Genomic DNA, 112,119 nt, shown 5'->3' with positions numbered 1-112,119 from the left:
ATCACATCCTGCTGTTCAAGTTGAACCGGCTCAGCCGCAACAAGCTGAGCGGCGTGGAAGAAGTCTCGCTGGCCGGACAGCTGGCCGAGATGATCGGCTCGCCCGACACCGCCGCACGCGTGATCGACAACCTGTTCGACCATGCCAACCCGCAGGTACGCCGCATCGCCCTCAATGCGGTCCGCCGCGCGCGGCAATTTTCCACGCCCGCGCTGCAGCCCGCGCTGGTGCGCCGCATGGCCGATGCCGAAGCAGCAGTGCGCCACGACGCCGTCTGGATCGTGCAGGAAACCCGCATGGATGGCGCCGAGCTGCGCGCCGCGCTGCGCCGCCTGGCCGGCAAGGTACAACTGCCTTGGGATGCCGACCGCGCCCGCGCCAACCCCAGCGATACCGCGCTGGCGGCACAGGTGCGGGCGCGCATGGCGCTGGACAAGCTGCTGGAGAAGAGCGCCGCGGAGCGCAACCAGGCGCTGGCGGCGATGGCGCTGGGCTCGACCTCGGACCAGCCCTATGCCGAAGGCACGGTCGGCCACAAGGGCTTGCTGCACCGGGCGCTGGTGCGCAGGCAGGCGGGGCGGCGGCTCAACAGCAGTGTCAAGCTGACGTTCCGCAAGGTTGAACCGACGCAGGTGACGGGGAACAAGCGGTTTTTGCTGTGACAGCGACGTCTGACAGTCGATAACTTGGCAACCGCTTGTTTGTCCCCTCTCCCGCGCGCGGGAGAGGGGAGAAAAGCAGAGCCAGGCAATCCTTCGGCTTTACTTGAACCCCGCCCGATCCACCAGCTTCTGCGCCTGCGGCTGGTACTTGCCCAGCTCGGCCACATTGATGGCATCGGACTTGAACTCGCCCAGCGCTTCCAGCACGGGGTTGCTGACCTTCACGCCCTTCACCACCGGCCATTCGTTGTTGCCGTCGGCAAAGTAGCGCTGCGCCTCGTCGCTGGCCAGGTACTCCAGGAACTTGACCGCCGCTTCCTTGTTCGGCGCGTGCTTGAGCATGCCGCCGCCGGAGACGTTCATGTGCACGCCCTGGCTCGACTGGTTGGGCCACACCACGCCCAGCTTGTCGGCCACGGCCTTGTCTTCGGGCTTGGTCGACTTCAGCAGGCGCGCGATGTAGTAGGTATTGGCGATGGCCACGTCGCACTCGCCGGCGGCAACCGCCTTGAGCTGGTCGGTATCGCCGCCCTTGGGCACGCGTGCCAGGTTGGCGGCAACGCCGCGCGCCCATTGCTCGGTGCGGGCCTCGCCGTCGTGGGCGATCAGGCTGGAAATCAGCGACAGGTTGTAGACATGGCCGCTGGAACGCGTACAGATCTTGCCCTTCCACTTGGGATCGGCCAGGTCTTCATAGTTGGCAATGTCGCCGGACTTGACCGCGGCCTTGTTGTAGGCGATCACGCGGCCGCGTGCCGAGAAGCCGAACCACTCGCCATTGGGATCGCGGTAGTTGGCCGGGATGCGCGACTCCAGCACCTTCGACTTCACCGGCGCGAACACGCCGGCCTGCTGGGCGCGCCACAGGCGCCCGATATCCACCGTGATGAACACGTCCGCCGGGCTGTTGGCGCCTTCGTTGCGGATGCGCTCCAGCAGCGGATCTTCCTGGCCCTCGATGCGGTTGATCTTGATGCCGGTCTGCTTGGTGAAGTTGGCGTACAGCGCCTCGTCGGTCTGGTAGTGCCGCGCGGTGTAGAGGTTGAGTACCTTCTCCTGGGCCGCTGCGGCAAGCGGCAGCGTCAGCAGGGCCAGTGCCGCGGCGCGCGGCAGCAAGGTTCGGATGGTGGTTTTCACGCGGTTGGCTCCCCAGCATGGTTTGGGCAGCCGCCGGGCACCCCCAAGGCCGCCCGGTGTTTGGATTCCGGTCAGCGGAAAACAATATTGATTCTTGTTCAGGCGGTCAAATTACATTTCTGTCATGTTGGGCCACGCTTGCGCCGGGTCAAGATGACCCGTCAACACCGGCACCGAGGCGCCCTCAGCCGCGCCGCACCCACACCACCTTGCCGGCCTTGATGCCAAGCGTGCGCCGCTGCGGGTTGTAGTCCATGGTGCCGGGAAACTGCTGGCCGTCGCGTTCGCCCAGGCGCCACGCGCAGCCTTGCAGCAGGCCGATGGCTTCGGCCTCGGGCTTGCCGACCAGCGCGTCGTCCGCCAGCTTGTCCGCCGCGCAGCCGGCCGGCGTGCCGAGCGAACCTTGCGGGCCCGGTACCGGTGCCGGCGCCGCTGGCTCCGCCGGGACGGCGGCGCAGCCGGCCAGCAACGCGCCGCCCGCCGCCAGCCACAGCAGTTGATGGGTCCGGCTGCGCATCATGGCAAGCATCGTAATCATGGGGAGGCTCCTGTCAGGGTTGGCGAGTCAGAGGATTCTGGGACACATGGCGCCGCATGGGGTTCAGTTTCTTTTCATTCAGATCTGAAACTTTTGCCGAATCGGGCAGCGCCGGCGTTTCCGCTGTCTGCTCCGCGCTTGACCTGGATAAACCAGCCTATAACCCAGGGGTGCTATCAAGGAATCAGGCAGGCCCGGCACCGGCCGGGCCCATTCGCCCCACCCGTACCCACTGGGAGAAACGCATGACCGCAATGATGAAAGCCGCCATCTTTGTCGAGCCCGGCCGGATCGAACTGGCCGACAAGCCCATCCCCGCTGTCGGCCCCAACGATGCGCTGGTCCGCATCACCACCACCACGATCTGTGGCACCGACGTGCATATCCTGAAGGGCGAATACCCGGTCGCCCGGGGCCTGACGGTGGGCCACGAGCCGGTCGGCGTGATCGAGAAGCTGGGCAGCGCGGTGGCCGGCTACCGCGAAGGCCAGCGCGTCATTGCCGGCGCGATCTGCCCCAACTTCAATTCCTACGCCGCGCAGGATGGCGCGGCCTCGCAGGACGGCAGCTACCTGGTGCCGCAGGGGCTGTGCGGCTGCCATGGCTACAAGGCCACCGCGGGATGGCGCTTCGGCAACCTGATCGACGGCACGCAGGCGGAATATGTGCTGGTGCCCGATGCGCAGGCCAACCTCGCACCGATCCCGGACGGGCTCACCGATGAACAGGTGCTGATGTGCCCCGACATCATGTCGACCGGCTTCAAGGGCGCGGAGAATGCCAACATCCGCATCGGCGACACCGTCGCGGTGTTCGCCCAGGGCCCGATCGGCCTGTGCGCGACGGCCGGCGCGCGGCTATGCGGCGCGACCACCATCATCGCCATCGACGGCAACGACCACCGGCTCGAGATCGCGCGCAAGATGGGCGCGGACGTCGCGCTCAATTTCCGCAACTGCGACGTGGTGGATGAAATCATGAAGCTGACCGGCGGCCGTGGCGTCGATGCCTCGATCGAAGCGCTCGGCACGCAGGCGACCTTCGAGCAGGCCTTGCGCGTGCTCAAGCCCGGCGGCACGCTATCCAGCCTGGGCGTGTACTCGAGCGACCTGACCATCCCGCTGGCGGCCTTTGCCGCAGGGCTGGGCGACCACAAGATCAACACGGCGCTGTGCCCCGGCGGCAAGGAGCGCATGCGCCGGCTGGTCAATGTGATCGAATCGGGCCGCGTCGACCTGGGCCTGCTGGTGACCCACCACTACCCGCTGGAGGATATCGTCGCGGCGTACGACCTGTTCGCCAACCAGCGCGACGGCGTGCTGAAGATCGCCATCAAGCCGCACTGAGCCGCGCGCGCGCCGGCAGGGGCGCTCAGCCCCGGGCGCGGCTGGCCAGGGTCTTCATCGCGTCGGCCGGCAGCGGGCCGTGGCAGGTACGTTCGCCGCCGGCCTCGCTGACCACCAGCCATACCTGGCCGGGCTTGTCTTTCGGATGCAGCAGCCAGGCCGGGCCGCGCGCATTGCTGCTCGGCGGCAGGTCTTCCAGCACGCCGGTGCTGGTCGATTGCAGCATCACCGCGCACTCGGTGGCGGGCACGCGGGTGGCTGCGAGGAAGGCCGGATTGCCGACCACTTCGGGCAACGCCGAATCCGGCGCGCGCAGGAAGGCATCGACATCGAACTTGCTGGCGCCACCGCCGCTGCTGGCGCACGCCGCCAGCGCGAGCACGCCCGCGCCGGCCAGCAACGCCACGCCACCGCGACGATACGTTCTTCCCGATCCTGCCGACCCTTCGTGCGCATCGATCATGGCGGCCCTCATTGCTTCATCACGTCGGCGCCCTTGGGCACCGTGAACCGGAACGCATCGGCTGCCAGCGGCGGGTTCTTCTGCATGCCGGTGAAGGTCAGCAGCGTGGTGTTGCCGAACGCGTCGCGCAACTCCATCGCCTCGAGATTGCCGGCCTTGAAACCGATGCCGATGCGCTCGAACTGCGTGTCCTTGGCCTTGGGCGTCAGCTCCAGCCATTCCACGCCATCGCGCGTCGGCCCGTTCCTGACCACGAAATTCTTGTCGAGGTCGTTGCTGCCGAACAGGATTGCCGCCGGGCTGGAACCCAGCGCGCCGTCGAGCTTGCGCTCGGTGACCTGGTTCAGGTCCTTGTCATAGATGTACAGGGTCTGGCCGTCGGCCTGCAGCAGTTGCTCGTAGGGCTTGGTATAGCGCCAGGTGAACTTGCCCGGACGCGAGAACACGAAGGTGCCGCTGGACGTGCCGGTCACCTTGACGTTGGCGCCCTGCCCCTTGACCTGACGCTGCGTGAATTCGCCGCGCGCGCTCTTCACGCCGGTCACAAAGCTCTGCAGCTGGTCGGTGGCGGCGGCGTGGGCCGGCGCCTGCAGCGCAAACATCGCCAGCGCGGCGCAAGCCGACACGAGGATGCGGTTTCGCATGGTTGGGGTCCTGGTAGTGGTAGGGGTGGTGCCGCGCCCCGCCGTATCGCATAGGGGCCGGGCGCGTGCGACCTGTCCTTTTAGAGCCGCCGTCAGCGCGGGGATTCCGCGCGCCACGCGCCGGCGGGTAACTGGATATTACGAGCGATATTCCGAAGGCCGCGCGAGCGACGCTCAGTCATCTTCGCGCGCGGCGCCGCCACCCTGCACCAGGATGTCGCGGTTACCGTTGCCCGACATGGCCGAGACCAGCCCCGCCTTCTCCATGTCCTCGAGCAGCCGCGCGGCGCGGTTGTAGCCGATGCGCAGGTGGCGCTGCACCAGCGAGATCGACGCGCGCCGGTTCTTCAGCACCACCTCGACCGCCTGGTCGTACAGCGGATCGGCTTCGCCGCCGCCTCCACCGATGCCGGCGCCGCCGCCAAACCCGTCGCCACCGCCGCCGTCATCGGTCAGCCCGCCTTCCAGGATGCCCTCGATGTAGTTGGCCTCGCCGGATTCCTTGAGCTTCTCCACCACCCGGTGGACTTCTTCGTCCGAGACAAAGGCGCCGTGCACGCGCACCGGCAAGCCGGTGCCGGGCGCCAGGTAGAGCATGTCGCCCATGCCCAGCAGGGTTTCGGCGCCCTGCTGGTCGAGAATGGTGCGCGAATCGATCTTGCTGCTGACCTGGAATGCGATCCGGGTCGGCACGTTGGCCTTGATCAGGCCGGTGATCACGTCCACCGACGGGCGCTGCGTGGCCAGCACCAGGTGCAGGCCGGCGGCGCGCGCCTTCTGCGCGATGCGGGCGATCAGTTCTTCCACCTTCTTGCCGACCACCATCATCAGGTCGGCCAGCTCGTCGATGACGATGACGATGGTGGGCAGCTTGTCCAGCGGCTCCGGCGCGTCCGGGGTCAGGCTGAACGGATTCGGGATCTTCTCTTCCTTCGCCGCGGCCTCGTCGATCTTCTTGTTGTAGCCGGCCAGGTTGCGCACGCCCAGCTTGCTCATCAGCTTGTAGCGGCGCTCCATCTCGCCGACGGCCCAGTTCAGCGCGTTGCCGGCCTGGCGCATGTCGGTCACCACCGGGCACAGCAGGTGCGGGATGCCCTCGTAGACGCTCATTTCAAGCATCTTCGGGTCGATCAGGATCAGGCGCACGCTTTCGGGCTTGGACTTGTACAGCAGCGACAGGATCATCGCGTTGATGCCCACCGACTTGCCCGAGCCGGTGGTGCCGGCCACCATGCAGTGCGGCATGCGCGCCAGGTCGGCCACCATCGGCTTGCCGGCAATGTCCTTGCCCAGCGCCATGGTCAGGCTGGACGCGCTCTCGTTGTAGACCTGCGAGCCCAGGATTTCCGACAGGCGCACGGTCTGGCGCTTCGGGTTGGGCAGCTCCAGCCCCATGTAGTTCTTGCCGGGGATGGTCTCGACCACGCGGATCGACACCAGCGACAGCGAACGCGCCAGGTCGCGCGCCAGGTTCACCACCTGGCTGCCCTTGACCCCGGTGGCGGGCTCGATCTCGTACCGGGTGATGACCGGGCCCGGGTAGGCCGCCACCACCTTGACCTCGACGCCGAAGTCCTTGAGTTTTTTCTCGATCAGGCGTGAGGTGAATTCCAGGGTCTCGGCGCTGACGGTTTCCTGGTGCGGCGGGATCGGGTCCAGCAGCGACAGCGGCGGCAGGTCCGAGTCCTGGATATCGGCGAACAGCGGCTGCTGCTTCTCGCGCTCGACGCGCTCGTGCTTGGGCACCGCCTGCGGTCGCACGATCTGCACCGGCGCGGCCTCTTCGATGCGCACGCGCTGGACCTCGACGGTTTCCTTGCGCTCGGTCTTGGCGGCCTCGCCGATGATGCGGTCCTGCTTGCTCTCGCGGCGGGCCTTGAAGCCCAGGAACAGGGTCTCGACAAAGCCGCCGATCTGCTCGGCCACGGTCAGCCACGAGAAATGGAAGAACAGCGACAGCCCGATTGCCAGCAGCAGCAACAGCAGCAGGGTTGCGCCGGTAAAGCCCAGCGCCACCTGCAGCCAGCCGCCGAGCAGGTCGCCCAGCACCCCGCCGGGCGCGCGCGGCAGCGCGGCCCGCAGCGGGTACATGCGGATCGCCTCCAGGCCCATGCTGGAGAACAGGGTCAGCACAAAGCCGATCCAGCTGACGGTCACACCCTGGCGGTGCAGGCTGTGGTCGGTGCGCTCCGGCAGCTCGGCGGTCAGCGTGCGCCAGCCGCGCCAGCAGCGGCGCACCAGCAGCACCGCCAGCCAGTAGGCGGAAAAGCCGAAGATGAAGAACAGCACATCCGCCACCCAGGCGCCGACGCGGCCGCCCAGATTGTGGATATCGGCCACCTGGTTGGCATGCGACCAGCCGGGATCGGTCTTGCTGTAGCTGGCCAGCACGCACAGGAAACCCAGCGTGACGGCCAGCAGCAGGAACCAGCGGACCTCGCCCAGCAGTTTGCCGATGCGGGATGGCAAGGCTGAGGGATCGGTGCGGGTGGTCGTGGTAGCTCGGGCCATGCCTGGTTGAAACTCGCGTGTTAGGGATTCCGGGTGGGTTCGGACCGATACCGCCAGCGGCCCGGGGCTCGCTCGCCAGGTGACTGGCAGGCATCGTGGCGGCCATTTTAACGTGGCCCGAGACTATCGCACCCATTGGAATTTGCAACAGTGAGCAAATGCGGCTCCTCTTATAATGTCGCTTTCGAGCAATGCCGGTGGGCACCATGCCGCACCGGCCACAGGAACGCATCATGGCAAAACACGCAAAAGTGCTGATTCTCGGTTCCGGTCCCGCCGGCTACACCGCCGCGGTCTACGCGGCCCGCGCCAACCTGGAACCGGTGCTGATCACCGGCCTGGCACAGGGCGGCCAGCTGATGACCACCACCGACGTCGAGAACTGGCCGGGCGATGCCAAGGGCGTCCAGGGTCCCGAGCTGATGCAGCGCCTGCTGGCGCACGCCGAGGAATTCAAGACCGAAATCATCTTCGATCACATCCATACCGCCAAGCTGGTGGACGAGCGCGGCCAGCCGGCCCGCCCCTTCACGCTGATCGGCGACGCCGGCGAGTACACCTGCGACGCGCTGATCATCGCTACCGGCGCCTCGGCCCAGTACCTGGGCCTGCCGTCGGAAGAATCGTTCATGGGCCGCGGCGTGTCTGCCTGCGCCACCTGCGACGGCTTCTTCTACAAGAACCAGGAAGTGGCCGTGGTCGGCGGCGGCAATACCGCCGTGGAAGAAGCGCTGTACCTGTCGCATATCGCCAGCAAGGTCACCGTGATCCACCGCCGCGACAGCTTCCGCGCCGAACCGATCCTGGTCGACCGCCTGCTGCAGCGCGAGAAGGAAGGCCGCGTGGTGATCCGCTACGACAGCGTGCTGGACGAAGTGCTGGGCGACGACTCCGGCGTGACCGGCATCCGCGTGCGCGGCACCAAGACCGGCCAGACCGAAGACCTGAAGCTGGCCGGCGTCTTTATCGCCATCGGCCACAAGCCCAACACCGACCTGTTCACCGGCCAGCTGGCCATGGAAAACGGCTACCTGGTGACCAAGTCTGGCCTGCAGGGCGATGCCACCGCCACCAGCGTGCCGGGCGTGTTCGCCGCGGGCGACGTGCAGGACCACGTCTACCGCCAGGCCATCACCAGCGCCGGCACCGGCTGCATGGCCGCGCTCGACGCGCAGCGCTTTGTCGAAGCCCTGAAGTAAGCAACCCCTCCGCCGGCGGCCATCACCGCCGCCGGCGCGTCACACGGGCGCGGGCCCGCCCGCGGCCCCGCCAGTCGATATAATCGGCGCCGAGCCTCCGGAGATTTTTTCAATGACGCACGGCGCCCGCAAACCCGACCGACCGCCCCAACGACTCGGCCTGAACGACCTTGCCAGGCTGCGCGACACCCTCAAGGCCGATACCGAGCGCCGCGAAGCCGAGCGCCTTGCCGCCGAGCAGGCGGCCGAGCGCGCCCGCGCCGAAGCCGATGTGTTCCGCACCAGCGTGGGCCAGGTCAGCCAGCTGCGCGACCGCAACCGCGCCCACCATCCCCCCAGCAAGCCCGCGCCCGTGCCGGTGCAGTCGCAGCGCAACGACCAGGCCGTGCTGCAGGCGTCGCTGTCAGACGAATTCGATGTCGAAAGCCTGCTCGAGACCGACGAGACGCTGTCGTTCCGCCGGCCCGGCATCGGCATGGACGTGGTGCGCAAGCTGCGCCGCGGCGAATGGGTGCCGCAGGACAAGGTCGACCTGCACGGCCTGCGCAGCGACGAGGCGCGCGAGGCGCTGGCCGAGTTCCTGCGCCGCTCGGTGCGCAACGGCGTGCGCTGCGTGCGCGTGATCCATGGCAAGGGCCTGGGCTCGCCCGACAAGCTGCCGGTGCTCAAGGGCAAGGTGCGCAGCTGGCTGGTGCAGAAGGAGGAGGTGCTGGCCTTCGTGCAGGCACGCGAGGCCGAAGGCGGCGCCGGCGCGCTGATGGTGCTGCTGCGCCAGCCGCGCGCCTGACGCCGCGCCCGGATGCATCTTCCGCTCGAGTTGCTGATGGGGCGGCTGCCCCTGATCCTCCACATCATGGAAGTGATCGGCGTGCTCGCCTTCGCGGTCTCGGGCGTGGTCGACGCGCGCAAGCAGCGCCTGGACGTGGTCGGCACCTTCGTGGTGGCCTTTGCCACCGCCTTCGGCGGCGGCACCGTGCGCGACGTGCTGCTCGACCGGCGCCCGTTCTACTGGGTCGACCACGAGGGCTACGTGCTGCTGATCTTCGTGATGTCGTTCGGCGCGTCGTTCGTGCTGCGCGTGGTGAGCCGGGTGGCCTCGGACCGGGCCATGATCGTGGCCGACGCCATCGGGCTCGGGCTGTTCTCGGTGACCGGCGCCTCGCTGGCGCTGGTGGCGCAGATGACGCCCACCGTGGCGGTCATGATGGGCATCATCTCGGCCGTGTTCGGCGGCGTGGTGCGCGACGTGCTGTGCAATGAAGTGCCGATGATCCTGCGCGACCGCTCGCCCTATGCCACCTGCTCGTTCATCGGCTGCTGGATCTATATCGGCCTGACCTGGGTCGAGGTGCAGCAGGAGGCGGCGCTGCTGACCGGCGCGCTGGCGATCATCGCCATGCGCCTGGCGTCGGTGCGCTACGGCTGGAAGCTGCCCAGCTGAGCAGGCGGCTGACGCGTACCCGCCAATGAAAACGCCGCCCTGCAAGGCGGCGTGTCGCTGAGCTGGCCGGTGGCTCAGACCGCGGCTTCGTCCTGCTCGCCGGTGCGGATGCGGATCACGCGCTCGATCTCGGTGACGAAGATCTTGCCGTCGCCGATCTTGCCGGTGTGGGCGGCCTTGACGATGGCGTCCAGCACGGTATCGAGCTGGTTCTCGGCCACCACTACTTCAATCTTGATCTTGGGCAGGAAGTCGACCACGTACTCGGCGCCGCGGTACAGCTCGGTATGCCCTTTCTGGCGGCCAAATCCCTTTACTTCGGTCACCGTCAGCCCGGTCACGCCGACGTCAGCCAGGGCTTCGCGCACCTCGTCGAGCTTGAACGGTTTGATGATGGCGGTAATCTGCTTCATGACTGGCCCCTGTTTATCGTTTGTTCACGCGCCTGGCGGCGCATCGCCGCGGACGCGGCGCTCTCCGGAGGGCATTTTAACAGCCCTTGGCGCCCAGCATCCCGCGCAATCCCTCGCCTGGAGCGGCCGGAACGTTGGACAGGGCGCATGCCAAAGCGGCGCCATGCCGTTCGGGGCCTGTGGACAACCCTGTGGAAAGCCACCCGGAAATGCTGTGCAAAGCCTGTGCAAATCACTCGTCACGCCGTGTTGAGGAATCGGCGCCGGTAGTCCGAGGGCGCCACTCCGATCCGCCGCAGGAAGGCGCGCCTCAGGTTGTTGGCATCGCCAAAGCCGGCCAGAGTGGCCACGCGCTTGAGCGGGTGGCGCGAGCTTTCCAGCAGCCGGCGCGCGGCATCGATGCGCGCGGCCTCGACGAATTCGGCCGGCGTGACCTGGCACTCCTGACGGAACACGCGGGCAAAGTTGCGCGTGCTCATGCCGGCACGCGCGGCCAGCGCATCGACCGAAAGATCCGCGCCAAGGTGCTCGACCAGCCAGCTCTGCACTTCCCGGATCGCATTGCGCTCCGCCGTCTGAGCCGCAAGGTGGGCGCTGAACTGTGACTGGCCACCCGGCCGCTTGAGGAACATCACCAGCTCGCGCGCCACGCGCAAGGCCACCACGCGGCCGAAGTCCTCCTCGACCAGTGCCAGGGCGAGGTCCAGGCCGGCGGTCACGCCGGCGGAGGTGTACACGTTGCCGTCCTTGACGTAAATGCGGTCCGGCTCGACCCGGACGCCGGGGAACCTGCGTGCCAGGTGGTCGGTGGTATTCCAGTGCGTGGTGGCGGCGCGCCCGTCGAGCAAGCCCGCGTGTGCAAGCATCATCGCGCCGGAGCAGACCGAGCCGATGCGCCGCACCGTGCGCGCCTGCCGGGCCAGCCATGTGCCGATGGCTTCATCTTGTGCCTGCTTCCACAGCGCGGGACCTCCGGCGACCAGCAGGGTGTCGATGTCGTCACTGGCAGTCGCCAGCGTCGCATCCGGTTCAACGCGCATGCCGTTGGATGCCGTCAACATTCCCGGTTCGGGTGCGATGATCTCGAACTGGTAAGCATCCGGCTGTCCGGCCTGGCGCGCGCCTTCGTGGAACACATCGAGAGGACCGGCCAGATCCAGCATCTGGAACCCCGGAAAGGCGACGACGGCGATTTTCATGGAGAGCATGGCAAGGACGGGACTGCAGCCCGGCGTGGCGGGATACCGCAAGTCTAGGCAGAGTCGGCCAGAAGCGTGTCATCGGTAGCGCACGATGGAAATCTCGACGATGCGCCGGGACTCCGCCAGCGCGGTATGGCTGCCCGCGCGCTGCAGGGCCACCGGCCGGCTGCGCTGGTCGCCGAGCAGCGCGGCGTCGCCGCCGGTGTCCCGCACAAGGGCGGCAACCCGCCTGAGCAGGAGCCGCTCGCCAACCCACCCTTCCGCGGTTTCCATGGTGGTATAGGCCAGCACCTCGTATGGCCTCGGCGGCTCGCCCCGCATCCAGATATCGACGCCGTCGACATGTTCGCGCGCGCCGCCCTGGCCGTGCCGCAGCACCGGCTCGCCCTCATGGCGCCGGACCGGTGCCTGGACGCAGGCCGCGACGCCCATGCAGCCCAATAGCAGCAGTACGAGCACCCGGGCCCGCCACATCAAGGTTGGCTTCATCTGATTTTCCTCGGCTTCGAATGCAACGGCGCGCAGTCTAGGCAGGAAATCCGGTAGTGCGTCGCCAGTGGCAGCAAGCGCTGCGCTATTGGCCGAATTTGACGCGTCTATTCACTATCGGCCAAATCCGCGGAAAACCATAATTCCCTTTACCAGGCCCGCCCCACTCCTGATGCATGCGCGGCCTCTACCACGCCCGTTCCTGCGCGGGCCTACCCAAAGCCACACGCCATGACTCCTGCAACCCACCCCGCGACCACGCTGCCGATGTCCGGCAGTTCGGTGAAGCACCTCCCGGTCAACCTGTTCGGCGCCGTCATGGGCCTGTCCGGGCTGTCGATGGCATGGCGCGGCGCCGTCATTGCCTTCGGCGCCAACCCGGCCATCGGCGACGCTATTGGCGTGGTCGCGGTGCTTGCCTTCGTGGCGCTGGCCACCGGCTATCTGGCCAAATGGAAGCGCTACCCCGAAGCCGTGCGCGCCGAGTTCACCCACCCGGTCGCGGGCAACTTCTTCGGCACGATCGCCATCGCCATCCTTCTGCTGTCGGCAGTGGTGGGCGTGCACCACGGGGGGCTTGGCCAGGCAATCTGGACGGTGGGCACGGTGGTCACCGTGGCGCTGACGTTCGTCATCGCCGGGCGGCTGTTCCAGGGCCGCGCCGAACCGGCCAATGTCGTGCCAGCGTGGCTGATCCCGGGCGTGGCGACGCTCGATATTGCCGTGGCCGGCGGCACGATGCCGATGGCCTGGGCGCATGAGGTCAACCTGTTCGCGGCCGCCGTCGGCACCGTGATCGCGCTGGTGTTCTTTACCATGATCTTCTCGCGATTGGTCCGCCATGACCCGCTGCCCACCGGCATGATGCCGTCGCTGATTATCCTGATCGCGCCGTTCGAGGTGGGCTTTCTGGCCTACGTCAACGTGACCGGCCACGTCGACCTGTTTGCCGGCATGCTGTTCTACTTCGGCCTGTTCCTGTTCGTGCTGCTGTCGTGGCGTGTGTTCCGACGTCCGGTGCCATTCGGGCCGTCGTGGTGGGCGATCAGCTTCCCGATGGCGGCGCTGGCGAACGCGGCGCTAAAGTATGCGGACCACGTGCAGGCCGGCGTGCTCTACTGGCTGGCCGGACTGATCCTGCTGGTCCTGACGGTGGCGATCGCGGTGCTGTCCGTGCGCACGCTGCACAGCCTGTTCACCCATCGCCTGCTGGCCGGCTGACCGATGTCGTGGACCCTGTTGGTAGTGGCCGGCGTTCTCGAGATCGCCTTCGCCTTCGGCATGAAGTGGTCGGCCGGCTTCACCCGGTTCTGGCCCAGCGTTTATGCGGTAGTGACCGGGCTGTCCAGCATCGTGCTGCTGACGCTGTCGCTGCGCGTGCTGCCGGTGGGAACGGCTTATGCGGTCTGGACCGGCATCGGGGCTGCCGGCACCGCAATGCTGGGCATGTTGTGGCTCGGCGAGCCGGTATCGCCGGCGCGCGCCGGCTGCATCGCGCTGATCCTGTGCGGCGTAGCAGGACTCAAGCTGGTCTCCGGGCCAGCCGCCTGAAAACGCGTTCGCATGAATACGGCCCGCACCATGCGGGCCGTTTCACGGCGCTGGGTACGAAGACGTCAATCCGGCACCTTCTCCAGATCCGCCAGCCACACCACCGACTCCGAATCACTGGGCGCGCGCCAGTCGCCGCGTGGCGACAGCGAGCCGCCCGACCCCACCTTGGGCGCATTCGGCACGCACGAGCGCTTGAACTGGCTGGTGCGGAAGAAGCGGTCCAGGAAGATCGCCAGGTTGCGCTTGATGTCGGGCAGGCCGTACTGGTTGCGCACCACGTGCGGGCCGTTGGGCCAGATGCCGCGCTCGCGGTCGCCCCAGGCATGCTGCGCCAGGAAGGCGATCTTGGACGGGGCAAAGCCGAAGCGCAGCGTGTAGTAGAGGTTGAAGTCCTGCAGCTCGTACGGGCCGATGGTGCTCTCGGTCTTCTGCTCGGGGCCGTGGTTGCTGTCTCCGGGAATCAGCTCCGGGCTGATATCGGTGTCGAGCACGGCCAGCAGCACGTCCGAGCCGCCCTCGCCCACCTGTCCGGTCTCGGCGACCCAGCGCACCAGGTGCGAGATCAGCGTCTTGGGCACGCTGGCGTTGACGTTGTAGTGCGACATGTGGTCGCCCACGCCATAGGTGCACCAGCCCAGCGCCAGCTCGCTCAGGTCGCCGGTGCCGATCACGATGGCATGATGGAAGTTGGCCAGCCGGAACAGGTGGTTGGTGCGCTCGCCCGCCTGCACGTTCTCGAAGGTCACGTCGTAGACCTTCTCGCCGGCGGCATAGGGGTGGCCCAGGTCCTTCAGCATCGCCAGGCACGACGGCCGGATATCGATCTCGGTCGCGCTGCAGCCCACCACCTGCATCAGCTGGCGCGCCTGCTGCAGCGTGCGCCCGCTGGTGGCAAAGCCGGGCATGGTGTAGGCAAGGATATTGGCACGCGGCAGGCCCAGCCGGTCCATCGCCTTGGCGCACACCAGCAGCGCGTGGGTGGAATCGAGCCCGCCCGAGACGCCGATCACCACCTTGCTGATCTTGCTCGCCGACAGCCGCTGCACCAGGGCCTGCACCTGGATGTTGTAGACCTCCATGCAGCGTTCGTCGCGCTGGCGCGGATCGGCCGGCACGTACGGGAAGCGCGCCACGTTGCGCTCCAGCGGCAGCGACTTATCCAGCGTCAGGTCGAGCGGGAAGCGGACCACGCGGAACTGGTCTACCTCGGCCTTGTGCCGCCGCACCGAGTGGCCGAAGGTCACCTGGTGCATGCGCTCGCGCGACAGCCGCTCGACGTCGATATCGGCGAACAGCAGGTGCGAGGTGTCGGCAAAGCGCTCGGACTCGGCCAGCAGCTCGCCGTTCTCGCAGATCAGCGCCTGGCCGTCCCAGGCCAGGTCGGTGGACGACTCGCCCTTGCCGGCCGAGGTGTACAGGTAGGCCGCCAGGCAGCGCGCCGACTGCTGCGACACCAGCTGGTGCCGGTAGCCCGACTTGCCCACCACGATATTCGATGCCGACAGGTTGACCAGCACGGTGGCCCCGGCCAGCGCCGCGAACGAGGACGGCGGGATCGGCACCCATACGTCCTCGCAGATTTCGGCGTGGAAGCGGAAGTCGGGGATGTCTTCAATGTCGAACAGCAGGCCGGCGCCGAACGGCACCTCCTGGCCCAGCAGCTGGATCGACGTGACCGCGGCGTTGTCGGCCGCGCTGAACTGCCGGGCCTCGTAGAACTCCCAGTAGTTGGGCAGGTAGGTCTTGGGCACCACGCCCTGGATGCGCCCGCGCGCCACCACCACGGCGCAGTTGAACAGCTGGTGCTCGACCCGCAGCGGCATGCCCACCACCAGCGCCGCCGGCAGCTTGCGCGAGGCCTCGACGATGGTGGCCAGCGCCGCCTGGCAGGCATCCAGCAGCGCGCGCTGGTGGAACAGGTCGTCGCAGGTGTAGGCCGACAGTCCTAGTTCCGGGAACGCTACCAGCACGGCGCCGCGCTGCGCCGCCTGCGTCGCCAGGGCAATGGTTTCGTTGGCGTTGAAGGCCGGGTCGGCCACGCGGCAGACCGGCACGCCCACCGCGACGCGCGCAAAGCCGTGCGAATACAGGTTGAAAAACAGGTTTTTCATATCGGGCCTTGGTGTTGGGAGTGGTGCGGCGGCCCGTTGGACCAGCCGCAATCGTGCGGGTCGCCCGGTGCATCCGTGGATGCCTGGGAAAGCACTATTGACCAGGATGCTCCATTTTACGACGCCGGCCCCGGAGCGGGGTTTCCGGTAGACTCGACCGGTCCACAGAGGGAACTGGTGCAATGCAGTCTGAATCATGCGTGCCCGGACAGGGCCAGCCGGCACGGCAAACGCGCAGCGAAGCGGGCGATGCCGCCCCGGAATACCGTACCGAGATCGTCTCCGACCTGGGCCAGGTCGATGCCGCGGCCTGGGACGCCCTGGTGGCCCGCCACGCCGACGCCACGCCCTTCCTCAAGCATGCCTTCCTGCACGCGCTGCACGCCAGCGGCAGCGCCTGCCCGGACACCGGATGGCATCCGCGCTACCTGACATTATGGGCGCCGCCCGCGGCCGGCCGCCCGCAACGGCTGGCCGCCGCCATGCCGCTGTATGCCAAGGCGCATTCCTATGGCGAGTATGTCTTCGACTGGGCCTGGGCCGACGCCTACGCGCGCAACGGCATCGAGTACTACCCCAAGTGGCTGGCGGCGATTCCGTTCACGCCGGTGCGCGGCGCGCGGCTGCTGGCCGAAGACGCCGAGGCGCGCCGGCTGCTGCTGCAGATGGCGCTGGCGCTCGCCGCCGACAGCCAGATGTCGTCACTGCACATCCTGTTTCCGGACGAGGCCGAGGCCGCGCTGATGGCGCAGGCCGGCATGCTGATACGGCACGGCGTGCAGTTCCACTGGACCAATGACGGCTACGGCAGCTTCGACGACTTTCTCGCCACGCTGTCGCAGAAGAAGCGCAAGAACATCCGCGCCGAGCGCCGCCAGGTGGCCCAGGCCGGCATCACCTTGCGCCGCCTGCGCGGCGCGGAGATCGACGACGAGGCCTGGCAGTTCTTCAACCGCTGCTATCGCCAGACCTACCGCGAGCACCATTCCACGCCTTACCTGAACCTGGATTTCTTCCGCCGCATCGGCGCCGCCATGCCGCAGCACCTGCTGCTGGTGATCGCCGAGCGCGCGGGCCAGCCCATCGCCAGCTCGCTGCTGGTCTATGACGCGGCGCCCGAAGTCAGCACGCTCTACGGACGCTACTGGGGCGCGCTGGAATACCACCCGTGCCTGCATTTCGAGACCGCTTACTACCAGCCGCTCGAGTTCTGCATCGAACACGGCATCGGCACCTTCGAGGGCGGCGCGCAGGGCGAGCACAAGATGGCGCGCGGCTTCCTGCCGGTGGCCACGCGCTCGGCCCACTGGCTGGCGCACCCGGCCTTTGCCGATGCCGTCGAGCGCTTCCTGGCGCGCGAGCGCCAGGGCATCGACGCCTACCTGGACGAGCTGGGCGAGCGCAACCCGTTCGCGCGCGCCTGACGCTTATGTGCCGGCGCTCAGCGCCACATGCGCCGCAGCGTGTCGTCGCCCAGCATGTAGTGATGGAACAGCGATGCCATCGCATGCAGGCCGATGACCAGGTAGAACGCGGTGCCGAGGGTTTCGTGCAGGTCCTTGACGCCGTCCTTCAGCGCCGGGTCGGCCGCGACCAGCGCGGGCACTTCGATCCCCAGAGCCGGCAGCGCCAGCAGGTGGCCGCCGGCATTCATCGCCAGCAGGCCCAGAAGCGGCTGGGCCAGGATGAACAGGTACAGCACCCAGTGCATGGCCGCACCGGCCAGCTGCATCCAGCGCGCGCCCGGCTCCGGCGCGGGCGCGCCGCGCAGCAGGCGCCACAGCAGGCGCGGCAGCGCCAGCACCAGCACCAGCGCGCCGGCCCATTCATGCACGGCCATGGCCAGCGCGCGCGGCGGCGTGCCCCTGGCGAAGCTGCCCTTCAGCTCGATCGCGGCATAGGCGAGTGCCACCAGCACGAACACCGCCCAATGGAGGGACACCGCCAGCCGGTCATAGCGGCGCGCCGACGGCAGGGCCTGCGGCGATACCTGGATTTCGGTCACGGGTTGCATGGGGACTCCTGTTGTCAATACCCGCCTAGCGTAGCGCGCACCACGCGGCCGGGTGCTAACGCGCATCAAGCGCGCGGCAATAAAAAACCCCGCCGGAGCGGGGCTGATTCAGCGGCGGTTCAGCTTACTTCTTGTAGTTCGCCACGCCGTCGGTGATTTCCTTGTGGGCTTCCTCGATGCCGGCCCAGCCTTCGACCTTGACCCACTTGCCGGCTTCCAGTGCCTTGTAGTACTCAAAGAAGTGCTTGATCTGGTCCAGCAGGTTCTGCGGCACGTCGGACAGGCCCTTCATGTAGGCAGTAGCCGGCGACAGCTTGTCGACCGGAACCGCCACCAGCTTGGCGTCGACGCCGGACTCGTCGGTCATCTTCAGCATGCCGAGTGCGCGGCAGCGCACCACCGCGCCGGCCAGGATCGGGAACGGCGACAGCACCAGCACGTCCACCGGGTCGCCGTCGCCCGACAGCGTCTGCGGAATGTAGCCGTAGTTGGCCGGATAGCGCATGCCGGTGCCGATGAAGCGGTCGACGAACAGCAGGCCGGTTTCCTTGTCGGCCTCGTACTTCACCGGATCGCTCTGGGCCGAGATCTCGATGATGACGTTGAAATCGTTGGGGATGTCCTTGCCCGGGGATACGAGGTTGAAGCTCATGCGGTTCTCCAGATGCCTGCGCTGTGTTGTCGGATGGCGGGCATTATAGCGGCTCGCGCCTGACCGGTTGCTGACAAGCCGTCGCCCGTCCTGGCTTCGCTGGCCCGCTGCAACGCGTTGCAGCGACGCCGGCGTCGGCGATAATGGCGCATTCTTCAGCCGACACTGAATAGCCGCAGCCCTGATGCTGCCCCGGAGCCACCCATGCACGCCCAGCACTTCGTCGCCAACCGCCTGATCGCGCCCGACAACGGCCTGCGCATCAAGGTCTTCGATCCCTCCAACGGCGAGCCCTTCGCCGAGATCGCGCGCGGCAACGCCACCGATATCAATGTCGCCGTCCACGCGGCGCGCCAGGCCGCCGACGGCGCCTGGGGCCAGATGGCCCCGGCCGAGCGGGTGCGCCTGCTCAACCGCGTCGCCGTGGCGCTGATCGCCCACGAGGAAGAACTGGCCGCGCTCGAGGCCCGCGACACCGGCAAGCCGCTGCGCCAGGCGCGCGCCGACGCCCGCGCGGTGGCGCGCTACTTCGAGTTCTACGCCGGCGCGGTCGACAAGCTGCACGGCCAGACCATTCCCTACAACCCGGGCTATACCGTGCTGACGGTGCGCGAGCCGCACGGCGTGACCGGCCATATCATCCCGTGGAACTACCCGCTGCAGATCTTCGGGCGCAGCGTCGGCGCGGCGCTGGCCGCCGGCAACGCCTGCGTGGTCAAGCCGGCCGAGGACGCCTGCCTGTCGCTGCTGCGCGTGGCCGAGATCGCCGCCGAGGCCGGCCTGCCCGAAGGCGCGCTCAACCTCATCACCGGCTACGGCCACGAGGCCGGCGCCGCGCTGGCGCGCCACCCCGGCATCAACCACATCTCGTTCACCGGCTCGCCGCAGACCGGCAAGCTGGTGTCGCAGCTGGCCGCCGAGAACCATGTGCCGGTGACGCTGGAACTGGGCGGCAAGTCGCCGCAGATCGTGTTTGCCGATGCCGACCTCGACGCGCTGGTGCCGGTGGTGGTCAACGGCATCGTGCAGAACGCCGGCCAGACCTGCTCGGCCGGCAGCCGCCTGCTGGTCGAGCGTCCGGTCTACGACATGCTGCTGGACCGGCTCGCGTCGGTATTCGAATCGCTGCGCGTGGGCCCGTCCGAGCTGGACCTGGAATGCGGCCCGCTGATCAGCCGAAAGCAGCAGCAGCGCGTGTGGGACTTCGTCTCGGACGCGCAGCACGCCGGCGTGGCGGTGATGGCGCAGGGCCAGATCGTGGCCGAGGCGCCCGAGGCCGGCTACTACCAGGTGCCGATGCTGTTCCGCGACGTGCCGCCCGCGCACCGGCTGGCGCAGGAAGAGGTGTTCGGCCCGCTGCTGGCGGCGATGCCGTTCGACACCGAGGCCGAAGCCATCGCGCTGGCCAACGGCACGCCGTACGGGCTGGTCGCCGGGCTCTGGACCCGCGACGGCGGGCGCCAGCTGCGCCTGGCGCACAAGCTGCGCGCGGGCCAGGTCTTTATCAACAACTACGGCGCCGGCGGCGGCGTGGAGTTGCCCTTCGGCGGCAGCGGCCAGTCCGGCTACGGCCGCGAAAAGGGCTTCGAGGCCCTGTACGGATTCACCACCCTGAAAACCATCGCCATTCAACATGGGTAACATCAATTTCCTGTCGGTCGCCTTTGCCATCTTCTTTTTCTGGATGGCCTGGCATGTCCGCAACAAGCGCGCCACCAATCCTTCGGGCATGCCGCGGCTGCAAGTGTTCAAGCGCAAGTGGGGCGACGTGGTCGGCGACCGCGTGCACTGGTGCCTGTACGTGGCGCTGCCGTTTTTGCTGGCGCTGATGATGGTGGCCAACGCGCTGCGCGGGCGGGGGCCGTTTTCGCATTGAGGGAACAAGGCGCGATCATCGATAGCGCCTGAGCGTGCCGACGCCCGTTGCGAACGCTCCCCTCTCCCGCGGGCGGGAGCGGGGAGCAAGCCGACAGCACTTGAACGTCCGTAGCAATACCAAAGAACCACAACACCAGGAGACAAGCCATGAGACTGGCCAACAAGGTAGCGATCGTCACCGGCGGCGGTTCCGGCTTCGGCGAAGGCATTGCCCATACCTTTGCGCGCGAAGGCGCCAACGTGGTGGTAGCCGACCTGCGCGAGGATGCCGCCGAGCGTGTCGCCGCGGCGATCCGCGACGCCGGCGGGCGCGCCCGCGCGGTGCGCGCCGATGTCTCGCGCGAAGCCGATACCGAGGCCATGCGCGACGCCGCGCTGGCTGTCTTCGGCGACGTGCATATCGTCGTCAACAACGCCGGCACCACCCATCGCAACAAGCCGATCCTGGAGATCACCGAAGACGAGTTCGACCGCGTCTATGCCGTCAACGTCAAGAGCATCTACTGGTCGGCGCGCGCCTTTATCCCGCATTTCCGCCAGCGCGGTGGCGGCGTGTTCGTCAACATCGCCTCCACCGCCGGTATCCGGCCGCGTCCGGGCCTGGTCTGGTACAACGGCAGCAAGGGTGCGGTGATCACCGCCAGCAAGGCCATGGCCGCGGAGCTGGGCCCGGACAATATCCGCGTCAACTGCGTCAACCCGGTGATCGGCGCCACCGCGCTGCTCGAAGAATTCATGGGCATGCCCGACACGCCCGCGAACCGCGCGAAGTTCCTCGCCACCATCCCGATGGGGCGCATGTCGACGCCGCAGGACGTGGCCAACGCCTGCCTCTACCTGGCCTCGGACGAAGCCGCCTTCATCACGGGCACCTGCATCGAAGTGGACGGCGGCCGCTGCGTCTAAGGCGCGCGCCCTGGCCTGCTTGCCCAGTCGTACGGTAGCTGTAAGAACGCGTCACACAGAAACGCCAATTCCTCAGGAGACAGCATGACAACGACCGCAGTGAACCCCGGCGTCAGCGACGCCGCCTTTGAAGACGCCACCTACCGCAAGGTCAGCTGGCGCCTGGTGCCCTTCCTGCTGCTGTGCTACGTGGTGGCCTACCTGGACCGCGTCAACGTGGGCTTCGCCAAGCTGCAGATGCTGAACGACCTGCAGTTCAGCGAGACCGTCTACGGCCTGGGCGCCGGCATCTTCTTCATCGGCTACTTCCTGTTCGAAGTGCCGAGCAACGTGATCCTGCACAAGGTGGGCGCGCGCGTCTGGATCGCGCGCATCATGATCACCTGGGGCGCGATCTCGGCGGCGATGATGTTCGTCACCACGCCGACCATGTTCTACGTGCTGCGCTTCCTGCTTGGCATTGCCGAGGCCGGCTTCTTTCCCGGCATCATCCTGTACCTGACCTACTGGTACCCGGCCAACCGGCGCGGGCGCACCACTACCTTCTTCATGACCGCGATCGCGCTGTCGGGCGTGATCGGCGGGCCGCTGTCGGGCTGGATCATGCAGTCGTTCGACGGCCACAACGGCTGGTCGGGCTGGCAGTGGATGTTCCTGCTGGAAGGCATTCCGTCGATCCTGGTGGGGCTGTGGGTGCTGGCCTACCTGGATGACCGCATCGCCCACGCCAAATGGCTGTCGGCCGAGGAAAAGGCACTGCTGGAGCGCAATATCGCCAGCGAGAACGCGCACAAGGAAGACCCGCCGATCCGCACCGTGCTGTCCAGCCCGCGCGTGTGGCTGATGAGCGCGATCTACTTCTGCTTCGTCATGGGCCTGTACGGCGTCAGCTTCTGGCTGCCGACCATCATCAAGCAGACCGGCGTCAAGGGCGCGCTCGATATCGGGCTGCTGACCGCCATCCCCTATGGCTGCGCGGTGATCGGCATGGTGCTGGTGGCCTACAGCGCCGACCGCAGCGGCGAGCGCCGCTGGCATATCGCAGTGCCGGCGCTGGCCGGCGCTGTCGGGCTGCTGCTGTCGGTGCAATGGCACGGCGACACCACGCTGGCGATGGTGGCGCTGACGCTGGCGACGATCGGCATCCTGACCACGCTGCCGCTGTTCTGGAGCCTGCCCACGGCGTTCCTGGCCGGCACCGGCGCGGCCGCGGGCATTGCGCTGATCAATTCGCTGGGCAACCTTGCCGGCTTTCTCAGCCCCTATGCGGTGGGCTGGCTCAAGGACCTGACCCGCAGCACGGATTCCGGCATGTACCTGCTGGCCGGGTGCCTGGTGGTGGGCGCGGCGCTGACGCTGTCGGTGCCCAAGCGACTGGTGAGCCGGCAGTGAAGTCGCGCGCGCGCCGCTTGCCGGCGCGAATGCGCCGTCGGCTGACGCGGATGTAGGACCACGCCCGGCAGTGTCGCCTATTCCTGGGCCCTAGCATGGAAAAGAGACACCCGGAGTGATCCCGACGGGGTCCTCCGGGGCATCTGATTCCCAAGCTTGCCAAGGAGGCCACGATGCCGCAACTGCTTCCGTTTGCCCCTACCCGTTCGCTGAAAGTCATCGAAGCGCGCCTGGCGCGCCGCTCGCGCGTGAAGCGCCTGGTGCTCGCGCTCAGCGCCGGTGTGGTCGCGCTGCTGGCACTGGTGCCCGCCGCCAGCCATGCGCAGGCACCCGTGGTCGATGCCAGCCCCGTGCCGGCAACGCCGGCCGCGCCAGCGACTACTGCACCGGCCCCTGCGCCAGGCACCATGGCACCGACGCCGGGCGCCACCGCGCCGCCCGCCACCACTGTGCCGCCGGCCGCCACCGTGCCGCCCTCCACCACCGTGCCGCCAGCGGCCACCATGCCGCCTGCCACCCAGCCCGCGCCCGGCATAGCGGCGCCGGCCACGGCAGCGCCGCCGCCGACCGCTTCACCGATGCCCGCGCCCACCGGCACGCCGCCGGCAATGCCCGCACCGCCGCCCGTGGCAGCCCCGGGGCAACCCCGGCCGCCTTTGACGGTACCGCCCCCGCCGCCGCCGCGTGACGCGATGGTGCAGCGCCAGGCCGGCCCGGTGGCTTATATCTGCGGCGGCGTGGCCGAGGACGAGCAGGTGGCGCTGCAGTCGCAGGCGCGCAAGTACAACATGAGCCTGCTGTTCACGCAGGGCGCGCGCGGCGAATATCTGTCGGATGTCGACGTCAAGCTGATGCGCGGCGGCAAGGAAGTCGCCAGCTTTGTCGCCGACGGCCCGCGCTGCCTGCTGAAGGCGCCGTCGGGCACCTACAACGTACGCGCGACGTACCAGGGCCGGACCAAGACCATGACGGTCAGCACCAACAGCAAGAATGCGCAGATGCGGTGGTAGTGGTGCAGAGGTACGGCTGAGGCGAAGCGCCTTTGCGCTATGACTGACGGCTTGGGGTACTCCCTCTCTCGCTTGCGGGAGAGGGAGCAAACAAGCGGGAGTGCGATAGTGTGCGGCAACAAAAAACCGCGAGCTTAGCCCCCCTGCCCGTCCCCCAGCATCTGCGCCACCGACCCCGCCGTGCCCGCCGCCCGCTCACCCAGCAAGCGGTGCAGCGTCCCCAGCAGTTCATCCTCGTTGTACGGCTTGCCCAGGTACACGTTGACGCCGATTTCCTCCGCATAGCGACGGTGCTTGTCGGCGGTGCGCGAGGTGATCATCACCAGCGGCAGGTGCGCGGTGCGCGCGTCGGAGCGCACGTTGCGGGTCAGGTCGAAGCCGTCCATGTGCGGCATCTCGATATCGACCAGCATCGCATCCGGCATCACGTCCTGCAGCTGCTTGAGCGCATCGACGCCGTCGCGCGCCAGCACCACGTGGTAGCCGGCGCGGCCCAGCAGGCGCTGGGTGGCCTTGCGCACGGTCAGCGAATCGTCCACCACCATCACGGTAGGCTGCGCCGCCAGCCCAGCCACGGGTTCGGCGGTGCCGTCGCCCGCCAGTTCCGCGACCGCGCCCGGTTGCGCGGCCACGGCCTGCCGTTGCTGCGATGGCGCCAGCGGCGGATCGAGCGGCAGCGACCGGCCGCGCTCGCGTATGAAGCGCTGTGCCAGCACCACCGGGTTGTAGATCAGCACGATCTCGCCATCGCCGAGCGTGGTGGCGCCGGCGATGCCCTCCAGCCGCGCCAGGTGCGGGCCGATGTGCTTGACCACCACTTCGCGGTTGCCGACCACGTCGTCGACATGCACGGCAACGCGCTCGGCGCCGCTGCGCACCAGCACCACCGGCGAGTACTTGCGCCCCGCGGGCGCGGCCTCGCCCTGTTCCAGCAGCGCGCCGAAGTAGAAGAACGGCACTTCGGCGCCAGCCACGGCCAGGCGGCCGTGGTTGTACGCGTCGAGCAGCGCCGGCGCGCGCAGTTGCTGCACCTGGTCGATCATGCCGCTGGGCACCGCATAGCGGCGCGCGCCCAGCGCGATCACCAGCACCTGCGTGATGGCCGTGGTCAGCGGCAGGTGCACGGTGAAGGTGGTGCCCTGCCCCGGCTGCGATGCCAGCGTGATACGCCCGCCGAGCGCCACGGTCTCGGCGCGCACCACGTCCATGCCCACGCCGCGGCCGGCCAGTTCGGACACCGCTTCCGCGGTGGAAAAGCCGGGGGTGAAAATCATCTCGGTCAGGCGCGCCTCGCTGGCGTCGTCGTCCGGCGCCAGCAGCCGGCGTTCGACCGCGCGGGCGCGGATGCGCGCCAGGTCCAGCCCACCGCCGTCGTCGATGAAATGCAGCACCACCTCGTTGCCTTCCTGCTGCACCTCCAGCGTGAGCGCGCCGGTGGCGGGCTTGCCCGCGGCCCGGCGCTGCGCGGCGGTCTCGATGCCGTGCGCCACCGCGTTGCGGATCAGGTGCTCGATCGGGCCGGCCATGCGGTCCAGCACCGAGCGGTCGATCTCCACCGTGCCGCCCTTGATCAGCAGCCGCACTTCCTTGCCGGTCTCGGCCGCGGCCTGCCGCGCCACGCGGTAGAGCCGCTCGGCCAGCGCGTCGAACTGCACCATGCGCGCCTGCATCAGCCCGCGCTGCAGCCCGCGCGTCAGCCGCGCCTGCGCGGCCAGGTCGCCGGCGGCGCGGTCGAAGCCGCGCTGCAGGTTCTGCTCGACGGTGGCGACGTCGTTGACCGACTCGGCCATCATCCGCGTCAGTTCCTGGAAGCGCGTGAAGCGGTCGAACTCGAGCGGATCGAATTCCTGCTTGTGCTGCGCATCGGCAATGCGCGACGCCATCTGCGATTCGGCCTGGATCTCGATTTCGCGCAGCTGGCCGCGCAAGCGCGCGACGTTGTCGTTCAGTTCGCCCAGGTAGGCGCGCATCGCCTCCAGCTCGCTGTCCAGGCGCGCGCGCGTGGCGCCGACCTCGCCGGCCTCGTTGATCAGCGTGTCGAGCGCGCGCGCCTGCACGCGCACCAGCGCGCGCTGCGGCTCGGCCGATGCCAACGGTGCGAGCGGAGCCAGCGGGGCGGCCGGCGGCATCGGCACCATCACGTCGGACGGCCCGGGCACCGCGGGCAGGTCGGGCGCGGGGGCCTCTGCGGCGGCATCGCCGGAACCTTCGGCGGCTTCAGGCTGCGCCGTGGCGGCGTCGGCCGCCTGCGCGGGATCGGCCAGGCCGTTGACCACATCGGCATCGTCGGCCGGCAGCAGGCGGCCGGCCTGCAAGGCCTCGGCATGCGCCAGGATGCGGTCGTACCAGGCGTAGAGCCGCTCGAACACCTTCGGCGCAACCGGCTGGCGCCCCTGCCCGCGCAGCGTGCTGTCGAGCAGTGTCTCCATCTCGTGCGCGGCCTGCCCCAGCGCCATCGCGCCGGCCATGCGCGCGCTGCCCTTGAGCGTATGCAGCGCGCGCAGCACCAGCCCGCCATGGCGCGCGTCGTCGGGCGCGGCTTCCCAGCCGCGCAACAGCTTGCCCAGTTCGGGCAGCGAGCCCTGTGCCTCTTCCAGGAAGATCTGCACCAGTGCCGGGTCGGGGGCGGTGCCGGTGTCGGCGGCCGGCGCCTCGGGCGCGCGCGGCACCGTCGGCAGCGCGATCACCACCGCATCATGCGCGGTGCCAAGCGGCACGGCAGGGGCTTCGGCGGCTGCGCCCGCGTCGGCCGCGGGCGGCTGCGGGCCAAATGCTTGCGTTGCGTCATCCGACTCGGCCGGCGGCGGCGCGGGCAGCGCCACGCGCGGCCGCAGCAGCGCGCGCTCGCCGAACTCGACCAGGCTGCGGCGCAACGCGGCATCGGCCTGCGGCCAGATGCCGGCGGCAAACTGGTGCAGCATGCCGCGCATGCGCTCGGCGGCCTGCTCCAGCAGGCGGAAATCGCCCGCGTGCATCGCCACCGGATGCGCGCCCAGCTGCAGCAGCAACGCTTCCAGCGCCTCGGCGATCTCGCGCACCGGCTCCAGGCCAACGGTCGATGCGCTGCCCTGCAGCGTGTGGGCGACGCGCAGCGCCAGCTCGCTCGGGCACGGGTGGGCTTCATGCCGCCATTCGGAGATATCGGTGGCGAACTGTCGCAGCAGGCCGTCGGCCTCCTGCAAATAGACGTTGTACAGCGCCAGGCCGATGCGCACCGGGCCGATGACCTTGTAATGGTCGTCCTCGTCCGACAGGCCACCGGCCAGGCGGAACGGGATCACGTTGTCGTCGGGCGTGCCGGTGTCGGCGGGGGCGTCGGTATCGGCGTCGGTATCGGCGTCGGTATCGGCGTCGGTATCGGCGTCGGTATCGGCGTCGGTATCGGCCTCGGTTGCGGCGTCGGTTGCGGCTGCGTCCGGATGCTCGTTCGGCGCCTCGCCGCCAGCCACGTCAGGCGCGGCCTGCGCCATGTCCGCGGCGGTGCCGGCATCGCGCACCGCCTCGGCGGCGGCAACCAGCGGCGCGATGTCGTGCCATGCCGCGGCATCGCCGTGCAGCCGCGCCACCCACGCCGAGAGTTCGGCATGCGCGCGGCGCAGCAGCGCCAGCAGCGCCGGCGCGGGCTCGCGCGCCTCGGCCAGCCACAGGTTCATCACCTGCTCCACCGCCCATGCCGCCTCGCCATAACGATGCAGGCCGACCATGCGGCTGGAGCCCTTCAGCGTATGGAACGCGCGCCGCAGCCGGCTGAGCATGTCGGCATCGCGCAGCGCCTCGACGCCGGCGCCAAGGTCGCCGGCGATGCCGCCCAGCACCTCGTCGGCCTCGTTGAGGAAGATGTCGAGCAGCTCGGCATCGATGGCGGCGTGGTCGCCGGCCGCGGGCATGGACGGCGTGGCCGCGACGACCGGCACCGGCGCCGGCTCCGCCGGCATCGCGGCGAGCGCCATCACCATGCGCGCGCCGGCGTCGTCGCTGCCGGCAAGCCAGGCGTTGCACTGCGTGACGGCATCGGCGGCCAGGCGGCGCAGCGCGGCGTCGTCGTCGATCGCGGCCTGGTCGGAGAGCGCTTGCAGCGCGGCACGCAGCCGCTGCACCGCCGGCGCGTCGGAAACGGCGCCGGCTCGCAGGGCCTCGTCGGCGGCGGCGCGCGCCGCGTCGAGCGGATCCTGCGGCGCATGCGCGTCGCCCGCGGCAGCGACATCCGGCAATGCCTCGGCGTGGCGGGCACGGCCGAATTCGAGCGCATCGGCGAACGCATGGACCACGCCCAGTTCCGCCGCCACCGTGCGCAGCAGCGCCGCGCGCGCGCCGGCGTCGGCAAGCTCGCCCTCCTCGGCAAGCGTTGTCTTGACGGCCTCCACGGCAGCGCTGGCCTGTGCGGCATCGCCGGCCAGCACGTCCGGCAGCGCCGGCGACGCCTGCAGCTGCGCCAGCGTGCCCGCCAGCGCGGCGAAGGCCTGGCGCGCGTCGCGCAGGTGCGCGGCGCCGTCGGGGCGCGCCGCATTGCGGTCATAGCTGTCGAGCCAGGATTCGCCGCTGTCGAGTTGCGCGCGCAGTTGCGCCACGGCTTCGCTGCGCTGCACCTGGGCGCGCGCCTCGTCGACCATGCGCGCCAGCCAGGCCGGCGCGGCGGCGACAGGGTCCGCCAGGCAGGCGGCCAGCGCGTCGCACTGCGCGGCAAAGTGTGCCGCGGCCGGATGGGCGGACCGTCCGTGCACGCGCCACGGCAGCGCCAGCGCCCGCGACAGGAACAGCGCGATGCCGGCGGCGCCGAGCGCGTCGCCGCAGCCCCGCTCGCGCCCCGGCATGGCGGCCTGCGCCAGGCAACGCTGCAGCGCCGGCTGCGCCAGCGGCTGCGCGGCCTCGGCCAGCGCGGCCAGCGCGATCTCCCACGCGGACTGGTCCGCGGCGGCGGCGCGTTCGAGCCCGGCCGCGGCCTGCTGCAGGTTGCGCGTGTCGATCGGATCGAGCCAGCCGTAGTAGCGCAGCCGGAAATCGGCACGGGCCTGCGCGTGGGCGGCCTCGACGCGGAATGCCGCCAGCGTGCGCACGATGTCGGCGCGCAGCGCCGCCGCGTCGTCATTGCCGCCCTCGGCCAGCCCGGTGCAAACCAGCAGGAACACCGCGTCGTTCAGCAGCGCCTGCGGCACGCGCACATGGCCCTGCTGGTACTGGCGCAGCAGCAGGTTGGCGCGGCCGGCAAAGCGCTTGGCCAGCAGGTCCGACGGCAGCAGGCCCAGCGCCAGCGCGCGGCACACCAGCCCGAGCACGTGCCAGACGCCGCGGTCGGGATGGTCGGCGGCACGGCGCGCTTCCTGCTCGTTGGCACGCAGTTCATCCAGCGCCGCGTGCAGCGGCAGCCAGGCTTCGCGCAGCAGCGCCGCGTCGGCGCATGGCGTCGGCAGGCGCAGCGCCTTGAGCAGCGCCGACTCGAACTGCTGGCGCGCGCGCGTGACCGCGGCCGGCCCCTTCGGCGGCAGCAGCATGCCGGGCAGCATCTGCAGCTCGTCGAGCCACAGGTCAGCCGGATGCACGCGTTCCTCGCCCAGCCGGGCGAGCACGGCGGCATAGGGCTGGAACAGGCGCAGCGGGGCCTCGTCGTCGCCTGCCATCAGGTCGTCGACATATTCGGCCAGCGCCTGCACGCCGGCGCGGAATACCTCCAGCGCCTCGGGGCCGGCGGCAACGGTGCCGGCATCGATGGCATCGAGCAGGCGGCGCAGCGCCTGGCAATACGGGTCGGTCCCGCGCAGCCCGACGATATGCACGGCGCCGGCGGCCTGGTGCAGATGCTGGCCGGCCAGGCGCAGCGAGGTGGTATCGCGCGCGCCCAGCGCCTCGGGCGCCTGGCGCACTTCATCGACATAGTGGCCCAGCTCCGCGGCGGCGTCTTCGAGCGCGCTGCGCAGGCTGGGCGCCAGCCACGCCAGGCCGGACAGGTCACGCGCGGCACCGCCGTCGGGCGACGGCTGCGCGCTGGCCGGCAACGGTGCGGGTTCGGGTTCAGGCAAGGCGTCGGGGCCGGCCGGCATGCCGGCTGCGGCCGCGTCGCGCGGGATCGGGGAATTCAGGGACATGACGGCTTCCAGTGCGGCGCCGGCACGGCAGCCGCAGTCCGCCCGCCGCGACGGGCGGCGGGCGCGGAGTTGGCATAAGGCGCGGGGCCGCGGTGCGCGGAAGCGGTCGCAGGCGTCATCCGGCCACTCAGGCGATCTTGAAGCGCGACACCGAGTTGCGCAGCTCCTCGCTCAGCAGCGTCAGCTGGCGCACCGACTGCGCGGTCTGGCGCGTGCCGGTGGTGGTCTGCTCTGTGACCTGCAGGATGCGTTCGATATGGCGCGCCACGGTGGTGGCCAGGTCGGCCTCGTGCGAGGTGGACTGCGAGATCTGCTCGATCAGCTCGGCGAGCTGGCGCGACACGCGCCCGATCTCGACCAGCGCGGCACCGGCGTGGTCCGACAGCCGCGCGCCCTCGACTACGCCCTGGGTGCTGCGCTCCATCGCGTGCACCGCGTCCTGGGTATCGGTCTGGATGGTGCGGATCAGCGCGCCGATCTGCTTGGTGGCCTCGCCGGAGCGTTCGGCCAGCCGCTGCACTTCTTCCGCCACCACCGAGAAGCCGCGTCCGGCCTCGCCCGCCGACGCCGCCTGGATGGCCGCGTTGAGCGCCAGCACGTTGGTCTGCTCGGTAATGTCCGAGATCAGCTCGACGATTTCACCGATCTCCTGCGACGACTCGCCCAGCCGCTTGATCCGCTTGGAGGTTTCCTGGATCTGCTCGCGGATGTCGTTCATGCCGGCAATCGCGTTCTGCACCGCGTGCTGGCCCTGTTCCGCGGCGGACAGCGAGGCGCGCGCCACGTTGGCGGACTCGGCCGCGCCGCGCGATACCTGCGTGATGCGGTCGGCCATCTCCACCACCGACTCGCCGGTCTGGCGGATCTGGCGCGACTGCTCTTCGGTGGTCGACACCAGCTGGGTCGAGGTGGCCTGCACCTGTCCCGAGGCCTGCGTCACCTCGCCGGCGGTCTGCTGCACCCGGCCGACCAGCTCGCGCAGTTCTTCCACGGTGTAGTTGACCGAGTCGGCGATCGCGCCGGTGATGTCCTCGGTCACGGTGGCCTGGCGCGTGAGGTCGCCGTCGGCGATGTCCTGCAGCTCGTTCATCAGCTGCAGAATCGCCCTCTGGGTGTTGTCGTTGTTGCGCTTTTCGTCGAGCCGGCGGGCCTCGGCCTCGCGCTCGCGCGCCTCGGCTTCGAGCGTGCGCATGCGCGAATCGCGCAGGTACAGCGCGGCCAGGCCGACCAGGCACAGCAGCGTCAGCGCCGCCGACACCACGGTCGCGCCCAGGGTCACCGGGCGGCTTCGCGCCGACTCCGCGTAGGCGCGCTGCAGCGCCGACAGTTCGGCGCGCAGCGCCTCGTTGTCGTTGAAGATCTGCTGCTGCGCGCGCTTGGCGGCGATCAGGCCGGGCAGGTTCTGCAGGATGGTCTGGGTGGTCTTCTGCACCGCCTCGAAGCGCTGCGACAGCTGCTGCAGGTAGCCGCGTGTCTCTTCGTCGGCGGCGGCCGACAGCCGCAGCGCCTCGCTGCCGTTGAGCAGGCCGTCCAGGGTCTCGCGGAAGGTGTTGGTGTCCTTGCCCAGCAGGAAGGCGGTCTCCGGGTTGACGCCTTCGCCGGCCAGGAACTCGTTCAGGTTCTTGCCCAGGCGCTGGGTCAGCATCACCAGCTGCGCCGAGGCCGCCACCTCGCGCGCGTTGGCGCCGGACTGCAGCTTGATCGCGGCCACCTGTTCGGCGGACTCGAGCAGCTCGGGGTTGGAGGCGTTGAAGATCTGCAGGGTCTGGCCGATGGTGGTCAGCACGGGCTGCTGCGCCAGCACGTCGGCGGCGCTTTTCTCGGAGCGCGCCCATGACTGCATGGCTGCCTGCAGCAGCGGTTCGGCCGCGCCGGTGGTGGCGCGCACGCGCTTTTCGTCGCTGCCCTGCTGCAGCGCCCTCAGGTCGCCCGAGAGCGCATCCCGGGACTGGCGCAGCTGGGTGAAGGCCTGCGCATTGCCCAGCAGCGCGACCGGCACCGCCTTGCCCAGGCGCTGCGAGTGCATCAGCATGTCGCCGGCCACTTCGATCTGCGCGGCGGCATTGTTGGCGATGCGGTTATCCAGGTACACCGAGCCCAGCAGCGCCACCAGCGACACCACCACGCCCACGGTCAGCAGCCGCTGCTGCGACGCGAACGGCATGCGGCCGAGCCAGCGGCCGAGGTGCTCCAGCGGGGTCGCGCCCAGCCCCGCGGCGGCGGGCGGCACGGGCGCGGGTTCCGGTCCCGCGGCATAGGCCACGCCCGGCTCGTCCGGCCCACCCGCAAGGCTGGTGGCGGCGTCGGCTGCCGGCGTGCGCCGGCCCAGGCTGAATCTGTTGAAACCCATGGCACCCTCTTCCGTTTTATCGTTGTCATGCCCGGCGGCTCGTGCCGGGTGCGGCAGGCAGTGGCCTGCGCGTCGTCTTTTTGTCTGTGCCTGGCGCTACCGGCCCGCGCGCGTCAGGCGGCGGCCTTGCCCGCTTGCAGGAAAGCCGGCGCGTCCAGCAGCGCGCGCACGTCCAGCACCTGCCAGTCGCGTCCCTCGCGGTCGGCATAGCGCTGGCCTTCCCATGCCGGCGCCGCGCCGGTGCCGCAGGCCGCGGCGTCGCCGTGCGGCAAAGCCAGGTCAGCCGCATGGCGCAGCCCGGCCACGCGCGTGGCCAGGATCGCGCAGGCGCGTTCCGCGTCGCGCGACAGCACCACGATCTTGCTGCCCGGCTGCAGGGGCGTTGGCGCGCCGCCGCAGAACAGGCTGAAATCGATCACCCCCAGCAGGCTGCCGCGCGCATTGACCAGGCCGCTGTACCACGGCTGCGTCAGCGGCACCGGGCTGGGCTGGCGCATGTCCAGCACCTCGCCGGCATCGGCCAGCGGCACCAGCCAGTGGCGGGCACCCACCTGCAGCGCCAGGTAGCTGTCGGCGGCCGGCAGGCTGCGCGCCTCGCGCAGGCGCCGGGCCAGCATGGCCTGGTAGTCCTGCAGGCGGGTATGGCGGGCGCGGAGGTCTTGGCGTGGCGCGTTCATGGCGGTCCCCGGAACAGGTGGCAGTGGCGTGCCGTGCGGCCGGCGCGGGCGGCTCAGTGCGCCAGCGCGGCGATCTTGCCCAGCAGCTCTTCGCCGTCGACGGGCTTGACGATGTAGTCCGACGCGCCCTGGCGCATGCCCCAGATGCGGTCGGTGTCCAGGCCCTTGCTGGTGCACATGATCACGGGGATGTCCTTGAAGCGGTCGTCGCGCTTGATCGCGCGGGTGGCCTGGTAGCCGTTCTGGCCGGGCATCACCACGTCCATCAGGATCAGGTCGAAGGCTTCGGCCTGCAGCCGGGCGAAGGCCTGCTCGCTGTTGCTGGCGACCGCGACCTTGAAGCCGCGCTTGCCCAGCAGGTCGGACATGAACAGGGCTTCGGTCGGGGAGTCGTCGACGATCAGGATCTTGTGAATGGCGGTCATGAGGTTTTCCTTCGATTCGTACACGGCGCGCCTGCGGCTCAGGCGGGCAACGCCTCGCCCGCGGGCTGGCATGGCAGGCAGGCCTGCACGGCCTGCAGCAGCGCGTCGCGGGTGAATGGCTTGGCAAGGTGGTCATGCGCGCCGACCAGGCGGCCGCGCGAGCGGTCGAACACGCCGTCGCGCGAGGACAGCATGATCACGGGAATGGCGTGGAAACGCGGACTCTTCTTGATCAGCGAACAGGTCTGGTAGCCGTCCAGCCGGGGCATCAGGATGTCGCAGAAGACCAGGTCGGGATGCAGCTCGCCCACCTTGGCCAGCGCCTCGAAGCCATCCTCGGCCAGCATCACCTGGTACCCGGCCTGCGCCAGGAAGATTTCCGCGGTACGGCGGATGGTGCTGGAATCGTCGATCACCAGCACCTTGCGGCGCGGCTGCGGAGCGATCCCGGGCGTCAGGTCCGGCTTGATGTCCGGCGCGGTACCCGGAACAGGAACGCCAGGCGCCAGACCCTGGGCGCCGGCGGTATTGACCCGCTGGTTTTCTTCTAGATGAGCGACCCGCATGTTGTTCCCGCGACCAGCAGCTCCTGGCGGAGCGCCGGCAAGCACCAGAGAACACCCGTGCGGAGCAGCGCGACCCATGCGCGCCCCGACGGACCCCCGAAATTCTTTTTATTTCCCTTCCAAGGCCGGGCTGAGCCCGGCAGCGGCGATGCGTGATCCCCGCATCTGCCCGCCGTCCTCCCCGCCGCGGGCGGAGGGACAGCCAGTCATTTTTGCAACAGAGTGTGACAAGACGCCGGGGGGCCGTCAATCCGGTGCGGCCAGCCCCCGGCGGCGTTCTGTCGTATCGGCGCGACGGGCGCGCCGGCCGTATCGTTGTTCTTCTGGATAGTGGCCGCTCAGATCGCGACCATCTCGAAATCTTCCTTGCGCGCGCCGCATTCCGGGCAGGTCCAGTTGATCGGCACGTCTTCCCAGCGGGTGCCGGGGGCGATGCCGTCTTCCGGCGCGCCTGCGGCTTCGTCGTAGATCCAGCCGCAGATCAGGCACATCCAAGTCTTGTATTCCATAACAGGCTCTGGCCACTCTCCATTAAAATCCAGCGCAGATGGTACCGAAACCGTGCCGCCGGCGCCAGCCGCGCGAGGGCCGGAATCGGGCCAGTTCCGCCGTGTTCGCACCCGTTAGCGCCTTGTTAGCGCACGATTGGCGGGCAATTGCAGCGAACTTCCGCTGTTTTTGCCGCATGTCAACGCCAGGCCCGGAGGCCGGCCGAGCACGATCCCTGCAGTCCTGTCCTCACCTCAACGCCATGTCCCGTAATCAGCAGCTTTTCGACCGCGCCCAGCAGACCATTCCCGGGGGCGTCAATTCGCCCGTGCGCGCCTTCCGTTCGGTAGGCGGCACGCCGCGCTTCATCACGCGCGCCGAGGGCCCGTTCATGTGGGACGCGGACGGCCAGCGCTATATCGACTACATCGGCTCGTGGGGCCCGATGATCGTCGGCCATGCCCATCCGGAGGTGGTGCGCGCGGTCCAGGAAACCGCCGCCCACAGCTTCTCGTTCGGCGCCCCGACCGAGGCCGAGATCACCATGGCCGAGGAAATCTGCAAGCTGGTGCCGTCGATCGAGCAGGTGCGGCTGGTCTCTTCGGGAACTGAAGCCACCATGAGCGCGCTGCGCCTGGCGCGCGGCTTCACCGGCCGCGACCTGATCATCAAGTTCGAAGGCTGCTACCACGGCCACGCCGACAGCCTGCTGGTCAAGGCCGGCTCCGGCCTGCTGACCTTTGCCGACACCACCCGCAACGCGCCGTCGTCGGCCGGCGTGCCGGCCGACGTGACGCGCCACACCATGGTGCTGGAGTACAACAACGTCGAGCAGCTGGAACAGGCCTTCGCCAAGCATGCGGGCGAGATCGCCGCGGTGATCGTCGAGCCGGTGGCCGGCAACATGAACCTGGTGCGCGCCAGCGACGCCTTCCTCCAGGCGATGCGCGAACTGTGCACCCGCGACGGCGCGGTGCTGATCTTCGACGAAGTCATGACCGGCTTCCGCGTGGCGCTGGGCGGCGCGCAGGCGCACTACGGCATCCGCCCCGACATGACCTGCCTGGGCAAGGTCATCGGTGGCGGCATGCCGGCGGCGGCCTTCGGCGGACGGCGCGACATCATGGCCAGCCTGGCGCCGCTGGGCGGCGTGTACCAGGCCGGCACGCTGTCGGGCAACCCGCTGGCGGTCGCGGCGGGCCTGACCACGCTCAAGCTGATCCAGGCGCCCGGTTTCTATGACCGCCTGGCTGCGCAGACCCGCAAGCTGGCCGACGGCCTGGCCGAAGCGGCCCGGGCGGCGGGCGTGCCGTTCGCCGCGGACGCGGTCGGCGGCATGTTCGGGCTTTACTTCCGCGACGGCGTGCCCGGCAGCTTCGCCGAAGTCACGCAGAGCGACACCACGCGCTTCAACCGCTTCTTCCATGCCATGCTGGAGCACGGCGTCTACCTGGCGCCGTCGGCGTTCGAAGCCGGCTTTGTCTCCGCGCAGCACGACGACGCCATCCTGGACGCCACCTTCGACGCCGCGCGCAAGGCCTTCGCGGCGGCCTGAGCCCACGCGGGCCGCCCGGCGCCAGGTTGCGCCGGGGGCCCACGCGTGACGACAAGGGCGGTGCGCTACACTTGGAGTTCGTCCAATCGCCGGAGCCTCCGATGCGCGCATCCTCGTCCCCTTCGCTGCCCACTCCGCTGCCCACCCGCTCGCCCCTGTCCGTGTTGCGCTGGGTGGTGCTGGCGGTCATGGCCAGCCTGCTGTCGGCCTGCGGCTACAACGACTTCCAGGCCAAGGACGAGGCGGTCAAGGCGGCCTGGGGCGAAGTCATCAACCAGTACCAGCGCCGCGCCGACCTGATCCCCAACCTGGTCAACACCGTCAAGGGCTACGCCTCGCACGAGCGCGAGACGCTCGAAGCCGTGACCAAGGCGCGCGCCGCCGCCACCAGCATCCAGGTCTCGCCCGAAACCCTGAACGACCCCGAAGCCTTCAAGCGCTTCCAGCAGGCGCAGGGCGAACTGTCCGGCGCGCTGTCGCGCCTGCTGGCTGTGTCCGAGAACTACCCGCAGCTCAAGGCCGATGCCTCGTTCCGCGACCTGCAATCGCAGCTCGAGGGCACCGAGAACCGCATCACCGTGGCACGCCAGCGCTATATCGCCGCGGTGCAGCAGTACAACGTGCTGGCGCGCAGCTTCCCGACCAACCTGACGGCGATGATCTTCAAGTACCCGGTCAAACCCTCGTTCACCGTGGAAAACGAGAAGGCCATCTCCACCCCGCCCGCGGTCAAGTTCTGATCAAGATGGCAGCGATGCGCCATCCCTGGCGTTGCTTCGCCCGGCACGGCTGGCTGGCCGCTGCCCTGCTGTGGCTGGCGGCCCTGCTGAGCGGCCCGGCGCTGGCGGCCGACGGCTTCGTCGCGGTGCCGCCGCTGACCCAGCGGGTCACCGACCTGACCGGCACGCTGACGCCGCAGCAGCGCGGCGCGCTGGAAAACGTGCTGGCCGAATACGAGCAGCAGCGCGGCAGCCAGATCTTCGTGCTGATGGTGCCGACCACCGATCCGGAGCCGATCGACGCCTACAGCATCCGCGTGGCCGACGCCTGGCGCGCCGGGCGCCAGGGCATCGACGACGGCGTGATCGTGCTGATCGCCAAGGACAATCCGCCCGGTCTGCGCAAGATGCGACTGGAAGTGGGCCGGGGCGTGCAGGGCTCGCTGACCGACGCCATGTCCAAGCGCATCCTGCAGGACGTGATGGCGCCGCACTTCCGCCAGAACGACTTCTACGGCGGGCTCGCGGCCGGCATCTCGGCGATCCAGGCGACCATCGACAAGGAAGGCCTGGCGGCGCCGCAGCGCAAGGCGCAGCAGGCATCGGCACTGGACCAATGGCTGCCGGCGCTGCTGCCGCTGGCGATCATCGTGTTCTTTTTCCTGAGCGCCATCCTGCGCCGGCGCGGGCCGCAGATCGTCACCAGCCGGCGCGGCCGCGACGTGATCGCCGGCGGCCTCGGCGGCCTGGGCGGCTATACCATCGGGCACGACTGGGGCCGGCGCAGCGGCGGCTGGGGTGGCGGCTTCGGCGGCGGCGGCGGTGACAGCGGCGGCGGCTTCGGTGGCTTTGGCGGCGGGGGCGGCGGCGGCTTCGACGGCGGCGGCGCGTCCGGCAACTGGTGACAGCACGAGGAACGACAACCATGCCGCATCTCAAACGCGCCCTGCACCATATCGCCACCACCGCCGGCACCGCGCGCAGGCACTTTCCGCCGGAAGCGCAGCAGCAACTGCACCACGCCGTGCACGCCGGCGAATCCAGCCACCGCGGCGAGATCCGCGTGGTGATCGAAGCCAGCCTGCCGGTCGGCGACGCCTGGGCCGGGGTCACGCCGCGCGAGCGCGCGCGCTTCCTGTTCGGCGCGCTCGAGGTCTGGAACACCGCCGACAAGACCGGCGTGCTGCTCTATATCAACCTGGCCGACCACGCCGTCGAGCTGCTGGCCGACCGCGGCATCGACGCCAGCGTGGGGCCCGTCACCTGGCGCGAACTGTGCGACGAACTGGCGCAGGGACTCAGGCAGGACCTGTCGGTGCGGCCGGTGCTGGCCACGGTGGCGCGCATCCATGGCTTGCTGGCCACGCACTTCCCGTCGGACGGCGGGCATAACCCGAACGAGTTGGACGACCGGCCGGTGTTTTTGTAATCCGGAGCGTCCCGGATCAGCTTGCGGCAGCCGCCTCGCGGCGCGCGCGCCGCCCGCCCAGCGCATACCACACCGCTGCCAGCACCTGCAGTCCCACCAGCCCGGCCCACGCCGCCAGGTGCGCCGCCTTCGGGTAATGGCCGCCGGTGGCCGGCCACAGGTCCAGCACGAAGCCGACGCCCACCTGGCAGGCAAAGGTCGACAGGAACACGGTCAGTGTCAGCGCCGTGGTGGCGCGGCCGATCAGTGCATCGGGAAAGCTGCGCGCCAGCACCGCGTAGGTCAGGATGCCGCTGGAGCCGAACACGCCATAGGCCGCCCACAGCAGCACCGGAGGCAGCGGCACCTGCGCCATCAGCAGCAGCTGGACCACGATAAAGCCGGTCATGCCGGCGCCGGCAAAGGCATAGAGGCTCACGCCCAGGCGCTCCAGGTGGCGCGCGGCCCAGCCCGAGCCGACGCAGCCGGCCATCATGGCAAAGCCGATCACCGACACCAGCCGGGCGCCGGTGCCTGCATCGAAGCCGGACACATCGCGCAGGAAGGCACCCACCCACAGCGTCTGCACCGCCAGAAACACGCCCTGGTTGAGCAGCGTCAGCGGCACCACGCGCCAGAAGCGCTCGCTGCCCAGGATCTGGCGCGTGCCGCGCAGCTGCTCGCGCAGGCTTTCCTTGCCGACGCGAGGCTTGTCGGGCGCGCTGAACCACAGCAGCGCCGCCATCGCCAGCGACACACCGGCCAGGCCGATGCTGACGGTGCGCCAGTCGGTCAGCGACAACAGCCATGACAGGGGCGTGCCGACCAGCACCGCGCCCAGTCCGCCGATGGCCATCACCACGCCGTTGAGCAGGGGCATGCGCGACAGCGGGAACCACATCGACAGCGCCTGGATGGCGGCGCCCAGGCACACCGACACGCCCACGCCGATCAGCAGCCGGCCCGCGGCCAGCCCGGCCATGCCGGGCGCGAGCGCGAACACCAGCGAGCCGGCCACGGCCACCAGCAGCATTACCGCTTCGGTGCGGCGCGGACCGTAGCGGTCCAGCAGGATGCCCGCCGGCAGCTGGGCGCAGGCAAAGCCAAGAAAATAGAAGCTGGTGAGCAGGCCCAGGTCGCCGGCATTGAGGCCGAGCTCGCGCGTCAGGTGCGGCGCGAAGCCCAGGTTGACGCCGCGGAAGACATAGGACACCAGGAAGCCCAGCGAGAACACGGCCAGCACGCGCCAGCGGGCACTGGCCGCGGCACCGCCGGCCGGTTGCGCGTGCGAACGCTGCGAGGATGCGGAAGACAAGTTTGAAGTCGAAGTCGTCATGATGGCCTGCATTGTCTTCCCCATCCCGGTGCAAAGCCAACGAAAGATACCCGCGGCAATTGTGAGTAGAATTTGACGGCCATGGCCAAATCCCCCGCCAGAACCGCCCAACGCCCCGTCCACCTGCCGCCGCTGCAAGCGCTGCGTGCACTGGAGGCCGCCGCGCGCCATCGCAGCTTCTCGCGCGCGGCCGAGGAACTGGCCCTGACCCACAGCGCCATCAGCCACCATGTCCGCGCGCTGGAAACCAGCCTCGGCACCAAGCTGTTCCAGCGCAGCGGCAGCCAGATGGCGCCTACCAGCGTGGGTGCGCGGCTGGCCGAACAGGTACGCGGCGCCCTCGACGACATCGAAAGCGCGCTGCGCGAGGCCGGCAACAGCGCCGGTCCGCCGGTGATCCGGCTGCAGGTCAGCGTGATGGCCGACCTGGCCAACGCCTGGCTGATCCGGCGCCTGCCCAGCCTGCACGCCCAGGTGCCGTCGCTGGACCTGCACCTGCGGCTGCATGCGGAAATCACGCCGCCCGACCCGTACAGCGTCGATGTCGGGATCTGGCACCAGCGCATCGACCTGCCCGGCTTCGAGTGCCACAACCTGATCGAAGACCATGTGATCGCGGTAGCCAGCCCGGCGCTGCTGGCGCGCTACCCGGGCTTTACGCTGGCCGACGTGCCGCGCATGCCGATGCTGCGCTTTGCCCTGCGCCCCTGGCGCGACTGGCTCGAAGCCGCCGGACTGCCCGGCGACGAACCGGAGCGCGGCCCGATCTTCCAGGACGCCGGGCTGATGCTGCAGTCCGCCGTGGCCGGGCTGGGCGTGGCCACGGCGCGCGCGCAGCTGGCGCACGACTATTTGGCCAGCGGCGAGCTGGTACAGATCGGGCCTACCCGGATCCCTTCGAGCCTGCACTACTGGGTCACCTGGCGCGAAGGCAACCCGCGCGAGAAAGCGATCCAGCAGTTCCATGCCTGGCTGCAGGAACAGGTGCGGCAGGAAGGCGCGCAAGCGGATGCCACCGCCCCCGGCCATGCCGCGCAGTTTCATCCGTGAAATCAATTGGTGCGGCGATGTTGGCAATACGAATCATTTTCGTCTAGGCCAGCGAAATCAAGGGCTTGGCGCCCACCCCGAGCCCAGGGCCACCGGCCATTCCACGGCATAGTCACCTCGTTGCCACGGTGTCCGGGTTTCATGGATGCAACCACTTTGACCAGCGTGCCAGCCGCGCTGGAAATCCTGCACGCCCCATCCAAACAGATGAGAACCGGCTGAGGCGTGCGGCCGCGATTCGTGCGAAGGCCTGTCAACGCGCCGGTTGTCTCCATCCCGCCGCCGCTTCCGGGATGCGTGCGGCACCAAAAGGCTGAGGTCCGCAGTGTCGCCAAATGTCAGCGGAAGATGTATGCACTTCAAATCCTTGTAACGGAAATGAAACTGTTTTGAGGAGTGGTGAAGTGCAGTATCTGAGCCCTCCGTGACGAGCGTTTCAAATTTTGCATTCCCTCCTTCAGATGGGGATGGCGCGCGAGAAATGCCTCGTCGTCCACCGTTGGCTGCGAGGCGGTGCCCGATACGTCCCTTTCCCTGCTCAAGATCTTTTGCGGCGCAACACTTGAATGGTGCCCCGCGTAACAAGAGCGGAACGTTTTGTCTCGCGCGCCCCCGGCGGTGCGGCGTTCAAAACCTCGCGTTTCCTTTCTTTTCAATGACTTAGCCAGCCATGGCACATTCGTCGCAGATATGTCGGCGCGAACAGAAGCCCGGAACAAAGGGGAAGTCTGAAACGACAGCGGCAAACATACTGGCACGCGTTCGCCGAGGATCAGTTTCAGGACGACCCCGCAACCCAGGGCGGGAATTGGACTGGCGCTGTAAGCGGGGGCCACGCGGCAGGAACTGGCCCGCATCGGCACCCGCCATGACATTGGGCGCCGACAAGATAAAGCGGAGGTCATTCAGGAACACGGGCCGCGAGCGCAAGCAAGCGGTCCGTGCCACCTGAATCCCGCGGCAAGCCGTTCAATGCGGCGTCCCGCGGGCAGCAGAACGGGGTGAAACAACAGAAATTGGGGAGCGCGCCGCGCGGCATCGCCACGATGCGGCCGGTGCAAGCCTTAGAGCCAACGGAGCGAGCGGCCGGCCATGCCGGCCGCCAGTTCCGCAAAAAACAAGAATCCGGGGAAATCTCATGAGCGCGTACGCCAACCGCCCGCTGCTGTATCTGTCGCAACACCATGACGCCTCGCTGTGCCGGCTGTTCGCCCAGCGTGGCTGGAAACTCAGCTTCGCGTCGAACCTGCAGGATCTGCAGGCCCTGCCCCCAGGCAGCCAGCCGCTCGCCGCGCTGCTCGACCTGCAAGGCGGCTTCGGCGATGCCGAACTGGAAACCTTTGAACCCTGGCTGGCGCAGCGGAATATCGGCTGGATCGGCATCGTCGCCGGCCAGCACGCGCTGAGCGAGACCGCGCGCCGGCTGCTCGGCCTGTATTTCGTCGACTACCACACCGCCCCGCTGGAACACCCGCGCCTGGCCGAGGCCCTGGGCCATGCGCTCGGCATGGCCGGGCTGCGGCCCGGCGCGCAGCATGAGGCCCCGCGCACGGCCCGCCCCGATGGCATGATCGGCAGCTGCCCGGCGATGCAGTCGCTGTTCCGCGGCATCGAGAAGGTGTCGCGCTGGGATACGCCGGTGCTGATCTCGGGCGAGTCCGGCACCGGCAAGGAACTCGCCGCCCAGGCCATCCACCGCGCCTCGGCGCGGGCCTCGCGTCCCTTCATCGCGGTCAACTGCGCGGCGATCCCGCCCACGCTGCTGATGTCCGAGCTGTTCGGCTACGAGCGCGGCGCCTTTACCGGCGCCACCAAGCGCAAGCCGGGCCGCATCGAGATGGCGCAGGGCGGCACGCTGTTCCTCGATGAAATCGGCGACATGCCGATCGAAAGCCAGACCAGCCTGCTGCGCTTCTTGGAGACCGGACGCATCGAGCGGCTGGGCGGCACCGAGTCGGTCGAGGTGGATGTGCGCATCATCTCCGCCACCCACGTCGACCTGGAAGCCGCGATCGCCGCCGAGCGCTTCCGCGGCGACCTGTACCACCGGCTGTGCGTGCTGCGCGTGCGCCAGCCCCCGCTGCGCGAGCGCGGCAGCGACATCCTGCTGATCGCCGAACATGTGCTGGACACCGTGCGCAAGCAGTCGCCGGCGCGCATCCGCGGCTTCTCGCCGATGGCGCTGCGCGCGATCCAGCTGCACACCTGGCCCGGCAATGTGCGCGAGCTGATCAACCGCATCCGCCACGCCGCGGCGATGTGCGAGGACGGCGTGATCCAGCCGGACGATCTGGAGCTTGCCGCGCCGGCCGACGACCGCCCGCAGACGCTGGCCGCGATCCGCGAGGCCGCCGAGCAGAACGCCATCGTCGAAGCGCTGCAGCGGCACCATGAACGGCTGATCGACGTGGCCGCCGAGCTCGGCATTTCGCGGGTGACGCTGTTCCGGCTGATGCGCGACTACAAGCTGCAGGTGAAGAAGGGAGATCTGGGATTGATCTGCGTGCAGGGCTAACACCGCGACGCTTCCCATTAAAGGATCGCCCCATGTCCCCTGACGCCTACCTCGAGATGGCCGACACCGAAGCCAGCCACTGGTGGTTCCGCGGCCGGCGCGAGATCGTCGCCACCATCCTCTCCGGCCTGGCCTTGCCGCGCCACGCGTCGATCCTCGAGATCGGCGCTGGCACCGGCGGCAACCTGGCGATGCTGTCGCAGTTCGGCAAGGTCAGCGCGGTGGAAATGGACGGCACCGCGCTGCGCCTGGCACGAGAAAAAACCGGTGACGCCTACGATCTGCGCCACGGCAAGTGCCCCGACCAGATGCCGTTCGCCGAGCGCAGCTTCGACCTGGTCTGCCTGCTCGACTGCCTCGAGCACATCGCCGACGATGCCGGCTCGCTTGACTGCGCGGCCAGGCTGCTGAAGGCGGGCGGCGCGGTCTTAATCACCGTGCCCGCCTACCAGTGGCTATGGAGCGCGCACGACGTCTTCCTGCATCACCAGCGCCGCTACAGCAGGGGTTCGCTGCACGCGCTGGCCAGCCGCTGCGGCCTGCGCGTGGAACGGACGTCGTACTTCAACACCATGCTGTTCCCGCTCGCGGTCGCCGCGCGCATCGGCGACCGTTTGCGCGGCAGCCGCCACGCCACCGGCGCCGGCCTACCGCCCGCACCGGTCAACGGCGCGCTGCACCGCGTGTTCCGCACCGAGCGCCACTGGCTCGCGCGCGGGTCGCTGCCGTTCGGCATTTCGCTGATGGCCGTGCTGCGCGCATCGTGAACGCCAGCGGCACTGCGCCCGGGCTGCGCCAGTTCACGCGGTTCCTGGTTTCCGGCGCCACTTCGACCGGCGTGCATGTCGCCATCACTGCGACGCTGGTGAGCGTGCTCGACGCCTCGCCCGTGGCGGCCAACGGCATCGCCTTCGTTTCCGCCACGGTGTGCTCGTACTTGCTCAATACCCTGTGGAGTTTCTCGTCGCGCTTGCGCCATCGCACCCTGGGGCGCTTTGCCGGCGTCTCGCTGCTGGGGCTGGCGCTGACCGTGGGTATTTCGTGGACCGCGCAGCGGCTCGGGGCCAGCTATTGGGCAGGCCTGGCGGGTGTGGTGCTGACTGTGCCGATGCTCACCTACCTGCTGCACCGGGCCTGGACCTACCGCGACTGATTCGCGGCGGGGTCCAGGCGGCAGCATGCTTCAGCGGCCGTTGCTGACTTGCCCGCGGTCGATCCGGATCACGCGCCGTCCCGACGCCAGGCTCCTGCTCTGCCCGGTCTCCTGGTAGCGCCGCCGCACCAGGTAGATCGGCCGGCCCTTGGCCTCGTCGTAGATGCGGCCGACATATTCGCCGACCACGCCCAGGCCGATCAGCTGAATGCCGCCGAGAAACAGCAGCGCCGACAGCAGCGAGGCATAGCCCGGGACATCGATGCCCAGCACCAGCGTGCGCGCCACGATAAACGCGCCGTAGCCGAATGCCCCCAGCGCGATCGCCACGCCGATATAAGTCCAGCTGCGCAGCGGCATGGTGCTGAAGCTGGTGATGCCCTCGAGCGCGAAATTCCACAGCCGCCAGCCGGAGAATTTGGAGTGCCCGGCGCTGCGCGGCTCGCGTTCATAGGGCACGATCACGGTGCGGTAGCCGACCCAGGCGAACAGGCCTTTCATGAAGCGCCGACGCTCCGGCATCTGCTTGAGCGCGTTGATGACGACCCGGTCCATCAGCCGGAAATCGCCCACATTCACCGGCAGCTTCTGGTCCGACAGCTTGTTGTGGACGCGGTAGTACGCCCCCGCGGTCACGCGCTTGAGCCACGAATCGCAGGCGCGGCTGCTGCGCTGCGCCAGCACCACCTCGGCGCCTTCGCGCCAGCGCCTGACCAGTTCGGGAATCAGTGAGGGCGGATCCTGCAGGTCGGCGTCGATGGGAATCACCGCATCGCCCAGGGCCTCGTCGAGCCCTGCCGTCAGCGCCGCCTCCTTGCCGAAGTTCCGCGTCAGGTCCACCACGCGCACGCGCGGATCGCGGTGCGAATGGTCGATCAGCTGTTCCAGCGTGTCGTCGGTGCTGCCGTCATTCACCAGCACGATCTCGAAGCGGATCGCGTCGATCGACTCCAGCACCGGAATCACGCCGTTGAAGAATCTGCCGATGCTTTCGGACTCGTTGTAGCAGGGCACCACCAGAGACAGCAGCCTGCTTTCGTATGGACCCGACATGATGCTCTCCCCGGAAGGCGTGGCGCAGGTGGACGGCGTCGTGCCCTGCGCATGGTCTTGTTATCGGCGCGGCCGCCGGATGGCACTGCATGTCATGCGGTGCCCGTCCTGCCGCGCCCTGCTGTCGGCCGCGTTGCTGTCGAAAATGCAGCGGCGACGCATCGGTGCATTCGCTTCATTCTGGTCAGCCGACCAGGGATATACAAGCACCACGGAGATCGCTGTCCAGGCGCGCAAATCCACCTTGTATGAGCGTTTCCCGGTTGAATCACCACCGGTGCGGCCATGCGCCCGCCCGGCGTCTGGATTCCGGCGGCTCTCGGGCGAAGACTCGCCTCCCAGCGCCCTCGTCCGCGTTTCTCCCCTGAAACGCGGTGCGCCGGCCGACGCGTGCCGGGCGAAGTCCGCTCCGTCATGGCCAGGCCGCAGCTTTTCGCGGCCGGCTCCGCCAAAGGCACGGGGTGCGGCGTGATCCGGCTCATCCTTTCGGCGCAGAACCAGCGGCACCTCGCCAGTCTCCGTTCACAGGCCATCGTTCAACCAGAAATTAAGCACGATTCGAAGTGGAAACGACGGCCGGGGTCCGTCGCCATCGAACCGGGCCGCCGCCGCGCACCGGGCCTGGAAAACCGCGTAGAACCTGGGCCTTTCCGGCAATGGCGCACTCCTTGCAATCAGGCAACGCGCCCGCGGGCCGCATTGGGGAAGCGCGCGCCGGATCGTCAAAACGGGCCAGCATCGTAGCCATCGCGAGACGCCATGAAAACCAATACCACCTGGGTCGGGGAAACCGGCACGGACAGCATGCTGCAGCAGTGCGCCAGACAGCCGTGGTTCTGGCCAGCGCTCTATGGGCTCAGCATATTCGCGCTCCTCTCCTTTGCCGGCTCCCGCCTGCTGGTGGATGCCGATACGCTGTGGCATATCGCCGCCGGCAAATGGATGCTTGCCAACCTGGCCGTGCCGGCCACCGATCCATTCTCCTTCTCGTTTCACGGCGCCAAGTGGGTGCCACATGAATGGCTGGCCGAAGTCATTCTTGCGGCCTCCCATGCCTGGCTCGGCTGGGCCGGGCCGGTGCTGGTCACCGCACTGGCGGCCACCATCACGCTGACCGTGCTGTTACGGTTCCTGCTGCGCTATATCGAGCCCTTGCACGCGTTCAGCGGGACCCTGCTCACCTTCCTCACGCTGGCCCAGCACCTGGTTGCCCGCCCCCACGCCATGGCCTGGCCGCTGATGGTGATCTGGACCGCCCACCTGGTCCTGGCACGCGAGCAAGGCAAGCGGCCCAGCCTTTGGGTGCTGCTCGTCATGCTGGCCTGGGCCAACCTGCATGGCAGTTTCCTGCTCGGCATCGGGCTGGCGGTCGCCCTCGCCGCCGAAGCCGTTCTCACCGAGAAGCAACCGGTCCAGAGCGCGAAGGCATGGGCGCCCTTCGTCGCAGGCACGGTCGTCGCGGGCCTGATGACACCGCACGGCGTGGATGGCCTGCTCTTTCCTTTCCACGTCTCCGGCATGAGCTATACGCTCAGCGTCATCGGCGAGTGGAAGGCACCGGATTTCCGGCTGGTCCAGCCGATCGAGCTATGGCTGGGCTTTGTGCTGTTCGGCGCGCTCTACTTCGGCTTCCGCCTGCCAGCGATGCGGATCATGATGTGCTTCGGGCTGGTCCACCTGGCCCTGATCGCGGCGCGCTACGCCGAACTGCTTGGGCTGCTGGCCCCGCTGCTGCTGATGCCCAGCGTTGGTCCCCAGCTGCGCGCGGCGATCCGTCCGGAGATCCGGCTGCGCCTGTCGCCACCGGTGCTTCGCACCCTTACCGCGTTATGCCTGGCACTGTTCATGTCCAGCATCGTCTTGCTTGCGCGGGGCATCCAGCACGATCATCGGCGCATCCAGCCCCGCGAGGCCGTCAGCGCGGCCATGGCGGCGGGCGGAGCAGGGCCGGTCTTCAACAGCTACAACTTCGGCGGCTATCTGATCTTCTCCGGCATTCCCCCACTCATCGACGGCCGCGCCGACCTCTACGGCGACGCCTTCGTGCGAAGGTATATGAAGGCGTATTCTGGCGACGCCGAAGTGCTGCAGGCCATGTTCGACGAATACCAGATCAGGTGGGCGGTTCTGGAACCCGCGAGTCCTGCATCAAAGTGGATCCATGGCCTGCCCGGCTGGCGAAAAGTGCATGAGGATGACGTTGCCGTCGCCTATGTCCGCGAACGCTAGGGGCGCCGCCAGCACGCCTGTTCGCGTCTCCGGCTGACCCGGGCTGCATGGCCCCGCCTAGGCGAGCCATGGCTCAATGCCTGCGCGCCGCAGCGCTGCCTGGAACCGCCGCGCGCGCCCTGCCGCTGCCACCGTCCGCATACCGCAACTCCCGCAGCCCTGCGGCACGTCAGCCGTAGCGCGCTGCCTCCGCCGCTTCCCGCTTTTGGTCCTTGCGAGCAAGCATCGCAACGCCTGGCCAACCCTTCGAACGCGCGTCCGGCAGGCGCCGCCACGGCACGTGGCGGCATGAACGCAGGCTTTGCCACGCTGCGTTTCCCCATGCACAGGATGGCAGCCGCCTTCGCGCGCGCCTGCCATGACAACGCGGAAGCGCACTTTCGTGCCCCATGTATCTAAGCTGAATCACGCCGCCGCTTATGGCTGCAAGGCGCGCCACACAAGGGTTTCCGGGATATGTCCGGGGCCGCTGCCAGCGCTCTCGCACGCCGGCTCGCGTTCGCAACGTTTCTATCCGGAAACGCAGCTCCTGCGGCAGGCGCCCTCATCCGTCAGTCTGGCCCGCACCGGCAAAAGGCCCCAGGGATGGCACGAAGTCGACCGGCTGCGGCGAACACCAGCCCGTGGCCCGGACACCGCCTCATGCTTTCGGATGAAGCGGCTCGTTCTTTTCGTCAACCCCGCGTCGATACGCATGCTGCGCGATCTAGGACATGCGTAGCGTGCGCTGGAATGGGCTTGCGAGTCCCGCGTTTCCACCCAGCAACGAAGCCCCGCCGGAACGCCGCCTGCAGGCCCGCCAGCCCCGCACCGAGCGCGCAGCGCCACCCGCAAACCCTTGCGGGACAAAGGTTTGCGCGACCCTGGCCCGCCGTTTGCCTATGTCAGGCGTCCGGCAGCGCAGTCCTGGTTGCCGCGATGCCGGCGCAACGATCGCCGCCATCGAAACCAAGAACGATACGGGGAGCTTCACCATGCCAGTCGTGCGCCAACCTGCAATGCCACACCGGAATTCCGGCCACGCTGCCGCCGCCAGGGGCAGCGGCAGCGCGCCGTTCCGCTGCATGGCGCGCTCGGGCCACGTACAGCATGCCGCGCGGTGCATGCATGCGTCGGCGCTACGCCGGCTGCAGTCACGCAACCCGCGCATCGAGCACGGCGGCCCCGGCCGGTGGCCGTTCCATGCGTGCGCAATCTGCGCCCCGCCCTGCTGCCGGGTTTCCCGGCGCTGATATCCGGTGCCATCCCAGGCCCTATCGCAGTTCCGTAGTCCTGCAGTGCTTGTTCCCAACCCAAGGAGTTTGTCATGCAAAACCTGACCACCATGTTCAAGCAATTCATCCGTGACGAAGACGGCGTGACCGCCATCGAATACGGCCTGATTGCCGCGCTCATCGCCGTTGTGATCATCGTTTCGGTCCGCCTGATCGGCACCAACCTGAACATCATCTTCGACTTCATCGGCGACACCCTACAAAACGCCCTGCCTGGCGCTGGCGCTGGCGGAGGCGCCTGATAGTTGGCAACGCGCGCATGGCGGCCCGGCTCCGGGCCGCCATGCGGCAGGCACATCCAAGCAACTCGACACTGGAGACGCCAAATGTCGAAGCTCCTCGCCATGTCAACAGACTTTCTGCGCGACGACGACGGTGTCACGTCCATCGAATACGCGTTGCTCGGCAGCCTGATCGCCATGGCCATCTTCGGCTCCGTGGTGACGCTCGGCGAGACCGTGCAAGGCATGTACGAGCGCATCGCCGGAAAGATGCCCTGAGGGACTCTATCCGGATCCGCATCCAGCCCGCCCATACCTGACAACAACCAAGCGCCAGCGCCCATCACCATGCAAGCCGCCACCGCCATCGCGCCCTTCATCGGCCCCGCCACGATCGGCATCGTGCTCGCCGCCGCGGCCATCGACCTGAACCGGCGGCGCATCCCCAACTGGCTGACCTTCGGCGCCTGGATCGCCGCGCTGCCCGTGATGGCGGCCGTGCACGGCGTGGCGGCCGGCGCGCTGGCGTGGCTGTCGGGCTGGCTGGTGGGCCTGGTGCTGTTCCTGCCCCTCTACCTGCTGCGCGGCATGGCGGCCGGCGACGTCAAGCTGATGGCCGCAGTGGGCGCCTGGCTGGGCGCCGGCATGGCACTGAAGATCGCGCTGGCCACCTTCGTGATCGGCGGGCTGTGGGCGCTGATCCAGGTGTTTGCGACCGGCCAGGGGCGCACCACCCTCGCCCGCGTGGGACACATGCTGAAAGCCTCCGTGACGCCAGGCGCCCGGTCCGCGCCGTCCCAGGCCACCGCGTCCGCCGGCTCCATGCCCTACGGCGTAGCGATTGCCGCGGGAACCCTGACCATGCTTTTCGCAGGCACATGACGCGAGCCACGCGGCGCACCGCCAGCAGCCGGAGCCTTCGGCATTGAGAACACACTGATCATGGAACGGGGGACGCAATGAACGAGCATCACGACACAGGTCACGCACCACGGCTCCTGGAGCCCGTGGCGACCGGCAGGAATGTCCGTGCCGAGCATGGCACGCCGCCGCTGCCGCCGTGGCACGTGCTGCCGCGCACGATCGCCGACACCGGGCTGGAGGTGGCGCAATTGCTCGGGCTGCTGATGAAGGCCGCGTACCAGCACCGCACCGTCACGCTGGCGGTACTGACCGACACGCTCAAGCTGCCGGCGGTGGTGGTCAATGAGATTGCCGCCGTCGCCGTGCGCGAGCGCCTGCTGGAGATTGCGCACCGCGGCGCCAGCGACCTCGACGTGCGGTTCCGCCTGACCGACGCCGGCTATGCCCGCGCGGCCGAAGCCGCGGCGCGCTGCAGCTATGTCGGCACCGCGCCGGTCACGCTGGATGCCTACCTCGATGCGGTCAAGCACCATTCCGTCAGCCACGCCAGCGTGACCAAGGCGGACGTCACCGCGGCCTTCCACGACCTGGTGATCCCGGTCCATCTGCTGGACTCGATCGGCATGGCGCTGAACACTTGCAGCGCGCTGATGATCTACGGCCCGGCCGGCAGCGGCAAGACCTACCTGGCGCAACGCCTGGGCGCGCTGCTGCCCGGCGCTGTACCGGTGCCGCACGCCATTACGGTAGCCGGCGAGATCATCCAGGTGTTCGACCCGCTGGTCCATGTGCCCTGCAACGACAGCGAAGCCTCGCTGGCGCACCGCTCGCTCGATCGCCGCTGGACCCTGTGCCACCGTCCGGTGGTGCTTTCCGGCGGCGAGCTGACGCTGTCGATGCTGGACCTGCGCTACGACCGGACCTCGGGCTTCTACCAGGCGCCCCCGCACATGAAGGCCAACAACGGCATCTACATCGTCGATGACCTGGGCCGGCAGCTGGTGGGAGTCGCCGACCTGCTCAACCGCTGGATCGTGCCGCTGGACCGGTCCATCGACATGTTCACGCTGCACACGGGCGTGCGCTTCTCGGTGCCGTTCGACGTCTGGCCGGTGTTCTCGACCAATCTGGAACCCGCGGCGCTGGATGACGATGCCTTCCTGCGCCGGCTGGGCAGCAAGCTCTACGTGGGGCCGCTGTCGGTGGACGATTATCGCGAGGTCTATCACCGTACCGCCGCCGATTTCGGGCTGACCAGCACCGACACGGTGTTCGATTTCCTGGTGGGCAGCCTGCACTACGCCAGCGATACGCCGCTGCTGGCGTGCATTCCGCGGGACCTGCTGCGTCTGGTGGATTCCGGCGTGCGTTACCACGGCCAGGCCACGCAAGTCACCGAGGCCGGCCTGCTGTCCGCATGGCAGAACTACTACGGACTGCGCACCTCGGCCGAACCGTTGCCGCACCTGGGCGCCGCCACCCACCGATGGGCGGACGATCACCGCGCCGCCAGCTGAACTGCACTACCGAAGATTCGGGACAACTGTAGGGGAGAGTCATCATGAAGAACACACGTGCAATCCTGATGCTGCTGGTCGCGCTCGTCGCCGGCGTGGCGGCGGTGGTGTCGGCGTCGCGATGGCTGGTCCAGCAGTCGTCAGGCTCCGTCAAGCAAGTCGTGGTCGCCGCCAACGACCTCAATCTGGGCCAGCCGCTCAACGGCGGCCAGCTGCGCCTGGTCAGCTGGCCGGCGGGCAGCGTGCCGCCGGGGGCATTCACTGACGCGAAGGCGCTGGAGGGTCGCGTGGTCCGCACCAGCCTGCAGCGCGGCGAACCCATTCTCGACGCCAAGCTGGCGCCGGTCGGCACCAAGGGCGGGCTGTCGGCGGTGATCAACGACGGCAAGCGCGCCATCACGGTCCGCGTCAATGACGTGGTCGGCGTGGCCGGCTTCGCGCTGCCGGGCAACTACGTCGACGTGATCGTCAACACCAATGAAGAAGCGAAGACCAACCAGAACAGCAGCATCTCGAAGATCGTGCTCGAAAAGATCCTGGTGCTGGCGGTCGCGCAGCAGGTCAGCCGCGACGAAACCCAGCCCAAGGTAGTCAACGCCGTGACGCTCGAAGTCACGCCCGACCAGGCAGAGAAGCTCGATGTGGCGCGCAGCGTGGGCACGCTCTCGCTGGTGCTGCGCAACCAGATGGACGTGGCCGACATCAGCACCGGCGGCGCCACCAAGGGCACGCTGCTGGGCAAGGCACCGGAGGCGCCGGCCAAGGTCGTGACCAAGACCGAGACCCGCACCGTGGTCAAGACGCGCACGGTGGCGGCAGCCCCCGCACGCGGCAACTGCATCGGCGTACTGGCTGGCATGCAGGGCGGCGTCGAGTGCTTCTGAGCGCCGGCACCATGGCATTGAACGAATTCTGAGCTGCAACACAGCCTCTCCGGGGGGAGATTCAAAATGAACCAGACACGATCCGACGCCGCAGGCAGCACCCGTATCCTGGTGCTGGCCGCCATCCTCTGCACGCCTCTGGCCGCCGCGGCGCAGGCCGCGGTCGAGGCAGGCAACCTGACCAAGGCCACCGCACCGGCCGCCGCCAAGGCGCCGCAGGGCCCGATGCAGATGACCATCAGCATGACGCCCGGCGCCGCAGCGCCGGCCGCGCAGGCCCCGGCCGCGCCTTCCGCGGAAGCGCGCGGTCCCAACTGCACCGGCGCCATCCGCAGTGAGTCGAGCGTGGTGGTTCCGGTCGGCAAGTCGCAACTGATCAACCTGCAGGAGCCGGTACGAAACCGTACCCTGGGCAACCCGAACGTGGTGCAGGCCACCATGGTGTCGCCGCAGACGCTCTATGTGCTGGGCCGCACCGTGGGCACCACCAACATGATCGTGCAGGGCCGCAGCGGCAGCTGCAGCATCATCAACGTGGTGGTCAACGCCGATGCCGGCGGGCTGCAGACCTCGCTCGGCCAGCTGCTGCCAGGCGAGCCCGGCATTCGCGTGACCACGGCCGCCGACAATCTCGTGTTGACCGGCAGTGTCACCAACGCGCAGGCGGCACAGCAGGCCATGGAGATCGCGCAGGCCTACGCCAATGCGGCGCAGGGCGGCGACGGCAACAAGAAAGGCAGCGTGCTGAACATGCTGTCGGTCGACACGCCGCAGCAGGTGATGCTGGAAGTGAAGGTGGCCGAGGTCTCCAAGACGCTGCTGAACCAGCTCGGTTCCGCGGTGAACCTGCAGGGCGGCTTCGGCTCCTGGAGCGGCGGCCTGGTGACGTCGTTGCTGACCGGCGCATCGACGGCCATCTTCGGCAGCAAGGCCAACAACCGGCCGTTCGAGTTTGCCATCGACGCGCAGAAAAATGATGCGCTGGTGAAGATCCTGGCCGAACCGAACCTGGTCACCATCAGCGGCCAGGAAGCGAGCTTCCTCGCCGGCGGCAAGATCTTTATTCCGGTAGCTCAGGCCAACGTGCTGAACGGGGCCGGCACCGTCACGCTGCAGGAAGAAGAGTTCGGCGTGGGCCTGAAGTTTACGCCCACGGTGCTAGCCAACGGCCGCATCCATTTGAAGGTGGCGCCGGAAGTGTCCGAACTGTCGCCGACCGGCGCCACCATCCGTGGCGGCACGCTGTCGGGCCAGACCGTGCTGCCGGTCATTACCACCCGCCGCGCCTCCACCACGGTGCAGATGCGCGACGGCGAGAGCTTCGCCATCGGCGGCCTGCTGACCGACAGCGCGCGCGGCTCGCTCAAGGCGCTGCCGGGCGCCGGCGAAGTGCCGGTGCTGGGCACGCTGTTCCGCAGCACGCAATACCAGCAGGACCTGTCCGAGCTGGTGTTCATCATCACGCCGCGCCTGGTCAAGCCGATGCAGACCAGCAACTACCCGCTGCCGACCGACAGCTTCTCCACGCCCAACCCGCTGTCGCTGTACTTCATGGGCAATATGGAAGGCGACGGCAAGCGTCCGACCCAACCCGCCCCGGCGCCGTCGCAGCCCGCCGCGCCGGCCGCGGTGCCCGCCGCACCACCGGCGGCACCGCGCAGCGAAGGCGCGCCTGCCACCGCGGTTTCAGCGGTGCCGAACGGCAGGCCGCTGGACGAGCCGGCGCCGGCCGCGTCGGCAACGGGCCCGCGACCGTCGCTGCCCACGCCCGCGGCTCCCGCGCGCAGCAGCGCGGTGGCGCCGGCACCCGCCGAAGACACCGCCGCGCGCATCGCCCGCATCGAGGCGACCGCCGCCCGGCTGGCGCAAGCCAGGGCCGCGGCCGGAGCCGGCCGCACCGCATCGGGCGGCAACTGACCCGCCGCGCCAACCGCAGAACCGGAGAACGACCATGAACAAGACCCTGAAGCTTTCGCGCGGTGCCACCGTCGTAGTGCTCGGCGGCCTGGCCTGCCTGGGCCTGTCGGGCTGCATGACGACTACACCCGTATGGGACGGCCAGCGCGGCGTGGCGCTGGCCACCGTCACGCAGATGCAGATCATCAACCCCGACGCGCCGGCCGGCCTGCCGACCGTCACCGGCACCGACGGCAAGACCGCCGTGGCGGCGATGAAGAACTTCGACCGTTCGCTGTCGAAAGGCCAGCAAGGCGGCTCGCCTTCCATGACCATCGATTTCGGCGCCGGCGGCTATGGCGGCGTGGGCATGGGTGGCGGCGGCAGCCGCTGAACACCGGAACCGGGGGAGGCCATCATGTCTACATCGGGCATCGCACGACCCAGGCTGACGCGGCGCAAGCGCCAGCGCGGCGCAGTGGCCATCATCGTCGGGCTGTCGCTGGCCGTGCTGATCGGCTTCGTCGGGCTGGCGCTCGACCTGGGCAAGCTCTACGTGACCAAGAGCGAGCTGCAGAACAGCGTCGATGCCTGCGCGCTGGCGGCGGCGCGCGACGTCACCGGCGCCACGCCGCTGCTGGTGTCCGAAGCGGCCGGCCTCACCACCGGCACGAGTAACGCGGCCTTGTTCCAGGGCAAGGCCGTGGAGATGTTCGAGAACCTCAACGTCACCTACAGCGATACGCCTGACAACAACTTCTACCCCAAGAGCGAGGTGCCCTACGCGCTCGACAAGGTGAAGTACGTGAAATGCACGGCCGAGCGCACTGGAATCACGCACTGGTTTATCCAGGTACTCAATGCGCTGCCAGGGATGAATATCCAGCCGAGCACCGTCAATGCCATGGCGGTCGCCACCACCACCAGCGCGCAGACCGCGTGCGCCATCCCGGTCTACATCTGCACGCCGCAAACGGCCAACCCGGTCAGGACGGCCTACAACCGGGGCGACTGGATCAAGTCCAAGGACGAGAAGGATCCCTACGGCCCGGGCAGCTTTGGCTGGGCTGACCTTACGCCTCCCGGCGGCGGTGCTTCCGAGCTGGCGGAACTGCTCGCCGGCTCCGGACAGTGCGACCTGTCGGTCGTGGGCGCCAAGGTCGGCCAGCCAGGCAGTATCTCGTCGCTGATCCCGGCGTGGAATACCCGCTTCGGCATCTACAGCGGCTCCTACAAGGGGCCCGAGAATGGCACGCCGGATTTCGCGGGCTATGCCTACAGCGTCACGACATGGAATCCGCCGAACGGCGGCAACGCCTACCCGGACTTCATCCAGAAGCGCGCCGTCAACGAGCCGTACCAGACCGACGCGAACAGTGGGTTGTCGACCAAAGGCAAGCCGTCGACCACGGCGGTCCACCAGGCCGGCGCCGACCGCAGGCTGGTACAGGTACCGGTGGTGAACTGCAATGACCTGGCATCCACCAAGCAAGCGACGGTGGACTCCTGGGCCTGCATGCTGTTGGTGCAGCCGATGCAGGATCCGAGCGTCAAGGATGTGACCTATATCGAGTATCTCGGCGATTCAAAGGATCCCACCAGCCCGTGCGCGACCCAGGGCGTGCCCGGATCCAGTACGGGCAACGGTCCTCGTGTGCCGGTCTTGGTGCAATAGGAGCCGATCATGAAGCAACGCTGGCAACGCAGGTGCAATCGACGCGGCGCGGTCGCCGTGGAGTTCGCGCTGGTCCTGGTGCCCTTGCTGATGCTGGTGACCGGCGTGGCGGAGTTCGGGCGCGCCATCTACCAGTACAACGCCCTGGCCAAGGCCACGCGTGACGCGGCACGCTTCCTGTCGCAGTATGCGCCCAGTGAGCCCAACTACCCGCTGGACCAGGCCAAGTGCATCGCCGTCTATGGCAAGACCACCTGCGGCGGCACGGCGCTGGTGAAAGGCCTCAGCACATCGATGGTGGTGGTGTGCGACCGCGTCGATTCGAGCGGCTGCGCCGGCAAGCAATTTGCCAACGTCGCCATCTACGAAGGCGGCGGCAGCTCCGGCACGCCGGCGGGGACCATCAACCTGGTGGCCGTGAAGATCGCGGGCTTTACCTACTCGCCCATGCAGAGCTACCTCAATGTGGGGGCGCTGGCGTTCTCCGACATCACAACGGTAATGAGGCAGGTGCTATGACTCCGATCCGTGCCCCGCGCCTGCGTTCGCGCCAGACCGGCGCAGCCGCCATCGAGTTCGCCCTGGTGGCCAGCATCTTCTTCATGCTGCTGATCGGCATTGCCGAATTCTCACGCGTGCTGTTTTACTGGAACACCGCCGGCGAAGCCACCCGGCTGGGGGCACGCATCGCGGTGGTCTGCGACGTCACCGATACCGCCATCAAGGACCGGATGACGCATCTGATGCCCTTGCTGAAGGCCAGCAATATCCAGGTCGCGTTCGAACCCAGCGGTTGCGACGCCGACGACGACTCGGCGCGCAGTTCCTGCCGCTCGGTCACCGTCAGCGTAGCCGACGTCACCGTCAAGACCTTTATTCCGGTGGTGCCGATCACGTTGTCGCTGCCCCCGTTCTCGACCACGTTGCCGCGGGAGAGCCTCGACTCTTCCACCGGCGGCAAGATCTGCAACTAGCGCGCATGAACCAGGAGCACACCATGCTCAGAATTCTGATCGTTTCCGAAGACGCCGAGCGGCTGGCCGAAATCCACCGGGTCAGCGCCGCGGTGGGCAACTTCCAGGTCCTGACGCTGCAAGAGGGACTGGGCCGCTTTCCCATGCATGCCAGCCGGTTGCGCATGGCCGACCTGCTGATACTGGAGCTGCCCGTCATGGGCGCTCAGCAAATGCAGGCGGTCGAGTTGCTGCGCCAGCAGCATCCCGAGTTGCCGTGCATCCTGGTCACGCCGGCGCCCAGCTCGGAGGTGCTGATCAAGGCGATGCGCGCCGGTATCCGCGACGTCCTGCCATGGCCGCTGGACAAGGCGCAGCTGGCCGAGGCGCTCAGGCGCGTGGAAGCCACCCACGTACCGCGCGCGCAGGACAACGGGCAGGTGATTTCCGTGATCTCGTGCAAGGGCGGCTCCGGCACCAGCTTCATCGCGGCAAACCTGGGCGACGCGCTGGCGCGGCACCTTGGCAAGCGCGTGCTGGTGGTCGACCTGAACCGGCACTTCGGCGACCTGACCTATATCGTCACCGACAAGATCCCGCCCTCGACGCTGCCCGAAATCTGCAGCCAGATCGACCGCATGGACAGCGCCTTCCTCGAGGCCTGCCTGGTGCACGTCGACAACGGCTTCGACATGCTGGCGGGCGCGTCCGACCCGGTCAAGGCCAGCCAGATCCAGAAGGACAAGCTGGAGTGGATCCTCTCGGTGGTGCAGCCGGCCTACGACTTCGTGATCTTCGACCTGGGCCAGAGCATCGACCCGCTGTCGATCGGGGTGCTGGACCACAGCGACCGCATCTGCGTGGTGGCCGAACCCGCCATCTCCTTCGGCCGTCCGGGACGCAGGCTGCTCGATATCCTGAGCGCCCTGCACTACTCCGCCGACAAGGTCCGCCTGGTGCTCAACCGCACCGGCCGCAAGCACGAGATGCCGCGCGCGACCATGGAAGAGATCTTCGGCATGAAGGCCGCGTTCACGCTGCCCGACGACCCGGCCGCGGTGGACGAGGCCATCAGCCACGGCGAGCCGGTGGCCAAGCTGAGCCGGCGCAGCGCCATGACGCGCGCGCTGCAGGCGATGGCCACGCAGCTCTGCACGCCGGCCGGGGCCGAGCGGCGCAGCCGCACCGAAACCGCATCGCCGCTGCGCCGGCTGATGCTGCGCGCGAAGAGCACCTGATTTCACCGATTGCAGCCCACCGGCCACGGTCACCCGCACCCGCTAACGAGGAGTCCATCATGTCGATCCGAGAACAACTGGCCAATGCCGAGCCTGCCTTCACCGTCAACGGTCACGCTGCGATCCAGTTTGCGACCTCGGCAGCCTCCGTATCGGGCGGCTACCATCAGCTCAAGCGCGACGTGCACGAAACCGTGCTCGACCGCGTCGAACTGGAGCGGCTGGCGCGCTATCCGCAGGAACAGGTGCGCCAGGAGATCACCGCGCTGGTCAACCTGATCGTCGACGAACAGAAGGTGCTGCTCAACGACAACGAACGCCGCCAGCTGACCGTCGAGATCTACGACGAGATGTTCGGCTTCGGCCCGCTCGAGCCGCTGCTGAAGGACCCGACGGTATCCGACATCCTGGTCAACACTGCACGCCAGACCTACGTGGAACGGCGCGGCAAGCTGGAGCTGACCGACGTCCTGTTCTACGACGACGCGCACCTGATGAAGGTGATCGAGAAGATCGTGTCGCGCGTGGGGCGCCGCATCGACGAGACCAGCCCGATGGTCGACGCGCGGCTGCCCGACGGCTCGCGCGTCAACGCCATCATCCCGCCCTCCGCCATCGACGGGCCGCTGCTGTCGATCCGCCGCTTTGCCGTCAATCCGCTGCAGGTGGCCGATCTGGTCAACCTGCGCAGCCTGACGCCGCCGATGGCGCAGCTGCTGCAGGCGCTGTCGCAGGCCAAGGTCAACGTGCTGGTGTCCGGCGGCACCGGCAGCGGCAAGACCACGCTGCTGAACATCCTGTCCGGCTTTATCCCGGAAGACGAGCGCGTGGTCACGATCGAAGACGCCGCGGAACTGCAGCTGCGCCAGCCGCACGTGCTGCGGCTGGAAACGCGCCCGCCCAACATCGAAGGCAAGGGCGAGATCACCCAGCGTGCACTGGTGCGCAATGCACTGCGCATGCGCCCGGACCGCATCATCCTGGGCGAAGTGCGCGGCGGCGAGGCACTGGACATGCTCAACGCGATGAACACCGGCCATGAAGGCTCGCTGACCACCATCCACGCCAACACGCCGCGCGACGCGCTGACGCGGCTGGAGAATATGGTCAGCATGGCGGGCTTGACCATGCCGGCCAAGGCCATGCGGCAGCAGATCGCGTCGGCCATCACGGTGATCGTGCAGGCCGCGCGTATGACCGATGGCCGCCGCAAGATCATCAGCATCCAGGAGATCACCGGCATGGAGGGGGACATCATCAACATGCAGGAGATCTTTACCTTCCAGCGCACCGGGGTCGACAAGGACGGCACCGTACGCGGCAACTTCCGCGCCACCGGGGTATATCCCAAGTTTGCCGAACGGCTGCGCGTGTTCGGGGTGGGGCTGCCGGACGAGACCTACGACCCGGCCAAGCGCTTCGAAGTCTGACCTGCCAGGGCCCATACCAATACGATCCATCCGGGGGAGAAACACATGAGCACGATCTTCTACGCCTTCGGCATCCTGCTGTTCGTCGCCGTGGTGCTCTGCGTCGAGGGCATCTACCTGTGGTGGAACAATGCCCACGGTCCCGCCGCCAAGCGTATCGAAGCGCGGCTGCGGGCGCTGTCGGCCGGCGGGCACGTCGGCGCCGAGCAGCTCTCGATCCTGAAGAAGCGCATGCTGGCCGACTCGCCGCGCCTGCAGCAGTGGCTGATGCGCATGCCGCGCATCGGCGCGCTCGACCGCTGGCTCGAGCAGTCCGGCAGCACCTGGTCCGTGGCGCAGTTGCTGGGCTACTGCGCGATGGTGGTGTTGTGCACGGTCGCGCTGATTCCGCTGTTGCCGGTACCGGCTTCCCTGGTGATGCTCGGCGCGCTGCTGACCGCCATGCTGCCGGTGCTGCATGTGGTGCGCCTGCGCAGCAAACGGCTCAAGCAGCTTGAGGCACAACTGCCGGATGCGGTCGACATGATCAGCCGCGCCCTGCGCGCCGGGCACTCGTTCAGCGGCGCGCTCAGCATGGTCGGGCAGGAAATGAAGGCGCCGATCGGGCCCGAGTTCCGCACCACCTTCGAAGAGATCAACTACGGCGTGGCGCTGGATGAAGCCATGACCAACCTGGCCATGCGCGTGCCGGTGGCCGACCTGCGCTACTTTGTCATCGCGGTACTGATCCAGCGCGAAAGCGGCGGCAACCTCGCCGAGATCCTCGACACGATCGGCACCATGGTGCGCGAGCGCCTGAAGCTGTTCGACAAGATCCGCGTGCTGTCGGCCGAAGGCAAGATGTCTGCCTGGGTGCTGGGACTACTGCCCTTCTGCACCGCGGGCCTGATCCTGGTGGTCAATCCGGGCTTTATGAATGTGCTGTGGGAAGACCCGCTGGGCTTGCGCATGATCGGCGGAGCGCTGGTGTCGATGAGCTTCGGCGTGCTGTGGATGCGCAAGATCATCCGGATCCGGGTCTGACGCGCCGGCCGCGGCCAGCTCAGTGCAGTGCCAGAAGAAGCAGGGCTTGGACAGCCATACTGACGGGAGTCCATCATGCAAGAAATTATCCAGGGGTTCCAGGGCGACCAGATGATCGTGCTCGCGCTGATCTTCGTGGCGGCGTTCGGCACGGTGCTGGGCGTGCTCCATGTGTTCTCGCCCCACCGGCTGCGCGGGCGGGCCGAACAGATCGCCGGCCAGGCGGGCTCGTTCCAGCCTGAGCAGGGCCGGCAGCAGGCGCTGATCGAAAAGCTGGTGAAGTGGGCGCAGCCGGTGTCGCGGCTGTCGCTGCCCAAGGAAGGCTGGGAGAACTCGCAGCTGCGCGTGCGCTTCATGAATGCCGGCTGGCGCAGTGCCAGCGCCGCGCCGCTGTACTTCGGCGCCAAGACCATACTGGCCGTCGGCCTGCCCATGCTTGGACTGCTGGCGGTCAGCAGCCAGCCCGGGCAGCAGAGCCAGCAGCTGATGTTCGTGCTGCTGGCGGTGCTGGGCGCCATCGGCTATTACCTGCCGAATCTGGTACTGGCGCGCAAGGTTTCCCAACGCCAGCGCACGGTGTTCGAAGAATTCCCCGACGTGATCGACCTGCTGACCGTTTGCGTCGAAGCCGGCCTCGGCCTGGACGCGGCGCTGATGCGCGTGGCCGACGAACTGGCGCTGCGCTGCCCGGTGCTGGCCGATGAACTGCAACTGATGCTGCTGGAACTGCGCTCCGGCTTCTCGAAGGAAAAGGCCCTGACCAACCTGTCGCTGCGCACCGGCGTGGAGGACGTCGACAAGTTCGCGTCGATGCTGGTCCAGGCCGACCGCTTCGGCACCAGCCTGGGCGAGTCGCTGCGCGTGCTGTCCGACATGCTGCGCACCAAGCGGCGCATGCGTGCCGAGGAGAAGGCCGCCAAGATTGCGCTGAAGCTGCTGTTCCCGCTGATCTTCACCATCTTCCCGTCATTGCTGCTGGTGTTGCTCGGGCCGGCCTTCATCCAGATCTATCGCGTGCTGCTGCCAACCATGGCAGGACAAGGAGGATAAATCCCCCGGGAAACCGCGACAGTTTCCCCCGGCTGTCTCCCGGTGCAATGCCGGCAAGACAGTCACTTGCCCGGAACCCAGGTTCCGGGCTTTTTTGCTTTGCCGGGCAGGTCTCGGGGCTTGACCGGACGGTCTTGCTTCTGAAGAATGCAGGCAATCCCCCTGCCGGCGCCGAGTCCTTGCAGTGCGCCCTACCCGCCTGGAGTTCCGATGAAGCTACGCATCCTGAGCGACCTCCACATCGAACACAACCTGCCGCAGTCCGTACCCGCTTGCGACGCCGACCTCGTAATACTGGCCGGCGACATCGCCAACGGCCGCGACGGCATCGACTGGGCCATCGGCACGTTCAGCCAGCCGGTGGTCTACGTGCCGGGCAACCACGAGTACTACGAGAGCAATTTCGACACCGTGGACCAGCAGATGGCCGAGGCCGCCGCAGCGCATCCCCGGGTGCACCTGCTCAATGGCGAGGTGGCGGAATTCGACGGCGTGCGCGTCATCGGCACGACGTGGTGGACCGACTACACGCTGTTCGGCACCGACCGGCGCGACGAGGCGATGCAGGCGTGCGCGAAAGCAATGTACGACCACCGGCTGATCGAGATCCGCGGCGATGACGGCCACATGCGCCAGTTCACGCCGCAGGATGCACTGGCACGCCACCTGGCCGCCTCTGACTGGCTGCAGGCGCAGCTGGCGCTGCCCTACGCCGGCAAGACGGTCGTGGTCACGCACCACGGCCCGGACCTCGGCAGCCTGGATCCGCGCTTCTCGCACGACCTGGTCTCCGGCGGTTTCCTGTCGCGCCGCCCCGACCTGGTGGCGCAGGCAGACCTGTGGATCCACGGCCATACCCATACCAGCTTCGACTACTGTGTCGACAACTCACGCGTGGTGTGCAACCCGCGCGGCTATGTCAGCCGCCGTACCGGCGAGCTGGAGAACAAGTCCTTCGACTGGTGCTGCGTGGTCGAAGTCTGACGCAACCCGGCCCGCGCACGACCGCGCCGGCCATCCAAAGAAAAACCCCCGCGGACTCGCGTCCGCGGGGGTTTTTTATCGCAGCCTGCCCTTGCGGGCAGTGGGCCGGGATGGATTACATCATGCCTTCCATGCCGCCCATGCCGCCCATGCCGCCCGGCATTGCCGGAGCCGACTCTTCCTTCGGCGTTTCGGCCACGGCGCAGTCGGTGGTCAGCATCAGCGAAGCCACCGAAGCGGCGTTCTGCAGTGCGGTGCGGGTGACCTTGGTCGGGTCCAGCACGCCCATTTCGACCAGGTCGCCGTACTCGCCCGAAGCGGCGTTGTAGCCGTAGTTGCCCTTGCCTTCGATCACCTTGGCAACGACCACCGAAGCTTCTTCACCGGCGTTCAGCACGATCTGGCGCAGCGGCTCTTCCATGGCGCGCAGCACGATCTTGATACCGGCGTTCTGGTCCGGGTTTTCACCGGTCAGTGCCGAGATCGCAGCGCGAGCACGCAGCAGGGCCACACCGCCGCCGGGGACGATGCCTTCTTCCACCGCAGCGCGGGTGGCGTGCAGGGCGTCTTCCACGCGGGCCTTCTTTTCCTTCATTTCGACTTCGGTGGCAGCGCCAACCTTGATCACGGCAACACCGCCGGCCAGCTTGGCCACGCGCTCTTGCAGCTTTTCACGGTCGTAGTCCGAGGTCGCTTCTTCGATCTGGGCGCGGATCTGCTTGACGCGGCCTTCGATCGCAGCTGCGTCGCCGGCGCCATCGATGATGATGGTGTTTTCCTTGCCGATCTCGATGCGCTTGGCCTGGCCCAGGTCGTTCAGGGTGGCCTTTTCCAGCGTCAGGCCGATTTCTTCAGCGATGACGGTGCCGCCGGTCAGGATGGCGATGTCTTCCAGCATGGCCTTGCGGCGGTCGCCGAAGCCCGGAGCCTTGACGGCGGCGGTCTTCAGGATGCCACGGATGTTGTTGACCACCAGGGTCGCCAGGGCTTCGCCCTCGACGTCTTCAGCGATGATCAGCAGCGGGCGGCCGGCCTTGGCCACTTGCTCCAGCACCGGCAGCAGGTCGCGGATGTTCGAAACCTTCTTGTCGAACAGCAGCACGAACGGGCTGTCCAGCTGGACAACCTGCTTTTCCGGGTTGTTGATGAAGTACGGCGACAGGTAGCCGCGGTCGAACTGCATGCCTTCCACGACTTCCAGCTCGTCGGCCAGCGACTTGCCGTCTTCGACGGTGATCACGCCTTCCTTGCCGACCTTGTCCATGGCTTCGGCGATGCGCTCGCCGATCGAGGTGTCGCTGTTGGCCGAGATCGCGCCAACCTGGGCGATTTCCTTGCTGGTGGTGGTGGGCTTGCTGACCTTCTTCAGCTCTTCCACGGCGGCGGCGACAGCCTTGTCGATGCCGCGCTTCAGGTCCATCGGGTTCATGCCGGCGGCAACGAACTTCATGCCTTCGCGCACGATCGACTGGGCCAGCACGGTTGCGGTGGTGGTACCGTCACCGGCGTTGTCGCTGGTCTTGGAAGCCACTTCCTTGACCATCTGGGCGCCCATGTTCTGCAGCTTGTCCTTCAGCTCGATTTCCTTGGCCACGGACACGCCGTCCTTGGTCACGGTCGGGCCGCCGAAGCTGCGCTCCAGCACCACGTTGCGGCCCTTCGGGCCCAGGGTCACCTTGACTGCGTTGGCGAGGATGTTCACGCCTTCGACCATCTTGGCACGTGCGGCGTCGCCGAACACTACGTCTTTTGCTGCCATGTTCTGAATCTCCTGAAATCTGTACGGGTGGGGCTACAAGTAACGGATTACTTGTTGACCACGGCCATGATGTCTTCTTCGCGCATGACCAGCAGTTCCTGGCCATCCACCTTCACGCCCTGGCCGGCATACTTGCCGAACAGCACGCGATCGCCGACCTTGACGTCCAGGGCAATGTTGTTGCCCTTGTCATCCTTCTTGCCGGGACCGATTGCCAGCACTTCGCCTTGATCGGGCTTCTCGGCAGCGTTGTCGGGAATCACGATACCGGACGCGGTCTTGGTTTCGTTGTCCAGACGCTTCACGATCACGCGGTCGTGCAGAGGACGCAGATTCATACGGACTCCTAGATACAAAGTGAGTTTTTGATCACAAATCGGCCGGCTACCGAGGCGACGGCCGTCAGAAATGTTCAGGTGTCGCAGGGGTTGTTAGCACTCCCCCCTGACGAGTGCTAATTATAGGGACGGGGTGGGGGCATTTCAAGACAGGCTCCGGATGCGGGTTTTCCCGGGGCCGGGGGAACGCTGCGTCATGCCTTGGGATTCCACCGACGAACGCAGCGGCACTGCGTTATCGAGCCGGTGGTGTTCGCAGCACTTCCCGGCAGGCACATCCGCCGCGGAAGACCCCAAAGGTCGACAGAACAGAGCCCGTCACCGTTCCTGCATCGGCTTCATGCTGTATGTGGTCGCGACACCTGTTCTGTTGCAGAAGGAATGGTCGACGAGGGATCGGGGTTGGCGAAGTGGGTGCTGGAGGGGACGAGCTTAAGAACCTGCTCGGGCTGCTACCGCGTGTCCGCTCCGTGGTCCACCTCCTTGCGTTCGACTGTCATGTCCACCAGCCCGAACAACTAAGCCCTGCACGGCTACGCCATTGGCCTCGCGGACTGCGAAGCGTGTGCGGAATTTGCATGCGCCACTTCCTCGAACAGCCAGTCGCGAAACGCCACCAGTCTCGGCAGGCCTGCACACTCCGGGCGATAGACGACGTAATAGGCCAGCGCGGACAGGCATTCGATATCCGGAAAAAGCCGCACCAGCCGGCCAGACACCAGATCGTCCCGCGCCATCACGCTGCGGCCCAGTGCGACGCCATGGCCATCGATCGCCGCCTGCAAGACCGCCGCCGAGTTATTGATCCGCATGCCGCGTTTGACTTCGACGCCCTCGACGCCGGCCGCACCGAGCCAAGCACTCCAGGAGGCAAAGCCGGCGTGACTCGGGACCGAGAGGTCATGGATCAGCGTGACGCCGGCGAGATCGGCAGGCTTGCGAACCCGTTTGCCGCGGGCATATTCCGGCGAGCAGACCGGATAGATCTGCTCATCCATCAGCTTCTGCGCCGCAACGTCAGGCCATTGCCCTGCGCCATAACGCACGCCGATATCAATGCCATGCGTGGCGAAATCCAGGGGCTTGAGGTTGGTGTCCAGGCGCACGTCGGTATCCGGCCACCGCGCCTGGAAGCGTTCGATGCGCGGCAGCAGCCATTTGGCGGCGAAGGCAGGGCTGGTGGTCACTGTCAGGATGCCGTTGGCCGAGCCTTCCTTCAACCGGTCCAGGCCGACGGCAAGCCGGTCCAGGCCCGCGCGGATGTCGGGCAGCGCCCGCTCCGCGACTTCGGTGAGAAGCAGGCGCGCGCGGCCCTTGGCCTGGCGATGGAACAGCGGCGTGCCGAGCCAGTCTTCCAGGCTGCGCACAAGCTGGCCGATCGCGGCGGGCGTCACGTTCAGTTCGGCGGCGGCGGCCGAAAAGCTCTGATGCCGGGCGCTGGCTTCAAAGGCGCGAAGGGCATTCAGATAGACGGGCGACTTCATGGCGGGAAAGTTTTGCTTGATCTCGCCGGAAGCGTAGCACGGGCCTGGCCGCGCTGCTTCGGGCGAATTTCCCGCCTTCTTATCGCTGCATTTCGCGCATCGTTGCCGCTTGCGGCGCGGCCCGGACAGACAGATTTTCTTTCAGACCGGGTACGCTAGAAGCTCGCGGCAAGCCCGAACGACACCCCGGACACGTTGTTCCCGAAGACGTACCGCACCACCGCCCGAATCCGGGTCACGAACACTTCGTGGGCGCTGGTGTCGAGTTCCAGCCCGGTGCCCAGCGTGGTGAGGTAGTTGAACCCCAGCGCCCCGGCCTGGCTGCCGAGGTAATGCGAGTGCGACAGCTCCAGCACGTAGCGCACCGGCCGGTCGAGCGCGCGCAGCCCGGTAGGCGCGCGCCAGCGCGCGTACAGGCTGGCGGTCTGCGCGGCGGACGAAGCCTCCACGCCCGACGAGGTGCCGAAGCTGCGCAGGTAGATATTGGTATAGCGCAGCTCGACGTCGATATCGCGGTTGTCGCGGTGGCTTTCCCAGTCGAGCATCACCGATCCGCCCAGGCCATACGCATTCATTGCGCCGTCGTCGAGGAAGGCGATGTCGCGCTCGGTCTTGTGCTCGACCGCGAACCGGGCGATGGACAGGTCGCTGGCGACGCGGCCGATCGATGCGTTGAAGATGGGACGGAACACCAGCTCCTTGCTGGGGATCAGCGGAAAATCCCAGCCGATGCCAACCGTGCCGGCAAACGTATTCCACTTGGCCGGCAGCCTGCGGGACTCCTGGCCGTTGGTGGCGACAAAGGCGGGGTCGTAGCGGTTGTAGGCGATAGACCCTTCCAGATAGAGCGGGAACGACTGGCTCAGCGTGAAGCCGCCGCCGAGCTGCCACAGGGTCAGGTCCGGGTTGTCGGTACTGGCACTGCTGATGGAAAGCGAGCTGGAAGCCAGGTCCGGCACCACCGCGAACGACATCAGCGTCAGCACCGCATTGGACTGCTTCTGCACATTGGAGCCCACCACGCGAAACGCCGGCTCCGCCTGGGCCAGGGCGGGCATCGGCGCGGCCGCAAGGCCGGCCAGCAGCATGAACACCAGGGGGCCTTGCGTTCGCATCGTTTCCCTCTTCCGCTCCTGTGCCATCGCACGCTACGTCAACATCGTGACAACAGCGTCATCGGCAGCTGGTCCAGGCTGGGGGACCGCGGCGTCACGCTTTCGTGGGGGCCATGGTGGCAAAGGTGCTGCGCCGGCAGAAGTGAATCTTATTGGCGCCGAATTAAAGAATCTTGAAAGGGGTATGCCGTGCCGAAGCGGCCAGGCGGGGTGCGGCCCTCACCGTTGGCCGGGTTCAGGCGGCACGGCGGCGCGCTTGTAGGAGCAATTCGGGCGTCTCATCGGCGCCAGCCCGACAGCGCCAACCCAGGCCACTGCCTAGACTGGCCTTGTCGCCGCTTGGCCTGCCCCGACAGGCATGTGCGGCAACCGTCGCGTCGGGCCTGACCGGGCCGGCGCTTCCGACCCTAACCCTGGAGGTATTCCATGGATCCCAAACAACCCGCTCGCCATACCCGAATCGCCAGCGTGATTGCGGCAGGCCTGGCAGGCCTCAGCTGCGCCGCGGCCATTGCACAGACCGCCACGCCCGCCACCCCCGCCACGCCAGCCACACCCGCCGCGCAGGGCATGCCGGCAACGCCCGCAACCCCGGCAACGCCTGCCGTGCCGGCCGCCGCGGCCAGCCCCGCCGGCCAGGGCACCACACCCGGCGTGACCCAGATCCAGCCGCCGAAGGACCCGCTGGTCGAGCGCCGCGAGGCACGCCGCGAGGCCGCCGCCGAATACAAGGCGAAGAAAAAGGCCGCCAAGGGCGAGTACAAGGACGAAGTCGGCGCTGCCAGACAGGAACGCAAGGTAGAGAACAAGGCAGCGGATGCAGCGGCCCGCCAGGACATGGCCGCGCCCAAGCAGTGACGCAGCGGTCGCGGCGCACACCGCCGCGCCAATGCAAACGGGCCCCGCGGGGCCCGTTTTGCCGTGTCAGTCGGCCAGTCCGCTGGCGTCGATATAGCCCAGCGCTTCGGTGACGGCGCGCCGCGCCTTCAGCACGTAGCAGACCCGCCGCTCCTGGATCGACAGCGCCAGCACGTCGGCCTGCACCAGCTCCGAGAACACATGGCCGGCACGCCCCAGGCTCAGTCGCGCCACCTGCGCCAGGTCGGTGGCCGGCAGCCCGGCCTCGCCTGCCTCAAGCAGCGCGCGGCAGATGCGGATGCGCGCGGGCTCGGTCATCAGCGCCAGCGTCAGCGTACTTTCCTGGGTCTCCATGATCACACCTCGGTCTCCGGGCACGGCTCCCGGGCCGGGCGATACGCGGCGTCGGGGGCGATGCGGGGGTCATTTCTTGCCGCGCAGTCTGGCGCGCGCGGTTTTCCCCGTTCTACGCGGCTCGCCCCGCAAAGGCAATAGGGTGCTGCCACGGCCGGGCGGACACTGGCGCGATTACAACAGCGCCAGTGCCGCCCGGCCGCGCTCAGGCCATCACAAACGGCAATTGCCGCTGGCGCTTGCCGGTCAGCGTGAACAGCGCATTGGCCACCGCCGGGGCGATCGGCGGCACGCCGGGTTCGCCCAGCCCGGTGGGGTTGTCCTGCGACGGCACGAAGAACACGTCCACCACCGGCGCGTCGGTGATGCGCGGCGGCGGATAGTCCGGGAAGTTGCTGTTCTTCACCGCGCCGTTCTCGATCTCGATGGCAAACCCCGGGCGGGTCATGGCCAGCCCGAACACGCAGGCGCCCTGGATCTGGGCCTCGGCCGACAACGGGTTGACCACGCGGTTGGCATGCACGCCGGCGGTGACGCGGTGCACGCGCGGCTCGCCCTTCACCAGCGAGACGTCGACCACATAGGCCACCACGGTGCTGAACGACTCATGCACCGCCACGCCCCAGGCATGCCCCTTGGGCAGCTTGCGCTTGCCGTAGCCCGACTTGTCCACCGCCAGTTGCAGCGCGGCGCGATGGCGCGCGTGCTTCTTCTCGTCGAGCCGCGCCAGGCGGAATGCCACCGGATCCTGCTTCGCGGCGGCGGCCATCTCGTCGGCCAGCGTTTCCTTGACGAAGGCGGTGTGCGTATTGCCGACCGAGCGCCACCACAGCACCGGCACGTCCACCTGCGGGTGGTGCACCGACATCTGCAGCGGCAGGTCGTAGTCGTTCTCGACAATGCCCTCGGTCATGGTGGCGTCGACGCCGTTCTTGACCATGAACGGCTCGAACGGCGTGCCCTTCAGGATCGACTGGCCGACGATGGTGTGCTGCCAGCCCACCACCTTGCCCTGCGCGTCCAGGCCGACGCGGGCGCGGTGCAGGTGCAGCGGGCGGTAGTAGCCGCCGCGGATATCGTCCTCGCGGCTCCACACCACCTTGAGCGGCTCGGTGTGGCCCGCGGCGACCCAGGCCTTGAGCACGTTGGCCGCTTCGACGATGTAGTCGGAGGTCGGCACCGCGCGCCGGCCGAAGCCGCCGCCGGCCATCATGGTGTTGAGCACCACCTTGTCCGGCGCCAGCCCGAGCGTGCGGGCCACCGCGGCCTGGTCGACGGTCTGGAACTGCGAGCCCACCCAGACCTTGACCGACTGCACCTTGCCGCCGGCCACCTCGGGTTGCAGCGTGCAGTTCAGCGGCTCCATCGGCGCGTGCGCCAGGTACGGGAAGCGGAAGTCGGCCTCGATCTTGCGCGGCGCGCGCTGGATCGCCGCGGCGATATCGCCCTCGCCGGCGCGCGCGACCGTGCCAGGCTGGCCGGCCAGCTTCGCGTATTCATCGAACAAGGCCTGCGACGATACTTTCGAGCCGGCATCCTCCCACTGGACCTCGAGCGCATCGCGGCCCATCTTGGCGGGCCAGTAGCCGCTGGCGATCACGGCCACGCCGCTGCCGCCGCGGTCGACCGGCACCTGCAGCACGCCGCGCACGCCCGGTACCGCGCGGGCCTTGTCGGCGCTGAAGTTTTTCACCTTGCCGCCAAAGCGCGGCGGGCGCGCGACCACGGCCACCACCATGCCCTTGATCTGCGTGTCGATGCCGAACGGCGTGGTCGCTTCCATCTTGCCGCGCGCATCCAGCCGCGGCGTGGGCTTGCCGACGATGCGGAACTGCGCCGGGTCCTTCAGCGTGACCTGCTGCGGCACCGGCAGCTCCATCGCCGCCGGCGCCAGTTCGCCGAAGGTGGCGCGCTGGCTGCCGGAGGTGACGACACCCTGCTCGACCTTGCAGCTGGCCGGGTCGACCTTCCAGCGCTGCGCCGCGGCCGCGACCAGCATCGCGCGCGCGCGCGCGCCCAGTTCGCGGTACTGCTGGAACGAGTGGTTCAGCGCGGTGGAGCCGCCGGTCATCTGCATGCCGAAGCCGGGGTCCTTGTACGGATCGCCCGCCGGGGCCAGCGCCGCGCGCACGTTGCGCCAGTCGGCATCCAGCTCTTCGGCCAGCGCCATCGGCAGCGCGGTATGCACGCCCTGGCCGAATTCGAGCCGGTTCACGGCCACGGTCACGGTGTTGTCCGGCGCGATGATCAGGAACGCCTGCGGCGCCGCCGGCGGCGCCTTGGGCTTGCCGCCTTCCTGCGCCTGCGCCAGCGGTGCCACGCCCAGCGCCAGTCCGCCGCCGGCCAGGCCGGTCAGCTTCAAGAAACCGCGGCGGTCCAGCGTCGCCACGCCGGCGTCGGCACGTGCTTCGCCGCTGTTGCCTGCCTGGCCGCCGGCCAGGGCTTCGATGCCTCGGATACGCATATCGGTTCGCTCCCGCTCAGGCCAGCGCACGGGCGGCGTCTTTGATCGCCGCGCGGATGCGCTGGTACGTGCCGCAGCGGCACAGGTTGCCGGCCATGGCCTGGTCGATCTCGGCGTCGGTGGGCCGCGGCTTGCTGCGCAGCAGGCCGACGGCGCTCATGACCTGGCCGTTCTGGCAGTAGCCGCACTGGGCGACATCGTGCTTGAGCCAGGCGTCCATCACGGCGCGCCCGACGCGGTCGGTGCCGATGCCTTCGATGGTGGTGATGCGCGCACCGGCGACGGAGGAGGCCGGCGTCACGCAACTGCGCGTGGCCTGGCCGTTGACGTGGACCGTGCAGGCACCGCACGCGGCCATGCCGCAGCCGAACTTGGTGCCGGTCATTGAAAGGTTGTCGCGCAGCGCCCACAGCAGCGGCGTGGACGGGTCCACGTCGACTTCACGGGTCTTGCCGTTGACGTTGATGGAGAGGGTGGTCATGGGGGGACACTCCTTGGGTACGTTGCCCGCTGGTCATTGCCTGTGCGCCGCAGCCCGGCGCAACGGACAAGTGAGGATAGTGCAATTTGCGCCACTTTGCCGGGCGCTTTGCGCACTACCCTGCCCGTCAGCGCAGGTTGCACGAACTTTGTGCAAGCGACGGCTGTCCCTCATGGATTGCCTTGCGATTCGAATCGATCCGGTTCCCTCTACTGAAACAGTGCCGTCGACTATTCCAGATAATCCATTTGCCGCGGCCCGCACGGCCCCGGCCCCATCCCCTGACGCCGCCGGCGCGCCCGGCATCACCGCCCCGCCCACGGCCCGCGCCCGCGCGGCACAGCCACCGCAGGTGGCGCGGCTCGACAGCATCCAGGCCCTGCGCGGGCTGGCAGCGGCGCTGGTGGTGGTCTATCACTCCGGGCTCACGCTGGGCGGCGCCAACGCGCCGGTGCTGAACTGGCTGACCCACAACGTCATCAAACGCGGCCATGTCGGCGTGGACGTGTTCTTCGTCATCAGCGGCTTCATCATCGCCTGGGTCGCGGTGCTGGCCCGGCCGCGTCCGGAGCGCCCGCTCAGCTTCATGATCCGGCGCCTCTGCCGGCTGGCACCGCCGTACTGGACCATGTCGGCGCTCCATGCACTGCTGCTCAACCCGGTCACGCCGGCGCTGTTCGCCGCGTCGCTGGCGTTCCTGCCGACTGCCACCAGCCATGCGCCCTACTACGGCTATCCGGCGCTGTACGTGGGCTGGTCGCTTAACTACGAGCTGGCGTTCTACGCGGTGTTTGCGCTGGGGCTGCTGCTGGCCGGGCGGCGCGCGCTGCTGGTGGTGCTGGGGGTGTTCGCGCTGTTCACGCTGGTGCTGCCGTGGTGGCGCTTCGGCATGCTGGTGGCCGATCCCGCGCAGGGCTATCCGTTCGCGGCGCCATGGCTGGCCATGGTCAGCAATCCGCTGGTGCTGGAGTTCCTGCTGGGCTGCGGGCTGGCCTGGGCCTATGCGCGCTGGCGGCACTGGCTGACCCCGGCACTGGCGCTGGCGTTGCTGGCCGTCGGCAGCGCGGCGTTCGCGCTGTCGCTGCCGCTGGTCGGTCCGGATTTCAGCCTGGCGGGGCGCGGCTTGCCCGCCGCGCTGCTGGTGGCCGGCGTGGTCGCGGCCGAGCACACCGGCATGCTGCGCGTGCCGCGCGCGCTGATCTGGCTGGGCGAACTGTCCTACGCCCTCTATCTGACCCACCCCACCGTGATCGAGGCGGTCAAGCGCCTGATGCCCGAGCTGAGCCCGGACCAGACTGCCATGCAGCTGCTGCGCTTTGCCATCGATGCCGGCCTGGCACTGGCGCTGGCCTGGCTGCTGCACCGCTGGGTCGAACTGCCCGGCATCGCCGCCGGGCGCAGGCTGGCACGCGGCTAGCGTTGCGGCAAGCCGGCCAGGAACAGGTACAGCGCGGTCAGCTCGGTATCGTTCATGCGCCCGAAGGAATCGAACGGCATCACCCGGCTGAGCGCGGTGCCGTCGGGCCGCTTGCCGCTGCGCATCATCTCGATGAACGCCGCGGGCTGGCCATAGTGCGCCATCGCGCCGCCCGGCCCCGGGCGCAGGTCCGCGGCCGGCGGCCAGTCGGGCGGCGCCCCCGGGATCTTGCCGCCGCGAAACGCCGGCCCGTGGCATCCCAGGCAGACATTGGCCACGTAGGCGCCATACCGGGGCGTCGGCTCCGGCACCATCGCCTGCTGCGCCGGCAGGCTGTGGTCGATCTTGGACGCTGCATCCTGCACCACGCCCACGCCGTACAGGGCCCGCACCAGCCACGGCATGGTGATCTCGGCCGGCGCGCCCATCGCGGCCGGGAGGGTGCGCAGGTAGCCGATCAGGGCGCCGAGATCCTCATCGCTCAGCCGGTTGTAGTCTTCGCTGGGCATCACCAGCAGGGGGCGGTGCGACGGCGCCACGCCATGGCGGATGCTGCGCACCCAGTCCACCGGCTGGTAGGCCGCGATGTCCGGATTGGCGGGGGTCAGGTCCGGCGCGCGCACGCGCAGGCCGCCGGGGTCGTCGATCACCTGCTTGCCGCCCCCGCCGGCGCCATGGCATTCCATGCAGCCGCGCGATTCATACAGGTACTTGCCATGCGCGATGGCGGCGGGATCCTCGCGGATGGCGACGGGAGCGACCTGGATCTCCACCACGCGCTGCGCCTTGCGCTCGCCCACCCACGCCGCGGCGAACGCCGCCGCGGCCACGACTGCAGCCGTGCCGGCGAGCACCCATGCCGCCCTCCGCAGAACCCGCGCCATTTGCCGCCCCCTGTCCGCCGCACTGGATGCCGCAGCTTGCCGCCAGGGGCCGGGGGGCTGTCGGTGGGAAAGGCCACACAGGGCAGCGCGCGCGGCGCTCAGGCAAGCCCGGCCGGGGCCCGGTCGATAAAGCCCGTCATGCGCGCCAGCCGGCCATCGGCCGACACGGTGGCAAAGTCGGTGCCGACCACCAGCGCCGCTTCGCCGGCGGGGCCGAGCTCCCAGCTAAAGCGCAGGTGTTCGCCGTGGGCATCGACCGGGCTGACGCGCGTGAAGCGGAAACCGGGAAACTTCGCCTGCACCGCGGCGATCATCGCGTCGATGCCGGCATGACCGTCGCCCCGCATCAGCGGATCCACATAGCTCGCCGTTTCCGTCCACGCCGCCGCGATCAGCTCGCGCCGGCGCGCGGCATCGGTCTCGTTCCAGGCCGCGAGGTAGCGGTCGGCAAGGGTGGTGGCGTGTTCAGCGTGGGGGGACTGGGTGGCAGCGGACATGGCTTTCTCCTCGGGCTTGGGTGGTCAGGGTCTGGGGCCTGGCGTCAGGCCATGGCTGCATGATCGGCGCTGGGGCGCGGCGGCGCGATTACCGGGGAGGTTATCGAGGCGGATACCGGCATCGCGGACCCCGCGCTTGCCGCCCCTACCAAAAAATCGCCCCCAACACCAGAGGCAAGTAACCCCCCAACCTGCCCCCTGTCCTGCCGATGGCCATGCGCTTATCCTCGCTACATTGCCCCTACGCTGGGCGGCAGTCTGTCCGGGCGTTCCGGGGGCATGCCGCCGGGCGCGCCGGTCACGCCGCCTCCTTCCCACCCGCATCGCACCGCCTTTGCCTCGTTCTCGTCCATGACGCCCGACACGGCCCCGCCGAGCCTTCCGGCTGCCCCAGCCCCTTCCGCCGCGCCGCGCCGCTGGCTGCCCTTGCTGCTGGCCGGCGCCGCCTATTTCGTGCTGGCGGCGGCGGCGCTGTGGCTGGCGCGGCTGCCCGGCACCGTGGCCTCGGTGTGGCTGCCCAACGCGTTCGGGCTGGGCCTGCTGCTGCACCGGCCCCGTGCGGAAGGACCGTGGCTGCTGGCCGGCATGGCGGTGGCCAGCGTGCTGGCCAACCACGGCGCCGGCGACAGCGTCGGCACCGCGCTGATGCTGACCGGCGCCAACCTGGCGGAGATGCTGTCCGCGCTGCTGCTGCTGCGCCTGCTGGACCGGCATGGCGTGACCGGGCGCCACGGCCCGCTGGCCGCGTTCGCGGTGATGCTGGCGGTCGGCGGCATCCTGGCGCCGATGGTGGGCGCCACCGCCGGCGCGGCGGCCATCGCCGCGGTCGAGGGCAGCCGCTTCGCGCCCGTGTGGTGGACCTGGTGGCAGGCCAGCGCGCTGGGCATGGCGCTGCTGCTGCCGCTGATGCTGTCGATGACCGGGGTACGCGTGCGCGCCGCCGCCGCGCGGCCGATGCTGGCGCCGCAGGCGGGCGCGCTGGCGCTGAGCCTGGCCATCGGCTCCTTCGCGCACTGGCAGGGCCACGACCCGTTCGCGGCGATGTCGCTGCCGCTGGTGCTGCTGGCGCTGGCCGGCAATCCGTTTGCCACCGCGCTACTGGCGCTGGTAGCCACGCTGTGCCTGCAGGCGCTGATGCTGCTGTCGCACCGCCATGAAGCGGTGCCGCTGTCGGCCGCGGTGATCATGGTGCTGCCGGTCTGCATCGCCTACCTGACCGAGCAGAACCGGCACGGCCGCGCCAGCCTGCGCAGCAGCGACAAGCGCTTTCGCCAGGCCATGGAACATTCGGCCATCGGCATGGCGCTGGTCGACATGGACGGGCGCTGGCAGACCGTCAACCGCGCCATGACCGAGTTGCTGGGCTACAGCGCGGCCGAACTGCGCGAGCTGAGCTACCAGCAGCTGACCCACCCCGACGACCTCACCGGCGACCTGCGCCAGGTCGCCAACCTGTTGTCCGGCAAGGTCGAGGCCTATCGCCTGGAAAAGCGCTACCGCCACAAGGACGGCCACTACCGCTGGGTGCTGCTGGCAGTTTCGCTGGTGCGCGACGAGCAGACCGGCGAGCCGCAGCACTTCATCACGCAGGTGGAAGACATCCACGCGCGCAAGCTGGCGCAGCAAGAGCTGGAACGGCTGTCGCGGCGCATCCAGCTTGCGGTCGAGGCCGGCGGCGTGGGCATCTGGGAATGGGACCTTGCCAGTGCCGGCATCACCTGGGATGCGCGCATGCATGCGCTGCACGGCACCGACCCGGCCGCCGGCGCGCCGCTGTCGGAGCAATGGATCGCGCTGCTGCATCCCGACGATGTCAGCCGCGTGCGCGCCGAGATGCGCCGCGCCATCCGGGGCGAATCGCCGTTCGATACCGAATACCGCATCGTGCGCCCCGGCGGCGAGGTGCGCCACGTACGCGCGATGGCGATGGTGACCCGCGGCGCCGACGGCACCGCCCACGCGCTGGTCGGCACCAACTGGGACACCACCGAGCAGCGCCGCCTGACCGAGGCGCTGTTCGAGGAGAAGGAGCGCCTGCATATCACGCTGCGCTCGATCGGCGATGCGGTGATCTGCACCGACGCCACCATGCACGTGACCTTCATGAACCCGATCGCGGAACAGCTGACCGGCTGGACCATGGCCGCCGCCACGGGCCTGCCGCTGGAACGCGTCTTCCGCATCGTCGACGAGAGCACCGGCGAGCCCATCCCGAGCCCGGTCGAGGCCTGCCTGCGCACGCTGACGCCGGCCTACCTGCAGGAAGGCGCGGTGCTGCAGAGCCTGACCGGCGAGCGCCACGACGTGCAGGACTCGGCCGCGCCGGTGCTGACCGCGCGCGGCGAGGTGCTGGGCGCGGTGCTGGTGTTCCAGGACATCACCGCCGCGCGCGCGCTGCAGCGCGAGCTGGCGCGCTCGGCCATGCACGATGCGCTGACCGGCCTGCCCAACCGCACCTGGTTCGAGAAGCGCCTGCGCGAGTCGTGCGACGCGGCGCGGCTGCACGGCCATCGCGCCGCGCTGTGCTTTATCGACCTGGACCGCTTCAAGATCGTCAACGACACCGCCGGCCACGGCGCCGGCGACGTGCTGCTGCGCGAGCTCGGCTACCTGATCCGCAACCATGTGCGCCCGGACGACGTGCTGGCGCGCCTGGGCGGCGACGAGTTCGCGCTGCTGCTCAAGGACTGCACCGTCGACCAGGCCGAGCAGGTGTGCCAGGGCGTGATCGACGCCATCCGCGGGCGCCGCTTCCCGTGGGAAGGGCGCGTGTACGACATCGGCGCCAGCATCGGCATCGCCGCCATCGACCTGGACGTGCCGCCGGTCAGCGAACTGATGAGCCGCGCCGACGTGGCCTGCTATGCGGCCAAGGCCGCGGGCCGCAGCCGGGTCTCGGTGTACCGCCGCGACGAGAGCGACGCGCGCCGCCACCACCGCGAGCTGGAAGTGGCCGCCGGCATCCACTCGGCGCTCGAGGCCAACCGCTTCCGCCTGTTCGCGCAGGAGATCCGCGCGCTGCAGCCGGAACAGAACGCGGACGACAGCGCCCACCGCCATATCGAGATCCTGGTGCGCATGGTCGACGAGCACGGCGAGCTGATCCTGCCCGGCGCCTTCATTCCCGCCGCCGAGCGCTACGACCTGATGGGCCATGTCGACCGCTGGGTCATCCGCAACGTGCTGCGCGGCTACGGCGAACGGCTGGGCGCGGTGCCGGGGCTTTCCGTATCGATCAACCTGTCGGCCAACTCGCTGGGCGAGCCGTTCCTGCTGCCGTTCCTGCACGCCGAACTGGAAGCCAGCGCCCTGCCCGCCAGCCGCATCCGGCTGGAAATCACCGAAACCGCGCTGATCAACAACATGGCCGCGGCCAACCGACTGGTGGCGGAGATGCGGCGCGCGGGCTGCACCGTGTCGCTGGACGACTTCGGCTCGGGCCTGTCGTCGTTCGCCTACCTGAAGCAGTTCCCGGTGGACTTCCTCAAGATCGACGGCAGCTTTATCCGGCAGCTGGCCGACAACGCGGTGGACCGCGAGATCGTCAGCTCGATCAACGACATCGGACACCGCCTGGGCGTGCGCACGGTGGCGGAATGGGTCGAGGACGAACGCACCCTCGATGCGCTGCGCGCGATCGGCGTGGATTACGCGCAGGGCTATGCGATCGGGCGGCCGGTGGCGCTGGACGTGTTCCTGGCCGGCTACGCGCAGCGCAACGCGCAGGCCTCATAGCCGGCCGGTCTGCCCGCGCAGCGGCCGTGATACATTCGGCGCCTGTCGCATGGCCGCCTGGCCGAAACCAAGGGGAACCCGTTGTCGCTCGTGTCCGACCCGATGCCGGCGCCGCTGTATGCGCGCGTCAAGCAGCACATCAGCAGCCGGATTGCTGACGGCAGCTGGCCGCCCCATCACCGCGTGCCGTCCGAGACCGAGCTGGTCGAGGCGCTTGGCGTCAGCCGCATGACCGTGCACCGCGCGCTGCGCGAACTGACCTCCGAAGGCATGCTGGTGCGGCTGCAGGGGGTCGGCACCTTCGTCGCAGAGCCCAAGCGGCGCACTGCGCTGTACGCGGTCAACAATATCGCCGACGACATCGCCGCGCGCGGGCATCGCCATCGCGCCCGCGTGATCAGCCTCGCGGCCGAGCGCGCCGGTCCGGCGCAGGCCGCGGCGCTGGAGGTCGCGCTGGAGGCGCGGGTGTTCCATTCGGTGATCGTCCACTACGAGGACGACGTGGCCATCCAGCTGGAAGACCGCTATGTCAATGCCGCGGTCGCCCCGGACTACCTGGCGCAGGATTTCGGCAGCGAAACCCCCTACCAGTACCTGTCGCGCATCGCCCCGCTGACCGAGGGTGAGCATGTGGTCGAGGCCGTGCTGGCGCTGCCGGAAGAGTGCGAGCTGCTCGCCATCGAACGCGGCGAACCATGCCTGCTGATCCGCCGCCGCACCTGGTCCGCCGGGCGCGTGGTGACGTCGGTGCGGCTGGTGCACCCGGGGTCGCTGCATCGCCTGGAAGGCCGCTTCACGTCCTAGGCCCGGTGCCGAAACCGGAACCTTTCCCGCCTTTGTAACGAAAACGGCGCATCGCGCCCGCCATCCTACGGGATTACCCCGATTCATACGTACTTGTATATACAGGAACATACATGCCTATGCGTTGACCAAAGCGCGCGTTCCAGACCCGCCAGACCGAAGGAGTTTCCCGTGACCCAGAGCCCCACCCAACCCACGCGTTTCCGCGACACCGAAATCCGCGCCGCGCGCGGCACCAAGCTGACGGCCAAAAGCTGGCTGACCGAAGCCCCGCTGCGCATGCTGATGAACAACCTCGACCCCGAGGTCGCGGAGAACCCGAAGGAACTGGTGGTCTACGGCGGCATCGGCCGCGCCGCCCGCAACTGGGAATGCTATGACCGCATCGTCGAGGCCCTGACCCGCCTGGAAGACGACCAGACCCTGCTGGTCCAGTCGGGCAAGCCGGTCGGCGTGTTCCAGACCCATCGCGACGCCCCGCGCGTGCTGATCGCCAACTCCAACCTGGTGCCGCACTGGGCCAATTGGGAGCACTTCAACGAACTCGACGCCAGGGGCCTGGCCATGTACGGCCAGATGACCGCCGGCAGCTGGATCTACATCGGCAGCCAGGGCATCGTGCAGGGCACCTATGAAACCTTCGTCGAAGCCGGCCGCCAGCACTACCACGGCGACCTGAAGGGCCGCTGGGTGCTGACCGCGGGCCTGGGCGGCATGGGCGGCGCGCAGCCGCTGGCCGCGACCCTGGCCGGCGCCTGCTCGCTCAACATCGAATGCCAGCAGAGCCGCATCGATTTCCGCCTCAAGACCCGCTATGTCGACGAGCAGGCCACTGACCTGGACGACGCGCTCGCCCGCATCGACCGCTACACCGCGCAGGGCAAGGCCATCTCGATCGCGCTGTGCGCCAACGCCGCCGAAGTGCTGCCCGAACTGGTGCGCCGCGGCGTGCGCCCCGACATGGTCACCGACCAGACCAGCGCGCACGACCCGCTCAACGGCTACCTGCCTGCCGGCTGGAGCTGGGACGAATACCGCGAGCGCGCCCAGCGCGAGCCGGCCGTGGTGGTGAAGGCCGCCAAGGCCTCGATGGCCGCGCATGTGCAAGCCATGCTGGACTTCCAGAAGCTGGGCGTGCCGACCTTCGACTACGGCAACAACATCCGCCAGATGGCCAAGGAAGAAGGCGTGGCCAATGCCTTCGACTTCCCCGGCTTCGTGCCCGCCTATATCCGCCCGCTGTTCTGCCGCGGCATCGGCCCGTTCCGCTGGGCCGCGCTGTCGGGCGATCCGCAGGACATCTACAAGACCGACGCCAAGGTCAAGGAACTGATCCCCGATGACGAGCACCTGCACCGCTGGCTCGACATGGCGCGCGAGCGCATCAGCTTCCAGGGCCTGCCGGCGCGGATCTGCTGGGTCGGCCTGGGCCTGCGCGCCAGGCTGGGCCTGGCGTTCAACGAGATGGTCCGCAGCGGCGAGCTGTCGGCGCCGGTGGTGATCGGCCGCGACCACCTGGACTCGGGTTCGGTCGCCAGCCCCAACCGCGAGACTGAAGCGATGCAGGACGGCTCGGACGCCGTGTCCGACTGGCCGCTGCTGAACGCGCTGCTGAACACCGCCAGCGGCGCCACCTGGGTCTCGCTGCACCACGGCGGCGGCGTGGGCATGGGCTTCTCGCAGCATTCCGGCGTGGTGATCGTCTGCGACGGCACCGATGAAGCCGCCGCGCGCATCGCCCGCGTGCTGCACAACGACCCCGCCACCGGCGTGATGCGCCATGCCGACGCCGGCTACCAGATCGCCGTCGACTGCGCGCGCGAGCAGGGCCTGGACCTGCCGATGCTGCGCGACTGACCAGCGTTCAGTTCAAGTTAGAACCTCGTGTTTGCTCCCCTCTCCCACGCCAGTGGGAGAGGGGCCGGGGGAGAGGGCCGGCGTGTCCACGGAGGAAGGCGTGTCGTCATTGCGAACGCCCGCCCTCTCCCCCGCCCCTCTCCCGCAAGCGGGAGAGGGGAGCAAACCAACGCATTTCACAGGAGACAACCGCATGCCATCCGATACCACTGCGCCCACCTACGATGGTGTCGCCGGCGCCCGGGCCGGCGCCCATACCCCACCCCTGTCGCGCACGCGCGCCATTGCCGCCATCACCATCGGCAACGGCCTCGAGTTCTACGATTTCGTGGTCTACAGCTTCTTTGCCACGCTGATCGGCCGCCTGTACTTCCCCGTCGACAATCCCGCCGGCCAGCTGCTGATGTCGTTCGCCACCTTCGGCGTCGGCTTCCTGATGCGACCGCTCGGCGGCCTGCTGATCGGCATGTACGCCGACCGCGCCGGGCGCAAGCCGGCGGTGGCACTGACGCTGTGGCTGATGGGCCTGAGCTCGCTGATCTTCGTGGTGACGCCGCCGTACGCGCAGATCGGCATCCTCGCGCCGGTCATGGTGGTGATCGCGCGGCTGGTGCAGGGCTTCGCCATCGGCGGCGAGATGGGCGCGTCGACCGCGCTGCTGCTGGAATACGCCGACGACCGCACGCGCGGCTTCTATACCGCGTGGCAGCCGTTCAGCCAGGGCCTGGCGGCGCTGCTGGGCGCCGTCACGGGGCTGGTGCTGAGCAATCTGCTGGCGCCGGCCGAGCTGGAATCCTGGGGCTGGCGCCTGGCCTTCCTGATCGGCATCCTGGTGATCCCGGTCGGCCTGCTGATCCGCCGCCGCCTGGAAGAGACCGCCACGCCCGCGCACCACGGCGAGCACGCCGCGCAATGGCCGCTGCTGCGCCAGCATGCGCGCGAAGTCTTTGCCAGCATCCTGCTGATGATCGGCCTGGCCTCTTCCACCTATATCGTCGTCTACTACCTCAGCAACTATGCCGTCAGCGTGCTGAAGATGCCGCTGTCGCTGGGCATCTGGGCCGGCTGCGTGGCCGCCGCGGTGCAGGTGGCGCTGTCGCCGTTCGCCGGCTGGCTGGCCGACCGCGTCGGCCGCAAGACCGTGGTGCTGTGGTCGCGCGTGGCGCTGCTGGCGATGGTGTACCCGGCGTTCGTGCTGATCAATGCCGAGCCCTCGCTGGCGCGGCTGCTGGTGGTGGTGGCGTGCCTGTCGGTGCCGATGTCGATGACCGCGCCGGCGTCGATGGTGCTGGTCAGCGAGGTGCTGCCCAGGCGCCTGCGCGCCACCGGCCTGTCGATCGCCTATTGCGTCGCCATCGCCATCTTCGGCGGCTTTGCGCAGTACTTCTCGACCCAGCTGATCCAGGTCACCGGCGACGTCAACGCCCCGGCGCTTTACGTGATCGGCTGCGGCCTGGTATCGCTGCTCGGCCTGCTGATGGTGCCCGAAACCCTGGGGCGCCGGCTGAAATGAGCGACCTGGCAGAGTTCGCGCCGGCGCCCGACCCCACGGCAGCCACGGCCCCCGCCGGCCACGAGACGGTCTGGCGCGGCCGCCGCGATACCGGCGAGGCCGGCGACACCCGGCGCCTGTTCGATATCGTCGCCGGCCCCGCCACGCCGCGCACGCCCGGCGTGCCGGTGCTGCTGGGCTTCTGCTGCGACGCCGGCGTGGTGCGCAACCAGGGCCGGCCCGGCGCCGCCGCCGCCCCGCGCGAGATTCGCCGCGCGCTGGCCGGCGTGCCGGCGCATGGCATCGGCCGCCTGATCGACGGCGGCGACATCCACTGCGAAGGCGATGCGCTGGAGCACGCGCAGCAGCGGCTCGGGCAAGCCGTCGCCGCCGAACTGGCGGTCGGCGCCTGGCCGCTGGTGCTGGGCGGCGGGCATGAAGTGGCCTGGGGCACGTGGCAAGGCCTGCGCATGCACCTGGACGCGCACGGCGACCGCGGCCGCGTGCTGATCGTCAATCTCGACGCGCACTTCGACCTGCGCGGCAGCCGCCCCGGCAGCTCCGGCACGCCCTTCGACCAGATCGCCGCCGACTGCCGTCATCGCAGCCTGCCGTTCGACTACGCCTGCCTTGGCGTCAGCCGGCTGGCCAACACCGCAGCGCTGTTCGCGCGCGCGCACGCACTGGGCGTGCGCCATGTCGAGGACACCGACATGCAGGAGCGCCACCTCGACGCGCGCCTGGCCGAACTGGAGCGCTGGGTCGCCGATGCCGACCACGTCTACCTGACCATCGACCTCGACGTGCTGCCCGCCGCAGTGATGCCCGGAGTTTCGGCCCCGGCCGCGTACGGCGTGCCGCTGGCGGTGGTCGAGGCCATCGCCACGCTGCTGCGCGACAGCGGCAAGCTGCGCGTGGCGGACCTTGCCGAGTTCAACCCGCGGTACGACCGCGATGGCTGCGGCGCGCGGGTGGCGGCAAGGTTGTGCTACCGGTTGCTGGGCGGCTGAAGTCCCGCCACCGCCAACGCACCGACGGTGTGCTCCCTCTCCCCTCTCAGGGGAGAGGGCCGCGGTGAGGGCGGTCTAGCAAGGCACCACCGCAGAAAGCGCCTCCGGTTTTCACCCACCGACATCAGTCTTCGCCCCTCCCGCCCCCACTCCGGCCCCTCTCCCGAGCGGCGGCAGAGAGGCGCAAACCAGCGGCAACCCACCCCCTCTGCACCCCACAAAACCCCGGGTTTACACCTAGAACACCGTTCGGATTCCCGAACGGCGCTGTGGCCAGCCAATCCGGTTTCCCGAACCGTGCGCCGGCATCACATCATTTTCCCCTTTGTATTCAACAGCTTGCATAGCCCCGGCGAGGCCTTGGCGCTGGCACGGCACGTGCAATATAGGCCGCCGCTCACAGCGCCAGACAGGTACGCCGGCACGCTCCCAGCGTCCCGGCCGATGCCGAAAAAACAAAGGAGGACACACCCATGACCGACCCTGCCTTGCCCACCCCCGTCGCCATCCCGGCGCACCCCCGGCACCTGTTGCCGCGCTGAACCCTGACACGGCCGGCCCCGGCGCCCCGACGTCGCCCAGCCTTCCTGCAATACACAGTCGCCCGTCCCGGTACCGGAACGGTCGCACAGGCCTGATCCACGATGAAACTGAATCGACTGCCCACCCTGATCTTCATTGCGATGCTGCTAGGCGTGCTGGCCGGCACCGCCGCGCACAACCTGGCGCCGGACGCCGCCACCGCCAAATCGATCGCCAACCACCTGTCCATCCTGACCGACATCTTCCTGCGGATGATCAAGATGATCATCGGCCCGCTGGTGTTCGCCACGCTGGTGGCCGGCATCGCCAGCATGGGCGACGGCCGCGCCGTCGGCCGCATCGGCATGAAGGCGATGACGTGGTTCATCGGCGCCTCGGTCACCTCGCTGCTGCTCGGCCTGGTCATGGCCAACCTGCTGCAGCCCGGCCACGGCATGAACCTGGCGCTGCCGGCGGCGGACGCCACCTCGAACCTGAAGACCGGGGCGCTGAACCTGCGCGACTTTATCGCGCACATGTTCCCCAAGAGCTTCGTCGAGGCCATGGCGCACAACGAGATCCTGCAGATCGTGGTGTTCTCGCTGTTCTTCGGCTTTGCGCTGGGCACCGTCAAGGACGGCGTCGGCAAGCCGGTGCTGCAAGGCATCGAGGGCCTTGCCGACGTGATGCTGAAGGTCACCAACTACGTGATGGCGTTCGCCCCGGTGGGCGTGTTCGGCGCGATCGCGGCCGTGATCACCGCGCAGGGCCTGGGCGTGCTGGTGGTCTACGCCAAGCTGCTGGGCAGCCTGTACCTGGCGCTGGCGCTGCTGTGGGTGGCGCTGATCGCCGGCGGCTACTGCTTCCTGGGCCGCGACGTGTTCCGCCTGCTCAAGCTGATGCGCGCGCCGCTGATGATCGGCTTCGCCACCGCCAGCAGCGAATCGGCCTACCCCAAGGTGATCGACCAGCTGACCCGCTTCGGCGTCAAGGAGCGCATCACCAACTTCGTGCTGCCGCTGGGCTACTCGTTCAACCTGGACGGCTCGATCATGTACACCTCGTTCGCCGCGCTGTTCGTGGCCCAGGTGTATGGCATCGAGCTGTCGCTGAGCCAGCAGATCACCATGCTGCTGGTCCTGCTTGTCACCAGCAAGGGCATCGCCGGCGTGCCGCGCGCCTCGCTGGTGGTGGTCGCCGCCGTGCTGCCGATGTTCGGCCTGCCGGAGGCCGGCATCCTGCTGGTGCTGGGCATCGACCACGTACTCGACATGGGTCGCACCGTGACCAATGTGCTTGGCAATGCGATTGCCACCGCCGTCGTCGCCAAAAGCGAAGGCGCCATCGGCGCGCCGGTAACGTCCGAGGAGGATGAACCCGCCGCGGATACCACCACCGGCCTGGCACCTGCCCAGGTCCTGGCGGCCAAGTAACACCGTCCGCCAGGCGTGCCAGGGCCCGGTTGCCGATCAGGCAACCGGGCCTTTTTGCATTGCGGCGGCCGGCACCCCCCGTTGGTGTGGTAAAAGTAGGCTCCCGCGCCAGGCTCCAGCCATTGCCGGCGCGGCGGCTTTGCCACCTGCCTCGCCCAACACCTGATGACCGGCCCGCTACACCCTCCCGGCGATACCCCCCGCGCCACCGCCGCCAGTCCCGCGGCTCCGGCGACCTCCGCTGCCCCGGCCGCGGCCAACGGCGCGCGCCTGCCCCACGGCCTGCGCGGCGCCGCGCCGCTGCTGGCGCTGCTGGCGCTGGCCGTGCTGGTCGGACTGGCAGGCGCGCTCGGCTACCGCTACACCTACGACACCGCGCTGGCGCGCCAGGCCGAACGCGGCCAGGTGCAGCTGCGGCTGTACACGCAGGCGCTGGAAAGCGAGCTGGCGCACTACGACTACGTGCCCGGCCTGCTGTCGCTGGACGAGCGCATCGCCGCGCTGATGCTGCGCCCCGACGACGCCACGCGCACCGCGCGCGCCAACGAATACCTGAGCGCCCTCAATACCCGCGCCGGCACGCGCGTGATCTATGTGCTGGATGCGCACGGCAAGGTGCTGGCGACCAGCAACTGGCAGCGCCCGGACAGCTACCTTGGCGAAGACCTGAGCTTCCGCCCGTATTTCCGCTCGGCGATGGAGGGCCAGCTGGGCCGCTTCTACGGCGTCGGCACCACGCGCAGCGAATCCGGCTACTACCTGTCGGCGCCGCTGGGCGAGCGCGACAACCCGGTCGGCGTGGCGGTGGTCAAGATCGGCCTGGAGCCGCTGGAAAACCGCTGGCAGGGTGCCGACAGCCAGATGCTGCTGACCGACGAGAACGGCGTGGTGATCCTGGCCTCGGACCCGTCGTGGAAGCTGGCCGCGCTGCGACCGTTGTCGGCCGAGGCGCGCGAGCGCCTGGCACGCAGCCTGCAGTACAACCGCGCCCCGCTGCCACAGCTGCCGCTGACCCTGGTGCGCAAGGTGAACAACGGCAACGGCAGTGCCGGCAACACCAGTAGCGACGAACTGGTGCGCCTGCGCCGCGGCCCGCCGATGCTGGCCCAGCATGCCGCGCTGCCCGGCACCGACTGGCAGCTGACGCTGCTGACCAACACCTCGCAGGCGCGCGTGGCCGCGCTCAACACCGCGGCGCTGGCCGGCGTGCTGACCGCCTTCGTGCTGCTGCTGGGCGCGGCCTGGAACGTGCGCCGGCGCATCATCAACGAGCGCCTGGCGGCGCGCGCGGCGCTGGAGGCCGCCAACAGCGAACTCGAGCGCAAGGTGGCCGAGCGCACCGCCGACCTGTCCACCTCGAACCAGCGCCTGCAGGCCGAGGTCGCCGAACGCATCCGCGCCGAGACCGTGCTGCGCCAGGCCCAGGACGGGCTGCTGCAGGCGGGCAAGCTGGCCGCGGTCGGGCAGATGTCGACCGGCATCGCGCACGAGCTGAACCAGCCGCTGGCGGCGCTGCGCACCATCTCCGGCAATACCGGCAAGTTCCTCGAGCGCGGCGACTACGCCACGGTGCGCGCCAACCTCGACACCATCATCGGCCTGGTCGAGCGCATGGGCCGCATCACCGGCGCGCTCAAGTCGTTCGCGCGCAAGCCCGGCAACGGCAGGCGCCAGGCGAAGCTGGCCGAGGCGGTCGACAACGCGCTGTTCCTGCTGCAGACCCGCGTCGACGCGGTGCAGCCGGCGCTGCAGCGCGATGTCGACCCGGCGCTGGCAGTGGTGTGCGACCCCAACCGGCTGGAACAGGTGCTGGTCAATTTGCTCGGCAACGCGCTCGACGCGGTGGCCGGCAAGCCTGGCCCGCGCATCGCGCTGCATGCGCACGTGGCCGGCGGCATGGTCCACCTGACTGTGCGCGACAACGGCGCCGGCCTGTCCGAGGAAGCCTTCGCGCGGCTGTTCGAGCCGTTCTTCACCACCAAGCCCGCGGGCCAGGGGCTGGGGCTGGGCCTGACGCTGTCGGCCGGCATCCTCAACGAGAACGGCGGCAGCCTGTCCGCCACCAACCATCCGGACGGCGGCGCCTGCTTCACGCTGGTGCTGCCGCTGGCGCTGGATTCCCATTCACAGGATGCCGAACATGCCGGCTGATCTGACCGTACTGGTCGTCGAAGACGATGCCGATGTGCGCCTGGGCTGCGAGCAGGCCCTGCGCCTGGAAGGCATTGCCACGCGCGGCGTGGGCAGCGCCGAGGCTGCGCTGCGCGAGGCCGGCCCGGGCTACGCCGGCGTGGTGGTCAGCGACATCCGCCTGCCGGGCCAGGACGGCATGGCACTGCTGGCGCAATTGCGCGCGCGCGACCCCGCCCTGCCGGTGATCATGATCACCGGCCACGGCGACGTCGGGCTGGCGGTGCAGGCGATGAAGCAAGGTGCCTACGACTTCCTGGAAAAGCCGTTCTCGCCCGAGCAGCTTGTGGATGCCACCCGCCGCGCGCTCGAGCAGCGCCGGCTCGCGCTGGAAGTATCAGAACTGCGAGAACGGCTGGCCGGCCGCGAGAAACTCGAAACCCGGCTGATCGGCCATTCGCCCGCGGTCGAGCGGCTGCGCCGGCTGATCGCCGACCTGGCCGGCACCGACGCCAACGTGCTGATCCACGGCGAGACCGGCACCGGCAAGGAGCTGGTCGCGCGCTGCCTGCACGAGGCCAGCCAGCGCCATGCGCGCAACTTTGTCGCGATCAACTGCGGCGGCCTGCCCGAGCAGCTGTTCGAAAGCGAGATCTTCGGCCACGAGGCCGGCTCCTTCACCGGCGCCGCGCGCCGCCGCATCGGCAAGATCGAGCATGCCGAAGGCGGCACGCTGTTTCTCGACGAGATCGAGAGCATGCCGATGCCGCTGCAGATCAAGCTGCTGCGGGTGCTGCAGGAGCGCGTGGTGGAACGCCTGGGCTCGAACCAGCCGGTACCGGTCAATACCCGCGTGGTGGCCGCCACCAAGGCCGACCTGCGCGCGCTGTCCGATGCCGGCCAGTTCCGCGCCGACCTGTACTACCGCCTCAACGTGATCACGCTGGAGCTGCCGCCGCTGCGCGAACGGCGCGAGGACGTGCCGGCATTGTTTGAACATTTCGTCGCGCAGGCCGCGTTGCGCTTCGAGCGCGACGCGGTGCCGGCCACGCCGGCGGAACTGTCGGCGCTGGTGGCCTACCCGTGGCCGGGCAATGTGCGCGAACTGCGCAACCTGGCCGAGCGTCATGTGCTGGGCCTCGGCTGCAATCCCGGCCAGGGCGGCAGCGCACCCGAGGCCATGTCGCTCGCGCAGGCCGTCGAGCAGTTCGAGCGCGCGCTGATCGCCGACGCCATGCGCCGCCACGACGGCAACCTCAGCCGCGCCAGTGAAGCGCTGAGCGTGGCCAAGACCACGCTGTTCGACAAGGTGCGCAAGTACGGATTGTGAAACAGACGGTAACGCGGTGTTTGAAGCGGTACCGTTAAACGGAACCGTTACGCGGAACCGTTACGGGGAACTGTGAAGCGCCCGCTGAATTCAGCACGCGCTGCAGACATTGCAGTCATGGGAACCATGACGACGCTGGCAGGTCTGCACTGACAACCCTGTTGTCATCACAATGCACTCAATGTGCGTTAAGAAACAAAAGCCCCGCAGATTTATGTTTTTTCCTACAGATACTTTGTCGTTTGCGGCATATTATTAGCTTCCAGCAAATCCAGCATCGAGACCTCCAAACATTGGGACCGTGCTGCGCTTGCTGGAAATGCACAAAAGATCAAAACAACCACAAAAAGCAGCCTGGCCGGCGGGGGAGCGGGCCGGGCACACAGGGTCAGTCAACTGTTGGCAGTGACAATCGCGCGGCGCCAGTGCCAGGGGCCGCGTGCGCCATGACGGCGCGACTGCCTATGGACTACGGGTGATGGGATGAAACTTGATCCGGCACTGGCTGAAAAGCCTTACTACAGCACGCGTACAGCGGCAAAACTGCTCAACGTCTCACTGGGCACCGTCCAGAAGATGGTCGAGCGCGGCGAACTGGGGGCCTGGAAGACCAATGGCGGCCATCGGCGCATCCACAAGGAAACCGTGCATCGCCTGCTGGCGACGCGCATCGGCCCCGAGTCGGCATCGCCGCACGGGCTGGACCTGGTGGTGTTCCACCCCAACCACCAGGAGGCGCAGCGCATCCACAGCCAGCTTGGCAAATGGGGCCTGCCGCTCAAGAGCGTGGTGGTGGACGATGTGCTCGACACCGTCATCACTTCCGTCAGCGAGCATCCGCGCGTGGTGCTCTACTACGTCGACGAGCTCAACGATGCCGAGTCGGCCACCGTCGAGAAGCTGCAGAACTTCTTTGCCAGCCAGCACGTGATCTTCGCCGTCATCACCAACCGCCAGGCCTATGACGGCGTGGCCGATGCCCTGCAGCACTGGGGCATCATGGTGTTCCTGAAGACGCCCTCGCTCGAAGAGGTCAAAGGCTTCCTGCGCGCGCAGCTGATGATGGGCCGCGCAGCCTGAAGCTCCGGGTCACGCTTCAGGCCACGGCCGCCGGCCGTGGCACCGGCCGCCCGGCGCCATCGCCTTCCGCCTGCGCCAGCATCCAGCCGTACAGGTTGCGCGGGTCGGGCGGCATCGCCACCAGTTCCACCGCGGTGCCGGCGCGATGCGCCAGCGCCGCGGCGTAGAGCCAGCGCAGCGCGGCGTAGTCTTCCAGCGCAAACCCCACCGAATCGAATACGGTCACCTCGTCCGCCGCGGCACGGCCCGGGGCCTGGCCCGCCAGCACCTGCCACAGCTCGGTCACGGGCGCGTCGGCGGGCAACTGCTGGATCTCGCCCTCGATGCGGGTCTGCGGTTCGTACTCCACCACGATGCGCGCGCGGCGCAGGATATCGGCATGCAGCTCGGTCTTGCCGGGACAGTCGCCGCCGACCGCGTTCAGGTGCATGCCCGGCCGCACCAGGTCGGGCGTCAGGATGGTGGCGCGGGTCTTGTCGGCGGTGACGGTCGAGACGATGTCGGCGCCGGCCAGCGCGGCCCCGATCGAATCGGCACGCCGGATCGACAGGCCGGGCACGGCGGCAAGATTGCGCATCAGCCGCGCGCTGGCGGCGGGGTCGATGTCATACGCGGCGATCTCGCGCACGCCCAGCATCGCATGGAACGCCAGCACCTGGAATTCCGCCTGCGCGCCATTGCCGATCAGCGCCATGGTGGCCGCGCCTGGCCGCGCCATGGCGCGCGCCGCCAGTGCCGAGGTGGCCGCGGTGCGCAGCGCGGTGGCCAGCGTCAGGTCCGCGAGCATCAGCGGGAAACCGGTCTCCACCTCGGCCAGCAGGCCGCACGCCATCACCGTGGGCATGCCGTGCTGCGCATTGCGCGGATGGCCGTTGACGTACTTGAACGCATACTGGCTGCCGTCGCTGACCGGCATCAGCTCGATCACGCCGCGTGCGGAATGGCTGGCCAGCCGCGCGGACTTGTCGAAATCGGACCAGCGCGCGAACGCCTGGCGCACCTGCGCGGCCAGGTCGACGATGGCTGCCTGCGCGCCGATCGCGACCACCAGCCGGGCGACATCGGTCGCGTCGAGAAACAATGACCGGACGGTGTTCTTCATGACCCTCTCCCTCGCTGTTGCTGTCGTGCCTGGGCTCAGGCAGCCGCCGCGGCGACGCCGCGACCGCTGCTGCGGTCCAGCCGCAGGGTCATGCAATAGGCGCCGCCGCCCGACAGCATGAACGGCGACAGGTCGACCTCATGCAACCGGTAGCCGCGCCGTCCCAGCTCGGTGCGCAGGTGCGGCGTGGTGCGGGTCATCACCACCTGGTCGTCGAGATTGACCGCATTGACGCTGAAATGGCGCAGGTCGTCGGCGCTGGCCTCGATGCGCAGCCGCGCCGGCACGCGCGCGCGCAGCTCGCGCAGCGCCGCTGCGCTGAATGCCGGCGGGTAGTACAGCACCTCGCCGCCCGACAGCGGGCAGAAGCACACGTCGAGGTGATAGCTTTGCTCGGTGGCCAGTTCCAGCGCCACCACGTCCTTGCCGAAATAGCGCGACACCGCCAGCGCCGCCTCGTGCGACGAACGCGGGCCGAAGCCGGCCCAGAAATGGCCGCGCCCCGCGTCCCAGATGCAATCGCCGGCGCCTTCCTGGTAGCACCCTTCCGGCAGCAGCGCGACTTCGTCGAGCAGCCCCCGCTCGCGCAGCTTGCCGAAGATGTCGGCGAACGGCGCTTCCTCGCCGCGGCGTTGCGGATAGCGGAAGCGCGCCAGCAACGCGCGCCCGTCCAGCACCACGGCGGCGTTGGCCGGGAACACCATGTCGGGCAGCCCCGGCGCGCCCGGCGCCAGCTCCACCGCGAAGCCCGCGCGGCCGAGCGCGTCGCGCAGCGCATGGAACGACTGCATCGCATTGCGGTGCATGCCGTGCGGATCGCGCGCCCAGGCCGCCGGGTCCATCCACGGATTGATGCTGTACGACACGTCGTAGAAGGTCGGCTCGACCAGCAAGATGGTGGCGGTCTGGATCACGGCAGCTCCTGGTTGCATGGCGGGCGACGGCATCGCGTCAGGGAAATTCATCCGTCGATGGAATTCTGGGGCAAGCACGCGTTAGCCAAAAGCCAGCAAACTGCCCGGTTTGCGCCTACCATTGAGCAAAACGCCAGACTACGCTGGCGCTTTGCCAATCGCCCCCGCCCGATGGATGCCACCGACCAGCAGCTGATTGCCCTCCTGCGCGACAACGCGCGAACGCCGGTGACGGCACTGGCGCAGGCGCTGCGCGTATCGCGCGCGACGGTGCAGAACCGCATCGACAAACTGGAACAGGAAGGGCTTATCGTCGGCTACACCGTGCGCCTGCGGCCCGAGGCCGAGGCGCACCGCATCCGCGCCTGGATGACGGTCGCCGTCGACGGCAACAAGACCCGCACCGTACTGCAGGCGCTGCGCGGCGAGCCCAACGTGCAGGCGCTGCACACCACCAACGGCCGCTGGGACATCATCGCCGAGCTGCGCGCCGACACGCTCGAGGCCTTCGACCGCGCGCTCGACCGGATCCGGCTGATCGACGGCATCAGCGCCACCGAGACCAGCATCCTGCTGTCGACCTACAAGTAAGGCCGCCGGGGCCTTGCCTGCGGCCGCGCCTCACCCTGCCGCGCCCTTGTGCGGTGCGGCATGCCCCATCGCCGGGATGCGCTGCACCAAGAACGACCCGATATATCACCCCGTGATATATTACGTGCACCATTCCAAAGCGCCCCCGTCCCAAGAATGCAAACCGCCCCCGTCTCCGCCCTGGCGCATAACGCCCGTGCCTGGCTGCGCACATTCGTTCCCTTGCCGGTCGCCGCCAGCCGCAAGGAGCGCCTCAAGAGTTGCTTTGGCGCACTGCTGGGCCTGCTGTGCACGGAATGGATCAGCCACCAGACCCTGGGCGGCTTCAATCCCTGGTTCGTCGCGCCGATGGGCGCCTCGGCGGTGCTGCTGTTCGCGGTGCCGTCGTCGCCGTTGGCGCAGCCATGGTCGATCATCGGCGGCAACCTGATCGCGGGGGTGGTCGGCGTGGCCTGCGCGCGCTGGATCCCCGACCCCGGCCTCGCCGCCGCCGTCGCAGTGGCCGTCGCCATCGCACTGATGTTCCAGTTCCACTGCGTGCATCCGCCCAGCGGCGCGGTGGCCATCACCGCCGTCTTCGGCGGGCCGGCCGTCAGTGCGCTGGGCTTCGGCTTCGTGGCCGTGCCAGTGCTGTTCAATTCGATGCTGATGCTGATGATGGCGCTGGCCTTCAACAACCTGTCGCGCCGGCGCTACCCCCATCGCCCGCCCGAACCCGCGGTGCAGCATGGCACCAGGGACGTACCCCCCACCCAGCGCGTCGGCGTAACCCGCGCGGACCTGGATGCGGCATTGAAGGTGCGTGGCGAATTCCTGGATATCGAGGAAGACGACCTCGAGCAGATCCTGGTCGCGGCGCAACTGCGCGCCTATCGCCGCCATTTCGGCAACGTGCTATGCGGCGAAATCATGTCGCGGGACGTGATCACGGTAACGCCGGACCAGCCCGCGCACGAAGCCGGGCACCTGCTGTCGCGGCATCGCATCAAGGCCCTGCCGGTGGTCGATGCGACGCGCAGGCTGGAGGGGATCATCACGCAGAGCGATTTCTTTGCGGCGCAGCGCGACACGGGGGCACGGCGGCTGGCCGGCACGGTTCGCAACCTGATGACGCGGGCGGTCGTTACCGCGCGGCCCGACCAGCCGATGGTGGAACTGGCGCAGGCGTTTTCCGACGGCGGGCTGCATCATGCGCCGGTGATCGATGACCAGCGGCGGGTGGTGGGGATGGTGACGCAGTCGGATCTGGTGGCGGCGTTGTTGAAGAGTGGGGTGATGGCGGTGCCGGATTAAGGGGAGCTGGGGGGCTGGGGGATGGTGAGGTGCGAGGGCCGCGGGTTTCAGCGCTGTTGATGACATGCTGTCGGCTTTTGAACCGCCTGGTTCCGCCCTCCTGGGCGGGTCACTTTTTGGCCGAGCGCCAAAAAGTAACCAAAAAGCGCGTTTACTGCCCTGCGGGCGGCATGTCTGATCGTAGTGTGCCCGGGCGTTTTCGTACGGGGCCGAGCTTCCTCACATAGCTAGACTGCCTGCCGCGGTGGTGCGCCACGGTGGCAGGGGCGTTGGCTTGGTAGTTGAACGAGCCCAGAGCGCGCAGTGGCCCCTGCTGCCGGCCCTACCGTAGGAACGCCTACGGCTGCTGCGCCGTCAGTATCGCAGGGCGTCGGCCCTGGCACGGAACGCTTCGCTGCGCTCGCTTGGCGCTTTCGGTGCGTGCGCGCGATTCGCTTCGCTTCCGTGTACGCGCCACGACAGCGCGTGCGAGCGCAGCGATGCACTCCGTGCCAGTGCAGTAGACCTGAGATTGGGAGCGCGCGCAGCGCAGCCGTAGGCGCCCCACCAATAACGTCGTTAGCAGGCTGCCACCGACCTAAAGTCGGGTTCGTCCATCCGACCTTGAATGCCAGGCACATCCAGGTAGCGTCAGCAGGGTGGGACCACCATCCGCCTGAACGTGAGTCACCACCGCTGGAACCACCAACGCCGCCTTAGCCAACCGCTCAGGCGACGCGTTTTTTGGTTACTTTTTGGCGCTCGGCCAAAAAGTGACCCGCCCAGGAGGGCGGAACCACACGGTTCAACAGCCGACAGCATGTCACCAACAGCGACCACCCCCAAAAACCGCCCCCAAAACCCCCGTTTCCCAACCCACCCTCCCCCTTAAGCTATATTTACGCCGTCCCCGTCACACCCAACTCTCAAAGGGGACAAACGGAGAACCCCCAACCATGAGTTCCGGCCAGTTAATCGAAAAAATCGCCGCCGTCTTCGCGCTGATCGTGCTGATCGGCGGCTCCCTGCTGGTCCTGGCGCCGTTCACCACGGCCCTGCTGTGGGGCGCGATCCTGGCGTTCAGCTCCTGGCACCCCTACACCGTGCTGTCGCGCTGGCTCGGCAACCGGCGCGGCCTGGCCGCGCTGATCTGCGTGCTGCTGGCGACGGTGATCGTGCTGGGCCCGTTCGTCTATGCCGGCGCCAGTTTCTCCGCACACCTGGACGACCTCGCCGCGCTGGTCGACCGCTATATGGAGCACGGGCTGCCGCAGCTGCCGCTGTGGCTGAGCAGCCTGCCCTATGTCGGCAGCTACCTGCAAAGCTCGTGGGACAGCCTGATCAATGCCGATTCCGAGATGGTCGCCAACCTGCGCAAGCTGATCGCGCCGGTCGGCCACGTGCTGCTGGGCGCGGGGCTGTCGATCGGGGCCGGGCTGGGGCAGCTGGCGCTGTCGATCATCCTGGCGTTCTTCTTCTACACCGGCGGCGAGTTCGCCATTGCCTGGCTGCGCGCCGGCATGCGCCGCATCGCCGGAGAGCGCGCGGACCACCTGCTGGAACTGGCGGGCAGCACCGTCAAGGGCGTGGTCTACGGCGTGCTGGGCACCGCCTTCATCCAGGCGGTGCTGGCCGGCGTCGGCCTGTGGATCGCGGGCGTGCCGGGCGCCGCCATCCTCGGCTTCGTGACCTTCTTCCTGTCGGTGGTGCCGGTCGGGCCGCCGCTGGTGTGGCTGCCGGCCGCGCTGTGGCTGTACCACACCGGCGCCACCGGCTGGGCCATCTTCCTGGTGGTGTGGGGCGTGGGCGTGGTCAGCATGGCCGACAACATCGTCAAGCCGCTGCTGATCAGCAAGGGCACCGGCATGCCGCTGATCTGGATCATGCTGGGCGTGCTCGGCGGCGCGCTGGCGTTCGGCTTCCTGGGCGTGTTCATCGGCCCGACGCTGCTGGCGGTGGCCTATGCCCTGCTGCGCGACTGGACCATCGGCTCGCAGGGCGAGCTGCAGCGCGACCTGCGCCAGGGCGCGGCGCTGGCATCCGCGCCGGCACCGGCCCCGGCCGTGGTCGACAATCCCGATGTGCCGCCGGCAGCCACCGGCAAGCGATCCGGCTGATGGCGGCACACGACGTACCCCCGGCCCCGCCGGAGACCGCACTGCCCGACGCCTTGCCGGCCGCGCTGCACCGGCTGGTGGCCTGCGAATACTGCGACGCCGTCTACGAGCGCACCCCGATCTCGCCCGGCGAGCGCGCGCTGTGCCTGCGCTGCGGCGGCCAGCTCTACCGCGAGAGCCGGCGCCACTACCACCGCCTGCTGCCGCTGGTGATCACCGCGCTGATCCTGTTCCTGATCTCCAACGCCTACCCCATCGTCGAGATGGACCTGAAAGGGGTACGCACCCAGACCACGCTGCTGGGCGCGGTGCAGGCGCTGTATGCGGACCAGATGGCGCTGGTGGCGGCGCTGGTGTTCGCCACCACCATCCTGTTCCCGCTGTCCGAGCTGCTGATGATGATTTACCTGCTGGTGCCGATGGCGCAGCACCGCATGCCGGCCGGCTTCGACCGCATCGTGCGCGGCATCCGCCAGACCCGGCCGTGGGGCATGATCGAGGTCTTCATGATCGGCGTGCTGGTGACGCTGGTCAAGCTCTCGACCATGGCGCGCGTGCTGCCGGGCATTGCGCTGTGGTCGTTCGCGGCGCTGGTGATCGTGCTGGCGGCGATGCTGTCGTTCGATCCGCGCGACCTGTGGCGCCACCTGGAAACGCCCGATGACAAGGCCGCGGCGGCGGACGAGGAGCGCCGATGACGCCGCCGCAGCCGCCGCAGCCGCCGCAGCCGCCGCAGCCGCCGCAGCCGCCGCAGCCGCCGCAGCCCGCCGGACGCCTGGCCCGTCCGCGCCAGCTCGCGCGCGAGGTGGTGGCGGAACTGACCGACGACGACGAGAACACCCCGCTGCCGCAGGTGCCCACCGCGAGCGGCCTGGGCCTGGTGTCCTGCCACGCCTGCGACCTGGTCAGCCCGCGCACGCTGGAAGGCGCGCCCTGCCCGCGCTGCGGCGCCACCCTGCATCATCGCAAGCCGAACAGCCTGGCGCGCACCTGGGCCTTCCTGCTGGCCGCGTACATCCTCTATATTCCTGCCAACATGCTGCCGGTGATGGTGACGCAGTCCATCCTCGGCACGCAGCAGGACACCATCCTGTCGGGGGTGATCTACCTGTGGCTGTCCGGCTCGCACATGCTGGCCGTGCTGGTGCTGATCGCCAGCATCGTGGTGCCGCTGCTGAAGATGGTGATCCTGACCTTCCTGCTGCTGTCGGTGCACTTCCGCTCGAGCTGGCGGATCCGGCAGCAGACCCGGCTGTACGGCCTGGTGGAGGTGATCGGCCGCTGGTCGATGCTCGATATTTTCGTGGTGGCGCTGCTGGCCTCGCTGGTGCGGGCCGGGGCGCTGGCCACCATCATCCCCGGCGGCGGCGCGCTCGCCTTCGGCGCGGTCGTGGTGCTGACCATGCTGGCCTCGCTCAGCTTCGATCCGCGCCTGCTGTGGGATTCGCTGGAACCTGACAATGCCCGACACTGACAACCAAGCCCCGGCGGGTGCCATGCCGCCCTCGCCGCCCCCGCCCCCTCCGTCCGGCCTGCCGCGCCCCGAACGCCGGCGCCGCGCGCGCTGGCTGCCCTCGCTGGTGTGGCTGATCCCGATCGTCGCCGCGGTGGTCGGGATCTCGCTGCTGGTGCACACGCTGGCCTCGCGCGGGCCCGAGATCACCGTCAGCTTCCGCACCGCCGAAGGCCTTACGCCCGGCAAGACCGCGGTGCGCTACAAGGATGTCGACATCGGCCTGGTCAAGTCGGTGCGCCTGGCGCGCGACCGCTCGCACGTGGTGGCGACGATCGACCTGACCAAGGACGCCGAGAACTTCGCCGTCGCCGACACCCGCTTCTGGGTGGTGCGCCCGCGCTTCGCCGCCAGTGGCGTGTCGGGGCTGGAGACGCTGCTGTCGGGCGCCTATATCGGCGTCGACGCGGGCAAGTCGACGGACTCGGCGCGCGACTTCAAGGGCCTGGAAGTGCCGCCGGTGGTGACCACCGACGCTTCCGGCAAGCAGTTCGTGCTGCGCGCGTCCGAGCTGGGCTCGCTCGATATCGGCTCGCCGGTCTACTACCGGCGCGTGCTGGTCGGCCAGGTGGTGGCCTACCAGCTCGATCCCAACGGGCGCGACATCACGCTGCGCGTGTTCGTCAACAAGCCCTATGACAAGCTGGTCACCGCCGACACGCGCTTCTGGCATGCCAGCGGGGTCGACCTGAAGCTCGATGCCGGCGGGCTCAAGCTGTCGACGCAATCGCTGGTGACGGTGCTGCTGGGCGGCGTCGCCTTCCAGGCGCCGGACCACACCACCGCCACCGACGCCGCCGCCGAGAACACCCAGTTCCTGCTGGCCGGCGACCAGGCCGAGGCGATGAAGGAGCCGGAAGAGCTGGCGCCGACGCTGGCGGTGCTCAATTTCGACCAGTCCGTGCGCGGCCTGTCGCCGGGCGCGCCGGTGGACTTCCGCGGCGTGGTGGTGGGCCAGGTGCGTTCGATCGGCATCGAGTTCCAGCGCGAGAAGCGCGCCTTCCGCATGCCGGTGGTGGTCGAGCTGTACCCGTCGCGCATGGGCTTCCGCGAACGCGACGTCGAAGATCGCGAACGCGCGCGCAAGATCATCCAGGGCCTGCTGCAGCGGGGCATGCGCGCGCAGCTGCGCACCGGCAACCTGCTCACCGGGCAGCTGTACGTGGCGCTGGACTTCTTCCCGAAGGCGGCGCCGGCCAAGGTCGACCTGGACGCGCCGATTCCGGAGTTCGCCACCACGCCGGGCGCGTTCGACCAGCTGCAGGCGCAGGTGGGCGACATCGTCAACCGCATCGACAAGGTGCCGTTCGACCAGATCGGCCAGGACCTGCGCACCACGGTGGCCACCCTGAACAAGACCCTGGCCACCGCCGACAAGCTGGTGCAGCAGCTCAACGGCGATGTCGCGCCGCAGGTGCTGGCCGCGCTGCAGGACGCGCGCAAGACCCTGACCGCGGCCAACGGCACGCTGGCGTCGGACGCGCCGCTGCAGCAGGACACGCGCCGCATGCTGCAGGAGCTGACGCGCACCGCCACATCGCTGCGCACGCTGACCGATTACCTTGAACGCCACCCTGAAGCGCTGTTGCGCGGCAAGCCGGAGAAAGAATGATGAAGCGCCTTCCGCTCACCCTGGTCTGCGCCAGCGCCGCCGCGGCGGTGCTGGCGGGCTGCGCCTCGCCCGAGCCGCGCTACTACACGCTGGCGCAAGGGCCGGCGGCGGTTGCCGCGCCAGCGCCGGCAGCGGCGCCGTCGACGGACACGCTGTGGCTGGAAGTGGCACCTGTGCGCGTGCCGGAGCGCCTCAACCGGCCGCAGCTGGTGGTGCGCGATGGCCGCGGCGGTAACGACAGCGGCGGCGGCAACGACGCCGGGGTGCGACTGCTGGACCTGTCGCGCTGGTCGTCGCCGCTGCCGGACGAGCTGCGCGATGCGCTGTCGCAACGCCTGCAGGCCACGCTGGGCGCGGTCGACACCTACCAGCAGGGGCTGTCCGACGTGCAGCCGCTGTACCGCATCACCACCGAAGTGCTGCGCCTGGACGCCGACGTGGGCCAGCGTGCCGGCGCCACCATCAACTGGACCGTGCGGCGGCTGCCCGATGGCAAGGTGGTCAGCGGCAGGACCCAGGCCGAGCTGCCGGCGCCAGGCGCCGTCGACGGCGTGGTCGCGGCGTATCGCGAGATCGTCGCGAGCACGGCCAACGATATCGCGGCCGGCGTGCAGGCGCTGCGGCGCTAGCCGCCGCTGCGGACGGCCGCGTCGATGTCGTGCCGGGCGGCGGCCATGGCCGCTAGGCATTCGGCCGCCCCACCCTGCACCAGCCGGACCGGGCACGCCAGCATCAGGTTCTTGCCCAGGCCGAAGTCCTCGACGGTAAAGCCGCGTGCATCCAGCGGCGTGCCGTCGGCATCGGTGGCCACCGTGACGCGCTCGCGCAGCGTGCCGGCATCGGCGCTGTAGGCCCACACGGGCTTGCCCAGCGCCACCGCAAAGCCGACTTCGAACGCCGTGCCGGAATCCGCTTCGCCGGGGCCGCGGAAGTCATCCAGGTTGGCCATCACCAGGTCGGCGCGCCGCAGCAGCGCGAGGTTGGCGTCATAGATCCAGCGCGCGGTGTCGGGGCCGGACAGGCCTTCGGGCGCGGACTGGTCGAGCGGATACAGGCCGGTGAAGCCATGCGCCGCGCACAGCGCCTTGAGATGCTCGCCCCAGGCGCGCGCGTCCTTGCGGAACACGTCGAAGCCGGCGAGGTAGATGGTGGTCATGGCACGTGGAACAAGCGTGGCGCGGCGTCAGGCCGCGAGGATTGCAGCATAACCCGCGCCCCGCGCCGGTGGTGCGCGGCCGCTGCCCGAACATCGCACAGCTTGCGCGCACGCGGCCGGCCGGGCGCCGGCGCGGGGTCAGCCCTTGCGCTAACATTGCCGGTCACGCCTCGACCTCCTCATCCCCATGCCCGCTCCCCAGATCCTCCAGGTCGGCCCGCTCGCGCCGCAGACCAATGCCACCCTGCAGCAACAGTACGGCGCCGCGGCGCTGTGGCAGCAGGCCGATCCGCTGGCCTGGGCGCGCAGCGAGGGGCAGCAGGTGCGCGTGGTGGTCACCTCGGCGCGCCACGGCTGCAGTGCCGCGCTGATCGACGCGCTGCCGCGCCTGGAAGCCATCGTCAGCTTCGGCGTGGGCTATGACGCGATCGCGCTGGACGCCGCCCGCGCGCGTGCCATCCAGGTCAGCAACACGCCCGACGTGCTCAACGACTGCGTCGCCGACCTCGCCTTCGGGCTGCTGCTGGATGCGGCCCGCGGCATCGCCCATGGCGACCGCTTCGTGCGCGCCGGGCGCTGGCCGCAGGGCGGCTTCCCGCTGACCACGCGCGTATCGGGCAAGAAGCTGGGCATCCTCGGCCTGGGCCGCATCGGCGAGATCGTCGCGCGGCGCGCGCAGGGCTTCGACATGGAGATCGCGTACCACAACCGCCGCCCGCGCACAGGCGCGCCGTGGCGCTTCGAAGCGGACCTGAAGGCGCTGGCAACGTGGGCGGATTTCCTGGTGGTGGCCACCGTCGGCGGACCCTCCACCGCGGGACTGGTGTCGCGCGAGATCCTTGATGCGCTCGGCCCGCGCGGCATCCTGGTCAACGTCTCGCGCGGCAGCGTGGTCGACGAGGCGGCGCTGGTCGCGGCGCTGGCCGAAGGCCGGCTCGGCGGCGCGGGGCTCGATGTGTTCCAGGACGAACCCAACGTGCCGCCGGCGCTGCTGGCGATGGAACATGTCGTGCTGGCGCCGCACATGGCCAGCGGCACGCACGAGACGCGCGCCGCCATGACCGCGCTGACGCTGCAGAATCTCGACGCGTTCCTGGCCGGCGGCAAGGTGCTGACGCCGGTGCCGTAGGGCGCCAACCGGCAGGCGCGGCGTGCCTATACTTGAGGCACCGGCTCCAGCCCAGCCTGCGGGCCGGCGTCAGGAGGCATCATGGCACGCAAGTTTATCGATTGCCGCGAGTTTCCGAGCGACACCCACTGCACGGTCGCGCTAAGCGCCGACAGCGAGGACGAACTGCTCGAAGCCGCGGTCCAGCATGCGGTGGCGGTGCACAAGCATCAGGACACGCCTGAGCTGCGCAGCCAGCTGAAATCCATGTTCAAGGAAGGCACGCCGCCGGCCTGAAGCCGGCAGGGCTGGCGCCGGGCAGGCGCCAGCCGTTCCCGCCCCCGGGCTCATTCGCAGCCCCTGATACAGCACTTTTGCCGGTTGGAATACCCCTGACACCCGTCATGGCGCATCATTGACGCGTCGCTATATACAGACGTATATTGCGCCTGACAGTCCACCCGCTCCGGCCTCGCCGCGCTGCCTTGCACGCCGCCGGCCGTTTCCCGAGGATTCCGATGCCTGCCTTCCGTTCCCGCCGCCGCGGGGTGATGCTGGCCGCCGCCGCGATGCTGGCGCTGGCCGCCCCGCCCGCCTTCGCCGCCGACCTGGTGGTGTCCGCCGCCGCCAGCCTGACCAACGCCTTCAAAGCGCTGGCCGAGTCCTACGAGCGCGCCCACCCCGGCACCCACGTGGTGCTGAACTTCGGCGCCTCGGACGTGCTGATGCAGCAGATCGTCAAGGGCGCGCCGGCCGATGTGTTCGCCTCGGCCGACCAGGAGGCGATGAACAAGGCCGAGGCCGAGAAGGTGATCGCGCCGGCCTCGCGCCGCAACTTCGCCGCCAACCAGGTGGTCCTGATCGTGCCGGCCGACAGCAAGCTGCCGCTCGCCTCGCTGCAGGACCTGACGCGCCCGGAAGTCCGGCGTATCGCCTACGGCAACCCGGCCTCGGTGCCGGTGGGCCGCTACACCCGCGGCGCGCTGGAAGCGGCCGGGCTGTGGGACGCGGTCGCCGCCAAGGGCGTGCCGGCGCAGAACGTGCGCCAGAGCCTGGACTACGTCGCGCGCGGCGAGGTCGAGGCCGGCTTCGTCTTCGCCACCGACGCCACCGTGATGCCCGACAAGGTCAAAGTGGCGGTGCGAGTGCCCAGCCGCACGCCGGTGACCTACCCGATCGCCGTCACCAGCCAGGCGCGCCAGCCGAAGGCAGCGGCACAGTTCGTCGACTATGTCGCCTCGCCGGACGGCCAGGCGATCCTGTCGCGCTTCGGCTTCCACAAGCCCTGAGGCCGCGCCGCGCACGCCATGGATGCCGTCTGGGTACCGCTGCTGCTGTCGCTGAAGGTGGCTGGCTGGGCCACCGCGCTGAATGCCGTGCTCGGCGTCGGCGCGGCCTGGGCGCTGGCGCGCTGGCGTTCGCCGCTGCGCGACGTGGTCGATGCGGTGCTGACGCTGCCGCTGGTGCTGCCGCCGACGGTGCTGGGCTATTACCTGCTGGTGCTGGTGGGACGCCGCGGCGTGTTCGGCGAGTGGCTGGCGCGACTGGGCATCGAACTGGTCTTTACCTGGCAGGGAGCGGTGCTGGCGTCGACCATCGTCGCCTTCCCGCTGGTGCTGAAGTCCGCGCGCGCCGCCTTCGAAGGCGTGGACCACCAGCTCGAAAACGCCGCGCGCGTGCTGGGCGTGCCCGAGGCCGGCATCTTCTTCCGCGTCACGCTGCCGCTGGCCGCGCGCGGCATCATCGCCGGCGTGCTGCTGGCGTTTGCGCGCGCGCTGGGCGAATTCGGCGCCACGCTGATGATCGCCGGCAACCTGCCCGGGCGCACGCAGACGCTGTCGGTGGCCATCTACGAGGCGGTCCAGGCCGGCGACGACAACACCGCCAACCTGCTGGTGCTGGTGACTTCCGTCACCTGCGTGCTGCTGCTGGTGATTGCCGGACGCCTGGTGCCGGCGGCCGCGCGCAATCCCGCTGAACTCTACCAACGCCGGCGCTTGCGCCCGCGCGTCCGCTAACGCCAGGGCCACGCATATCGCCATGAGCATGCACGTCAGCATCCGCAAGCAGATGGTCTCGGCCGACCGCCACTTCGGGCTCGATATCGAATTCGATTCGGCCAGCCGGCGCATTGCGCTGTTCGGCCCCTCGGGCGCGGGCAAGAGCCTGACGCTGCGCGCCATCGCCGGCCTGCTGACCCCGGACAGCGGCCGCATCGTGCTGAACGGCCGCACCCTGTTCGACGCCGACGCCGGCATCGACGTGCGTCCGCAGGAACGCCGGGTGGCCTACCTGTTCCAGGAATACGCGCTGTTCCCGCACCTGACCGTGGGCCAGAACATCGGCTTCGGCCTGGCGCGCGGCTGGCGCAACCCGCGTCGCGGCGCGGTGCATCCGCAGGCGCAGCGCTGGATCGATGCCTTCGGCCTGGCCGACATCGCCGGCAACTACCCGGGGGAGATCTCCGGCGGCCAGAAGCAGCGCGTGGCGCTGGCGCGCGCACTGGTGGCGCAGCCCGACATCGTCCTGCTCGATGAACCGTTCTCGGCGCTGGACCCCGCGCTGCGCGCGCGCATGCGGGCGGAACTGCGCACGCTGCAGGCCAGCCTCGACGTGCCGATGCTGGTGATCTCGCACGACCCGGCCGATGTCGAGGCGCTGGGCGACCACGTGCTCGAAATCCGCGAAGGCCGCATCTTCGGCAGCGGCACCAGCCGCCACCACCCGCCGGTCTACGCGCCGGTGTCGGCGCGCGTGGCCTGAGCCGCGCGCAGCAGGTCGACGTACGCGCCTTCGATCAGGGCGGACGCGGGAACGCCCAGGCGGGCCAGCAGGGCGTGGGCCTCGGCCACGCCGTCCGCCACGCTCTCCGCTTCGGCCAGCACCACTTCGAGCTCCAGGAAATCGCCAAGCGCCTCGACCCGGTCCAGGTGCACGCGCGTGCGTCCGGCCAGGTACAGCGTGCGCAGCTTGCGCACCCGCCCGCCCTCGCCGTGCGCGGCGGCCAGCGCGGCGCGCAGCGTGCCGGGCGACGGCGTCGGCGACAGGATGTAGAAGCTCTCTTTCGGGCCGGCCTCGTCGGCGCGCGCGTAGAAGATCAGTTCGCCGCGGTCCGGCGCGAACTCGCGCAGCTTGAGCCGGCCGTTGGCGCAGCGGAAGAAGGTATCGTCCTGGCGGATATATTCGGGCCCGTGGTCGGCCAGCGCGGCGGCGCGCGGCAACAGCGCCTCGACGCTGTCGATGCGGGCCTTGATCTCGACGTTTCTCGGCATCCGTGCTCCTTCGGTTCAACCGATCAGCAAACGCGCGGCAATCACCCACATGGCGATGCCGATCACCACCTCCAGCACCTGCCACGCCCGCGGCCGCGCAAACACCGGCCGCAGCAGCGCCGCGCCGTAGCCCAGCGCAAAAAAGAACAGGAACGACGCGGTCATGGCACCCGCGGCGAATGCACGCGTGTTGCCCGCGAACTGGGTCGACACCGAACCGATCAGCATCACCGTGTCGAGGTACACATGCGGATTCAGCCAGGTGAACGCCAGGCATACGGCCAGCGTCTGCGCCAGCGGCCGCGACGCGGCATCGCTGGGGTCCAGCACCGCGCTCGAGCGCCACGCCGCGATGAAGCTGCGCGCGCCATACCAGACCAGGAAAGCTGCGCCGCCATAGCGCATCGCCTCGCCCAGCCACGGCAGCGTGCGGATCATCACGGCAAAGCCCGACACGCCCAGCAGGATCAGCAGCGCATCCGACAGCGCGCACACCAGGCAGACCCAGAACACATGCTCGCGCCGCAGGCCTTGCCGCAGCACGAAAGCATTCTGGGAACCAATGGCAAGAATCAGGGAAAGACCGAGGGAAAAGCCAGCCAGCGCGGCGTGCATTGCGGGGGAAACGACATGCTTCAGGGGCGGCTATTATTGCACGCCGCGGCAGTCATCCCACCACGCCCAGGATCACGCTCGAGGCCTTGAATATCGCCACCGCGGCCACGCCCGCCTGCAGACCCAGCGCCTCGACGCTGCCGTTGGTGACGATGGCGGCCACCGTGCCGCCACCGTCGAGTTCGATCACCACCTCGGCGTTCACCGCCCCGGGCATCACGCGCGCCACCACGCCCGCCAGCTGGTTGCGCGCCGACAGCCGCAGGCCCGGTTGGGGCAGCCCCACCAGCACCGACGATGCCTTGATCAGCGCAAAGGCCTCCACGCCCTCGGCCAGCTCCAGCGTCTCGACACTCTCGTGCGTGATGGTGGCGACGATGCGCTGCCCGCCGGCCAGTTCCAGCACCACCTCGTCATTGACCGCGCCGCCGCGCACGCTGGCCACGCGCCCGAACAGCTTGTTGCGCGCACTGGTCTTGATCATCATTCGCCTCATCAAATGGATATCGTCGGCCACGCCCTCGCCCAGGCGCGACAGCTGCGCGACAAAGCGCCGGTGCTCGTCTTCGAGCGCGCGATAGGTGCGGATCAGCTGTTCGCCGCGCGCGGTCAGGCGCGTGCCGCCGCCGCCCTTGCCGCCCGCGGCGCGCACCACCAGCGGCTCGCCGGCGCTGTTGTTCATCGCGTCGATGGCGTCCCACGCCGCCTTGTAGCTGATGCCGACGGCGCGCGCGGCGGCCGTGATCGAGCCATGCTCGCCGATGGCGGCGAGCAGCGCGATGCGGTCCTTGCCGCCCCAGTCCTGCGAGCCGGAGCGGAACCAGATGGCTCCCTGGAGTTCAAGCATTGGGGGTCGGGCGCCGCTGGCCGGCACCGCAATGAAGTCGGAAACGCGGTTATGGTAATCCGATTTGCGGATCGGCCGGCTCAGCCGGCCAGGTAGTGCGCGCGCAGCTGCGCGACGTCGACCTGCAGCGCGTCGCACAGGTAGTTGCCGACGCTGCCCCACCCCGCGTCGATGGCCTGCATCGAGGCCTCGAGATAGCTGGCCCGGACTTCCAGCAGCGGCGTCATCACCGCGGCATCGATGCCGAGCGAGCCCATCTGCGCCAGCGCGGCCGCGTTGAACTGCGCGTTGCGCTGGTTCGATTCCAGGTAGTTGGCCAGGATGTCGTCCTGGCCGACGCCCAGCGCGGCCAGCAACAGCAGCGCGGCAAAGCCGGTGCGGTCCTTGCCCGCGGTGCAGTGGAACAGCAGGGTCTGGCCGCCCTGCACGGTCTGCATGAAGCCGCCGAAAGCCGCACGGTAGCGCACCGGGAAATCGCGGTACACCTCGAGCATGAAGGCATCCATCTGCGCCGGCGTGCTGGCGCGCAGGCGCGGCATCAGCACATCCATTGCCATGCTGCCTTCCAGCACCGGCACCGCCTGCCAGCGGAAGCGCTGGCCGAAGGCCGCTTCGCCCGCAGATTTCTCGCCGGGCGAGCGGAAGTCCACCACCATGTCGAGCCCGAGCGCCTGCAACCGCTCCAGGTCGGCGTCGCTCGCCAGCGCCGGGTTGCCGCTGCGGTAGAGCCGGCCGTGGCGCACGCGGCGCCCCTCCGCGCCCACCAGTCCGCCCAGGTCGCGCGCGTTGCTGATGCGCTCGAACACCAGGTCCGGCACGTCCGGCGCGATGCCGGTCGCCGCCGGAGTTGGCGGCATGGCCGCGAGGGCATGCGGGCAGGCCGCGCGTTGAAGCCACTTGAGCATTGTTCTTTCCAGTTTGTCGTTGCCGGGCGCGCCGGTGCCGGTGCGGGCGCGTCAGCGCTCGCGGTACGCCGGCACGTGCCAGCGCAGGTGGCTGCCGGCGATATAGCGCCGGTCCAGCCGCGCCACCAGCTTCCACACCGTCAGCGCGCCGGCGTCGATGTCGACCCAGGCCCAGGGACGCCGGGGGTCGCCTTCCTCCACCAGTTCCACCGAACGGATCTTCGCATACCGTGCCAGCGCGTTGCGCAGCGCCGCCCGGTCCAGTCCAGCCTTGAGACCGCGTACTAAAACCTTCATGGTCGGCTCCAATTATTTCAGATCACTCCGGCTCGTGCCTCACGCACCCCGGCGCGGCGCCGGTGTCGGATCATGCGGACTGCCGCGCGGGCCTTGTATGGCGAGCCTCTCATTGGTATGACGCGTGCGGCGGCCGGAGAATCCGGCGATGTGCCATCGCCTTGATCTTGCGCATCACGGGCGCAACTATTCCGCCCCGGTCCTCGACATCGCCGGCTGCGCGCCGGAAAATTCCAGACAGGTCGAACTACACGGAATGTCGGCAATGCCAGAACTTCCCGCCTCCCAGCCGCCTGCCCCTGCCGCCCCGGCCGCGGCCATACCATCACCCGCAGCCACACCCAAGCCAACCCTGCACTGGGGCCTGTTCGCAGCCGCCGCCGCGCTGATCGCGGTGCTGGCGATCCCGCAGCCCGACGGGCTCACCATTGCGGGCCAGCGCATGCTGGCGATCCTGGCGTTCGCCATCGTGGTGTGGATCACCGAGGCGGTGTCGTACGAAGCCAGCGCCATCATGATCACCTCGCTGATGGCCGCGCTGATCGGCTTTGCGCCGACCGTGAACGACCCCTCGGTCCAGTACGGCACCTCGAAGGCGCTGGGCATGGCGCTGGCCGGATTCTCCAATACCGCGCTGGCGCTGGTCGCCGCGGCACTGTTCATCTCCGCCGCGATGACGGTGACCGGGCTCGACCGACGCATCGCGCTGGTGACGCTGTCGGCAATCGGCACCAGCACGCGCCGCATCCTGATTGGCACCATCGCGGTCACCATCGCGCTGAGCCTGGTGGTGCCCAGCGCCACCGCGCGCAGCGCCTGCGTGGTGCCGATCATGATGGGCGTGATCGCCGCGTTCGGCGTCGACAAGAAGTCCAATATCGCCGCCGGCATCATGATCACGGTGGCGCAGGCCACCAGCATCTGGAACGTCGGCATCCAGACCGCCGCCGCGCAGAACCTGCTGACGGTCGGCTTCATGGACAAGCTGCTCGGCGAGCGCATCACCTGGCTGCAATGGCTGATCGCGGGTGCGCCGTGGGCGGCGGCGATGTCGGTGGTGCTCTATGTGCTGGTGCGCTGGCTGCTGCCGGCCGAGACCGAGGCCATTCCCGGCGGCAAGCAGGCGGTGCAGCGCGAGTTGTCGGCGCTCGGCCCGATGAGCGGCCCGCAGAAGCGGCTGGCCGCGGTGTCGCTGGGCCTGCTGCTGTGCTGGGCCACCGAGGGCAAGCTGCACAGCTTCGACACCGCCACCGTGACCTTCGTCGGGCTGGTGATCCTGATGCTGCCGCGCCTGGGCGTGATGGACTGGAAGACCATGCAGCAGCGCACGCCGTGGGGCACGCTGATCGTGTTCGGGGTCGGCATCAGCCTGGGCACGGCGCTGCTGTCGACCCAGGCGGGGCAGTGGCTGGGCCAGTTCGTGGTCACGCATTCGGGCCTGGCGGCGCATGGCGCGCTGCTGGTGTTTGCGATCCTGTCGGCCTTCCTGATCCTGATCCACCTGGGCTTCGCCAGCGCCACCGCGCTGACCGCGGCGCTGCTGCCGATCCTGATCTCGGTGCTGCAGACCCTGCCCGGCGACATCAACCGCGTCGGCATCACCATGCTGCTGGGCTTTACCGTCAGCTTCGGCTTTATCCTGCCGATCAACGCGCCGCAGAACATGGTGTGCCTGGGCACCGAGACCTTCAACGGGCGGCAGTTCGCGCGCATCGGCATCCCGGTCACGATCATCGGCTACGCCATGATGCTGCTGTTCGCCGCGACCTACTGGCGCTGGCTGGGCTGGGTGTAGTCAGACTCGCGCGGGCGGCGCGGCGGCTGGCACAATACGCGCCATGAAACGCCTCTGCTCCGCCCTGCTCAAGCTGCTGCTGCTCGCCGCGATCGGCGGCGCGCTGCTGGCCGCCATCGCCATCCTCGCCGCCAACCGGCAGCTGCCGTCGCTCGACGCCCTCACCGCCTTCCGCGACACGCCGGACTACGTGCCCATCGACAGGATGCCGCGCGCGCTGACCGAGGCAGTGGTGGCGATCGAGGACGAACGCTTCTACCTGCATGACGGCATCGACTATGTCGGTGTGATCCGCGCCGGCGTCGCCAACCTGTCGGACGAGCTGTCGCAGGGCGCGTCGACCATCACCATGCAGGTCGCGCGCAACTTCTACCTGTCGCGGGAGAAGACCTATACGCGCAAGCTGTACGAGGTGCTGCTGTCCTACCGGATCGAAAAGGCTCTCAGCAAGGACGAGATCCTCGAGCTGTACCTGAACAAGATCTACCTGGGACAGGGCGCCTATGGCTTTGCCGATGCCGCGCGGACCTACTTCGGCAAGCGGCTGGACCAGCTGACGCTGGCCGAATGCGCGATGCTGGCGGGCCTGCCCAAGGCGCCCTCGGCGAACAACCCGGTGGCCAATCCCCGGCGCGCGCGCCAGCGGCAGGTCTATATTCTGCAACGCATGCTGGAGCTGGGGCGGATTTCGCGCGGCGAGTACGACGGCGCCCTGCTGGAGCCGTTGCGCTTGCGCTGAGCCGCGCCGGCAAGCGCTGTGCCTGCTACTCGAGCATGGCGCGGTGCCGGCCCAGCGCCTCCCGCACGATTTCGAGCAGCCCGCTGCCGGCATCGGCATCGACATGCCCCAGCAAGGCCCGGCGCATGCGCGGTTCCCAGAAGCGCTTGATATGCCCGGCGATATCCGCGACCGCCTCCTCGCGATCGGGCATGGCTTCGAAGAAGCTGCCGATCTGGTTGGCCATGGTGACAAGGTTATCGATCTTCATGCCAGGATCTCGTGGGTGCTGCCGTGCTGCAGCCGTTGCGGATGGGCATAGACCACGTGCGCGCCGGCGCGCACGAAGCCGGCCAGGGTAATGCCGGCCTGTTCGGCCAGGCGCACCGCCAGCGCCGTGGGGGCCGACACCGCCGCCAGCACGCCGGCGCCGATCGCCGCGGCCTTCAGCACCATTTCATAGCTGGCGCGGCTGGTCACCAGCACCGCGCCGCCGGCGATGTCCTCGCCGCCGCGGGCCAGCGCGCCGGCCAGCTTGTCGAGCGCGTTGTGGCGGCCCACGTCCTCGCGCACCAGCGACACATGGCCGTCGGCGCGCAGCCAGGCGGCGGCGTGGGTCGCTCCGGTATGGCGCTGCAAGGCCTGGCGCAGCTGCAGTTGCACGAAGGCGGCCTGGATCACGTCGGTATGGAAGCTCGCCGTGCTGTGCACCGGCGCCGGCGCGCGCATCACCTGCTCCAGCGATTCGGTGCCGCACAGCCCGCAGCCGGTGCGCCCGGCCAGCGAGCGGCGCCGGTCCTTGAGCCGCATGAAGGCTTCCGAAGCGATCTCCAGCTGCACGGAAATGCCGTGCTCGCGGGTCTCGATCTCGATGTCATAGACGTCGCTGGCGCGGGCCACGATGCCCTCGCTCAGGCTGAACCCGAGCGCGAAATCTTCAAGGTCGGCCGGCGTGGCCAGCATCACCGCGTGCGAGATGCCGTTGTACACCAGCGCGACCGGCACTTCCTCAGCCACCTCATCGGGACTGAGCATCAGCTCGCCGCCGCGCCAGCGGTTGACCGCGAAGGTGCTGTGGGTCGCGGCCGCGGCATCTTCCGCCGCGGCCGGATCGACTTCCGGCGACTGCATGCAGCGCATCATGGCGTGGTCCTCCGCTCAGCCCGCGGCCCGCGCCGGGTCGGCGCTGGCGGCTTCCAGCAGTTGCAGCTGCTGGGTGTTGAACTCCCGGTACTCCCGCTGCCACGCCGACGGCTGCGCCACCGGCAGCACCTGCACCGCGGTCACCTTGTACTCCGGGCAGTTGGTGGCCCAGTCGGAGTTGTCGGTGGTGATCACGTTGGCGCCGGATTCCGGGAAGTGGAAGGTGGTGTAGACCACGCCCGGCTGCATGCGCTCGCTGACGATCGCGCGCAGCACGGTGTCGCCGGCACGGCTCTGCACCCCGACCCAGTCGCCGTCCTTGATGCCGCGCTCTTCGGCATCGTGCGGATGGATCTCCAGCCGGTCTTCGGCATGCCAGTAGACGTTGTCGGTGCGGCGCGTCTGCGCGCCGACGTTGTACTGCGACAGGATGCGCCCGGTGGTCAGGACCAGCGGAAAGGCGCGCGTGACCTTCTCGGTGGTCGGCACATACTTGGTGATGATGAACTTGCCCTTGCCGCGCACGAAGGCGTCGATATGCATGGTCGGCGTGCCCTCCGGCGCGTCGGCATTGCACGGCCACTGGATGCTGCCGAGCTGTTCCAGGCGCTGGTAGCTGACGCCGGCGAAGGTCGGCGTCAGCCGCGCGATCTCGTCCATGATTTCCGACGGATGCTTGTAGTCCATCGGATAGCCGAGCGCATTGGCCAGCAGCATGGTGGCCTCCCAGTCGGCATAGCGCGCCTTGGGCGGCATCACCTTGCGCACGCGCGAGATGCGGCGCTCGGCGTTGGTGAAGGTGCCGTCCTTTTCCAGGAACGACGAGCCGGGCAGGAACACGTGCGCGTACTTGGCGGTCTCGTTCAGGAAGATGTCCTGCACCACGATGCATTCCATCGACGACAGCGCCTCGGACACGTGCTGCGTGTTCGGGTCCGACTGCACGATGTCCTCGCCCTGGCAGTACAGGCCCTTGAAGCTGCCCGCCAGCGCGGCCTCGAACATATTGGGAATGCGCAGGCCGGGCTCGGGGCTGATCTCGACATTCCACGCCGATTCGAACAGGCCGCGCACGGTCGAGTCCGACACGTGGCGATAGCCCGGCAACTCATGCGGGAACGAGCCGATATCGCAGGAGCCCTGCACGTTGTTCTGCCCGCGCAGCGGGTTCACGCCCACGCCCTCGCGGCCGATATTGCCGGTGGCCATGGCGAGGTTGGCGATGCCCATCACGGTGGTGGAGCCTTGCGCGTGCTCGGTCACGCCCAGGCCGTAGTAGATCGCCGCGTTGCCGCCGGTGGCGTACAGGCGCGCCGCGCCGCGCAGCTGGTCGGCGGGGATGCCGGTGACGCTCTCCATGGCCTCGGGCGAGTTCTCCGGCAGCGCGACAAATTCGCGCCACTGCTGGAACGCGCGGTCCTCACAGCGCTCGGCGATAAAGGCTTCGTTGAGCAGCCCTTCGGTGACGATCACGTGCGCCAGCGAGGTCACCAGCGCGACGTTGGTGCCCGGGCGCAGCTGCAGGTGGAAATCCGCGCGGATATGCGGCGAATCGACCAGGTCGATGCGGCGCGGATCCACCACGATCAGCTTGGCGCCGGCACGCAGGCGCTTCTTCATGCGCGAGGCAAACACCGGGTGGCCGTCGGTCGGGTTGGCGCCGATCACCATGATCACGTCGGCCTTCTCGACCGACTTGAAGGTCTGCGTGCCCGCCGATTCGCCCAGCGTCTGCTTCAACCCGTAGCCCGTCGGCGAATGGCACACCCGCGCGCAGGTGTCGACGTTGTTGTTGCCGAACGCGGCGCGCACCAGCTTCTGCACCAGGTAGCCTTCTTCGTTGGTGCAGCGCGACGACACGATACCGCCGATCGAGTCCTTGCCGTGCTGCGCCTGGATGCGCTTGAACTCCGACGCGGCAT

101 protein-coding genes (2 of these 101 cut by a window edge) are annotated in these 112,119 nt (G+C 68.8%); 62 read left to right on the top strand and 39 right to left on the bottom strand.

Translation table 11 applies throughout. From position 1 onward, the window contains the following. Nucleotides 1-662, top strand: partial view of a hypothetical protein gene (locus FHX60_RS16905; RefSeq protein WP_183283984.1) — the 3' portion only. The gene continues 10 nt to the left of window position 1, outside the view; the window shows 662 of its 672 coding nt (coding positions 11-672); the start codon falls outside the window, past its left edge; it ends in the stop codon at nt 660-662. Between the two features lie 99 nt (nt 663-761). On the opposite strand, the gene FHX60_RS16900 is transcribed toward FHX60_RS16905, so the two are convergent. Together FHX60_RS16900 and FHX60_RS16895 are read right to left on the bottom strand one after the other, a co-directional pair. Beyond that, complete coding sequence (locus tag FHX60_RS16900; RefSeq protein WP_112773565.1) at nt 762-1,799, bottom strand: Fe(3+) ABC transporter substrate-binding protein; 1,038 nt, start codon at nt 1,797-1,799, stop codon at nt 762-764. Nucleotides 1,800-1,983: 184 nt separating this feature from the next. Continuing rightward, on the bottom strand, nt 1,984-2,337 hold the full coding sequence (locus FHX60_RS16895; RefSeq protein WP_183283983.1) for a hypothetical protein: 354 nt from the start codon (nt 2,335-2,337) through the stop codon (nt 1,984-1,986). A gap of 245 nt (nt 2,338-2,582) precedes the next feature. Between FHX60_RS16895 and FHX60_RS16890 the strand changes: the two genes are divergently transcribed. Further along, nucleotides 2,583-3,683, top strand: coding sequence for an NAD(P)-dependent alcohol dehydrogenase (locus tag FHX60_RS16890; protein ID WP_183283982.1), 1,101 nt, complete (start codon nt 2,583-2,585; stop codon nt 3,681-3,683). Nucleotides 3,684-3,708: 25 nt separating this feature from the next. Here the strand turns inward: FHX60_RS16890 and FHX60_RS16885 are convergent, their stop codons facing one another. The 3 genes from FHX60_RS16885 to FHX60_RS16875 form a co-directional block, all read right to left on the bottom strand. Then, nucleotides 3,709-4,146: a hypothetical protein gene (locus FHX60_RS16885; RefSeq protein WP_092308125.1), complete on the bottom strand. Its 438-nt coding sequence runs from the start codon at nt 4,144-4,146 to the stop codon at nt 3,709-3,711. Nucleotides 4,147-4,154: 8 nt separating this feature from the next. Next, on the bottom strand, nt 4,155-4,790 hold the full coding sequence (lolA, locus tag FHX60_RS16880) for an outer membrane lipoprotein chaperone LolA (RefSeq protein ID WP_018007095.1): 636 nt from the start codon (nt 4,788-4,790) through the stop codon (nt 4,155-4,157). A gap of 174 nt (nt 4,791-4,964) precedes the next feature. Then, nucleotides 4,965-7,301 (bottom strand): DNA translocase FtsK, encoded by a 2,337-nt coding sequence (locus tag FHX60_RS16875; RefSeq protein ID WP_112773569.1) that lies wholly within the window; start codon nt 7,299-7,301, stop codon nt 4,965-4,967. A gap of 233 nt (nt 7,302-7,534) precedes the next feature. Between FHX60_RS16875 and trxB the strand changes: the two genes are divergently transcribed. The 3 genes from trxB to FHX60_RS16860 all read left to right on the top strand — a co-directional run bounded on the left by trxB (nt 7,535) and on the right by FHX60_RS16860 (nt 9,941). Further along, the gene (gene trxB, locus FHX60_RS16870) at nt 7,535-8,500 is read left to right on the top strand and encodes a thioredoxin-disulfide reductase (protein ID WP_092308402.1); all 966 of its coding nucleotides are present in this window, start codon (nt 7,535-7,537) and stop codon (nt 8,498-8,500) included. A gap of 112 nt (nt 8,501-8,612) precedes the next feature. Then, nucleotides 8,613-9,287 (top strand): Smr/MutS family protein, encoded by a 675-nt coding sequence (locus tag FHX60_RS16865; RefSeq protein WP_092308121.1) that lies wholly within the window; start codon nt 8,613-8,615, stop codon nt 9,285-9,287. A gap of 12 nt (nt 9,288-9,299) precedes the next feature. Beyond that, complete coding sequence (locus FHX60_RS16860; RefSeq protein ID WP_092308119.1) at nt 9,300-9,941, top strand: trimeric intracellular cation channel family protein; 642 nt, start codon at nt 9,300-9,302, stop codon at nt 9,939-9,941. A gap of 74 nt (nt 9,942-10,015) precedes the next feature. Here the strand turns inward: FHX60_RS16860 and glnK are convergent, their stop codons facing one another. From glnK to FHX60_RS16845, 3 genes are all read right to left on the bottom strand, one after another. Continuing rightward, complete coding sequence (gene glnK / locus FHX60_RS16855; protein ID WP_006162803.1) at nt 10,016-10,354, bottom strand: P-II family nitrogen regulator; 339 nt, start codon at nt 10,352-10,354, stop codon at nt 10,016-10,018. Between the two features lie 239 nt (nt 10,355-10,593). After that, entirely contained in the window at nt 10,594-11,553 is a 960-nt protein-coding gene (locus FHX60_RS16850; RefSeq protein WP_183284051.1) for a GlxA family transcriptional regulator, read from the bottom strand. A 78-nt stretch (nt 11,554-11,631) separates the two neighbouring features. Continuing rightward, the gene (locus FHX60_RS16845; RefSeq protein ID WP_183283981.1) at nt 11,632-12,045 is read right to left on the bottom strand and encodes a hypothetical protein; all 414 of its coding nucleotides are present in this window, start codon (nt 12,043-12,045) and stop codon (nt 11,632-11,634) included. 231 nt (nt 12,046-12,276) lie between these two features. Between FHX60_RS16845 and FHX60_RS16840 the strand changes: the two genes are divergently transcribed. Together FHX60_RS16840 and FHX60_RS16835 are read left to right on the top strand one after the other, a co-directional pair. Beyond that, complete coding sequence (locus tag FHX60_RS16840; protein ID WP_183283980.1) at nt 12,277-13,266, top strand: SLAC1 anion channel family protein; 990 nt, start codon at nt 12,277-12,279, stop codon at nt 13,264-13,266. A 3-nt stretch (nt 13,267-13,269) separates the two neighbouring features. Then, nucleotides 13,270-13,596, top strand: coding sequence for a DMT family transporter (locus FHX60_RS16835; protein WP_112773573.1), 327 nt, complete (start codon nt 13,270-13,272; stop codon nt 13,594-13,596). Between the two features lie 65 nt (nt 13,597-13,661). On the opposite strand, the gene FHX60_RS16830 is transcribed toward FHX60_RS16835, so the two are convergent. Continuing rightward, nucleotides 13,662-15,710 carry an NAD(+) synthase gene (locus FHX60_RS16830; RefSeq protein ID WP_183283979.1) on the bottom strand — a complete coding sequence of 683 codons (2,049 nt, stop codon included), beginning with the start codon at nt 15,708-15,710 and terminating at the stop codon, nt 13,662-13,664. Between the two features lie 182 nt (nt 15,711-15,892). Here FHX60_RS16830 and FHX60_RS16825 point away from each other — a divergent pair, with 182 nt between their 5' ends. After that, nucleotides 15,893-17,134, top strand: coding sequence for a GNAT family N-acetyltransferase (locus tag FHX60_RS16825; RefSeq protein ID WP_183283978.1), 1,242 nt, complete (start codon nt 15,893-15,895; stop codon nt 17,132-17,134). Nucleotides 17,135-17,151: 17 nt separating this feature from the next. Here the strand turns inward: FHX60_RS16825 and FHX60_RS16820 are convergent, their stop codons facing one another. Both FHX60_RS16820 and ppa read right to left on the bottom strand, forming a co-directional pair. Further along, nucleotides 17,152-17,724 (bottom strand): cytochrome b, encoded by a 573-nt coding sequence (locus FHX60_RS16820; protein WP_183283977.1) that lies wholly within the window; start codon nt 17,722-17,724, stop codon nt 17,152-17,154. 124 nt (nt 17,725-17,848) lie between these two features. Beyond that, complete coding sequence (gene ppa, locus FHX60_RS16815) at nt 17,849-18,376, bottom strand: inorganic diphosphatase (protein WP_183283976.1); 528 nt, start codon at nt 18,374-18,376, stop codon at nt 17,849-17,851. Nucleotides 18,377-18,580: 204 nt separating this feature from the next. Here ppa and FHX60_RS16810 point away from each other — a divergent pair, with 204 nt between their 5' ends. The 5 genes from FHX60_RS16810 to FHX60_RS16790 all read left to right on the top strand — a co-directional run bounded on the left by FHX60_RS16810 (nt 18,581) and on the right by FHX60_RS16790 (nt 23,562). Continuing rightward, a complete protein-coding gene (locus FHX60_RS16810) occupies nt 18,581-20,017 on the top strand; it encodes an aldehyde dehydrogenase family protein (RefSeq protein ID WP_183283975.1) in 1,437 nt (478 codons plus the stop codon). Further along, nucleotides 20,010-20,252, top strand: coding sequence for a hypothetical protein (locus FHX60_RS16805; protein ID WP_010813008.1), 243 nt, complete (start codon nt 20,010-20,012; stop codon nt 20,250-20,252). Before FHX60_RS16810 ends, FHX60_RS16805 begins: the two co-directional genes overlap by 8 nt. 149 nt (nt 20,253-20,401) lie before the next feature. Next, the gene (locus FHX60_RS16800) at nt 20,402-21,160 is read left to right on the top strand and encodes an SDR family oxidoreductase (RefSeq protein WP_183283974.1); all 759 of its coding nucleotides are present in this window, start codon (nt 20,402-20,404) and stop codon (nt 21,158-21,160) included. Nucleotides 21,161-21,244: 84 nt separating this feature from the next. Continuing rightward, nucleotides 21,245-22,552, top strand: a complete 1,308-nt coding sequence (locus FHX60_RS16795) for an MFS transporter (protein ID WP_112773579.1) — start codon at nt 21,245-21,247, stop codon at nt 22,550-22,552. Between the two features lie 173 nt (nt 22,553-22,725). Continuing rightward, nucleotides 22,726-23,562, top strand: coding sequence for a hypothetical protein (locus FHX60_RS16790; protein ID WP_183283973.1), 837 nt, complete (start codon nt 22,726-22,728; stop codon nt 23,560-23,562). Nucleotides 23,563-23,696: 134 nt separating this feature from the next. Here the strand turns inward: FHX60_RS16790 and FHX60_RS16785 are convergent, their stop codons facing one another. From FHX60_RS16785 to FHX60_RS16760, 6 genes are all read right to left on the bottom strand, one after another. After that, nucleotides 23,697-29,642, bottom strand: a complete 5,946-nt coding sequence (locus FHX60_RS16785; protein ID WP_183283972.1) for a hybrid sensor histidine kinase/response regulator — start codon at nt 29,640-29,642, stop codon at nt 23,697-23,699. Nucleotides 29,643-29,769: 127 nt separating this feature from the next. Beyond that, a complete protein-coding gene (locus FHX60_RS16780) occupies nt 29,770-31,992 on the bottom strand; it encodes a methyl-accepting chemotaxis protein (protein WP_112773582.1) in 2,223 nt (740 codons plus the stop codon). 113 nt (nt 31,993-32,105) lie between these two features. Then, nucleotides 32,106-32,669 (bottom strand): chemotaxis protein CheW, encoded by a 564-nt coding sequence (locus FHX60_RS16775; RefSeq protein ID WP_183283971.1) that lies wholly within the window; start codon nt 32,667-32,669, stop codon nt 32,106-32,108. Nucleotides 32,670-32,722: 53 nt separating this feature from the next. Next, complete coding sequence (locus tag FHX60_RS16770) at nt 32,723-33,094, bottom strand: response regulator (RefSeq protein WP_012352035.1); 372 nt, start codon at nt 33,092-33,094, stop codon at nt 32,723-32,725. A 38-nt stretch (nt 33,095-33,132) separates the two neighbouring features. Next, a complete protein-coding gene (locus FHX60_RS16765) occupies nt 33,133-33,660 on the bottom strand; it encodes a response regulator (protein ID WP_092308098.1) in 528 nt (175 codons plus the stop codon). A gap of 338 nt (nt 33,661-33,998) precedes the next feature. After that, nucleotides 33,999-34,169, bottom strand: a complete 171-nt coding sequence (locus FHX60_RS16760; RefSeq protein WP_010813017.1) for a rubredoxin — start codon at nt 34,167-34,169, stop codon at nt 33,999-34,001. 242 nt (nt 34,170-34,411) lie between these two features. Between FHX60_RS16760 and hemL the strand changes: the two genes are divergently transcribed. From hemL to FHX60_RS16740, 4 genes are all read left to right on the top strand, one after another. Next, nucleotides 34,412-35,704 carry a glutamate-1-semialdehyde 2,1-aminomutase gene (hemL, locus tag FHX60_RS16755; RefSeq protein WP_112773584.1) on the top strand — a complete coding sequence of 431 codons (1,293 nt, stop codon included), beginning with the start codon at nt 34,412-34,414 and terminating at the stop codon, nt 35,702-35,704. A 101-nt stretch (nt 35,705-35,805) separates the two neighbouring features. Next, nucleotides 35,806-36,444, top strand: a complete 639-nt coding sequence (locus FHX60_RS16750; RefSeq protein ID WP_112773585.1) for a LemA family protein — start codon at nt 35,806-35,808, stop codon at nt 36,442-36,444. A gap of 14 nt (nt 36,445-36,458) precedes the next feature. Beyond that, a complete protein-coding gene (locus tag FHX60_RS16745) occupies nt 36,459-37,328 on the top strand; it encodes a TPM domain-containing protein (protein WP_183283970.1) in 870 nt (289 codons plus the stop codon). 20 nt (nt 37,329-37,348) lie between these two features. Beyond that, a complete protein-coding gene (locus FHX60_RS16740; protein ID WP_092308092.1) occupies nt 37,349-37,852 on the top strand; it encodes a TPM domain-containing protein in 504 nt (167 codons plus the stop codon). Between the two features lie 16 nt (nt 37,853-37,868). Here FHX60_RS16740 and FHX60_RS16735 read toward each other — a convergent pair whose 3' ends face one another. After that, nucleotides 37,869-39,167, bottom strand: coding sequence for an MFS transporter (locus FHX60_RS16735; protein ID WP_183283969.1), 1,299 nt, complete (start codon nt 39,165-39,167; stop codon nt 37,869-37,871). Nucleotides 39,168-39,248: 81 nt separating this feature from the next. Here FHX60_RS16735 and FHX60_RS16730 point away from each other — a divergent pair, with 81 nt between their 5' ends. From FHX60_RS16730 to FHX60_RS16715, 4 genes are all read left to right on the top strand, one after another. Beyond that, on the top strand, nt 39,249-40,217 hold the full coding sequence (locus FHX60_RS16730) for a LysR substrate-binding domain-containing protein (protein ID WP_112773587.1): 969 nt from the start codon (nt 39,249-39,251) through the stop codon (nt 40,215-40,217). 1,138 nt (nt 40,218-41,355) lie between these two features. Next, entirely contained in the window at nt 41,356-42,732 is a 1,377-nt protein-coding gene (locus tag FHX60_RS16725) for a sigma-54 dependent transcriptional regulator (protein ID WP_112773588.1), read from the top strand. 32 nt (nt 42,733-42,764) lie between these two features. Then, nucleotides 42,765-43,499: a class I SAM-dependent methyltransferase gene (locus FHX60_RS16720; protein WP_183283968.1), complete on the top strand. Its 735-nt coding sequence runs from the start codon at nt 42,765-42,767 to the stop codon at nt 43,497-43,499. Next, complete coding sequence (locus FHX60_RS16715) at nt 43,496-43,885, top strand: GtrA family protein (protein ID WP_183283967.1); 390 nt, start codon at nt 43,496-43,498, stop codon at nt 43,883-43,885. Before FHX60_RS16720 ends, FHX60_RS16715 begins: the two co-directional genes overlap by 4 nt. 30 nt (nt 43,886-43,915) lie before the next feature. Here FHX60_RS16715 and FHX60_RS16710 read toward each other — a convergent pair whose 3' ends face one another. Next, nucleotides 43,916-44,938: a glycosyltransferase family 2 protein gene (locus tag FHX60_RS16710; protein WP_183283966.1), complete on the bottom strand. Its 1,023-nt coding sequence runs from the start codon at nt 44,936-44,938 to the stop codon at nt 43,916-43,918. A gap of 759 nt (nt 44,939-45,697) precedes the next feature. Here FHX60_RS16710 and FHX60_RS16705 point away from each other — a divergent pair. The 16 genes from FHX60_RS16705 to FHX60_RS16630 all read left to right on the top strand — a co-directional run bounded on the left by FHX60_RS16705 (nt 45,698) and on the right by FHX60_RS16630 (nt 62,176). Beyond that, on the top strand, nt 45,698-47,167 hold the full coding sequence (locus tag FHX60_RS16705; RefSeq protein ID WP_183283965.1) for a hypothetical protein: 1,470 nt from the start codon (nt 45,698-45,700) through the stop codon (nt 47,165-47,167). 1,306 nt (nt 47,168-48,473) lie between these two features. Further along, nucleotides 48,474-48,683, top strand: a complete 210-nt coding sequence (locus FHX60_RS16700; protein WP_183283964.1) for a Flp family type IVb pilin — start codon at nt 48,474-48,476, stop codon at nt 48,681-48,683. Between the two features lie 84 nt (nt 48,684-48,767). Continuing rightward, complete coding sequence (locus FHX60_RS16695) at nt 48,768-48,941, top strand: Flp family type IVb pilin (RefSeq protein ID WP_183283963.1); 174 nt, start codon at nt 48,768-48,770, stop codon at nt 48,939-48,941. Between the two features lie 69 nt (nt 48,942-49,010). Next, nucleotides 49,011-49,544 carry an A24 family peptidase gene (locus FHX60_RS16690; RefSeq protein ID WP_183283962.1) on the top strand — a complete coding sequence of 178 codons (534 nt, stop codon included), beginning with the start codon at nt 49,011-49,013 and terminating at the stop codon, nt 49,542-49,544. A gap of 77 nt (nt 49,545-49,621) precedes the next feature. Beyond that, the gene (locus FHX60_RS16685; protein ID WP_183283961.1) at nt 49,622-51,043 is read left to right on the top strand and encodes a DUF8689 domain-containing protein; all 1,422 of its coding nucleotides are present in this window, start codon (nt 49,622-49,624) and stop codon (nt 51,041-51,043) included. Nucleotides 51,044-51,087: 44 nt separating this feature from the next. Continuing rightward, nucleotides 51,088-51,927, top strand: coding sequence for a Flp pilus assembly protein CpaB (gene cpaB / locus FHX60_RS16680; protein WP_112773596.1), 840 nt, complete (start codon nt 51,088-51,090; stop codon nt 51,925-51,927). Nucleotides 51,928-51,993: 66 nt separating this feature from the next. Next, on the top strand, nt 51,994-53,844 hold the full coding sequence (locus FHX60_RS16675; RefSeq protein ID WP_183283960.1) for a type II and III secretion system protein family protein: 1,851 nt from the start codon (nt 51,994-51,996) through the stop codon (nt 53,842-53,844). A gap of 34 nt (nt 53,845-53,878) precedes the next feature. Next, nucleotides 53,879-54,217: a hypothetical protein gene (locus FHX60_RS16670; protein WP_112773598.1), complete on the top strand. Its 339-nt coding sequence runs from the start codon at nt 53,879-53,881 to the stop codon at nt 54,215-54,217. A gap of 24 nt (nt 54,218-54,241) precedes the next feature. Then, a complete protein-coding gene (locus FHX60_RS16665) occupies nt 54,242-55,498 on the top strand; it encodes a pilus assembly protein TadG-related protein (RefSeq protein WP_112773599.1) in 1,257 nt (418 codons plus the stop codon). A gap of 9 nt (nt 55,499-55,507) precedes the next feature. Beyond that, nucleotides 55,508-56,017, top strand: a complete 510-nt coding sequence (locus FHX60_RS16660) for a TadE/TadG family type IV pilus assembly protein (RefSeq protein ID WP_183283959.1) — start codon at nt 55,508-55,510, stop codon at nt 56,015-56,017. Next, the gene (locus FHX60_RS16655; protein ID WP_112773601.1) at nt 56,014-56,472 is read left to right on the top strand and encodes a TadE/TadG family type IV pilus assembly protein; all 459 of its coding nucleotides are present in this window, start codon (nt 56,014-56,016) and stop codon (nt 56,470-56,472) included. The genes FHX60_RS16660 and FHX60_RS16655 overlap by 4 nt, the downstream gene beginning before the upstream one ends. A gap of 23 nt (nt 56,473-56,495) precedes the next feature. Continuing rightward, nucleotides 56,496-57,689 carry a CpaE/TadZ family protein gene (locus tag FHX60_RS16650; RefSeq protein WP_183283958.1) on the top strand — a complete coding sequence of 398 codons (1,194 nt, stop codon included), beginning with the start codon at nt 56,496-56,498 and terminating at the stop codon, nt 57,687-57,689. 59 nt (nt 57,690-57,748) lie between these two features. Next, the gene (locus FHX60_RS16645) at nt 57,749-59,119 is read left to right on the top strand and encodes a TadA family conjugal transfer-associated ATPase (RefSeq protein WP_112773602.1); all 1,371 of its coding nucleotides are present in this window, start codon (nt 57,749-57,751) and stop codon (nt 59,117-59,119) included. A 45-nt stretch (nt 59,120-59,164) separates the two neighbouring features. Then, nucleotides 59,165-60,142 (top strand): type II secretion system F family protein, encoded by a 978-nt coding sequence (locus FHX60_RS16640; RefSeq protein ID WP_116602458.1) that lies wholly within the window; start codon nt 59,165-59,167, stop codon nt 60,140-60,142. Between the two features lie 75 nt (nt 60,143-60,217). After that, nucleotides 60,218-61,192 (top strand): type II secretion system F family protein, encoded by a 975-nt coding sequence (locus FHX60_RS16635; protein ID WP_112773604.1) that lies wholly within the window; start codon nt 60,218-60,220, stop codon nt 61,190-61,192. 210 nt (nt 61,193-61,402) lie between these two features. Further along, entirely contained in the window at nt 61,403-62,176 is a 774-nt protein-coding gene (locus FHX60_RS16630) for a metallophosphoesterase (RefSeq protein WP_112773605.1), read from the top strand. 115 nt (nt 62,177-62,291) lie between these two features. On the opposite strand, the gene groL is transcribed toward FHX60_RS16630, so the two are convergent. The 4 genes from groL to FHX60_RS16610 all read right to left on the bottom strand — a co-directional run bounded on the left by groL (nt 62,292) and on the right by FHX60_RS16610 (nt 66,872). Continuing rightward, entirely contained in the window at nt 62,292-63,935 is a 1,644-nt protein-coding gene (gene groL, locus FHX60_RS16625; protein ID WP_011298805.1) for a chaperonin GroEL, read from the bottom strand. A gap of 47 nt (nt 63,936-63,982) precedes the next feature. Beyond that, on the bottom strand, nt 63,983-64,273 hold the full coding sequence (gene groES, locus FHX60_RS16620) for a co-chaperone GroES (protein ID WP_008644494.1): 291 nt from the start codon (nt 64,271-64,273) through the stop codon (nt 63,983-63,985). Nucleotides 64,274-64,806: 533 nt separating this feature from the next. After that, nucleotides 64,807-65,757: a transcriptional regulator GcvA gene (gcvA, locus tag FHX60_RS16615; protein ID WP_183283957.1), complete on the bottom strand. Its 951-nt coding sequence runs from the start codon at nt 65,755-65,757 to the stop codon at nt 64,807-64,809. A 155-nt stretch (nt 65,758-65,912) separates the two neighbouring features. Continuing rightward, complete coding sequence (locus FHX60_RS16610) at nt 65,913-66,872, bottom strand: hypothetical protein (RefSeq protein ID WP_221210032.1); 960 nt, start codon at nt 66,870-66,872, stop codon at nt 65,913-65,915. A gap of 426 nt (nt 66,873-67,298) precedes the next feature. Between FHX60_RS16610 and FHX60_RS16605 the strand changes: the two genes are divergently transcribed. Then, nucleotides 67,299-67,730 (top strand): hypothetical protein, encoded by a 432-nt coding sequence (locus tag FHX60_RS16605; protein ID WP_183283956.1) that lies wholly within the window; start codon nt 67,299-67,301, stop codon nt 67,728-67,730. A 66-nt stretch (nt 67,731-67,796) separates the two neighbouring features. Here FHX60_RS16605 and FHX60_RS16600 read toward each other — a convergent pair whose 3' ends face one another. From FHX60_RS16600 to FHX60_RS16590, 3 genes are all read right to left on the bottom strand, one after another. Next, nucleotides 67,797-68,084, bottom strand: a complete 288-nt coding sequence (locus FHX60_RS16600; RefSeq protein WP_092308394.1) for a helix-turn-helix domain-containing protein — start codon at nt 68,082-68,084, stop codon at nt 67,797-67,799. Nucleotides 68,085-68,289: 205 nt separating this feature from the next. Continuing rightward, nucleotides 68,290-70,548, bottom strand: coding sequence for a xanthine dehydrogenase family protein molybdopterin-binding subunit (locus FHX60_RS16595; protein ID WP_183283955.1), 2,259 nt, complete (start codon nt 70,546-70,548; stop codon nt 68,290-68,292). 16 nt (nt 70,549-70,564) lie between these two features. Further along, on the bottom strand, nt 70,565-71,029 hold the full coding sequence (locus FHX60_RS16590) for a (2Fe-2S)-binding protein (RefSeq protein WP_183283954.1): 465 nt from the start codon (nt 71,027-71,029) through the stop codon (nt 70,565-70,567). A gap of 352 nt (nt 71,030-71,381) precedes the next feature. Here FHX60_RS16590 and FHX60_RS16585 point away from each other — a divergent pair, with 352 nt between their 5' ends. After that, a complete protein-coding gene (locus FHX60_RS16585; RefSeq protein WP_311729554.1) occupies nt 71,382-72,446 on the top strand; it encodes an acyltransferase family protein in 1,065 nt (354 codons plus the stop codon). Here the strand turns inward: FHX60_RS16585 and FHX60_RS16580 are convergent. Both FHX60_RS16580 and FHX60_RS16575 read right to left on the bottom strand, forming a co-directional pair. Then, a complete protein-coding gene (locus tag FHX60_RS16580; protein WP_183283953.1) occupies nt 72,443-73,330 on the bottom strand; it encodes a c-type cytochrome in 888 nt (295 codons plus the stop codon). The two genes, FHX60_RS16585 and FHX60_RS16580, sit on opposite strands and share 4 nt — an antisense overlap. 98 nt (nt 73,331-73,428) lie before the next feature. After that, on the bottom strand, nt 73,429-73,827 hold the full coding sequence (locus tag FHX60_RS16575; protein WP_183283952.1) for a nuclear transport factor 2 family protein: 399 nt from the start codon (nt 73,825-73,827) through the stop codon (nt 73,429-73,431). Between the two features lie 351 nt (nt 73,828-74,178). Between FHX60_RS16575 and FHX60_RS16570 the strand changes: the two genes are divergently transcribed. The 9 genes from FHX60_RS16570 (at nt 74,179) to FHX60_RS16530 (ending at nt 89,220) form a co-directional block, all read left to right on the top strand. Beyond that, nucleotides 74,179-77,562, top strand: a complete 3,384-nt coding sequence (locus FHX60_RS16570; protein WP_183283951.1) for a diguanylate cyclase — start codon at nt 74,179-74,181, stop codon at nt 77,560-77,562. A 102-nt stretch (nt 77,563-77,664) separates the two neighbouring features. Further along, nucleotides 77,665-78,366 carry a histidine utilization transcriptional repressor HutC gene (gene hutC / locus FHX60_RS16565; RefSeq protein ID WP_181486957.1) on the top strand — a complete coding sequence of 234 codons (702 nt, stop codon included), beginning with the start codon at nt 77,665-77,667 and terminating at the stop codon, nt 78,364-78,366. Nucleotides 78,367-78,537: 171 nt separating this feature from the next. Then, nucleotides 78,538-80,223, top strand: a complete 1,686-nt coding sequence (gene hutU / locus FHX60_RS16560) for a urocanate hydratase (RefSeq protein WP_183283950.1) — start codon at nt 78,538-78,540, stop codon at nt 80,221-80,223. Between the two features lie 193 nt (nt 80,224-80,416). Continuing rightward, nucleotides 80,417-81,736: an MFS transporter gene (locus FHX60_RS16555; protein ID WP_183283949.1), complete on the top strand. Its 1,320-nt coding sequence runs from the start codon at nt 80,417-80,419 to the stop codon at nt 81,734-81,736. After that, nucleotides 81,733-82,725 (top strand): formimidoylglutamase, encoded by a 993-nt coding sequence (gene hutG, locus FHX60_RS16550; RefSeq protein WP_183283948.1) that lies wholly within the window; start codon nt 81,733-81,735, stop codon nt 82,723-82,725. The genes FHX60_RS16555 and hutG overlap by 4 nt, the downstream gene beginning before the upstream one ends. 644 nt (nt 82,726-83,369) lie before the next feature. Next, on the top strand, nt 83,370-84,680 hold the full coding sequence (locus tag FHX60_RS16545) for a dicarboxylate/amino acid:cation symporter (protein WP_092308017.1): 1,311 nt from the start codon (nt 83,370-83,372) through the stop codon (nt 84,678-84,680). Nucleotides 84,681-84,845: 165 nt separating this feature from the next. After that, nucleotides 84,846-86,831: a sensor histidine kinase gene (locus FHX60_RS16540; protein ID WP_183283947.1), complete on the top strand. Its 1,986-nt coding sequence runs from the start codon at nt 84,846-84,848 to the stop codon at nt 86,829-86,831. Beyond that, nucleotides 86,821-88,140: a sigma-54-dependent transcriptional regulator gene (locus FHX60_RS16535; protein ID WP_183283946.1), complete on the top strand. Its 1,320-nt coding sequence runs from the start codon at nt 86,821-86,823 to the stop codon at nt 88,138-88,140. Before FHX60_RS16540 ends, FHX60_RS16535 begins: the two co-directional genes overlap by 11 nt. A gap of 483 nt (nt 88,141-88,623) precedes the next feature. After that, the gene (locus FHX60_RS16530) at nt 88,624-89,220 is read left to right on the top strand and encodes a helix-turn-helix domain-containing protein (RefSeq protein ID WP_092308012.1); all 597 of its coding nucleotides are present in this window, start codon (nt 88,624-88,626) and stop codon (nt 89,218-89,220) included. Between the two features lie 16 nt (nt 89,221-89,236). Here the strand turns inward: FHX60_RS16530 and ocd are convergent, their stop codons facing one another. Both ocd and FHX60_RS16520 read right to left on the bottom strand, forming a co-directional pair. Beyond that, entirely contained in the window at nt 89,237-90,322 is a 1,086-nt protein-coding gene (ocd, locus tag FHX60_RS16525; RefSeq protein ID WP_183283945.1) for an ornithine cyclodeaminase, read from the bottom strand. A 35-nt stretch (nt 90,323-90,357) separates the two neighbouring features. Then, nucleotides 90,358-91,236 carry a dimethylarginine dimethylaminohydrolase family protein gene (locus FHX60_RS16520; RefSeq protein ID WP_183283944.1) on the bottom strand — a complete coding sequence of 293 codons (879 nt, stop codon included), beginning with the start codon at nt 91,234-91,236 and terminating at the stop codon, nt 90,358-90,360. A gap of 171 nt (nt 91,237-91,407) precedes the next feature. On the opposite strand from FHX60_RS16520, the gene FHX60_RS16515 reads away from it, so the two are divergent. The 7 genes from FHX60_RS16515 to FHX60_RS16485 all read left to right on the top strand — a co-directional run bounded on the left by FHX60_RS16515 (nt 91,408) and on the right by FHX60_RS16485 (nt 98,970). Beyond that, the gene (locus FHX60_RS16515; RefSeq protein WP_183283943.1) at nt 91,408-91,827 is read left to right on the top strand and encodes an Lrp/AsnC family transcriptional regulator; all 420 of its coding nucleotides are present in this window, start codon (nt 91,408-91,410) and stop codon (nt 91,825-91,827) included. A gap of 156 nt (nt 91,828-91,983) precedes the next feature. Beyond that, entirely contained in the window at nt 91,984-93,120 is a 1,137-nt protein-coding gene (locus FHX60_RS16510; RefSeq protein ID WP_112773623.1) for an HPP family protein, read from the top strand. A gap of 935 nt (nt 93,121-94,055) precedes the next feature. Continuing rightward, nucleotides 94,056-95,216: an AI-2E family transporter gene (locus FHX60_RS16505; RefSeq protein ID WP_183283942.1), complete on the top strand. Its 1,161-nt coding sequence runs from the start codon at nt 94,056-94,058 to the stop codon at nt 95,214-95,216. Further along, complete coding sequence (locus tag FHX60_RS16500; RefSeq protein ID WP_183283941.1) at nt 95,216-95,914, top strand: paraquat-inducible protein A; 699 nt, start codon at nt 95,216-95,218, stop codon at nt 95,912-95,914. The genes FHX60_RS16505 and FHX60_RS16500 overlap by 1 nt, the downstream gene beginning before the upstream one ends. Then, nucleotides 95,911-96,690, top strand: coding sequence for a paraquat-inducible protein A (locus FHX60_RS16495; protein WP_183283940.1), 780 nt, complete (start codon nt 95,911-95,913; stop codon nt 96,688-96,690). Before FHX60_RS16500 ends, FHX60_RS16495 begins: the two co-directional genes overlap by 4 nt. After that, on the top strand, nt 96,677-98,341 hold the full coding sequence (locus FHX60_RS16490) for a PqiB family protein (protein ID WP_183283939.1): 1,665 nt from the start codon (nt 96,677-96,679) through the stop codon (nt 98,339-98,341). The genes FHX60_RS16495 and FHX60_RS16490 overlap by 14 nt, the downstream gene beginning before the upstream one ends. Beyond that, nucleotides 98,338-98,970 (top strand): PqiC family protein, encoded by a 633-nt coding sequence (locus tag FHX60_RS16485; protein ID WP_092307994.1) that lies wholly within the window; start codon nt 98,338-98,340, stop codon nt 98,968-98,970. Before FHX60_RS16490 ends, FHX60_RS16485 begins: the two co-directional genes overlap by 4 nt. On the opposite strand, the gene FHX60_RS16480 is transcribed toward FHX60_RS16485, so the two are convergent. Next, complete coding sequence (locus tag FHX60_RS16480) at nt 98,967-99,497, bottom strand: nucleoside 2-deoxyribosyltransferase (RefSeq protein ID WP_112773627.1); 531 nt, start codon at nt 99,495-99,497, stop codon at nt 98,967-98,969. The two genes, FHX60_RS16485 and FHX60_RS16480, sit on opposite strands and share 4 nt — an antisense overlap. Nucleotides 99,498-99,684: 187 nt before the next feature. Between FHX60_RS16480 and FHX60_RS16475 the strand changes: the two genes are divergently transcribed. The 5 genes from FHX60_RS16475 to FHX60_RS16455 all read left to right on the top strand — a co-directional run bounded on the left by FHX60_RS16475 (nt 99,685) and on the right by FHX60_RS16455 (nt 103,368). After that, nucleotides 99,685-100,626, top strand: coding sequence for a 2-hydroxyacid dehydrogenase (locus FHX60_RS16475; protein ID WP_183283938.1), 942 nt, complete (start codon nt 99,685-99,687; stop codon nt 100,624-100,626). 81 nt (nt 100,627-100,707) lie between these two features. Next, nucleotides 100,708-100,902, top strand: a complete 195-nt coding sequence (locus FHX60_RS16470; protein ID WP_062797129.1) for a DUF1059 domain-containing protein — start codon at nt 100,708-100,710, stop codon at nt 100,900-100,902. Nucleotides 100,903-101,123: 221 nt separating this feature from the next. After that, the gene (gene modA / locus FHX60_RS16465; protein WP_183283937.1) at nt 101,124-101,894 is read left to right on the top strand and encodes a molybdate ABC transporter substrate-binding protein; all 771 of its coding nucleotides are present in this window, start codon (nt 101,124-101,126) and stop codon (nt 101,892-101,894) included. 18 nt (nt 101,895-101,912) lie between these two features. Next, complete coding sequence (gene modB / locus FHX60_RS16460; RefSeq protein WP_183283936.1) at nt 101,913-102,623, top strand: molybdate ABC transporter permease subunit; 711 nt, start codon at nt 101,913-101,915, stop codon at nt 102,621-102,623. Between the two features lie 22 nt (nt 102,624-102,645). Beyond that, nucleotides 102,646-103,368, top strand: coding sequence for a sulfate/molybdate ABC transporter ATP-binding protein (locus tag FHX60_RS16455; protein WP_092307985.1), 723 nt, complete (start codon nt 102,646-102,648; stop codon nt 103,366-103,368). Here FHX60_RS16455 and FHX60_RS16450 read toward each other — a convergent pair. The 5 genes from FHX60_RS16450 to FHX60_RS16430 all read right to left on the bottom strand — a co-directional run bounded on the left by FHX60_RS16450 (nt 103,338) and on the right by FHX60_RS16430 (nt 106,541). After that, a complete protein-coding gene (locus tag FHX60_RS16450; RefSeq protein ID WP_183283935.1) occupies nt 103,338-103,877 on the bottom strand; it encodes a class IV adenylate cyclase in 540 nt (179 codons plus the stop codon). The genes FHX60_RS16455 and FHX60_RS16450 overlap by 31 nt on opposite strands. 15 nt (nt 103,878-103,892) lie before the next feature. Continuing rightward, nucleotides 103,893-104,492: a LysE/ArgO family amino acid transporter gene (locus tag FHX60_RS16445; RefSeq protein ID WP_183283934.1), complete on the bottom strand. Its 600-nt coding sequence runs from the start codon at nt 104,490-104,492 to the stop codon at nt 103,893-103,895. A gap of 52 nt (nt 104,493-104,544) precedes the next feature. Further along, nucleotides 104,545-105,339 carry a TOBE domain-containing protein gene (locus FHX60_RS16440; RefSeq protein ID WP_183283933.1) on the bottom strand — a complete coding sequence of 265 codons (795 nt, stop codon included), beginning with the start codon at nt 105,337-105,339 and terminating at the stop codon, nt 104,545-104,547. Between the two features lie 80 nt (nt 105,340-105,419). Then, on the bottom strand, nt 105,420-106,244 hold the full coding sequence (locus tag FHX60_RS16435; protein WP_092307971.1) for a tyrosine-protein phosphatase: 825 nt from the start codon (nt 106,242-106,244) through the stop codon (nt 105,420-105,422). A 51-nt stretch (nt 106,245-106,295) separates the two neighbouring features. Continuing rightward, on the bottom strand, nt 106,296-106,541 hold the full coding sequence (locus FHX60_RS16430) for an RNA recognition motif domain-containing protein (protein ID WP_183283932.1): 246 nt from the start codon (nt 106,539-106,541) through the stop codon (nt 106,296-106,298). 265 nt (nt 106,542-106,806) lie between these two features. Between FHX60_RS16430 and FHX60_RS16425 the strand changes: the two genes are divergently transcribed. Beyond that, entirely contained in the window at nt 106,807-108,336 is a 1,530-nt protein-coding gene (locus tag FHX60_RS16425) for a DASS family sodium-coupled anion symporter (RefSeq protein ID WP_183283931.1), read from the top strand. A gap of 43 nt (nt 108,337-108,379) precedes the next feature. Beyond that, nucleotides 108,380-109,075: a transglycosylase domain-containing protein gene (locus tag FHX60_RS16420; protein ID WP_112773637.1), complete on the top strand. Its 696-nt coding sequence runs from the start codon at nt 108,380-108,382 to the stop codon at nt 109,073-109,075. 25 nt (nt 109,076-109,100) lie between these two features. Here the strand turns inward: FHX60_RS16420 and FHX60_RS16415 are convergent, their stop codons facing one another. The 3 genes in view from FHX60_RS16415 to fdhF are tightly spaced (at most 15 nt apart) and all read right to left on the bottom strand, a layout consistent with a single transcriptional unit that may run on beyond the window. Continuing rightward, nucleotides 109,101-109,325 (bottom strand): formate dehydrogenase subunit delta, encoded by a 225-nt coding sequence (locus tag FHX60_RS16415; RefSeq protein WP_018008943.1) that lies wholly within the window; start codon nt 109,323-109,325, stop codon nt 109,101-109,103. After that, nucleotides 109,322-110,197: a formate dehydrogenase accessory sulfurtransferase FdhD gene (gene fdhD / locus FHX60_RS16410; RefSeq protein ID WP_183283930.1), complete on the bottom strand. Its 876-nt coding sequence runs from the start codon at nt 110,195-110,197 to the stop codon at nt 109,322-109,324. The genes FHX60_RS16415 and fdhD overlap by 4 nt, the downstream gene beginning before the upstream one ends. Before the next feature lie 15 nt (nt 110,198-110,212). Beyond that, on the bottom strand, nt 110,213-112,119 hold the 3' portion of the coding sequence (gene fdhF, locus FHX60_RS16405) for a formate dehydrogenase subunit alpha (protein WP_183283929.1). It continues 973 nt past the right edge of the window; only the last 1,907 of its 2,880 coding nucleotides appear in the window; the start codon falls outside the window, past its right edge; the stop codon is at nt 110,213-110,215.

Source organism: Cupriavidus alkaliphilus (genome assembly GCF_014191175.1).
In the GTDB taxonomy this organism is placed as follows: Bacteria; Pseudomonadota; Gammaproteobacteria; order Burkholderiales; family Burkholderiaceae; genus Cupriavidus; species Cupriavidus alkaliphilus.
The sequence above is the reverse complement of the archived record's forward strand: the minus strand, read 5'-3'. Positions and strand labels throughout refer to the sequence as shown.

What these genes read in the sequence shown, in the direction of transcription:
- FHX60_RS16635 (WP_112773604.1), top strand. Translation starts at nt 60,218, where the DNA reads ATGCAAGAAATTATCCAGGGGTTCCAGGGCGACCAGATGATCGTGCTC.
- FHX60_RS16605 (WP_183283956.1), top strand. Translation starts at nt 67,299, where the DNA reads ATGGATCCCAAACAACCCGCTCGCCATACCCGAATCGCCAGCGTGATT.
- FHX60_RS16495 (WP_183283940.1), top strand. Translation starts at nt 95,911, where the DNA reads ATGACGCCGCCGCAGCCGCCGCAGCCGCCGCAGCCGCCGCAGCCGCCG.
- FHX60_RS16425 (WP_183283931.1), top strand. Translation starts at nt 106,807, where the DNA reads ATGCCAGAACTTCCCGCCTCCCAGCCGCCTGCCCCTGCCGCCCCGGCC.
- modA (WP_183283937.1), top strand. Translation starts at nt 101,124, where the DNA reads ATGCCTGCCTTCCGTTCCCGCCGCCGCGGGGTGATGCTGGCCGCCGCC.
- FHX60_RS16515 (WP_183283943.1), top strand. Translation starts at nt 91,408, where the DNA reads ATGGATGCCACCGACCAGCAGCTGATTGCCCTCCTGCGCGACAACGCG.
- FHX60_RS16795 (WP_112773579.1), top strand. Translation starts at nt 21,245, where the DNA reads ATGACAACGACCGCAGTGAACCCCGGCGTCAGCGACGCCGCCTTTGAA.
- FHX60_RS16675 (WP_183283960.1), top strand. Translation starts at nt 51,994, where the DNA reads ATGAACCAGACACGATCCGACGCCGCAGGCAGCACCCGTATCCTGGTG.
- groL (WP_011298805.1), bottom strand. Translation starts at nt 63,935, where the DNA reads ATGGCAGCAAAAGACGTAGTGTTCGGCGACGCCGCACGTGCCAAGATG.
- FHX60_RS16695 (WP_183283963.1), top strand. Translation starts at nt 48,768, where the DNA reads ATGTCGAAGCTCCTCGCCATGTCAACAGACTTTCTGCGCGACGACGAC.
- FHX60_RS16580 (WP_183283953.1), bottom strand. Translation starts at nt 73,330, where the DNA reads ATGGCGCGGGTTCTGCGGAGGGCGGCATGGGTGCTCGCCGGCACGGCT.
- FHX60_RS16760 (WP_010813017.1), bottom strand. Translation starts at nt 34,169, where the DNA reads ATGGAATACAAGACTTGGATGTGCCTGATCTGCGGCTGGATCTACGAC.
- FHX60_RS16895 (WP_183283983.1), bottom strand. Translation starts at nt 2,337, where the DNA reads ATGATTACGATGCTTGCCATGATGCGCAGCCGGACCCATCAACTGCTG.
- FHX60_RS16510 (WP_112773623.1), top strand. Translation starts at nt 91,984, where the DNA reads ATGCAAACCGCCCCCGTCTCCGCCCTGGCGCATAACGCCCGTGCCTGG.
- FHX60_RS16570 (WP_183283951.1), top strand. Translation starts at nt 74,179, where the DNA reads ATGACGCCCGACACGGCCCCGCCGAGCCTTCCGGCTGCCCCAGCCCCT.
- FHX60_RS16500 (WP_183283941.1), top strand. Translation starts at nt 95,216, where the DNA reads ATGGCGGCACACGACGTACCCCCGGCCCCGCCGGAGACCGCACTGCCC.
- gcvA (WP_183283957.1), bottom strand. Translation starts at nt 65,757, where the DNA reads ATGAAGTCGCCCGTCTATCTGAATGCCCTTCGCGCCTTTGAAGCCAGC.
- FHX60_RS16650 (WP_183283958.1), top strand. Translation starts at nt 56,496, where the DNA reads ATGCTCAGAATTCTGATCGTTTCCGAAGACGCCGAGCGGCTGGCCGAA.
- FHX60_RS16830 (WP_183283979.1), bottom strand. Translation starts at nt 15,710, where the DNA reads ATGAAAAACCTGTTTTTCAACCTGTATTCGCACGGCTTTGCGCGCGTC.
- FHX60_RS16820 (WP_183283977.1), bottom strand. Translation starts at nt 17,724, where the DNA reads ATGCAACCCGTGACCGAAATCCAGGTATCGCCGCAGGCCCTGCCGTCG.
- hemL (WP_112773584.1), top strand. Translation starts at nt 34,412, where the DNA reads ATGTCCCGTAATCAGCAGCTTTTCGACCGCGCCCAGCAGACCATTCCC.
- FHX60_RS16600 (WP_092308394.1), bottom strand. Translation starts at nt 68,084, where the DNA reads ATGGAGACCCAGGAAAGTACGCTGACGCTGGCGCTGATGACCGAGCCC.
- FHX60_RS16420 (WP_112773637.1), top strand. Translation starts at nt 108,380, where the DNA reads ATGAAACGCCTCTGCTCCGCCCTGCTCAAGCTGCTGCTGCTCGCCGCG.
- FHX60_RS16890 (WP_183283982.1), top strand. Translation starts at nt 2,583, where the DNA reads ATGACCGCAATGATGAAAGCCGCCATCTTTGTCGAGCCCGGCCGGATC.
- FHX60_RS16555 (WP_183283949.1), top strand. Translation starts at nt 80,417, where the DNA reads ATGCCATCCGATACCACTGCGCCCACCTACGATGGTGTCGCCGGCGCC.
- ppa (WP_183283976.1), bottom strand. Translation starts at nt 18,376, where the DNA reads ATGAGCTTCAACCTCGTATCCCCGGGCAAGGACATCCCCAACGATTTC.
- FHX60_RS16535 (WP_183283946.1), top strand. Translation starts at nt 86,821, where the DNA reads ATGCCGGCTGATCTGACCGTACTGGTCGTCGAAGACGATGCCGATGTG.
- hutC (WP_181486957.1), top strand. Translation starts at nt 77,665, where the DNA reads ATGCCGGCGCCGCTGTATGCGCGCGTCAAGCAGCACATCAGCAGCCGG.
- FHX60_RS16780 (WP_112773582.1), bottom strand. Translation starts at nt 31,992, where the DNA reads ATGGGTTTCAACAGATTCAGCCTGGGCCGGCGCACGCCGGCAGCCGAC.
- FHX60_RS16530 (WP_092308012.1), top strand. Translation starts at nt 88,624, where the DNA reads ATGAAACTTGATCCGGCACTGGCTGAAAAGCCTTACTACAGCACGCGT.
- FHX60_RS16800 (WP_183283974.1), top strand. Translation starts at nt 20,402, where the DNA reads ATGAGACTGGCCAACAAGGTAGCGATCGTCACCGGCGGCGGTTCCGGC.
- FHX60_RS16575 (WP_183283952.1), bottom strand. Translation starts at nt 73,827, where the DNA reads ATGTCCGCTGCCACCCAGTCCCCCCACGCTGAACACGCCACCACCCTT.
- FHX60_RS16645 (WP_112773602.1), top strand. Translation starts at nt 57,749, where the DNA reads ATGTCGATCCGAGAACAACTGGCCAATGCCGAGCCTGCCTTCACCGTC.
- FHX60_RS16610 (WP_221210032.1), bottom strand. Translation starts at nt 66,872, where the DNA reads ATGCGAACGCAAGGCCCCCTGGTGTTCATGCTGCTGGCCGGCCTTGCG.
- fdhD (WP_183283930.1), bottom strand. Translation starts at nt 110,197, where the DNA reads ATGATGCGCTGCATGCAGTCGCCGGAAGTCGATCCGGCCGCGGCGGAA.
- FHX60_RS16455 (WP_092307985.1), top strand. Translation starts at nt 102,646, where the DNA reads ATGAGCATGCACGTCAGCATCCGCAAGCAGATGGTCTCGGCCGACCGC.
- FHX60_RS16735 (WP_183283969.1), bottom strand. Translation starts at nt 39,167, where the DNA reads ATGACGACTTCGACTTCAAACTTGTCTTCCGCATCCTCGCAGCGTTCG.
- FHX60_RS16690 (WP_183283962.1), top strand. Translation starts at nt 49,011, where the DNA reads ATGCAAGCCGCCACCGCCATCGCGCCCTTCATCGGCCCCGCCACGATC.
- FHX60_RS16705 (WP_183283965.1), top strand. Translation starts at nt 45,698, where the DNA reads ATGAAAACCAATACCACCTGGGTCGGGGAAACCGGCACGGACAGCATG.
- FHX60_RS16475 (WP_183283938.1), top strand. Translation starts at nt 99,685, where the DNA reads ATGCCCGCTCCCCAGATCCTCCAGGTCGGCCCGCTCGCGCCGCAGACC.
- FHX60_RS16850 (WP_183284051.1), bottom strand. Translation starts at nt 11,553, where the DNA reads ATGAAAATCGCCGTCGTCGCCTTTCCGGGGTTCCAGATGCTGGATCTG.
- ocd (WP_183283945.1), bottom strand. Translation starts at nt 90,322, where the DNA reads ATGAAGAACACCGTCCGGTCATTGTTTCTCGACGCGACCGATGTCGCC.
- FHX60_RS16480 (WP_112773627.1), bottom strand. Translation starts at nt 99,497, where the DNA reads ATGACCACCATCTACCTCGCCGGCTTCGACGTGTTCCGCAAGGACGCG.
- FHX60_RS16630 (WP_112773605.1), top strand. Translation starts at nt 61,403, where the DNA reads ATGAAGCTACGCATCCTGAGCGACCTCCACATCGAACACAACCTGCCG.
- FHX60_RS16875 (WP_112773569.1), bottom strand. Translation starts at nt 7,301, where the DNA reads ATGGCCCGAGCTACCACGACCACCCGCACCGATCCCTCAGCCTTGCCA.
- FHX60_RS16700 (WP_183283964.1), top strand. Translation starts at nt 48,474, where the DNA reads ATGCAAAACCTGACCACCATGTTCAAGCAATTCATCCGTGACGAAGAC.
- FHX60_RS16450 (WP_183283935.1), bottom strand. Translation starts at nt 103,877, where the DNA reads ATGCCGAGAAACGTCGAGATCAAGGCCCGCATCGACAGCGTCGAGGCG.
- trxB (WP_092308402.1), top strand. Translation starts at nt 7,535, where the DNA reads ATGGCAAAACACGCAAAAGTGCTGATTCTCGGTTCCGGTCCCGCCGGC.
- FHX60_RS16710 (WP_183283966.1), bottom strand. Translation starts at nt 44,938, where the DNA reads ATGTCGGGTCCATACGAAAGCAGGCTGCTGTCTCTGGTGGTGCCCTGC.
- FHX60_RS16845 (WP_183283981.1), bottom strand. Translation starts at nt 12,045, where the DNA reads ATGAAGCCAACCTTGATGTGGCGGGCCCGGGTGCTCGTACTGCTGCTA.
- FHX60_RS16485 (WP_092307994.1), top strand. Translation starts at nt 98,338, where the DNA reads ATGATGAAGCGCCTTCCGCTCACCCTGGTCTGCGCCAGCGCCGCCGCG.
- FHX60_RS16665 (WP_112773599.1), top strand. Translation starts at nt 54,242, where the DNA reads ATGTCTACATCGGGCATCGCACGACCCAGGCTGACGCGGCGCAAGCGC.
- FHX60_RS16725 (WP_112773588.1), top strand. Translation starts at nt 41,356, where the DNA reads ATGAGCGCGTACGCCAACCGCCCGCTGCTGTATCTGTCGCAACACCAT.
- FHX60_RS16415 (WP_018008943.1), bottom strand. Translation starts at nt 109,325, where the DNA reads ATGAAGATCGATAACCTTGTCACCATGGCCAACCAGATCGGCAGCTTC.
- FHX60_RS16790 (WP_183283973.1), top strand. Translation starts at nt 22,726, where the DNA reads ATGCCGCAACTGCTTCCGTTTGCCCCTACCCGTTCGCTGAAAGTCATC.
- FHX60_RS16540 (WP_183283947.1), top strand. Translation starts at nt 84,846, where the DNA reads ATGACCGGCCCGCTACACCCTCCCGGCGATACCCCCCGCGCCACCGCC.
- FHX60_RS16750 (WP_112773585.1), top strand. Translation starts at nt 35,806, where the DNA reads ATGCGCGCATCCTCGTCCCCTTCGCTGCCCACTCCGCTGCCCACCCGC.
- FHX60_RS16785 (WP_183283972.1), bottom strand. Translation starts at nt 29,642, where the DNA reads ATGTCCCTGAATTCCCCGATCCCGCGCGACGCGGCCGCAGCCGGCATG.
- FHX60_RS16775 (WP_183283971.1), bottom strand. Translation starts at nt 32,669, where the DNA reads ATGAACGCGCCACGCCAAGACCTCCGCGCCCGCCATACCCGCCTGCAG.
- FHX60_RS16685 (WP_183283961.1), top strand. Translation starts at nt 49,622, where the DNA reads ATGAACGAGCATCACGACACAGGTCACGCACCACGGCTCCTGGAGCCC.
- FHX60_RS16745 (WP_183283970.1), top strand. Translation starts at nt 36,459, where the DNA reads ATGCGCCATCCCTGGCGTTGCTTCGCCCGGCACGGCTGGCTGGCCGCT.
- cpaB (WP_112773596.1), top strand. Translation starts at nt 51,088, where the DNA reads ATGAAGAACACACGTGCAATCCTGATGCTGCTGGTCGCGCTCGTCGCC.
- FHX60_RS16430 (WP_183283932.1), bottom strand. Translation starts at nt 106,541, where the DNA reads ATGAAGGTTTTAGTACGCGGTCTCAAGGCTGGACTGGACCGGGCGGCG.
- FHX60_RS16435 (WP_092307971.1), bottom strand. Translation starts at nt 106,244, where the DNA reads ATGCTCAAGTGGCTTCAACGCGCGGCCTGCCCGCATGCCCTCGCGGCC.
- FHX60_RS16470 (WP_062797129.1), top strand. Translation starts at nt 100,708, where the DNA reads ATGGCACGCAAGTTTATCGATTGCCGCGAGTTTCCGAGCGACACCCAC.
- FHX60_RS16445 (WP_183283934.1), bottom strand. Translation starts at nt 104,492, where the DNA reads ATGCACGCCGCGCTGGCTGGCTTTTCCCTCGGTCTTTCCCTGATTCTT.
- FHX60_RS16730 (WP_112773587.1), top strand. Translation starts at nt 39,249, where the DNA reads ATGGCCAAATCCCCCGCCAGAACCGCCCAACGCCCCGTCCACCTGCCG.
- FHX60_RS16670 (WP_112773598.1), top strand. Translation starts at nt 53,879, where the DNA reads ATGAACAAGACCCTGAAGCTTTCGCGCGGTGCCACCGTCGTAGTGCTC.
- lolA (WP_018007095.1), bottom strand. Translation starts at nt 4,790, where the DNA reads ATGCGAAACCGCATCCTCGTGTCGGCTTGCGCCGCGCTGGCGATGTTT.
- FHX60_RS16860 (WP_092308119.1), top strand. Translation starts at nt 9,300, where the DNA reads ATGCATCTTCCGCTCGAGTTGCTGATGGGGCGGCTGCCCCTGATCCTC.
- FHX60_RS16655 (WP_112773601.1), top strand. Translation starts at nt 56,014, where the DNA reads ATGACTCCGATCCGTGCCCCGCGCCTGCGTTCGCGCCAGACCGGCGCA.
- modB (WP_183283936.1), top strand. Translation starts at nt 101,913, where the DNA reads ATGGATGCCGTCTGGGTACCGCTGCTGCTGTCGCTGAAGGTGGCTGGC.
- FHX60_RS16490 (WP_183283939.1), top strand. Translation starts at nt 96,677, where the DNA reads ATGCCCGACACTGACAACCAAGCCCCGGCGGGTGCCATGCCGCCCTCG.
- FHX60_RS16865 (WP_092308121.1), top strand. Translation starts at nt 8,613, where the DNA reads ATGACGCACGGCGCCCGCAAACCCGACCGACCGCCCCAACGACTCGGC.
- FHX60_RS16810 (WP_183283975.1), top strand. Translation starts at nt 18,581, where the DNA reads ATGCACGCCCAGCACTTCGTCGCCAACCGCCTGATCGCGCCCGACAAC.
- FHX60_RS16660 (WP_183283959.1), top strand. Translation starts at nt 55,508, where the DNA reads ATGAAGCAACGCTGGCAACGCAGGTGCAATCGACGCGGCGCGGTCGCC.
- FHX60_RS16720 (WP_183283968.1), top strand. Translation starts at nt 42,765, where the DNA reads ATGTCCCCTGACGCCTACCTCGAGATGGCCGACACCGAAGCCAGCCAC.
- FHX60_RS16765 (WP_092308098.1), bottom strand. Translation starts at nt 33,660, where the DNA reads ATGCGGGTCGCTCATCTAGAAGAAAACCAGCGGGTCAATACCGCCGGC.
- groES (WP_008644494.1), bottom strand. Translation starts at nt 64,273, where the DNA reads ATGAATCTGCGTCCTCTGCACGACCGCGTGATCGTGAAGCGTCTGGAC.
- glnK (WP_006162803.1), bottom strand. Translation starts at nt 10,354, where the DNA reads ATGAAGCAGATTACCGCCATCATCAAACCGTTCAAGCTCGACGAGGTG.
- hutG (WP_183283948.1), top strand. Translation starts at nt 81,733, where the DNA reads ATGAGCGACCTGGCAGAGTTCGCGCCGGCGCCCGACCCCACGGCAGCC.
- FHX60_RS16590 (WP_183283954.1), bottom strand. Translation starts at nt 71,029, where the DNA reads ATGACCACCCTCTCCATCAACGTCAACGGCAAGACCCGTGAAGTCGAC.
- FHX60_RS16595 (WP_183283955.1), bottom strand. Translation starts at nt 70,548, where the DNA reads ATGCGTATCCGAGGCATCGAAGCCCTGGCCGGCGGCCAGGCAGGCAAC.
- FHX60_RS16440 (WP_183283933.1), bottom strand. Translation starts at nt 105,339, where the DNA reads ATGCTTGAACTCCAGGGAGCCATCTGGTTCCGCTCCGGCTCGCAGGAC.
- FHX60_RS16505 (WP_183283942.1), top strand. Translation starts at nt 94,056, where the DNA reads ATGAGTTCCGGCCAGTTAATCGAAAAAATCGCCGCCGTCTTCGCGCTG.
- FHX60_RS16740 (WP_092308092.1), top strand. Translation starts at nt 37,349, where the DNA reads ATGCCGCATCTCAAACGCGCCCTGCACCATATCGCCACCACCGCCGGC.
- FHX60_RS16825 (WP_183283978.1), top strand. Translation starts at nt 15,893, where the DNA reads ATGCAGTCTGAATCATGCGTGCCCGGACAGGGCCAGCCGGCACGGCAA.
- FHX60_RS16805 (WP_010813008.1), top strand. Translation starts at nt 20,010, where the DNA reads ATGGGTAACATCAATTTCCTGTCGGTCGCCTTTGCCATCTTCTTTTTC.
- FHX60_RS16640 (WP_116602458.1), top strand. Translation starts at nt 59,165, where the DNA reads ATGAGCACGATCTTCTACGCCTTCGGCATCCTGCTGTTCGTCGCCGTG.
- FHX60_RS16545 (WP_092308017.1), top strand. Translation starts at nt 83,370, where the DNA reads ATGAAACTGAATCGACTGCCCACCCTGATCTTCATTGCGATGCTGCTA.
- FHX60_RS16835 (WP_112773573.1), top strand. Translation starts at nt 13,270, where the DNA reads ATGTCGTGGACCCTGTTGGTAGTGGCCGGCGTTCTCGAGATCGCCTTC.
- FHX60_RS16840 (WP_183283980.1), top strand. Translation starts at nt 12,277, where the DNA reads ATGACTCCTGCAACCCACCCCGCGACCACGCTGCCGATGTCCGGCAGT.
- FHX60_RS16770 (WP_012352035.1), bottom strand. Translation starts at nt 33,094, where the DNA reads ATGACCGCCATTCACAAGATCCTGATCGTCGACGACTCCCCGACCGAA.
- FHX60_RS16885 (WP_092308125.1), bottom strand. Translation starts at nt 4,146, where the DNA reads ATGATCGATGCGCACGAAGGGTCGGCAGGATCGGGAAGAACGTATCGT.